The organism is Gottfriedia acidiceleris (genome assembly GCF_050457485.1).
GTDB classification, from domain to species: Bacteria; Bacillota; Bacilli; order Bacillales; family Bacillaceae_G; genus Gottfriedia; species Gottfriedia acidiceleris_D.
On the sequence record NZ_JBCMJM010000001.1, the window covers coordinates 57672 to 173014 of the forward strand.

Annotated in this window: 106 protein-coding genes, 2 pseudogenes and 2 riboswitches (1 of these 110 only partly in view); of the genes and pseudogenes, 93 read left to right on the plus strand and 15 right to left on the minus strand. The window is 32.6% G+C overall.

The window, feature by feature from the left end; translation table 11 throughout:
- The 27 genes and pseudogenes from hslU to dpaB form a co-directional block, all read left to right on the plus strand.
- Positions 1-104: the 3' end of an ATP-dependent protease ATPase subunit HslU gene (gene hslU, locus ABEY15_RS00270; RefSeq protein WP_429887688.1), read on the plus strand. It extends 1288 nt beyond the left edge of the window; 104 of the gene's 1392 nt are visible here — the last part of the coding sequence; its start codon lies beyond the left edge, outside the window; the stop codon is at positions 102-104.
- A gap of 88 nt (positions 105-192) precedes the next feature.
- Positions 193-972: a GTP-sensing pleiotropic transcriptional regulator CodY gene (gene codY / locus ABEY15_RS00275; RefSeq protein ID WP_056470865.1), complete on the plus strand. Its 780-nt coding sequence runs from the start codon at positions 193-195 to the stop codon at positions 970-972.
- A gap of 1015 nt (positions 973-1987) precedes the next feature.
- The gene (locus ABEY15_RS00280) at positions 1988-2758 is read left to right on the plus strand and encodes a FliA/WhiG family RNA polymerase sigma factor (protein ID WP_429887689.1); all 771 of its coding nucleotides are present in this window, start codon (positions 1988-1990) and stop codon (positions 2756-2758) included.
- 567 nt (positions 2759-3325) lie between these two features.
- On the plus strand, positions 3326-4024 hold the full coding sequence (gene rpsB / locus ABEY15_RS00285; protein ID WP_056470859.1) for a 30S ribosomal protein S2: 699 nt from the start codon (positions 3326-3328) through the stop codon (positions 4022-4024).
- A 128-nt stretch (positions 4025-4152) separates the two neighbouring features.
- Entirely contained in the window at positions 4153-5037 is an 885-nt protein-coding gene (gene tsf, locus ABEY15_RS00290) for a translation elongation factor Ts (RefSeq protein WP_429887690.1), read from the plus strand.
- A gap of 92 nt (positions 5038-5129) precedes the next feature.
- Positions 5130-5852 carry a UMP kinase gene (gene pyrH / locus ABEY15_RS00295; protein WP_056470854.1) on the plus strand — a complete coding sequence of 241 codons (723 nt, stop codon included), beginning with the start codon at positions 5130-5132 and terminating at the stop codon, positions 5850-5852.
- Positions 5853-5854: 2 nt separating this feature from the next.
- On the plus strand, positions 5855-6412 hold the full coding sequence (gene frr, locus ABEY15_RS00300) for a ribosome recycling factor (protein WP_429887691.1): 558 nt from the start codon (positions 5855-5857) through the stop codon (positions 6410-6412).
- A gap of 185 nt (positions 6413-6597) precedes the next feature.
- Positions 6598-7380, plus strand: coding sequence for an isoprenyl transferase (locus tag ABEY15_RS00305; protein ID WP_429887692.1), 783 nt, complete (start codon positions 6598-6600; stop codon positions 7378-7380).
- A gap of 17 nt (positions 7381-7397) precedes the next feature.
- The gene (locus ABEY15_RS00310) at positions 7398-8186 is read left to right on the plus strand and encodes a phosphatidate cytidylyltransferase (protein WP_429887694.1); all 789 of its coding nucleotides are present in this window, start codon (positions 7398-7400) and stop codon (positions 8184-8186) included.
- 33 nt (positions 8187-8219) lie between these two features.
- Entirely contained in the window at positions 8220-9371 is a 1152-nt protein-coding gene (gene dxr, locus ABEY15_RS00315; RefSeq protein WP_429887696.1) for a 1-deoxy-D-xylulose-5-phosphate reductoisomerase, read from the plus strand.
- A gap of 13 nt (positions 9372-9384) precedes the next feature.
- Positions 9385-10641, plus strand: coding sequence for an RIP metalloprotease RseP (gene rseP / locus ABEY15_RS00320; protein WP_429887697.1), 1257 nt, complete (start codon positions 9385-9387; stop codon positions 10639-10641).
- 266 nt (positions 10642-10907) lie between these two features.
- Positions 10908-12605, plus strand: coding sequence for a proline--tRNA ligase (locus ABEY15_RS00325; protein ID WP_429887699.1), 1698 nt, complete (start codon positions 10908-10910; stop codon positions 12603-12605).
- A 121-nt stretch (positions 12606-12726) separates the two neighbouring features.
- Positions 12727-17037: a PolC-type DNA polymerase III gene (locus ABEY15_RS00330; protein ID WP_429887701.1), complete on the plus strand. Its 4311-nt coding sequence runs from the start codon at positions 12727-12729 to the stop codon at positions 17035-17037.
- A 245-nt stretch (positions 17038-17282) separates the two neighbouring features.
- On the plus strand, positions 17283-17756 hold the full coding sequence (gene rimP, locus ABEY15_RS00335) for a ribosome maturation factor RimP (protein ID WP_097975469.1): 474 nt from the start codon (positions 17283-17285) through the stop codon (positions 17754-17756).
- Positions 17757-17772: 16 nt separating this feature from the next.
- Complete coding sequence (gene nusA / locus ABEY15_RS00340) at positions 17773-18897, plus strand: transcription termination factor NusA (RefSeq protein ID WP_056470828.1); 1125 nt, start codon at positions 17773-17775, stop codon at positions 18895-18897.
- Positions 18898-18905: 8 nt separating this feature from the next.
- The gene (rnpM, locus tag ABEY15_RS00345) at positions 18906-19175 is read left to right on the plus strand and encodes an RNase P modulator RnpM (protein ID WP_056470825.1); all 270 of its coding nucleotides are present in this window, start codon (positions 18906-18908) and stop codon (positions 19173-19175) included.
- A complete protein-coding gene (locus ABEY15_RS00350) occupies positions 19172-19471 on the plus strand; it encodes a YlxQ family RNA-binding protein (RefSeq protein WP_429887703.1) in 300 nt (99 codons plus the stop codon). The genes rnpM and ABEY15_RS00350 overlap by 4 nt, the downstream gene beginning before the upstream one ends.
- Before the next feature lie 23 nt (positions 19472-19494).
- Complete coding sequence (gene infB / locus ABEY15_RS00355) at positions 19495-21675, plus strand: translation initiation factor IF-2 (RefSeq protein ID WP_429887705.1); 2181 nt, start codon at positions 19495-19497, stop codon at positions 21673-21675.
- A gap of 286 nt (positions 21676-21961) precedes the next feature.
- The gene (rbfA, locus tag ABEY15_RS00360) at positions 21962-22309 is read left to right on the plus strand and encodes a 30S ribosome-binding factor RbfA (RefSeq protein WP_025568543.1); all 348 of its coding nucleotides are present in this window, start codon (positions 21962-21964) and stop codon (positions 22307-22309) included.
- 72 nt (positions 22310-22381) lie between these two features.
- Positions 22382-23293, plus strand: a complete 912-nt coding sequence (gene truB / locus ABEY15_RS00365; protein WP_429887707.1) for a tRNA pseudouridine(55) synthase TruB — start codon at positions 22382-22384, stop codon at positions 23291-23293.
- Positions 23294-23365: 72 nt separating this feature from the next.
- On the plus strand, positions 23366-24307 hold the full coding sequence (gene ribF, locus ABEY15_RS00370; protein ID WP_429887708.1) for a bifunctional riboflavin kinase/FAD synthetase: 942 nt from the start codon (positions 23366-23368) through the stop codon (positions 24305-24307).
- A 139-nt stretch (positions 24308-24446) separates the two neighbouring features.
- Complete coding sequence (gene rpsO, locus ABEY15_RS00375; protein WP_025568545.1) at positions 24447-24716, plus strand: 30S ribosomal protein S15; 270 nt, start codon at positions 24447-24449, stop codon at positions 24714-24716.
- 230 nt (positions 24717-24946) lie between these two features.
- Positions 24947-27061, plus strand: coding sequence for a polyribonucleotide nucleotidyltransferase (gene pnp, locus ABEY15_RS00380; protein ID WP_429887710.1), 2115 nt, complete (start codon positions 24947-24949; stop codon positions 27059-27061).
- Between the two features lie 319 nt (positions 27062-27380).
- On the plus strand, positions 27381-28361 hold the full coding sequence (locus ABEY15_RS00385) for a polysaccharide deacetylase family protein (protein ID WP_429887711.1): 981 nt from the start codon (positions 27381-27383) through the stop codon (positions 28359-28361).
- A 101-nt stretch (positions 28362-28462) separates the two neighbouring features.
- Positions 28463-29704 (plus strand): M16 family metallopeptidase, encoded by a 1242-nt coding sequence (locus ABEY15_RS00390; RefSeq protein ID WP_429887712.1) that lies wholly within the window; start codon positions 28463-28465, stop codon positions 29702-29704.
- Positions 29705-29938: 234 nt separating this feature from the next.
- Complete coding sequence (gene dpaA, locus ABEY15_RS00395; protein ID WP_429887714.1) at positions 29939-30841, plus strand: dipicolinic acid synthetase subunit A; 903 nt, start codon at positions 29939-29941, stop codon at positions 30839-30841.
- Positions 30838-31263 (plus strand): annotated as a pseudogene (gene dpaB, locus ABEY15_RS00400) (dipicolinate synthase subunit B); the annotation flags it as partial. The gene dpaA and the pseudogene dpaB, both read left to right, overlap by 4 nt.
- A 35-nt stretch (positions 31264-31298) precedes the next feature.
- Here dpaB and ABEY15_RS00405 read toward each other — a convergent pair.
- Positions 31299-32795, minus strand: coding sequence for a recombinase family protein (locus tag ABEY15_RS00405; protein ID WP_429887716.1), 1497 nt, complete (start codon positions 32793-32795; stop codon positions 31299-31301).
- A gap of 121 nt (positions 32796-32916) precedes the next feature.
- Here ABEY15_RS00405 and ABEY15_RS00410 point away from each other — a divergent pair, with 121 nt between their 5' ends.
- The 6 genes and pseudogenes from ABEY15_RS00410 (at position 32917) to dapA (ending at position 37654) form a co-directional block, all read left to right on the plus strand.
- Positions 32917-33093 carry a cell division protein FtsZ gene (locus ABEY15_RS00410; protein WP_429887718.1) on the plus strand — a complete coding sequence of 59 codons (177 nt, stop codon included), beginning with the start codon at positions 32917-32919 and terminating at the stop codon, positions 33091-33093.
- Positions 33094-33394: 301 nt separating this feature from the next.
- Positions 33395-33928: a hypothetical protein gene (locus ABEY15_RS00415; RefSeq protein ID WP_429887720.1), complete on the plus strand. Its 534-nt coding sequence runs from the start codon at positions 33395-33397 to the stop codon at positions 33926-33928.
- 147 nt (positions 33929-34075) lie between these two features.
- Positions 34076-34258: pseudogene (spoVFB, locus tag ABEY15_RS00420) on the plus strand (dipicolinate synthase subunit B); the annotation flags it as partial.
- Positions 34259-34441: 183 nt separating this feature from the next.
- Positions 34442-35485 carry an aspartate-semialdehyde dehydrogenase gene (gene asd, locus ABEY15_RS00425; protein WP_429887722.1) on the plus strand — a complete coding sequence of 348 codons (1044 nt, stop codon included), beginning with the start codon at positions 34442-34444 and terminating at the stop codon, positions 35483-35485.
- Between the two features lie 25 nt (positions 35486-35510).
- On the plus strand, positions 35511-36740 hold the full coding sequence (gene dapG / locus ABEY15_RS00430; protein WP_429887724.1) for an aspartate kinase: 1230 nt from the start codon (positions 35511-35513) through the stop codon (positions 36738-36740).
- A gap of 20 nt (positions 36741-36760) precedes the next feature.
- Positions 36761-37654, plus strand: coding sequence for a 4-hydroxy-tetrahydrodipicolinate synthase (gene dapA, locus ABEY15_RS00435; RefSeq protein ID WP_429887725.1), 894 nt, complete (start codon positions 36761-36763; stop codon positions 37652-37654).
- Positions 37655-37749: 95 nt separating this feature from the next.
- On the opposite strand, the gene ABEY15_RS00440 is transcribed toward dapA, so the two are convergent.
- On the minus strand, positions 37750-39282 hold the full coding sequence (locus ABEY15_RS00440; RefSeq protein WP_429888215.1) for a multicopper oxidase family protein: 1533 nt from the start codon (positions 39280-39282) through the stop codon (positions 37750-37752).
- Positions 39283-39754: 472 nt separating this feature from the next.
- On the opposite strand from ABEY15_RS00440, the gene ABEY15_RS00445 reads away from it, so the two are divergent.
- The 27 genes from ABEY15_RS00445 (at position 39755) to ABEY15_RS00575 (ending at position 71993) form a co-directional block, all read left to right on the plus strand.
- Positions 39755-41425, plus strand: a complete 1671-nt coding sequence (locus ABEY15_RS00445; RefSeq protein WP_429887727.1) for a ribonuclease J — start codon at positions 39755-39757, stop codon at positions 41423-41425.
- A gap of 168 nt (positions 41426-41593) precedes the next feature.
- Positions 41594-42277, plus strand: coding sequence for a ClpP family protease (locus ABEY15_RS00450; RefSeq protein ID WP_429888217.1), 684 nt, complete (start codon positions 41594-41596; stop codon positions 42275-42277).
- Positions 42274-42486, plus strand: a complete 213-nt coding sequence (locus tag ABEY15_RS00455) for a YlzJ-like family protein (RefSeq protein WP_429887728.1) — start codon at positions 42274-42276, stop codon at positions 42484-42486. Before ABEY15_RS00450 ends, ABEY15_RS00455 begins: the two co-directional genes overlap by 4 nt.
- Positions 42487-42609: 123 nt before the next feature.
- The gene (locus ABEY15_RS00460) at positions 42610-45000 is read left to right on the plus strand and encodes a DNA translocase FtsK (RefSeq protein ID WP_429887730.1); all 2391 of its coding nucleotides are present in this window, start codon (positions 42610-42612) and stop codon (positions 44998-45000) included.
- A gap of 60 nt (positions 45001-45060) precedes the next feature.
- Positions 45061-45162, plus strand: a riboswitch (purine riboswitch).
- Positions 45163-45406: 244 nt separating this feature from the next.
- On the plus strand, positions 45407-46132 hold the full coding sequence (locus ABEY15_RS00465) for a GntR family transcriptional regulator (RefSeq protein ID WP_387361634.1): 726 nt from the start codon (positions 45407-45409) through the stop codon (positions 46130-46132).
- A 169-nt stretch (positions 46133-46301) separates the two neighbouring features.
- Positions 46302-47399: a BMP family lipoprotein gene (locus ABEY15_RS00470; RefSeq protein ID WP_429888219.1), complete on the plus strand. Its 1098-nt coding sequence runs from the start codon at positions 46302-46304 to the stop codon at positions 47397-47399.
- Positions 47400-47662: 263 nt separating this feature from the next.
- A complete protein-coding gene (locus tag ABEY15_RS00475) occupies positions 47663-49186 on the plus strand; it encodes an ABC transporter ATP-binding protein (RefSeq protein WP_429887731.1) in 1524 nt (507 codons plus the stop codon).
- The gene (locus ABEY15_RS00480; protein ID WP_429887732.1) at positions 49183-50250 is read left to right on the plus strand and encodes an ABC transporter permease; all 1068 of its coding nucleotides are present in this window, start codon (positions 49183-49185) and stop codon (positions 50248-50250) included. Before ABEY15_RS00475 ends, ABEY15_RS00480 begins: the two co-directional genes overlap by 4 nt.
- Before the next feature lie 3 nt (positions 50251-50253).
- Positions 50254-51201: an ABC transporter permease gene (locus ABEY15_RS00485; protein WP_098234044.1), complete on the plus strand. Its 948-nt coding sequence runs from the start codon at positions 50254-50256 to the stop codon at positions 51199-51201.
- Positions 51202-51613: 412 nt separating this feature from the next.
- On the plus strand, positions 51614-52891 hold the full coding sequence (yfmF, locus tag ABEY15_RS00490) for an EF-P 5-aminopentanol modification-associated protein YfmF (RefSeq protein WP_429887733.1): 1278 nt from the start codon (positions 51614-51616) through the stop codon (positions 52889-52891).
- Positions 52891-54174 carry an EF-P 5-aminopentanol modification-associated protein YfmH gene (gene yfmH / locus ABEY15_RS00495; RefSeq protein WP_429887734.1) on the plus strand — a complete coding sequence of 428 codons (1284 nt, stop codon included), beginning with the start codon at positions 52891-52893 and terminating at the stop codon, positions 54172-54174. The genes yfmF and yfmH overlap by 1 nt, the downstream gene beginning before the upstream one ends.
- 182 nt (positions 54175-54356) lie before the next feature.
- Positions 54357-55085 (plus strand): elongation factor P 5-aminopentanone reductase, encoded by a 729-nt coding sequence (gene ymfI / locus ABEY15_RS00500; RefSeq protein WP_429887735.1) that lies wholly within the window; start codon positions 54357-54359, stop codon positions 55083-55085.
- 112 nt (positions 55086-55197) lie between these two features.
- Positions 55198-55989 carry a DUF3388 domain-containing protein gene (locus ABEY15_RS00505; RefSeq protein ID WP_097975425.1) on the plus strand — a complete coding sequence of 264 codons (792 nt, stop codon included), beginning with the start codon at positions 55198-55200 and terminating at the stop codon, positions 55987-55989.
- A gap of 20 nt (positions 55990-56009) precedes the next feature.
- Positions 56010-56903 (plus strand): helix-turn-helix domain-containing protein, encoded by an 894-nt coding sequence (locus ABEY15_RS00510; RefSeq protein WP_429887736.1) that lies wholly within the window; start codon positions 56010-56012, stop codon positions 56901-56903.
- A 71-nt stretch (positions 56904-56974) separates the two neighbouring features.
- On the plus strand, positions 56975-57553 hold the full coding sequence (pgsA, locus tag ABEY15_RS00515; protein WP_429887738.1) for a CDP-diacylglycerol--glycerol-3-phosphate 3-phosphatidyltransferase: 579 nt from the start codon (positions 56975-56977) through the stop codon (positions 57551-57553).
- 25 nt (positions 57554-57578) lie between these two features.
- Positions 57579-58838, plus strand: a complete 1260-nt coding sequence (locus tag ABEY15_RS00520) for a competence/damage-inducible protein A (protein ID WP_429887739.1) — start codon at positions 57579-57581, stop codon at positions 58836-58838.
- Positions 58839-59087: 249 nt separating this feature from the next.
- Complete coding sequence (gene recA, locus ABEY15_RS00525) at positions 59088-60131, plus strand: recombinase RecA (RefSeq protein WP_429887740.1); 1044 nt, start codon at positions 59088-59090, stop codon at positions 60129-60131.
- Positions 60132-60766: 635 nt separating this feature from the next.
- Entirely contained in the window at positions 60767-62338 is a 1572-nt protein-coding gene (gene rny, locus ABEY15_RS00530; protein ID WP_429887741.1) for a ribonuclease Y, read from the plus strand.
- A gap of 213 nt (positions 62339-62551) precedes the next feature.
- On the plus strand, positions 62552-63343 hold the full coding sequence (locus ABEY15_RS00535) for a TIGR00282 family metallophosphoesterase (RefSeq protein WP_429887742.1): 792 nt from the start codon (positions 62552-62554) through the stop codon (positions 63341-63343).
- A gap of 126 nt (positions 63344-63469) precedes the next feature.
- Complete coding sequence (gene spoVS / locus ABEY15_RS00540; protein ID WP_044893696.1) at positions 63470-63730, plus strand: stage V sporulation protein SpoVS; 261 nt, start codon at positions 63470-63472, stop codon at positions 63728-63730.
- A gap of 241 nt (positions 63731-63971) precedes the next feature.
- The gene (locus tag ABEY15_RS00545) at positions 63972-64898 is read left to right on the plus strand and encodes a dipeptidase (protein WP_429887743.1); all 927 of its coding nucleotides are present in this window, start codon (positions 63972-63974) and stop codon (positions 64896-64898) included.
- Between the two features lie 230 nt (positions 64899-65128).
- Entirely contained in the window at positions 65129-66886 is a 1758-nt protein-coding gene (locus ABEY15_RS00550; protein WP_429887744.1) for a 2-oxoacid:acceptor oxidoreductase subunit alpha, read from the plus strand.
- Complete coding sequence (locus tag ABEY15_RS00555; protein WP_098861740.1) at positions 66873-67739, plus strand: 2-oxoacid:ferredoxin oxidoreductase subunit beta; 867 nt, start codon at positions 66873-66875, stop codon at positions 67737-67739. Before ABEY15_RS00550 ends, ABEY15_RS00555 begins: the two co-directional genes overlap by 14 nt.
- A 110-nt stretch (positions 67740-67849) precedes the next feature.
- A complete protein-coding gene (locus ABEY15_RS00560; RefSeq protein WP_429887745.1) occupies positions 67850-68395 on the plus strand; it encodes a GNAT family N-acetyltransferase in 546 nt (181 codons plus the stop codon).
- 341 nt (positions 68396-68736) lie between these two features.
- A complete protein-coding gene (gene mraY / locus ABEY15_RS00565) occupies positions 68737-69687 on the plus strand; it encodes a phospho-N-acetylmuramoyl-pentapeptide-transferase (protein WP_429887747.1) in 951 nt (316 codons plus the stop codon).
- 330 nt (positions 69688-70017) lie between these two features.
- The gene (gene miaB, locus ABEY15_RS00570) at positions 70018-71547 is read left to right on the plus strand and encodes a tRNA (N6-isopentenyl adenosine(37)-C2)-methylthiotransferase MiaB (protein ID WP_429887749.1); all 1530 of its coding nucleotides are present in this window, start codon (positions 70018-70020) and stop codon (positions 71545-71547) included.
- Positions 71547-71993 (plus strand): RicAFT regulatory complex protein RicA family protein, encoded by a 447-nt coding sequence (locus ABEY15_RS00575; protein WP_429887750.1) that lies wholly within the window; start codon positions 71547-71549, stop codon positions 71991-71993. The genes miaB and ABEY15_RS00575 overlap by 1 nt, the downstream gene beginning before the upstream one ends.
- Before the next feature lie 45 nt (positions 71994-72038).
- Here ABEY15_RS00575 and ABEY15_RS00580 read toward each other — a convergent pair whose 3' ends face one another.
- The 3 genes from ABEY15_RS00580 to ABEY15_RS00590 are packed head-to-tail and all read right to left on the minus strand — an operon-like array spanning position 72039 to position 75855.
- Entirely contained in the window at positions 72039-73154 is a 1116-nt protein-coding gene (locus ABEY15_RS00580) for a GerAB/ArcD/ProY family transporter (RefSeq protein ID WP_429887751.1), read from the minus strand.
- Positions 73129-74349, minus strand: a complete 1221-nt coding sequence (locus tag ABEY15_RS00585; RefSeq protein WP_429887752.1) for a Ger(x)C family spore germination protein — start codon at positions 74347-74349, stop codon at positions 73129-73131. The genes ABEY15_RS00580 and ABEY15_RS00585 overlap by 26 nt, the downstream gene beginning before the upstream one ends.
- A 15-nt stretch (positions 74350-74364) precedes the next feature.
- Entirely contained in the window at positions 74365-75855 is a 1491-nt protein-coding gene (locus ABEY15_RS00590) for a spore germination protein (RefSeq protein WP_429887753.1), read from the minus strand.
- Between the two features lie 286 nt (positions 75856-76141).
- Between ABEY15_RS00590 and cotE the strand changes: the two genes are divergently transcribed.
- The 3 genes from cotE to mutL all read left to right on the plus strand — a co-directional run bounded on the left by cotE (position 76142) and on the right by mutL (position 81533).
- Positions 76142-76687, plus strand: coding sequence for an outer spore coat protein CotE (gene cotE / locus ABEY15_RS00595; protein WP_069034483.1), 546 nt, complete (start codon positions 76142-76144; stop codon positions 76685-76687).
- A 149-nt stretch (positions 76688-76836) separates the two neighbouring features.
- Positions 76837-79479 (plus strand): DNA mismatch repair protein MutS, encoded by a 2643-nt coding sequence (gene mutS / locus ABEY15_RS00600; RefSeq protein WP_429887755.1) that lies wholly within the window; start codon positions 76837-76839, stop codon positions 79477-79479.
- 110 nt (positions 79480-79589) lie between these two features.
- Positions 79590-81533, plus strand: a complete 1944-nt coding sequence (gene mutL / locus ABEY15_RS00605) for a DNA mismatch repair endonuclease MutL (protein ID WP_429887757.1) — start codon at positions 79590-79592, stop codon at positions 81531-81533.
- 82 nt (positions 81534-81615) lie between these two features.
- Here mutL and ABEY15_RS00610 read toward each other — a convergent pair whose 3' ends face one another.
- Positions 81616-82281, minus strand: a complete 666-nt coding sequence (locus ABEY15_RS00610) for an O-methyltransferase (RefSeq protein WP_429887759.1) — start codon at positions 82279-82281, stop codon at positions 81616-81618.
- A 183-nt stretch (positions 82282-82464) separates the two neighbouring features.
- Here ABEY15_RS00610 and ABEY15_RS00615 point away from each other — a divergent pair, with 183 nt between their 5' ends.
- Positions 82465-82842 carry a VOC family protein gene (locus tag ABEY15_RS00615; RefSeq protein WP_097975394.1) on the plus strand — a complete coding sequence of 126 codons (378 nt, stop codon included), beginning with the start codon at positions 82465-82467 and terminating at the stop codon, positions 82840-82842.
- A gap of 49 nt (positions 82843-82891) precedes the next feature.
- Here ABEY15_RS00615 and ABEY15_RS00620 read toward each other — a convergent pair whose 3' ends face one another.
- Entirely contained in the window at positions 82892-83377 is a 486-nt protein-coding gene (locus tag ABEY15_RS00620; RefSeq protein ID WP_056470694.1) for a QueT transporter family protein, read from the minus strand.
- Between the two features lie 5 nt (positions 83378-83382).
- Positions 83383-83427, minus strand: a riboswitch (PreQ1 riboswitch).
- A gap of 185 nt (positions 83428-83612) precedes the next feature.
- Between ABEY15_RS00620 and ABEY15_RS00625 the strand changes: the two genes are divergently transcribed.
- Together ABEY15_RS00625 and ABEY15_RS00630 are read left to right on the plus strand one after the other, a co-directional pair.
- Positions 83613-84566, plus strand: a complete 954-nt coding sequence (locus ABEY15_RS00625) for a carbohydrate kinase family protein (protein WP_429887760.1) — start codon at positions 83613-83615, stop codon at positions 84564-84566.
- 263 nt (positions 84567-84829) lie between these two features.
- The gene (locus tag ABEY15_RS00630) at positions 84830-85822 is read left to right on the plus strand and encodes a hypothetical protein (protein ID WP_429887761.1); all 993 of its coding nucleotides are present in this window, start codon (positions 84830-84832) and stop codon (positions 85820-85822) included.
- Positions 85823-85943: 121 nt separating this feature from the next.
- Here ABEY15_RS00630 and ABEY15_RS00635 read toward each other — a convergent pair whose 3' ends face one another.
- On the minus strand, positions 85944-87101 hold the full coding sequence (locus tag ABEY15_RS00635; protein WP_429887762.1) for an iron-containing alcohol dehydrogenase: 1158 nt from the start codon (positions 87099-87101) through the stop codon (positions 85944-85946).
- A gap of 23 nt (positions 87102-87124) precedes the next feature.
- A complete protein-coding gene (locus tag ABEY15_RS00640; protein WP_429887764.1) occupies positions 87125-87661 on the minus strand; it encodes a flavodoxin family protein in 537 nt (178 codons plus the stop codon).
- 337 nt (positions 87662-87998) lie between these two features.
- On the opposite strand from ABEY15_RS00640, the gene ABEY15_RS00645 reads away from it, so the two are divergent.
- From ABEY15_RS00645 to ABEY15_RS00680, 8 genes are all read left to right on the plus strand, one after another.
- Positions 87999-88319, plus strand: coding sequence for a winged helix-turn-helix transcriptional regulator (locus ABEY15_RS00645; protein WP_129689063.1), 321 nt, complete (start codon positions 87999-88001; stop codon positions 88317-88319).
- 333 nt (positions 88320-88652) lie between these two features.
- Complete coding sequence (gene hppD, locus ABEY15_RS00650) at positions 88653-89768, plus strand: 4-hydroxyphenylpyruvate dioxygenase (RefSeq protein ID WP_429887765.1); 1116 nt, start codon at positions 88653-88655, stop codon at positions 89766-89768.
- Positions 89769-89780: 12 nt separating this feature from the next.
- Complete coding sequence (locus ABEY15_RS00655; protein WP_429887767.1) at positions 89781-90392, plus strand: flavin reductase family protein; 612 nt, start codon at positions 89781-89783, stop codon at positions 90390-90392.
- A 4-nt stretch (positions 90393-90396) separates the two neighbouring features.
- Positions 90397-91293 (plus strand): fumarylacetoacetate hydrolase family protein, encoded by an 897-nt coding sequence (locus ABEY15_RS00660; protein ID WP_429887769.1) that lies wholly within the window; start codon positions 90397-90399, stop codon positions 91291-91293.
- Positions 91294-91303: 10 nt separating this feature from the next.
- Entirely contained in the window at positions 91304-92455 is a 1152-nt protein-coding gene (locus ABEY15_RS00665; RefSeq protein ID WP_097975378.1) for a homogentisate 1,2-dioxygenase, read from the plus strand.
- A gap of 174 nt (positions 92456-92629) precedes the next feature.
- Positions 92630-93712: a histidinol-phosphate transaminase gene (gene hisC, locus ABEY15_RS00670; RefSeq protein WP_098861707.1), complete on the plus strand. Its 1083-nt coding sequence runs from the start codon at positions 92630-92632 to the stop codon at positions 93710-93712.
- A gap of 710 nt (positions 93713-94422) precedes the next feature.
- Entirely contained in the window at positions 94423-95073 is a 651-nt protein-coding gene (locus ABEY15_RS00675; RefSeq protein ID WP_429887770.1) for a TVP38/TMEM64 family protein, read from the plus strand.
- Positions 95074-95143: 70 nt separating this feature from the next.
- Positions 95144-95506: a VTT domain-containing protein gene (locus ABEY15_RS00680; RefSeq protein WP_429887772.1), complete on the plus strand. Its 363-nt coding sequence runs from the start codon at positions 95144-95146 to the stop codon at positions 95504-95506.
- A 551-nt stretch (positions 95507-96057) separates the two neighbouring features.
- On the opposite strand, the gene ABEY15_RS00685 is transcribed toward ABEY15_RS00680, so the two are convergent.
- Complete coding sequence (locus tag ABEY15_RS00685; RefSeq protein WP_429887773.1) at positions 96058-96615, minus strand: TetR/AcrR family transcriptional regulator; 558 nt, start codon at positions 96613-96615, stop codon at positions 96058-96060.
- Between the two features lie 283 nt (positions 96616-96898).
- On the opposite strand from ABEY15_RS00685, the gene ABEY15_RS00690 reads away from it, so the two are divergent.
- The gene (locus ABEY15_RS00690) at positions 96899-97846 is read left to right on the plus strand and encodes a ketopantoate reductase family protein (RefSeq protein ID WP_429887775.1); all 948 of its coding nucleotides are present in this window, start codon (positions 96899-96901) and stop codon (positions 97844-97846) included.
- Between the two features lie 132 nt (positions 97847-97978).
- Here ABEY15_RS00690 and ABEY15_RS00695 read toward each other — a convergent pair whose 3' ends face one another.
- Positions 97979-98590, minus strand: a complete 612-nt coding sequence (locus ABEY15_RS00695; RefSeq protein ID WP_429887776.1) for a flavin reductase family protein — start codon at positions 98588-98590, stop codon at positions 97979-97981.
- 99 nt (positions 98591-98689) lie between these two features.
- Between ABEY15_RS00695 and ABEY15_RS00700 the strand changes: the two genes are divergently transcribed.
- The 16 genes from ABEY15_RS00700 (at position 98690) to ABEY15_RS00775 (ending at position 110672) form a co-directional block, all read left to right on the plus strand.
- Positions 98690-99376 (plus strand): ArsR/SmtB family transcription factor, encoded by a 687-nt coding sequence (locus tag ABEY15_RS00700; RefSeq protein WP_429887778.1) that lies wholly within the window; start codon positions 98690-98692, stop codon positions 99374-99376.
- A gap of 191 nt (positions 99377-99567) precedes the next feature.
- Positions 99568-99744, plus strand: a complete 177-nt coding sequence (locus tag ABEY15_RS00705) for a hypothetical protein (RefSeq protein WP_429887779.1) — start codon at positions 99568-99570, stop codon at positions 99742-99744.
- A 377-nt stretch (positions 99745-100121) separates the two neighbouring features.
- Complete coding sequence (locus tag ABEY15_RS00710) at positions 100122-101039, plus strand: ATP phosphoribosyltransferase regulatory subunit (RefSeq protein ID WP_429887780.1); 918 nt, start codon at positions 100122-100124, stop codon at positions 101037-101039.
- A complete protein-coding gene (gene hisG / locus ABEY15_RS00715) occupies positions 101036-101683 on the plus strand; it encodes an ATP phosphoribosyltransferase (protein ID WP_429887782.1) in 648 nt (215 codons plus the stop codon). Before ABEY15_RS00710 ends, hisG begins: the two co-directional genes overlap by 4 nt.
- Complete coding sequence (hisD, locus tag ABEY15_RS00720) at positions 101664-102950, plus strand: histidinol dehydrogenase (protein ID WP_429888221.1); 1287 nt, start codon at positions 101664-101666, stop codon at positions 102948-102950. Before hisG ends, hisD begins: the two co-directional genes overlap by 20 nt.
- A complete protein-coding gene (gene hisB / locus ABEY15_RS00725; RefSeq protein WP_429887784.1) occupies positions 102947-103525 on the plus strand; it encodes an imidazoleglycerol-phosphate dehydratase HisB in 579 nt (192 codons plus the stop codon). The genes hisD and hisB overlap by 4 nt, the downstream gene beginning before the upstream one ends.
- The gene (gene hisH / locus ABEY15_RS00730) at positions 103526-104149 is read left to right on the plus strand and encodes an imidazole glycerol phosphate synthase subunit HisH (RefSeq protein WP_429887785.1); all 624 of its coding nucleotides are present in this window, start codon (positions 103526-103528) and stop codon (positions 104147-104149) included.
- Positions 104127-104858: a 1-(5-phosphoribosyl)-5-[(5-phosphoribosylamino)methylideneamino]imidazole-4-carboxamide isomerase gene (gene hisA, locus ABEY15_RS00735; protein ID WP_429887786.1), complete on the plus strand. Its 732-nt coding sequence runs from the start codon at positions 104127-104129 to the stop codon at positions 104856-104858. The genes hisH and hisA overlap by 23 nt, the downstream gene beginning before the upstream one ends.
- The gene (gene hisF, locus ABEY15_RS00740; RefSeq protein WP_429887788.1) at positions 104828-105586 is read left to right on the plus strand and encodes an imidazole glycerol phosphate synthase subunit HisF; all 759 of its coding nucleotides are present in this window, start codon (positions 104828-104830) and stop codon (positions 105584-105586) included. Before hisA ends, hisF begins: the two co-directional genes overlap by 31 nt.
- Positions 105587-105597: 11 nt before the next feature.
- A complete protein-coding gene (gene hisIE, locus ABEY15_RS00745; RefSeq protein ID WP_429887789.1) occupies positions 105598-106245 on the plus strand; it encodes a bifunctional phosphoribosyl-AMP cyclohydrolase/phosphoribosyl-ATP diphosphatase HisIE in 648 nt (215 codons plus the stop codon).
- Positions 106242-107069 carry a histidinol-phosphatase HisJ gene (gene hisJ, locus ABEY15_RS00750; RefSeq protein ID WP_429887790.1) on the plus strand — a complete coding sequence of 276 codons (828 nt, stop codon included), beginning with the start codon at positions 106242-106244 and terminating at the stop codon, positions 107067-107069. The genes hisIE and hisJ overlap by 4 nt, the downstream gene beginning before the upstream one ends.
- Before the next feature lie 362 nt (positions 107070-107431).
- Positions 107432-107626 carry a hypothetical protein gene (locus ABEY15_RS00755; RefSeq protein WP_429887791.1) on the plus strand — a complete coding sequence of 65 codons (195 nt, stop codon included), beginning with the start codon at positions 107432-107434 and terminating at the stop codon, positions 107624-107626.
- A 718-nt stretch (positions 107627-108344) separates the two neighbouring features.
- Positions 108345-108800: a DinB family protein gene (locus ABEY15_RS00760; protein WP_429888223.1), complete on the plus strand. Its 456-nt coding sequence runs from the start codon at positions 108345-108347 to the stop codon at positions 108798-108800.
- A 333-nt stretch (positions 108801-109133) separates the two neighbouring features.
- Positions 109134-109367, plus strand: coding sequence for a DUF4288 domain-containing protein (locus ABEY15_RS00765; protein ID WP_429888225.1), 234 nt, complete (start codon positions 109134-109136; stop codon positions 109365-109367).
- A 35-nt stretch (positions 109368-109402) separates the two neighbouring features.
- Positions 109403-109954, plus strand: coding sequence for a GNAT family N-acetyltransferase (locus ABEY15_RS00770; protein ID WP_429887793.1), 552 nt, complete (start codon positions 109403-109405; stop codon positions 109952-109954).
- 145 nt (positions 109955-110099) lie between these two features.
- The gene (locus ABEY15_RS00775) at positions 110100-110672 is read left to right on the plus strand and encodes a GNAT family N-acetyltransferase (protein WP_429887794.1); all 573 of its coding nucleotides are present in this window, start codon (positions 110100-110102) and stop codon (positions 110670-110672) included.
- Positions 110673-110717: 45 nt separating this feature from the next.
- Here the strand turns inward: ABEY15_RS00775 and ABEY15_RS00780 are convergent, their stop codons facing one another.
- A complete protein-coding gene (locus tag ABEY15_RS00780; RefSeq protein ID WP_056470570.1) occupies positions 110718-110900 on the minus strand; it encodes a hypothetical protein in 183 nt (60 codons plus the stop codon).
- A gap of 89 nt (positions 110901-110989) precedes the next feature.
- Positions 110990-111124 (minus strand): hypothetical protein, encoded by a 135-nt coding sequence (locus tag ABEY15_RS00785; RefSeq protein WP_286131686.1) that lies wholly within the window; start codon positions 111122-111124, stop codon positions 110990-110992.
- Between the two features lie 102 nt (positions 111125-111226).
- On the opposite strand from ABEY15_RS00785, the gene ABEY15_RS00790 reads away from it, so the two are divergent.
- The gene (locus ABEY15_RS00790) at positions 111227-111370 is read left to right on the plus strand and encodes an imidazoleglycerol-phosphate dehydratase (protein ID WP_097978661.1); all 144 of its coding nucleotides are present in this window, start codon (positions 111227-111229) and stop codon (positions 111368-111370) included.
- A gap of 60 nt (positions 111371-111430) precedes the next feature.
- Here the strand turns inward: ABEY15_RS00790 and ABEY15_RS00795 are convergent, their stop codons facing one another.
- Entirely contained in the window at positions 111431-111895 is a 465-nt protein-coding gene (locus ABEY15_RS00795) for a hypothetical protein (RefSeq protein ID WP_429887795.1), read from the minus strand.
- A 203-nt stretch (positions 111896-112098) separates the two neighbouring features.
- Here ABEY15_RS00795 and ABEY15_RS00800 point away from each other — a divergent pair, with 203 nt between their 5' ends.
- Complete coding sequence (locus tag ABEY15_RS00800) at positions 112099-114852, plus strand: dynamin family protein (RefSeq protein WP_429887796.1); 2754 nt, start codon at positions 112099-112101, stop codon at positions 114850-114852.
- Positions 114853-114933: 81 nt separating this feature from the next.
- On the opposite strand, the gene ABEY15_RS00805 is transcribed toward ABEY15_RS00800, so the two are convergent.
- Positions 114934-115188, minus strand: coding sequence for a hypothetical protein (locus ABEY15_RS00805; RefSeq protein ID WP_429887797.1), 255 nt, complete (start codon positions 115186-115188; stop codon positions 114934-114936).
- Between the last annotated feature and the right edge of the window lie 155 nt (positions 115189-115343).

Below are 115343 nucleotides of genomic sequence, written 5' to 3' on the forward strand. Positions count from 1 at the left end.
CTTCTGAAATTCAAATGGGAACAATTATGATTACACCACAATATGTAAATGAAAAGCTCGCAAATATTGCAAAAGATAAAGATATAAGTCAATTCATTTTATGATTTAACTAAAGAACATTTTTGAATTCAGCCATGAGATTGCTAAGAAGTTCAAAGGAAACGTACAATTAAATAGGAGGCATTTAGAAAGATGCAATTATTAGAAAAAACAAGAAAGATTAATAAGTTATTACAACAATCTGCAGGGAAGCCAGTAAACTTTAAAGAAATGGCAGATACATTAGAAGAGGTTATTGAATCAAATGTATTTATTTTAAGTCGTAAAGGGAAATTATTAGGTTACGGTCTTCACCAAAAAATCGAAAATGAGCGTATGCAAAAAATGTTCAGCGATCGCCAATTCCCTGAAGAATATACACAAAACCTATTTAATATTAATGAAACATCATCTAATATAGACATCAACAGTGAGCACACTGCATTCCCAGTTGAAAATAAAGATTTATTTTCTGGCGGTTTAACAACTATTGTTCCAATTATTGGTGGTGGTGAGCGCTTAGGTACTCTTGTTCTAGCTCGAATTAATCATGATTTTGAAAATGATGATTTAATCTTAGCTGAATATGGCGCTACAGTAGTAGGTATGGAAATTCTACGTGAAAAAGCAGAAGAAATTGAAGAAGAAGCTAGAAGTAAAGCAGTTGTACAAATGGCTATTTCATCTCTTTCTTATAGCGAATTAGAAGCAATCGAACATATTTTTGAAGAATTAAATGGCTATGAAGGTTTATTAGTAGCAAGTAAAATTGCTGACCGTGTTGGAATTACAAGATCTGTTATCGTAAATGCACTACGTAAATTAGAAAGTGCTGGTGTTATCGAGTCAAGATCACTAGGAATGAAAGGTACTTATATTAAAGTACTAAATGACAAATTCTTATTAGAGTTAGAGAAATTAAAATCTAACTAATTAATAAGGTCACTTCTTAAAGAAGGCAAAAGATATTATTAAGTTTAAACCTTTTCTCAATTATTAATTGGGAAAAGGTTTTTTTGTCTATATTAAATTAAAAGTGATTAGAATTTTACAAATTTTTATATTAAAATAAAAAGATTTGTTAAATGGAGACTATTTTCCTTTTTTTGTATAAATGAAATATATAGACGAATTGGAAATTATGGTATGATTAAAAAATATTTACTTGATTATAGTGATAAAATATAAAAATTATTTTTGAGAGGGAATTAGATATTATAATTGTAATGGTGTTTTTTACTTTTATACTGTTGGCTGCTTTCAAATATATTATTGTTTTTTAGTATATGTCAGTTATTTCCACTCCAGATACATACTTTCCTAAAGACAAATAAAAAATATTGTATTCTTTAAATTTGTTCTTTATTAAGTATAACTAAAATCAGGACATCCTAAAGATTAATCTATTAGATTAAAAATAGAATTCTGGAATATAGGTACAATTATTTTAAAAAAATGAAAAAAATAATGTTTTTTATTGTACTAAAAAAATTCACATTATTTTAAAGAATAAGTGGATACATTAAAGAATTTTAATAATATAATTTTTAAAAGGATCGAAAAGTGAACAACTGAGTTTTTATCGAAACTTACTATTGTAAAAGTATTTTGAGACTTAGTAAATAAAATTATACTATACGTGGTGCTTATGTATGTGAAATGGATTGATTCGTACCGAATATTGAATAAAATTAATAGATTCATATTTATTACTATTTAGCCGTTTAATTATAGGGGAATTGAAAGGCTAAATAGTAATAAAAGAAGAATTTCGTGATGGGTAGTTCACTTGGGAACTGCATATTCAATAGCACGAATAAAATTTGAGTAAAGTTTTAATTTCTTTTATTTAAATGTGGCCTAAAAATTTAACAAAAATCACTATTAAGAAATAAATTTCAATCAAGTATTAAATATAATATGGTAATTCGCTGAGGTGAAAGACGTGTTGCAAGTTCAAAAAAATGTTTCACAAAGTTATTGGAAAATGTGGATTGAAGATCGTGATTTAGATGCCGGAGATGCGTTAATGCGGATATATATGCCACTAGTTCACTTTCAAGTAAATCGTATAGCTCAAAGATTACCTTCAAGTGTCAGCAGAGATGATTTACACAGTTTAGCGATGATGGGTTTATATGACGCACTAGAGAAATTTGAACCGAAAAGAGATTTGAAATTTGAAACATATGCTTCAATTAGAATAAGTGGTAATATATTGGATGGTCTTCGTAAAGAAGACTGGTTACCTAGATCAATTAGAGATAAAGCAAAAAAAATAGAATGTGCAATTGAAAAGTTAGAACCGGCTCTTGAACGAAAAGCTACACCTGAAGAAATAGCACTGTATACTGGTTATACTTCGATGGAAGTTGTTAATGTCATAAATGATGTGTTTTTCTCTAATATGTTGTCTGTAGATGAACAAATCAAAGATGCTGGAGATGGACAAGTTAATTTTATTCATACTATAAAGGATCATGAAACATTAACACCTGAAGAAATGCTACTGAAAGATGAACGAATAAGACTGCTTGCCAAGACGATTGTAACGGAATTAAATGAGAAAGAGCAGTTAGTAATAAGTTTGTATTATCATGAAGAATTAACATTTACTGAAATTGGAACAATTATTAATTTATCGACTTCTAGGGTTTCGCAGATCCATGCTAAATCTATTTTTAAATTAAGGGATCTTTTAAGTAAAAATAATATATAGGAGCTTTGTAAACTATACATTGAATTCATTTGGAATTTTAAATAATTAGTATAATGTTTTTTAAGATTATTTATATTTGTGTAGTGGAAATCAGCCTCATATTACTTACTTTATTGACAATTTCTTTTTTAACAATTTAAAGAAATATGAAGAAGAATACGATAAAGTTGAATAAATTAACAAAAATTCCCAATACTGATAAAGATTCAGTTGTTGGGACAGGTGAATTCTCAATTCTAAATCACTTAATTTATTGCCTTCATGTGTTGATTATTTAGTATGGAAGAATAACCCAAATTCGAATAATAGCAGTTCGATGATCTAAAAATAGTCTTACTATGGATGAAAATGGAAAAAGGATTTATATAGTGAAAAGGAAAAACAATCATTGTTGAAACTTCGACAATAATTTCTCGTTTTCTCTTGATAATTAATGATGTATATGCTATAGTAGTCCATGGTGTTAATACACACGCTTGCCGATTTTCTTATTGGTGCTACCCAGTTTGGGAGTGATAGGAGAAGAAGACGTGAGCGGAGGAAAAAGAACCATTAGGAGGAAATAAAATGTCAGTAATTTCTATGAAGCAATTATTAGAAGCTGGTGTTCACTTCGGTCACCAAACACGCCGTTGGAACCCAAAAATGAAACGTTACATCTTCACTGAGCGTAACGGTATCTACATCATCGACCTACAAAAAACAGTTAAAAAGGTTGAAGAGTGTTACAACGTAATGAAAGGTATCGCTGCTGAAGGTGGAAACATCCTTTTCGTTGGTACTAAAAAACAAGCTCAAGAAGCTATTAAAGATGAAGCAATCCGTTCTGGTATGTACTTCATTAACCAACGTTGGTTAGGTGGAACGTTAACAAACTTCCAAACAATCCAAAAACGTGTTAAACGTTTAAAAGATATCGAAAGAATGCAAGAAGATGGCACTTTTGAAGTGTTACCTAAGAAAGAAGTTATTCAACTTAAAAAAGAATTAGAACGTCTTGAAAAATTCTTAGGCGGAATCAAAGACATGAAGCAACTTCCTGATGCATTATTCGTAGTTGATCCTCGTAAAGAGCGTATCGCTGTTGCTGAAGCTCGTAAGTTAAACATTCCTATCATCGGTATTGTTGACACTAACTGTGATCCAGATGAAATCGATCACGTTATCCCAGCAAACGACGATGCTATTAGAGCTGTAAAACTTCTTACATCAAAAATGGCAGATGCGATTCTTGAAGCGAAACAAGGCGAAGAAACAACTGCTTAATGAGAAAGTGAAAGGTGATAAGAGGTTTTAGCCTTTTATCACCTTTTTTTAAGGTTAAAATAATCGAAAATTGTTTACCTTATAAAACGATTGAATAAAATAAGCTTACATATAGGAGATGAAATATTATGGCAATTACTGCACAAATGGTAAAAGAATTACGTGAAAAAACTGGCGCTGGTATGATGGATTGTAAAAAAGCATTAACTGAAACTGAAGGTAACATGGACAAAGCAATTGACTACCTTCGTGAAAAAGGGATCGCTAAAGCTGCTAAAAAAGGTGACCGTATCGCTGCTGAAGGTTTAACTTTCGTTGAAGTTTCTGGAAACGATGCAGTATTAATCGAAGTAAACTCTGAAACTGATTTCGTTGCTAAAAACGAAGGTTTCAAAGAATTAGGTGCTGTTCTTGCTAAACATATCGTTGCTAACAAACCTGCAACTGTTGAAGAAGCTTTAACACAAACAATGGAAAATGGTGAAACTGTTGAAACATACATTAACCATGCAATTGCTAAAATCGGAGAAAAAATCTCTTTACGTCGTTTTGAATTAGTTTCTAAAACTGATGCTGATGCATTTGGTGCTTACTTACACAGTGGCGGTCGTATCGGTGTTCTTTCAGTAGTAGAAGGAACAACTAAAGAAGATGTTGCTAAAGACGTATCTATGCACATCGCTGCAATCAACCCTAAATATATCTCTCGTGATGCTGTTTCTCAAGAAGAAGTTGAGCATGAGCGTGGAATTTTAACTCAACAAGCATTAAACGAAGGTAAACCTGAAAACATCGTTGCTAAAATGGTAGAAGGACGTATTGGTAAATACTTCGAAGAAATCTGCTTATTAGATCAATCTTTCGTTAAAAACCCAGACGTTAAAGTAGGTCAATTCGTAAAAGCTGCTAACGGAACTGTTAAATCTTTCGTTCGTTATGAAGTTGGAGAAGGCTTAGAAAAACGTGAAGATAACTTTGCTGAAGAAGTAATGAATCAAGTAAAAGGTAACTAATTTAGTTACTTTGAATGAAAATAGGGGACACTATGTGTTCCCTATTTTTTAAAGAAACGTAAATACATAGATGTACGTAAATGGAGGGTATTATGAGTAAAGCAAAGTATAATCGCGTAGTATTAAAACTTAGTGGTGAGGCACTAGCTGGCGGGCAAGGATTTGGAATTAATCCATCAGTTATTAAATCAATTGCTGAACAAGTTAAAGAAATTGCAGAACTAGATGTTGAAGTTGCAGTAGTAGTAGGTGCTGGTAACATTTGGCGTGGTAAGACAGGTAGCGAAATGGGTATGGACCGAGCTACAGCTGACTATATGGGCATGTTAGGTACTGTAATGAACTCATTAGCACTTCAAGATAGTCTTGAAACACTTGGTGTACAATCTCGTGTACAATCATCAATTGAAATGCGTCAAGTTGCAGAACCATATATCCGTCGTAAAGCAATTCGTCATTTGGAGAAAAAACGTGTTGTAATTTTTGCTGCTGGTACAGGAAATCCTTATTTCTCAACTGATACTACTGCTGCATTACGTGCTGCTGAAATTGAAGCAGATGTTATTTTAATGGCAAAAAATAATGTAGACGGAGTATATTCAGCTGACCCATCAATCGATAAAACTGCTGTAAAATACGAAACTCTTACATATTTAGACGTATTAAAAGAAGGTTTAGGTGTAATGGATTCAACTGCATCTTCTTTATGTATGGACAATGATATTCCATTAATTGTATTCTCAATTATGGAAGAAGGTAATATTAAACGTGCCGTACTTGGCGAAAATATTGGAACAATAGTAAGGGGGAAATAAAGATGTCTAATCAAATCATTTCTTTAGCAAAAGAAAAAATGACAAAAGCTGTTTCTGCTTTCTCTAGAGAATTAGCAACAGTACGTGCTGGTCGTGCAAACCCAGCTATTTTAGATAAAGTTTCAGTTGAATATTATGGTGCTCCAACACCAATCAACCAAATGGCAAATATTTCAGTACCAGAAGCAAGATTATTATTAATTACTCCTTACGATAAAACAGTTATTAATGATATGGATAAAGCGATTCAAAAAGCTGACTTAGGCTTAAATCCTTCAAATGATGGAACTGTAATCAGAATTAGCTTCCCACCATTAACAGAAGAACGTCGTCGCGACTTAGTAAAAGTAGTTAAAAAATCTGCTGAAGATGCTAAAGTTGCAGTACGTAACATCCGCCGTGATGCAAATGATGATCTTAAAAAAGCAGAAAAAAATGGTGAAATTACTGAAGATGAATTACGTGGTCTTGTAGAAGACATTCAAAAACAAACAGATTCACATATCGAAAAAATCGATGGAATCACAAAAGAAAAAGAAAAAGAGATAATGGAAGTTTAATACTGCATTGCAAGGTATATCTTACTAGCGCTTAGAAAAATAATGAATTTTTCACATTATGCTATTACATAATTTCATTATTGCATTATAATTAAATAAACTAAGCGCTTTGAGTAAAAAGACCCTCTGTTTAAGGGGGTTTTTTTACTCAATGCTTTAATTAGATATACTTAAACGGAGGATTAATGATGTTTAAATTAATTTCTTTTTTTAAAAGAAATAAAGAAGAGAAAAATGTACCTCCAAGTTCGCAATTAAATGGGGTCGACGGAGTAATTCCTGAGCATGTTGCAATAATAATGGATGGTAATGGTAGATGGGCACAAAAGAGGAATCTACCAAGGGTTAAGGGACACTATGAGGGAATGAAAGTAGTTCGAAAAATTGCAAGAACTGCTAGTAAATTAGGTATTAAGACTTTAACTTTATATGCTTTTTCAACTGAGAATTGGAAAAGACCTAAAACTGAAGTAGAATTCTTAATGAAGTTACCCCAAGAATTTCTAGGGACATTTTTACCTGAATTAATCGAAGAAAATGTGCAGGTAAGATTAACTGGAAATAAAGAGCAATTACCAAGCTATACTACAGAAGCAATATTAAGAGCAGTAGAGGAAACTAAAAACAATACAGGTATGGTATTAAATTTTGCCCTAAATTATGGTTCTAGAGACGAAATTATTTCTGCAGTTAAAAAGATTTCTTCAGATGTATTGGATAATAAAATAAATAAAGAAGAAATTAATGAAGAATTGTTCAATCGTTATTTAATGACTAGTGATTTTAAAGATCCAGATTTGTTAATTAGAACAAGTGGTGAATTAAGGATTAGTAATTTTATGCTTTGGCAAATTGCTTATTCTGAACTATATTTTACAGATGTATTATGGCCCGATTTTACCGAAGAATGTTTAATTGATGCGGTTAAAGAGTATCAAAATCGAGCAAGAAGATATGGTGGTATTTAAGAAAGCGGTGAACGAACTTGAAACAGCGTATTATAACAGGAGTTATAGCTGGAGCATTATTTTTAGGATTAGTAATATTTGGTAAATGGCCGTTTGGATTACTTGTATTTGCACTTGGCACAATCGGTTATTTTGAATTGATTAGAATGAAAAAGTTTAATTTATTTAGTGCACAAACTGTACTTGGATTAATCTTAACATGGTTAGCAATTACACCTAATCATTTATCAAATAAGATTTTACCCGTAGAAATCGGTAAAACAGAAATTTCAATTGTACTAATCCTACTACTTTTATCATATACGGTAATTACAAAGAATACATTTACTTTTGAAGATGCTTCTTTTGTAGTACTAAGTAGTTTATATGTAGGATTCGGATTTCATTATATGTACGAGATGAGAAATATGGGAATTTCATACTTTTTCTTCCCATTATTCGTAATTTGGGCAACTGATTCGGGTGCATATTTTATTGGGAAAGCTACAGGTAAAACTAAACTTTGGCCTGATATTAGTCCCAATAAAACGATTGAAGGTTCGATAGGTGGAATTATTTGTGCTGTAGTAGTTGCAGTAATTTTATCGATTATGTTAACTTTAAATCATTCAATACTATATTTAGTACTAGTAGCTGTACTTGTTTCGATTTTTGGTCAATTAGGTGATCTCGTACAATCTGCATATAAAAGATACTACGGTGTTAAAGACTCAGGAAATTTATTACCTGGTCATGGTGGGATTTTAGACAGATTTGATAGTATCATTTTCACATTGCCAATCGTCTATTTACTATTTACATTATAGTATTAGTTTTTGTATTTAAGGAGACATATGAAAATGAAGAAAATCAGCTTACTTGGAGCAACTGGTTCAATCGGTATACAAACACTCGATATTATTAGAAATCAATCAAATGATTTTGAATTAGTCGCGTGTTCAGCTGGGAGAAATATTGATGAATTATATAAGATCATTTTAGAATTTAAACCAAAACTAGTTTCAGTTGCAGGTAAAGAAGAGGCTGAAAAACTGACGAGCTTAGGTGTCCCTTCGAAAATCAAAGTTTTATATGGTGAAGAAGGCCTTATTGAAGTTGCCGTCCATGAAGACAGTACAATACTTGTTAACGCTGTTGTTGGTAGTGTAGGTTTAGTTCCAACTATGAAAGCAATTCAAAATGGTAAAACAATCGCACTTGCGAATAAAGAGACATTAGTAACAGCAGGTCATATTGTAATGGCTGAAGCAGAAAAATATGGTGTCTCAATTTTACCAGTAGATAGTGAGCATTCAGCAATCTATCAATGTTTAAATGGTGAAAACCCTAATGAAATACATAAATTAATCATCACGGCTTCAGGTGGTAGCTTTAGAGATAAAACAAGAGATCAATTAAAGGATGTTACGATTGAAGATGCTCTAAATCATCCAAATTGGTCAATGGGTGCAAAGATTACAATTGATTCAGCTACAATGATGAATAAAGGATTAGAAGTGATTGAAGCACATTGGCTATTTAATATGCCATATGAAAAAATTGATGTAGTACTACATAGAGAAAGCGTTATTCACTCTATGATTGAATTCGATGACGGAAGTGTAATGGCACAATTAGGAACACCTGATATGAGAGTACCAATCGCCTATGCACTAAACTATCCTTCAAGAAAACCAATTAATAATCATAAGCCATTAGATTTAATTAAATTTGGGACACTTCATTTTGAGGAGATGGATTTTAAAAGGTTTAAATGTTTGGATTATGCTTATCAAGCAGGAAAAGTTGGCGGTAGTTTACCAACTGTATTAAATGCGGCAAATGAGGAAGCGGTAGCTGCTTTTCTACAGAATAAAATATCATTCTTACAAATTGAGAATTTAATAGAAAACGCTCTTGAAAAACACAATGTAATAAGTAAACCTTCATTAGAAGAAATTCGTAACATTGATGAACAAACAAGACAATTCGTTTCATCACTAATAAAGTAAGGGTGGTAATTAGATGAATACAGTTATAGCGTTTGTTGTAATTTTTGGCGCACTTGTATTTTTTCATGAACTAGGACATCTATATTTTGCAAAACGTGCTGGTATATTATGTAGAGAATTTGCGATTGGATTTGGTCCAAAGGTTTTCTCATTTTATCGAAATGAAACTACATACACAATAAGATTATTGCCGCTTGGTGGTTATGTTCGTTACGCTGGGGAAGATCCAGAAATGGTACAAGTAAAGCCTGGATCACATATCGGTTTACAATTTAACTCAATGGGGGAAGTTACTAAAATTGTAGTTGATCAGTTTGATCGTTTCCAAGATCTTCGTTTTGTTGAAGTTGATTCAATAGATTTAGAGCATAAGTTAGAAATCATTGGTGTTGAAGAAGGAACTGAAGGTGTATCAAAATTCAATGTAAATGAAAAAGCGTTCATTTATAGTGAAGGACAAGGGCACCAAATTGCTCCGTATAACCGACAATTTAATAGTAAATCAGTAGGAAAAAGAGCGATTGCTATTTTTGCAGGCCCGATGATGAATTTTGTTCTAGCTTTAGTCATTTTTATCCTATTGGGATTACTTCAAGGAACTCCAGTAAATGATGCTAAAATTGGTGAATTACTTCCAAAAGGTCCAGCGCAAACTTCTGGTCTAAAAGAAGGCGACATTGTTTTATCAATTGATAATAAAGATGTTTCAAAATGGGCAGAAGTAGTTAAAATTGTTAGAGAAAGCCCAAGTAAAGAATTATTATTTAAAGTGAAAAGAGATAATAAAGTTATTTCGATTCCAATCACTCCAAAGTCAGAAACAATCGATCATAAAGTTAATGGATTAATTGGTGTATATGCACCTGTTGAAAAAAATGTTTTCTCTTCGGTTAAATATGGTATAACTGAAACAATTGGATGGACAAAAGAAATTGTATTAGCAGTTGGTCATTTAGTATCTGGTCAATTCTCAATAAATAATCTTTCGGGTCCAGTTGGTATTTATCAGGTAACAGATCAAGCTGCACAATCAGGCATATTCTACTTAATGAAATGGGCAGCGTTTTTAAGTATCAATCTTGGTATTATGAATTTATTACCATTACCAGCTCTTGATGGAGGAAGACTAACATTTTTTGCAATAGAAGCATTAAGAGGTCGACCAATAGATCGCCAAAAAGAAGGTGTCGTACACTTTATTGGTTTTGCGCTTTTAATGTTATTAATGATCATCGTAACTTGGAACGATATTAAAAGATTTTTCTTATAAGAAGCTCTGTTTAATTTAATCGTGTAATTTCATGAATTTTGTATAAGAATCCGCGACTTACTTGCTTATAAAACGGGCTTAGTGACATATTGTTTGTCAATTAGCCCGTTTTAAGTGAGAGCGGATTCTTATCTTAAAAAGCGCTTTGTTAAGAATTGTTGTTTGTATTGTTTACATATAGATTTTAAAACAATCACGAAATCTATTTTTAAAATAAGTTATTAAAAAGAATATAAGAATAAAAGAAAAATATGAGGTGAATCCTTTTGAAACAAAGTATCGTATATAGTCCAACTCTTCGTGAAGTACCATCAGATGCAGATATAAAAAGCCATCAATTATTATTAAGAGCAGGTTTTATTAGACAAAACGCATCTGGTATATATAGTTTCTTACCTTTAGGTAATAAAGTTCTTCAAAAAGTAGCAAATATCGTTCGAGAAGAAATGAATAATGCTGGTGCGATGGAAATGTTAATGCCATCAATGCAAGCGCAGGAATTATGGGAAGAATCAGGTCGTTGGGATAATTTTGGTCCAGAACTAATGCGTTTAAGAGATCGTCACGGTAGAGGATTTGCATTAGGAGCAACACATGAAGAAGTTGTTACTTCCATTATTCGTGATGAATTAAAATCATATAAAAAATTACCAATTACACTTTACCAAGTACAATCAAAATTCCGTGATGAAAAACGTCCTCGTTTTGGACTACTTCGCGGCCGTGAATTTTTAATGAAAGATGCATATTCATTCCATGCATCACAAGAAAGCTTGGATGAAGTATATGATCGTTTATTTACGGCTTATAGCAACGTATTTACTCGTTGTGGATTAAATTTCAGAGCGGTCGTTGCTGATTCAGGAGCGATGGGCGGAAAAGATACGCATGAATTCATGGTGTTATCTGACATTGGTGAAGATACAATCGCATTTTCAAATGAATCTAGCTATGCAGCAAATATTGAAATGGCACCAGTTGTGACGAATTATGAACCATCTGATGAGAAATTAGAAGAAGTTCAAAAAGTAGAAACGCCAAATCAAAAAACAATCGATGAAGTAATTGAATTCTTAAACTTACCAATTGAAAAAAGCATTAAATCAATTATTTTCAAAGCAGATGAAAGTTTTGTATTAGTGCTTGCTCGTGGTGACCACGAAATCAACGATATTAAATTAAAGAACTATTTAGGTGCACATTCAGTAGAGCTTGCTACTAAAGAAGAAGTAAAAGAACTAATGAACTGTGAAATAGGATCATTAGGTCCAATTGGAGTAAAATCTGATTTATTAGTATTAGCGGATAATGCAATTAAAGGTATTGTAAATGGTTGCTGTGGAGCAAATGAAGAGGGCTACCACTACATTAACGTAACGGTAAATAGAGACTATAATGTTAAAGATTTCGTAGACTTAAGATTTATCCAAGAAGGTGACTTATCTCCAGACGGTAAAGGAACTATTTCATTTGCAAAAGGGATTGAAGTAGGTCATGTATTTAAATTAGGTACAAAATATTCTGAGTCTATGAATGCAACATTCCTTGATGAAAATGGAAAATCGAATCCAATCATTATGGGATGCTATGGAATTGGTGTATCGCGTACATTAGCTGCAATTGTAGAGCAATATAATGACGAGAAAGGTATTGTTTGGCCGAAAAACCTAGCTCCTTTTGATGTACATGTCATTACTGTAAATACAAAGAATGAAGAGCAAGTAAATTTAGCAGACGATATTTATAAAACGTTAAAAGAGATTGGACAAGATGTATTATTAGATGACCGAAATGAACGCGTTGGTGTAAAATTTGCAGACGCAGATCTTTTCGGAATTCCTGTACGAGTAGTTGTTGGTAAAAAAGCTGCTGAAGGAATTGTAGAACTTAAAACAAGAGATGGACAAGTTAGTAAAGAAGTAGAAATTTCTAACCTTGTGAATGAAATAAATATGTTAAAATAAAATAAAAGTGGAAGCGACACTTACGGGAATCGCACACAAATAAAAAGTACCTCTTATTTTTGGAGGTACTTTCGATTTTTTTACACATATATTGCAATTTATAAATAAGGTTGGTGAAAAAATGGGACAAACACGTCAGGAGCGGTTTCAGCTATTATTAGATCAGCTTCAATTTCCTGAAGATATGCGAGATTTGTATTTTAAAAATGGGGAAATCGTAAACCTTGAAGTAAATAAAAGCGAAAAAAAATGGCAGTTTACTTTTAAAATAGATAATGTTTTACCTTTTGCAACATTTCAAGTATTTGTAACAAGTTTATTAAGAACTTTTAAACATATAGCAGATGTCTCAGTCGTTATTAATACAGAAAATCCAAAAATAGATGAACAAAAAGTAATTGATTATTGGTCATTTATGATTCAATCTGTTGAATCGAAATCTCCTATTTTACAACATATTGAATCTGCCTTACCTTCAGTTGAAAATAATAAAGTAATGATCGATTTAAATAGTCTAATTGAAGAGAATGCTTTTACAAATCGATACGTTCCTCAGCTGCAAGATTTATATCAAAAAGTAGGTTTTCCTAAGTTGTTTTTTGAGAATACGATAAAAGATAATGTTGAAGAAAAAACTGAGTTTCTTGAGAAAAAAGCTGAAGAAGATCGTAAGCGTGCGATGGAAGTACTTGTTGAATTAGAAAAGAAAGAGGCAGCTGAAGAAGCAGAAGGAGATGAGCCTCAAGGTCCTCTTGTTGTTGGATATTATATTAAGGAAACTGAAATTAATACAATCTCGTCAATCATTGAAGAAGAAAAACGAGTAGTTCTTCAAGGATATGTATTCGATTCTGAAATTCGTGAACTTAAGAGCGGCCGTGTCTTAATTACATTTAAAATAACTGATTACACGAGTTCAATACTAGTGAAAATGTTCTCTAGGGATAAAGAAGATATCCCGATGTTAAATAAAATTAAAAAGGGTATGTGGGTAAAAGTTAGAGGATCAGTACAAAACGATACATTTGTACGTGATCTAGTCATGATTGCTAATGATATAAATGAAATTACACCAGATGAACGCAAGGACGAAGCTCCAGAAGGAGAGCGTAGAATTGAGTTACATGCTCATACACATATGAGCCAAATGGATTCAGTCGTTTCAGCAGGTGATTTAGTTAAACAAGCAGGTAAGTTTGGTCATGAAGCAATTGCAATAACGGATCATGCAGTTGTTCAATCCTTCCCTGAAGCATTTGGAGCAGGTAAAAAACACGGTGTAAAAATACTATATGGCGTTGAAATAAATTTAGTAAATGATGGTGTACCAACAGCATATAATCCATCTCATATTTCATTAGAGGAAGCAACCTATGTTGTATTTGACGTAGAGACAACAGGTCTTTCTGCTGTTTATGATACGATCATCGAGTTAGCTGCTGTAAAGATTCATAAAGGAGAAATCATTGACCGATTTGAACGATTTGCAAATCCTCATCATCCACTATCTGCAACTACGATTGAATTGACGGGAATTACTGACGATATGGTAAGAGATGCCCCAAATGTTGATGTGGTACTTCGGGAGTTTAAAGAGTGGATGGGTGACGATATACTAGTAGCTCATAATGCTTCATTTGATATGGGCTTTATTCAAATGGGCTTTAAAAAATATGAAATTGGTATTACAAATAACGGTGTAATTGATACGCTTGAGTTAGCTAGAACTTTGTATCCGGATTTTAAAAACTTTCGATTAAATACATTATGTAAAAAATTCGATATTAACTTAACACAACATCATAGAGCGATATACGATGCTGAGGCCACTGGCTTCTTACTTCTAAAAATGCTGAAAGATGCTGCAGAGCAGGATATGTATTATCATGACGAGCTAAATAATAACATGGGGAAAGGCGATTCTTATAAACGAGCAAGACCATCACATGCAACTCTATTAGCTACGAATGAAACTGGACTAAAAAACTTGTTTAAAATTGTTTCATACTCTCATATCCATTATCATCATCGAGTTGCAAGGGTTCCTCGATCATTACTAGTGAAACATCGCGAAGGAATATTAGTTGGATCTGCATGTGATAAAGGTGAAGTTTTTGAGGCAAGTGTTCAAAAGTCTCCTGAAGAAGCAGAAAAGCTAATGGAGTTTTATGATTATATCGAAGTAATGCCACCAGAGACACTTTTACATTTAGTAGAATTAGAAATTGTTCGAAATGAACAACATTTAAGAGAAGTTATTTCAAAGCTTGTAAAAATGGCTGAAAAGGTAGAAAAAATTGTTGTTGGTACTGGTAACGTTCATCACTTACAAAAAGAAGATCAAATTTATCGAAAAATTTTAGTTGGTTCTCAAGGTGGAGCAAACCCACTAAATCGACATCGATTACCAGATGTTCATTTTAGAACAACCAATGAGATGCTATCTGCATTCGCATTTTTAGGAGAAGAAAAAGCAAAAGAAATAGTCGTAACAAATACTCAAAAAATTGCTAGTTTGATTGAAGATATAAAACCAATTAAGGATGACTTATATACTCCAAAAATTGAAGGTGCTGAAGATGAAGTTCGTGATATGAGCTATCAAATGGCAAGATCTATTTATGGAGAGCAATTACCAGAAATTGTAGAAGCACGTCTTGAAAAAGAGTTAAAAAGTATTATTGGACATGGTTTTGCTGTAATTTATTTGATTTCGCATAAACTTGTAAAAAAATCATTAGATGATGGGTATCTAGTAGGATCAAGGGGATCTGTAGGTTCATCATTAGTAGCGACTATGACAGAAATAACGGAAGTAAATCCACTTCCACCACATTACGTCTGTCCAAATTGTAAACACTCAGAGTTTTTCAATGATGGATCAGTAGGTTCTGGATTCGATTTACCGAACAAAGATTGTCCAGAATGTGGTACTGCATACAAAAAAGATGGTCATGATATTCCTTTCGAAACCTTCCTTGGATTTAAAGGAGATAAGGTCCCTGATATCGATTTGAATTTCAGCGGCGAATATCAACCAACTGCTCACAATTATACAAAAGTACTTTTTGGTGAGGACTATGTCTATCGTGCAGGTACAATCGGTACAGTAGCTGACAAGACAGCATACGGTTATGTACGAGGGTATGCAAATGATCATAATCTAAACTTACGTGGTGCTGAATATGATCGATTAGCTATGGGATGTACGGGTGTAAAAAGAACAACTGGACAACATCCAGGTGGAATTATAGTAGTTCCAGATTATATGGACATTTATGATTTTTCACCGATTCAATTCCCAGCTGATGATGTAAAGTCTGAATGGAAAACGACACATTTTGATTTCCATTCAATCCATGATAATTTATTAAAACTAGATATTCTTGGACACGATGATCCTACCGTTATCCGTATGCTTCAAGACTTAAGTGGAATCGATCCAAAAACGATTCCAACTGATGACCCTGAAGTTATGAAAATATTTGCTGGACCAGAACCTTTAGGTGTTTCAGAGGAACAAATAGGCTGTAAGACAGGTACTTATGGAATCCCTGAATTCGGAACAAAATTCGTTCGTCAAATGTTAGAAGATACGAAGCCATCTACTTTCTCAGAACTAGTTCAAATTTCTGGTTTATCACATGGTACAGATGTATGGCTAGGAAATGCATCTGAATTAATTAACAGTGGTACTTGTACACTTTCTGAAGTAATTGGTTGTCGTGACGACATCATGGTTTATTTAATATATCAAGGATTAGAACCTTCATTAGCATTTAAAATAATGGAATCTGTTCGTAAAGGTAAGGGCGTACCAGTAGAGTGGGAAGAAGAAATGAGAAATAATAAAGTACCTGCTTGGTATATTGATTCATGTAAAAAAATTAAGTATATGTTCCCGAAGGCCCACGCTGCAGCATATGTTTTAATGGCAGTACGAATTGCATATTTCAAAGTTCACCATCCAATTCTTTATTATGCTGCTTATTTTACAGTACGAGCAGAAGATTTCGATATCGAAGCAATGATTGCTGGTCCAAGTACGATTAAAGCTAAAATTGAAGAAATTGCGATAAAAGGATTAGATGCATCAGTAAAAGAGCGAAGTTTAATGACTGTACTAGAGTTAGCATTGGAAATGTGTGAAAGAGGTTATTCATTTGAAAAAATGGATTTATATCGATCTAGTGCAGATGAATTTTTAGTAAATGGTAACAAATTAATTCCACCGTTTAATTCGATTCCTGGATTAGGGACGAATGCGGCTAAAAATATTGTTACGTCTAGAGAAGACGGAGAATTCCTTTCGAAAGAAGACTTACAACAAAGAAGTAAAATTTCAAAAACAGTATTAGAGTATTTAGATAAACAAGGCTGTTTACAAAACTTACCTGATCAAAACCAATTATCACTTTTCGATGGCTTTTAACAGTTTGCAAAACTTGGGAATTATGGTATAGTAGATACAGATGTAATTTAGCACGGGATTTTTCTTGAAGAGCAGGGGCAACCTGCTCTTTCTTATTACCCTTATGACCCAATTCATCTCTTACGTAGTGTGCAACTTGAATTTTAAGTTACAATAATTGCGTAAATTGGAAATACTAAAGATAATTTCCCTGCTAAATAGCAGGGAATTTTCATCTTGTAATGTTTGGAAGGAGGATACTTCTTGTGAGTAAGAAGGTCACAGAGGTTGTATCAGAATTAGCACAACCAATAATTGAACAACTAGGATTAGAGTTAGTTGATGTAGAATACGTAAAAGAAGGAAAAGACTGGTTCCTTCGAGTATTTATAGATAGTGAGTCTGGAATTGATTTGGAGCAATGTGCTGCAGTAAGTGAAAGACTAAGTGAAGTCTTAGATGAAAAAGATCCAATTGAAAACCTATATTTTTTAGATGTTTCATCACCAGGTGCTGAGCGTCCTTTAAAGAAAGAACAAGATTTTATAAAAGCAATTGGAAAACAAGTTTTCATTAAAACTTATGAACCAATCCTTGACGAAAAGAAATTTGAAGGGAAATTAATTTCCTATACGTCAGAGGAAGTTCAGTTAGAGTTAACAATTAAAACAAGGAAAAAAATGATTACAATTCCAACACCAAAAATCGCAAGTGCAAGACTTGCTGTTACGTTTTTCTAAGTAGGGGGTACTTTTAATGAGTTCGGAGTTATTAACAGCATTAGAAATAATTGAAAGAGAAAAAGGAATTAGTAAAGATGTAGTAATTGAAGCAATTGAAGCAGCTTTAATTTCAGCATATAAACGTAATTTTAATCAAGCACAAAATGTTCGAGTTGATTTTAACCTACATAACGGTTCAATTCGTGTTTTTGCAAGAAAAGAAATAGTAAGCAATGTGTTTGATACACGTTTAGAAATTACAGTTGAAGAAGCACAACAACATAATCCAAACTTTATGGTAGGAGATATCATTGAATTAGAAGTAACACCTAAAGACTTTGGACGAGTTGCTGCAACTACTGCTAAACAAGTAGTAACACAAAGAGTCCGTGAAGCAGAACGCGGTGTAATTTATTCAGAATATATTGACCGCCAAGAAGATATGATGACAGGTACAGTTCAACGTATCGATTCACGCGCAATTTATGTTAACTTAGGTAAAATTGAAGCAGTACTTCCTGTAACAGAACAAATTCCAACTGAGAAATACAGAATCCATGATCGCATTAAAGTATTTGTTACAAAAGTTGAAAAAACATCAAAAGGTCCACAAATTTTTGTATCACGTACTCACCCTGGATTATTAAAGCGTTTATTTGAAACAGAAGTACCTGAAATTTATGATGGTGTTGTAGAAATTCGTTCAGTAGCGCGTGAAGCAGGTGACCGTTCTAAGATTTCAGTTTATACAAGCAACCCTGATTTAGATCCAGTAGGTGCTTGTGTAGGTCAAAAAGGTCAACGTGTACAATCAATTGTTAATGAATTAAAAGGTGAAAAAATTGATATTGTACGTTGGTCTTCAGATCCAGTTGAATTTGTTGCAAATGCATTAAGTCCATCTCAAGTTATTAGAGTTTTAGTAAATGAAGAAGAAAAAGCAACTACAGTAGTAGTACCAGATCACCAATTATCTCTTGCAATTGGAAAAAGAGGTCAAAATGCTAGATTAGCTGCGCGTTTAACTGGTTGGAAAATTGATATTAAATCACAGTCTGATGCAGATAAAATTGGTATTGACTATACATCACCAGCGCAAGAAGTAACAGTATCTAATGATGATTTCGATGCTTACGCTGACGACTTTAATGAGGAGTGAGTAAACTCATGAATCGAAAAATTCCTTTACGTAAGTGTGTTGTAACACAAGAAATGAAACCAAAAAAAGAATTAATTAGAATTGTTCGTTCTAAAGAAGGAGAAGTATCCATTGATCCAAGTGGAAAAAAATCAGGTCGTGGAGCTTACTTAACAAAATCTGTTGAAGTTGTAAAACAAGCGCAGCAAAAAAATACTTTAGAACAGCAATTAAATGCTAAAATTGATGCTAGTTTATATGAAGAACTTTTAGCGTATATTGAAAAGGAAAAAGCATGACAAACAAAGGATTGTCTTTATTAGGACTTGCAGCTAGAGCTCGTAAAGTGGTTTCAGGCGAAGAGTTAGTTGTAAAAGAAGTCCAACAAAAAAGAGCAAAACTAGTTATTTTGTCAAAGGATGCTTCCGATTTAACCGCGAAGAAAATAAAAGACAAGACAACTTTTTACAATACTCCACTTTGTTATGTTGAAAATCGCTTTGAATTAGGGCACGCTATTGGGAAAGACGCTCGAGTGGTCGTTGCAATTACTGATCCAGGATTTGCAACAAAACTTCAGACATTATTAAATTAATGGACTAATCTGGGGGTGAACGTATGACGAAAATTAGAATTTATGAGTATGCTAAAAAGCAAAATGTTTCAAGTAAGGAAATTATTGAAAGACTCAAGGATTTAAAAATCGAAGTAAAGAATCATATGGCCACAATTGCAGAAGATATTGTTGAAAAATTAAATAAGAGTTTTCAACCAAAGTCTGTAGAGATAAAACAACCCCAAAAAGCTGTGTCCAAATCTTCTTTTAAGGTAATTCCTGCATTTAATGTAGAAGCTAGTGATGAACTTGATTACGAAGTAGACTACCAATTAGAAGATACGAAAGAGAAATCCAAAAAGAACAGTAATAAAAAGAAAAAGACTGATAGCCAAAAGCAAAGCAGTCAAATTGAAGATCGACAAACGACAGGGATAAAGAAAGGCAATCAAAATATGAATCATAAAAATAACTCAACCGAGAACACCTCAAATAAAATTATCTTCTCAGGTTCATTAAAAGTATCTGAGCTTGCAAAAAAATTAGGTAAAGAACCATCAGAATTAATTAAAAAATTATTTATGTTAGGCATTATGGCGACAATTAACCAAGACCTTGATAAAGACACAATTGAATTATTAGCAAGTGACTACGGAGTTGAAGTTGAAGAGGAAGTTATTGTCGATGAAAATGACTTCGAAAGCTTTATTGATGAAGCTGATGATGAAGCTAATCTACAAGAACGTCCACCAGTTGTAACGATTATGGGTCACGTTGACCACGGTAAAACAACTTTACTTGACTATATTCGTAAATCAAAAGTAACTGCTGGAGAAGCAGGTGGAATTACACAACATATCGGTGCTTACCAAGTAGAAATCGAAGGAAAGAAAATTACGTTCTTGGATACGCCTGGTCATGCCGCATTTACTACAATGCGTGCACGTGGAGCACAAGTTACTGATATTACAATTATCGTTGTAGCAGCAGATGACGGTGTTATGCCTCAAACAGTAGAAGCAATCAATCACGCAAAAGCAGCAGAAGTACCTATTATTATAGCTGTGAATAAAATGGATAAAGAATCTGCAAACCCAGATCGTGTAATGCAGGAATTAACTGAACACGGTATTGTATCAGAAGCATGGGGTGGAGACACAATCTTTGTTCCTATTTCAGCATTAAACGGTAATGGTGTTGATCAGTTACTTGAAATGATTCTTTTAGTTAGTGAAGTAGAAGAATATAAAGCTAACCCTACACGTAAAGCACTAGGTACTGTAATTGAAGCTGAATTAGATAAAGGTAAAGGTGCAGTTGCAACTTTATTAGTTCAAAACGGTACATTAAAAGTTGGAGATCCAATCGTAGTTGGTACTTCATTTGGTCGTGTACGTGCAATGGTAAATGACTTAGGTCGTCGAATTAAAGAGGTTGGCCCATCTACTCCAGTTGAAATTACTGGTTTAAATGAAGTGCCTCAAGCTGGTGACCGCTTCATGGTATTTGCTGATGAGAAACGCGCACGTCAAGTTGGTGAAGCACGTGCTTCAAAAGCAGTTCTTCAACAACGTAACGAAAGCTCAAAATTATCTCTTGAAGATTTATTTGCTCAAATTCAAGAAGGTAATGTAAAAGAAATTAATCTAATTGTAAAAGCAGACGTTCAAGGTTCTGTTGAAGCGATGGCTGCTTCATTACAAAAAATTGAAGTAGAAGGCGTAAAAGTTAAAATCATCCACACAGGCGCTGGTGCAATTACTGAGTCTGACGTAATTTTAGCTTCTGCATCTAATGCGATTATTATTGGTTTCAACGTACGTCCTGATGTAAATGCAAAACGTACTGCAGATTTAGAAAATGTAGATATTCGATTACACCGTATTATTTACAAAGCAATTGAAGAAATTGAATCTGCGATGAAAGGTATGTTAGACCCTGAATTTGAAGAAAAAGTAATCGGTCAAGCAGAAGTTCGTCAAGTATTCAAAGTATCAAAAGTTGGTACAATTGCTGGATGTTATGTAACTGATGGAAAAATCACTCGTGACAGCGGTGTTCGTTTAATTCGTGACGGTATTGTTGTATTCGAAGGTCAATTAGACACATTAAAACGTTTCAAAGATGACGTTAAAGAAGTAGCAACAAACTACGAATGTGGTATTACGATCGAGAAATACAATGATATTAAAGAAGGCGACGTAATCGAAGCTTACGTAATGGAAGAAATTAAACGTAAATAATAACGAAAAGTGGAAGGCGTTTGTTCAGCCCCGACAAGCATAAGAACAAGAACAGTAAAGGTTAAAAACCAACCTTTATTGGTCATTGGTCTGTGACCTCGAGGGGCGACTCGCTGGAACTAGACATCATATTTCCTTCTTTTATAAGATGATTTAAAAACTGGAAATAAATAATGGACTTATCACAAATGAATAAGTTTAGCATAATAAATAATTATTTATACAATTAGTTAAACTAATTGTATGAAGCACGGATTGTTTTGCTTTGTAAGATTGAGGTGAAAGTATGAAAGTAAGAGCACATCGTGTTGGGGAACAAATGAAGAAAGAACTTGGTGAGATTATTGGTAGAAAAATTAAAGATCCAAGAATCGGCTTTGTAACAGTTACTGATGTTCAAGTAACTGGTGACCTTCAACAAGCTAAAGTCTATATTTCAGTATTAGGTGACGATGAACAACGTCAAAATACATTAATTGGATTAGCGAAAGCAAAAGGATTTATTCGTTCTGAAATTGGTCAACGTATTCGTTTACGTAAGACACCAGAATTAATTTTTGAATTTGATGAATCAGTCGATTATGGTAATCGAATTGAGACATTGCTAACTCAAATTAATAAAGAGAATAACTGATAATGAATGGATAGGCGAGAGATTCGTCTATCCATTTTTCATCATGCTAAAAAATAAACGATAGGTGATAAGATGAATGGTGTAATTGCACTAAATAAACCAGCGGGTCTTACCTCTCATGACTGCGTCTTTAAAATAAGAAAGATTTTAAAGACAAAAAAAGTCGGTCATACAGGAACCCTTGATCCAGAAGTAACGGGCGTCTTGCCGATATGTGTAGGTGAAGCTACAAAGCTAATACCATATTTAACCGATGATCGGAAAAAATATATTGGAGAAATTACTTTAGGATTTTCTACAACTACTGAGGATGCTCATGGTGAAATGATTGAGCAAAAGAAGGTTGATCGAGTTATTACTCGTGAAGAGATTTTAAATGTACTAAATCAATTAACAGGAGATATTAGTCAAACTCCACCTATGTACTCTGCTGTTAAAGTAAATGGCAAAAAACTATATGAATACGCGAGGGCTGGAATCGAAGTAGAACGTCCAACTAGAACGGTTACAATATTTGAAATCATTTTACTTGATGATCGAGAAGTATTCGAAGGGGATACAATTTCTTTTAAATTTGAAGTTTTTTGTAGTAAAGGTACATATATTAGAACTTTAGCTGTTCAAATTGGTGAACTTTTAGGGTTCCCGGCTCATATGTCTTATTTAACTAGAACAAAAGCTGGCGCATTTACGATTGATGATTGTGTTACATTTGCTGAATTAGAAGAAAATGCTAATGATTTTACTTTAGATCGTGTAATGTTATCGATGGAGCAAGCTCTTAATGAGTACCCTCGACTAAATGTGAATGAAAAAGAAGAGGTTAGAGTATTTAATGGTGGATTTTTTCCTAATACGATGAATTGTAAAGAAGGAGAATATATTGCAGTCTACAACGAAAATAACAGAATTATTGCAATGTACACCCCAAATCCTAAAGATAATAAAGTAATTAAACCGACAAGAGTATTTCATAACCAATAGAAAAAACTATATAAATTTTATTCATTGTTCTATAATGGGAAAAGAGACTTGATTATAGAAAAGGTGATAAATATGACAAAAATAATAAAAATCACCCATCCTCATTCAATAAAAAAAGAAGATTGTAAAGAAACGGTCTTAGCACTTGGCTTTTTTGATGGAGTACATAAAGGTCATCAACAAGTCATAAAAGCTGCCAAAGAAATTGCGGATGAAAAAGGATTATTATTATCAGTGATGACATTCGATCCACATCCATCTGCAATTCTCGGAAATCGCGATGATGCGATTTCTTATTTGACACCTTTGGAGCTAAAAGTGAAGTGGATGGAGAAACTTTGTGTAGACCAATTATTTGTCGTTGAATTTTCAGAGGAATTTGCGGCACTACTACCACAAGAATTTGTCGATCAATACATTATTGCTTTAAATGCAAAACATGTTGTTGCTGGATTTGATTTTTCATTTGGAAAATATGGTAAAGGGAATATGGAATCTTTACCATTTCATTCTAGAGGTGAATTTACTCAATCAACAGTTTCAAAATTCGTTTTAGACGATGAGAAAGTAAGTTCAACACGAATTAGAGAAGCGATAAAAGCTGGTGAAATGGAAGAAGCTACCCACTTACTTGGCAGACAGTATCAAATTAAAGGGATCGTTGTAGATGGTGACAAACGTGGCCGAACAATTGGATTTCCAACAGCTAATATTTCTGTTTCCATTCCGTATGCATTACCATCAGTAGGTGTTTATGCTGTAAAATGTATTGTTAACGGTGAAATATATGAAGGTATGTGTAATATTGGATACAAACCAACTTTCTATCATGAGTTCCAAAAACAAACAATTGAAGTAAATATTTTTGAGTTTAATGAAGATATATACGGAAAAGAAGTTGAAATTTTTTGGTATGCTAGAATACGTGATGAAAAGAAGTTTAATGGTATAAATGAATTAATTGATCAATTACAAAAAGATCGTGAAACAGTAAAAAGTTATTTTCGAGAATAACTAATTTAGAATACTTGCTTTTATAATTAAAACAATGTAATATTATTAAAGTACTTGAAAAACCGTTGCTTGGCAAATCGATTCACCGACGACTGCTAGGTGATAGGTGTTCAACAATATTATTATGAGGTGAAAAAACATGGCATTAACTCAAGAACGCAAAAACGAAATTATCAGCACTTACAAAACTCATGCGAACGATACTGGTTCTCCAGAAGTTCAAATTGCAGTTTTAACTGAAAACATTAACTCTTTAAATGGGCACTTACGTACTCACAAAAAAGATCACCACTCTCGTCGTGGTTTATTAAAAATGGTTGGTAAGCGTCGTAACTTACTTAACTACTTACGTAACAAAGACATTACTCGTTACCGTGAATTAATTAACAAATTAGGTTTACGTCGTTAATTCGAGTATTAATTTGATACTTTAAGAAAAAGCGGGATTCTTCCCGCTTTTTCTTATACATATCGATTTGAAATTACTGATCAATTGAATTTTAAATTTATAAATATTTATTCTCTTTTTCTCGTTAGTTGATTTCTTTACTAAACATAGGAGATAATAGAGAATATACGATTTTTTTACATAATAGTTTAGACTTTGAATTGTAAATTAGAGAGGGGTATTTATACCATATGGAACAACAAAAGCACGTTTTTTCCACGGAACTTGCTGGTAAAACTCTTACTGTTGAAGTAGGACAATTAGCAAAGCAAGCAAATGGAGCAGTTTTAGTAAGATACGAAGATACTGTCGTATTAGCAACAGCAACTGCATCAAAAGAACCTAAAAAAGTTAGCTTTTTCCCATTAACAGTAAACTACGAAGAGCGTTTATATGCAGTAGGTAAAATTCCTGGTGGATTTATTAAACGTGAAGGTAGACCAAGTGAAAAAGCAATATTAGCGAGTCGACTAATTGACCGCCCAATTCGACCATTATTTGCAGATGGATTCCGTAATGAAGTACAAGTAATCAGCATGGTAATGAGTGTTGATCAAGATTGTTCATCAGAAATGGCTGCTATGTTTGGTAGTTCATTAGCACTATGCGTATCTGACATTCCTTTTAACGGACCTATTGCTGGGGTTGTAGTTGGTCGTATAAACGGCGAATTTATTATTAATCCAACAGTTGAGCAAGCTGAAAACAGTGACATTCATTTAACAGTTGCTGGTACGAAAGATGCAATTAACATGGTTGAAGCTGGAGCTAATGAAGTGCCAGAAGAAGTAATGCTTGAAGCAATTATGTTTGGTCATGAAGAAATTAAAAAATTAATTGCATTCCAAGAAGAAATTGTAGCTCAAATTGGAAAAGAAAAAATAGAAATTCAGCTTCATGAACTTGATGCTGAATTAGAAAAACAAATTCGTGAAATTTGTGAAACAGAATTAAATGCAGCAATTCAAGTTCATGAAAAACATGCTCGTGAAGCTGCAATCAATGAAGTAAAAGAACGTGTTGTTCTTCACTTTGAAGAAAATGAAGCAGACGAAGAGATCATTGGACAAGTTAAAGAAATTCTTTCAATGCTAGTGAAAGAAGAAGTGCGTCGTTTAATTACGGTTGAAAAAGTTCGTCCTGATGGAAGAAAATTAGATGAAATCCGTCCATTATCATCACAAGTTGGTTTACTACCTCGTACACATGGTTCTGGCTTGTTCACTCGTGGACAAACTCAAGCGTTAAGCATTTGTACACTAGGGGCTCTAGGTGATGTGCAAATTCTTGATGGATTAGGCATAGAAGAATCAAAACGTTTTATGCATCATTATAATTTCCCACAATTTAGTGTTGGTGAAACAGGACCAATTCGTGGACCAGGTCGCCGTGAAATTGGACATGGAGCATTAGGTGAAAGAGCACTTGAGCCAAGTATTCCAGATCAAAAGGATTTCCCATACACAATCCGACTTGTATCAGAAGTACTTGAATCAAATGGTTCAACTTCACAAGCAAGTATTTGCGCAAGTACTCTTGCAATGATGGATGCTGGTGTACCAATTAAAGCACCAGTTGCTGGTATTGCAATGGGATTAATTAAATCTGGTGAACATTATTCAGTTCTTACTGATATTCAAGGTATGGAAGATCATTTAGGAGATATGGACTTTAAAGTAGCAGGAACAGCTAAAGGTGTAACTGCACTTCAAATGGACATTAAAATTGAAGGTTTATCAGAACAAATCTTAAAAGAAGCATTAGAGCAAGCAAAAATTGGTCGTATGCAAATTCTTGATTCGATGCTTGCTACAATAAGCGAACCAAGAACAGCATTATCTGAGTTTGCTCCAAAAATCTTAATGATGACAATTAACCCAGATAAAATTAAAGATGTTATTGGACCAGGTGGAAAACAAATCAATAAAATTATTGAAGAAACTGGCGTAAAAATTGACATCGAACAAGATGGAACAGTATTTATTTCATCTGTAGACCAACCTATGAATGAACGTGCTAAACAAATTATTGAAGACCTTGTTCGTGAAGTAGAAGTAGGTCAATTATACATGGGTAAAGTAAAACGAATTGAAAAATTCGGCGCATTCGTTGAAATCTTTGCAGGTAAAGATGGATTAGTCCATATTTCTGAACTTGCAGAAGAACGCATTGCAAAAGTTGAAGACGTAGTTTCACTTGGGGACGAAATCCTAGTAAAAGTAACTGAAATCGACAAACAAGGACGAGTAAACTTATCTCGCAAAGCTGTATTAAAAGAACAAAAAGAAAAAGCTGAGCAAAACTAGAAAAGCGGAAGGCGTTCGCTAAACGCCTGGAGCTAGACATCACGAAAATCGGAAGGCGTAGCTCTTCCTTAACCAAATAAAAACAACAGGCACATCAAAATGAGCCTGTTGTTTTTTTTTTTTTACTTTCACTCCTCTTCTTTTAATTTTCCAGAATTTCATGTGTGCCTAAAATTTTTTTGGTTACAATAAGAAAAGTAGAACTAGAAATTACCAGATAAATTAGTTATTGCTAATTTAGTCTTACATAAGTTGTAGAAAGCTTGTTCTATTTTATTAAAAAATATCATATTCCTTCTAGTAGGAGGGCGTTTAGGAAATGAGTAGAAGTCGGTTAAAAGTCTTAGCATTCGTTATGTCATTATTTCTAGCAATTTTAGTAGTTAGAAATCAATATACTAATCAATACGTGAGGAACTTAACTTCAAAATCGTCATTTGTAACAGCAAAAACAAATGGGTTATTTGATGAAATCAAATCAAAAGCGCCAACTTTCGAGATACCTCCAAAAGATGCCTATGTGGACTCGGTTTGGAAAGCAATACCCGGCTATAACGGTTTAACAGTCGATGTTAATGCGTCATATAAGAAAATGAAGGCAAAAGGTAAGTTTGATGAGAATAAACTAGTATTTAAAGAAGTTTCTCCAAAAGTTCATTTAAAGGATTTACCACCATCACCAGTGTATAAAGGGAATCCTGAAAAACCAATGGTAGCATTTACAATCAATGTTGCATGGGGAAATGAATATATTCCGAAAATGTTAGAAGTATTAAAGAAGCACAATGCAAACGCAACTTTCTTTCTTGAGGGTAGATGGGTAAAAAATAATCCAACTGTCGCTCAACTAATCACTGCTGCAGGTCAAGAAGTTGGGAACCATTCTTATACACATCCCGATATGGCAAGATTAGGTAGTCAACAAATAAGAAATGAAATAACCCAAACAAATTCAGTCATACTAGCTACAACTGATCAAAAAGTTGTATGGTTTGCCCCTCCAAGCGGTAGTTATCGTGATGAGGTAGTTAAAATCGCTTCAAGTTTAGGCTTAAAAACAATTATGTGGACAGCAGATACGATTGATTGGCAAAAACCGCCAAGAGAAGTCATTATTAATCGTGTTATGAAAAAAGTAGACAATGGTACAATCGTTCTTATGCATCCAACGAAACCGACAGCTGAGGCACTTGATGAACTAATTACAAAAATAGAGGCATCAGGTCGAAAAGTTGTAAATATTTCAACTTTATTAGATGAAAAACGGTACGATACAATTAAAAAAGTTGAAAACAAATGACAATTACTTTCAGCTTTGTTAAGATGATTGTAAAATATAGTTAAATTTTTCAATCTTATTACAAAAGTGTAAATAGATGGTGTATACATAGGAGGCATTACATGATTGTACGACATAAATGCAAAAATGGAGTTAGAGTAGTAATTGAAAATATTTCAACTGTTCGTTCAGTTGCACTTGGAGTCTGGATTAAAACAGGATCAAACAATGAAACGTCAGAACTAAATGGTGTTTCACATTTTCTTGAGCATATGTTCTTTAAAGGTACAAAAACACGAAATGCGAAAGAAATTGCTGAAAGTTTCGATTCAATAGGTGGACAAGTAAATGCATTTACTTCAAAAGAATATACTTGTTATTACGCTAAAGTGTTAGATACTCATGCGGATTACGCGTTAGAAGTGTTAGGAGATATGTTTTTTAATTCAACTTTTGATGAAGGTGAATTAGAAAAAGAAAAAAATGTAGTTCTTGAAGAAATCAAAATGTATGATGATACACCAGATGATTTAGTTCATGATTTATTAAGTAAAGTTATGTATGAAACTCATCCATTAGGTTATCCAATTTTAGGTACAGAAGAAACTTTAAAATCTTTTAACGGCGATACTTTACGTCAGTACATGAAGGATTTTTACACTCCGGATCAAGTAGTTATTTCAATTGCGGGTAATATTGATGAATCCTTTATTAAACGTGTTGAAGATTTATTTGGAAATTATGAGGGGAAAAAGAAAGATATTAACTTTGGGATCCCTACAATACATTATGGACAAATTGCTCGTAAAAAAGAAACAGAGCAAGCACATCTTTGTGTTGGCTATAGAGGCCTTGAACTTGGACATAGTGATTTATATCCATTAATTGCCTTAAATAATATACTTGGTGGCAGTATGAGTAGTCGTTTATTCCAAGATGTTCGTGAGCAAAAAGGACTTGCATATTCAGTTTTCTCATATCACTCTGCATACCAAGATAGCGGTACAGTTGCAATTTATGCAGGTACTGGAAAAAGCCAACTAAATCAATTATTTGAAACAATCCAAGAAACTTTAAGAGTATTAAATGCAGATGGAATAACAGAAAAAGAATTAAATAATTGTAAAGAGCAATTAAAAGGTAATTTGATGTTAGGATTAGAAAGTACAAATAGCAGAATGAGCCGAAATGGTAAAAATGAATTAATGCTAGGCAATCACCGTACCTTAGATGAAGTAATTCAACTAATAGATGCTGTAACAATTGATAAGGTAAATGATATTGCGAAGTTTGTTTTTACTGACGACTATGCAGTTTCATTAGTAAGTCCTGATGGAGTAATTCCAACAAATATTAAACAATAAGTTGATCAATTAGAGGTCCCTTATAGGGTCCTCTTTTTTATTTTTCAAAATAACCAAGAATAGAAATCCTCAGATTTAAACAGTTTTTCATTACTGCTCCTTAATTTTAGAAAGAATCTTCACCAATACAATGGAATGTTCATAAGATATTTAGGAGAAAGATGTTAGGCGGTAGTCCTGCTTACAGAGATTAATTTCCATTTACCATAGTGAAGTAAAGAAGGTGAATGCTGCATGTTAACTGGCTTGCATATTGCTGTTATTGGTGGGGACGCCAGACAGCTGGAAGTTATTCGGAAGTTAACTGAGTTAGACGCAAAGGTAACTTTAATAGGCTTTGAGCAATTAGATAGTGGATTTACCAGTGCATCAAAAGAATTAATGGCAGATGCAAATTTTGAAGATCTAGATGCAATCCTTCTACCTGTACCAGGTACGAATATTGAAGGAGTTGTCGATACAATTTTTTCAAATGAGAAAGTCGTGCTGACAAAAGAAATTTTGGATAGTACTCCTTCACATTGTACGATTTACTCTGGAATAAGTAACTCTTACTTAGATAGTATAGTTACAGCTTCAAATCGAAAGTTAGTAAAATTATTTGAACGAGACGATGTAGCTATTTATAATAGTATTCCAACTGTTGAAGGTACGATCATGATGGTTATTCAACATACGGAATATACAATTCATAACTCGAAAGTAGCCGTATTAGGTTTAGGTCGTACAGGAATGAGTGTCGCGAGGACTTTTCATAATTTGGGTGCAAAAGTAAAAGTAGGGGCTCGTAAATCAGAACATATTGCTAGAATTGTTGAAATGGGCTTAGAAGCTTTTGAATTTAAGAATATTGAAGAGGCCTTAAAGGATGTAGATGTTGTAATTAATACAGTTCCAGTTCAAATCGTGACAGCAAGTGTCATTTCAAAATTACAATCTCATTCATTAATCATTGATTTAGCTTCTAAACCTGGAGGAACAGATTTTCGTTATGCTGAAAAAAGAGGCATTAAGGCATTACTAGCACCAGGTTTACCAGGAATCGTTGCTCCTAAAACAGCAGGTCAAATAATTGGAAACGTACTAACACAGCTATTAAAGGAAGATTTAGATAAAAGAAAGGAGCAACAAAAATGACGCTGAAAGGTAAGAAAATTGGATTTGGTATTACAGGATCACATTGTACTTATGAAGAGGTAGTACCACAAATTCAAAAGTTAGTAGATGATGGAGCTGACGTATACCCTGTTGTTACATTTACTGTAAAAAGCACAACAACCAGGTTTGGAGTAGGAGAAGACTGGATCGAAAAAATAGAAGAAATTACAGGGCGTAAAACAGTTGATTCAATTGTTGGAGCAGAACCATTTGGTCCAAAAGTACAATTAGATTGTATGGTAATTGCACCGTTAACAGGAAATTCAATGAGTAAGTTTGCTAATGCTCAAACTGATAGCCCTGTATTAATGGCAGCTAAGGCTACATTAAGAAATGGAAAACCTGTTGTTTTAGGTATTTCTACAAACGATGCTTTAGGTTTAAATGGAACTAATTTAATGTGACTTAGATGGTAATACCAAATCAGTTAACAAGATCACCTGGGGAGCTTTGGGTAAAGTATAAGTGTAAAATCATCAAGTTTTTGATGTGGCTCTTTTTGATACTCCACTTTAAATAAAACAGATTTAAGGAGACGATTTTTAAGTTCTATATCAGTTGTTTTGTAATATAAATCTAACACTTTTTCAAAAGTTGGAATAAATTTTTCGTTTAGCAAATCTCTATTGTGATATTTAGCTAGTTCATCCAAAATTAACGTCTTACTATTTGAAAGTTCTTTTAGTCGATTAGTGAGGATTTCAGAACGTTCATTGTAAATCGATTCATCATAAACACCGCGTTCTAGTAAATTAAATAAATTATTTTTTTGTTTTACTACTTCATTTAAATCATTTTCGATTTGTTTAAGTGCCTGTTTTTTTAAATTAATTACTTCAAAATCTTCCTCGTCGGGTTGATTCGTAAAACTTATTTTGTATTCTTTTAACCAAATTTCTAAACCTTGTAAGAGTTTCTCTTCAATTAAATGAGTATAGGAAGAGCGAGTGTTACAACGGTTATTTGTACACACAATTTGTCTAGGCTTGCCTTTTGGATAACGCTGCTGTAATTTTGATCCACATTTACTGCAAAACATTATTCCAGCTAGCTGATTACTTAATTTACTATTATAAGGGGCATGGTATCGACTATTTAAAATATCTTGTGCTGAGTTGTATATAGCAAGATCAATGATTGCTTCATGCTTTCCATCAACAATTAACCAGTCAGATTTTGGTTTTCTTTTACCTTTACTTGATTTTTTATTCCAAGTTACCTTACCGATATAAATAGGATTTTTTATCATTTCCAAAATGGAATGGTAACTCCACTTTTTCCCAGTATAGGAAGGGATATTCATTTGATTTAAACGGTTAGCAATTTCATTTGCACCAATCAAATCCTTTGTATACCATTCAAAGATACTTTTTACTACCTTTGCCTGATTGCTATTAATACGTAAAGAGCGGAATTCCCTCGTTTCATAAATCTCATATCCATAAGGTGCAAAGGTTCCTAAATAATTACCTCTTTGGACTGATAAAACTCGACCTCGTTGAAGCCTTCGAGTAATTATTTTTAATTCTTTTCGCGCCATAAATGCCTCAAACTCACTATATTCCTCATCAAACTCATCATGAAGGTCATAGGTCTTCCTTGGTGTTATAATTTTTGTTCTAGACGATTTAAACGTTTCTAAAATAATGCCCTGCTCCTTCATATTACCGCGTCCCAGACGGTCCATATCCATTACTAACACGCCATCATATTTAAATTCTTCAACTTCTTGTAAAAGCTTTAACATTTCTGTCCGGTAAACAAGCGATTCACCAGATGCAATTTCCTGTCGGATACAAATTATATTTAAATTATGTTCCTTAGCGAATTTTAAAAGCTGCTCCTTGTGCTTTGATAAGGTCTCACCTTCACCTCTAGCCTCTGCATCTAAATCTGCACGACTTTTACGCAAGTACAATGCAACTCGTTCCATTTAATCACCTCATAGACTATATATATGTCTAATTAAGGAATTAATTAATTTTTGAATCAATCGGCAACAAAAGGTTGGTTAGTCCGTCAGAAAACTAAACATACAATGAATTATGGGGGTGGTGATACTGAGTAAACAAACAGAATTTACTGCTACCTATCAATTTGGAAAAACAAAAGTAAATATAATTGCGCCAAATGATGTTTCAGAAGAAAATAGAAAGAAAATTATTGAAGAAATTCATACGATTGGCTGGAAGATTGTTAAAGAAGAATTGTATAAGAAAGATGATCAGTAAGATGAATTTAGTAAGCACCTAAAAAGGGGTGCTTTTTTATTTGTTATCTTGATCAATGAAGAATTAGCTAATATTCCAAGTGTCTAAATTGCTTAGGGTAACAATTTTTTGTACTTTTACAACGGTAAAAAATTGAATATGCAATCAATTTATCTGCAGATATAATAATGACCATGATCAAGATGATTCATGTATTCCAGAAAAATTCTGAGACAGATTACTCAAAAATCTGTCATTTTTTTTACATAACGATCGTAATTATAGTGATAGTGATTCTAAATATTCATCATAGAGAGGAATGTTGGTTATTATCGAATATCATTTAAAAAAACAATTTATTTCAAAAGAAAAATTGATTGAACGTAAACTTGCTGATCATTTAATTTTAAATGTAAGAATAAAAGATGTCTTAGAACTAGCTTATAATAACTGGGCTTTAGATTATGCTAAAGGTGTAGTTGCTTTTAATCTTACAAATGGTGAATTAATAGGTTATTCACTAAAGGGTGCAAATAATAGACCTAGAAACGACTATGAGATTATTATTTTTGAACTAGATGCAAATGTTGACGTGGAAGATGTTACTGTTTTAATGGGGAATATTGGTGTTCGAGCTGTACGGACATTTTTTGAAATCGACGATGAAACTTTTTCAAACAATATGGTATTTTGGACTGAAACCTATTTACGGTTTCATAATTTGACGATTAAATCAATTAGAGATCGGTTTTTAAAGGTTCTATATTCGGATTATAAACAAACCTTTTATAATACTTGCATTAAAAAACAACTTGATTATGTTTACGCTAAATATATCGTTCATTACAATCATTAGGGTGAAATCATAAAAAATTATTTTACTAAGTTTAATTTTTTGTTTCAATCCCCTTTTAAATCCTTTAATCAGCTCCTTTTAAAGTCAATTTTTTACTGTCCCAAACCAATGATATTCCGTTTAGATCGGTATTATCCTCTAAGTCATAATTTAATGCGTTTAATGAGTACAAAAAATATCTATTTTATTCCCTTTGGTCAAGATGATCCAGTAAAAAAACCGAATTCATTAGTGGCAAGAATGGATTCATTGCTTGATACAGTGAAATCTTCTATTGAAGGAAAACAACTTCAACCTGTTTTAGTTGAAAAATATCGCGATCTCCAATAAATATTTTAGAAAAAATAGGACTGAATTATTTTTTCTATGTTAGAATGAAGAAAATTGAGTATGTGTCATTAGGATACATACTCGTTACTATGAAATCAATTATTCAAGCGAAAACCTTTGAATATAAACTTCATTTGACGTAAACTATTTAATAAAAGTGAAAACAGGGATGGTGCAAAAAAAGTGGGGAATAAACAAAGTTATGTAGTAGCTGTAGTAGGTGCAACTGGAGCAGTTGGACAACAAATGATTGCAACATTGGAGAAAAGAAATTTTCCTGTAAAAGAAATTAAATATTTATCTTCAAAACGTTCTGCAGGAACAAAATTAACTTATAAAGGTGAAGAAGTAATCGTACAAGAAGCTACTCCTGAAGCTTTTGAAGGTGTTGATATTGCTTTATTTAGTGCTGGTGGCTCAGTATCAAAAGATCTAGCTCCTGAAGCAGTTAAAAGAGGGGCAGTAGTAGTAGATAACACTAGTGCATTTAGAATGGCTGAAGATGTACCTTTAGTTGTACCTGAAGTAAATGACAAAGATTTATTTAATCATAAAGGTATTATTGCAAATCCTAACTGTTCAACAATCCAAATGGTTGTTGCTCTAGAACCAATTCGTCAATCAATTGGTTTAAATAAAGTAGTAGTTTCAACTTACCAAGCCGTTTCTGGTGCTGGAGTTACAGCAATTGAAGCATTAAAGGAACAAGCGCAAGCATTCTTAGATGGTGAAGTAGCAACTCCATCAGTATTACCGGTAAAAAGTGGTGAGAAACATTATCAAATTGCTTTTAACGCAATTCCACAAATCGATGTATTTACTGAGAATGGATATACTTATGAAGAAATGAAAATGATTAATGAAACGAAAAAAATCATGCATTTACCTGAATTACAAATTAGCGCAACATGTGTAAGACTTCCTGTAATTTCTGGACACTCAGAGTCAGTTTACATTGAAGTTGATAAGGAAGTATCGGTAGCTGAACTTAAATCACTTTTAAGTGATGCACCTGGAATCGTTTTACAAGATGATCCAGAACAACAACTATATCCAATGCCATTTTACAGTATTGGAAGTAATGAAGTATTTGTAGGACGTATCCGTAAAGACCTAGATAATCCATTTGGATTCCATTTATGGATCGTTTCAGATAATCTATTAAAAGGTGCTGCTTGGAATTCAGTGCAAATTGCTGAAAGATTAATTGAGTTGAGCATCATTTAGTGAAAACTGCTAGAGAGGTGCAAGAATGAAAATATTAGTCCAAAAATTTGGAGGGACTTCAGTACGTGACGAAAATGGAAGAAAGCACGCACTTAAGCATATAAAAGAAGCATTAGAAAAAGGATATAAATTAGTAGTAGTTGTTTCTGCTATGGGACGAAAAGGTGAACCATATGCAACAGATACACTATTAAATTTAGTTGGCGCAAAAAAAAGTAAGGTTACACAAAGAGAACTTGATTTATTAATGTCATGTGGTGAAACAATTTCATCAATTGTTTTTTCAAATTTATTGAATGAAAACGGTATTCATGCTATGGCAATGACAGGTGCATCTGCAGGTTTCCGAACAAATGATGAGTTTGGAAATGCAAAAATTCTTGATATGAAATGTGGCCGCCTAATTAAAGAGCTAGAAAACTTTGATGTTGTAGTAGTCGCAGGATTCCAAGGATCAACATCTAATGGTGATATCACGACATTAGGAAGAGGTGGAAGTGATACTTCTGCTTCTGCACTTGGGGTTGCTGTTGGGGCAGAAACAATCGAAATTTTCACTGACGTTGAAGGCGTAATGACAGCAGATCCAAGGATTGTAAAAGAAGCAAGACCTTTATCAGTTGTTACTTATGCAGAAATTTGTAATATGGCATATCAAGGAGCTAAAGTAATTCATCCTAGGGCTGTTGAAATCGCGATGCAAGGGAAGGTACCTATTCGAATTCGTTCAACATATTCAAATAGTTTAGGTACACTAGTAACATCGAATCCTACACAACGAATTATTGGTGAAAATATTCATGATCGTTTAATTACAGGAATCGCACATGTACCGAATGTAACGCAAATTAGAGTAACTTCAAAGGAACATACTTTTGATTTACATTCTCAAGTATTTAAAGCAATGGCAAATAAAGGTATAAGTGTAGACTTTATTAATATCTCACCTAATGGTGTAGTATACACTGTAAGTGATGAAGTTGCTTCAAAAGCGATTGATGTATTAAAAGGAATTGGATATGAGCCTTCATACACTACAGGATGTGCAAAAGTATCAATAGTTGGAGCGGCAATTGCAGGAGTACCTGGCGTAACATCAAAAATTGTAACTGCATTAGCTGAGAAAGGGATTCAAATTTTACAATCAGCTGACAGTCATACAACTATTTGGGTGCTTGTCAAAAATGAAGATATGGTCGAAGCAGTTACTGCACTTCATGATGCATTTGAACTTAGTTCAGTTAAAATGGATTAATATTTGATCGGAGTGGAACAATGAGTAGATTTGGTAAAATTTCAACAGCGATGGTAACACCTTTTGATTCAAAAGGAAATATTGATTTCGCAAAAACAACAAAACTTGTGAACTACTTAATTGAGAATGGTACGGATTCAATCGTAGTTTGTGGAACAACTGGAGAATCTCCAACGTTAACATCTGAAGAAAAGTTAGCATTAATTAGCCATGTTGTTTCAACTGCAGCTGGAAGAGTACCTGTAATCGCGGGTACAGGAAGTAATAATACTCGTGAAACAGTTGAATTAACGAAAAAGGTTTCTGCTTTAGGTGTAGATGCAATAATGGTAGTTGTACCTTATTATAATAAACCAAACCAAGAAGGACTATATCAACACTTTAAAGCGGCAGCTGAAAGTACTGAACTGCCTGTAATGTTATATAATGTACCAGGTAGAACAGTTGCTAGCCTTTCTGTAGATACAGTTGTAAGATTAGCAGAAATTCCGAATGTAGTTGCAATTAAAGATGCGACTGGTAACTTAAGCATAATGACAGAAATTATTGACCGTACTCCTGAAGATTTTGAATTATACTGTGGTGACGATGGCTTAACACTTCCTGCATTTGCAATTGGTTCAAAGGGAACGGTTTCAGTTGCTTCACACGTATTAGGAAATGAAATGCAGCAATTAGCTGAAAGCTTCTTCACAGGAGATATGGCTAAAGCACAATTCTTACACCGTAAACTATTACCATTATTTGAAGGATTCTTCATGGCTCCAAGTCCAGGTCCAATCAAAACAGCTTTACAAATGAAAGGGTTAGATGTTGGTGGAGTTCGTTTACCGCTTGTACCACTTTCAGAAGCTGAACGTACAACGATCGGTATATTAATAAATAAATTAGACGAAGCATTACAAAGTAATTAATAACATAACAAAACCACTTACAAATAATCCGATTAATTTGGATGGTGTAAGTGGTTTTTATTATTGTATGGACTAATCCACAAATCAGAATTCTCCTATTGAATCACTATAAATGGTCTCATCATTTCATAGTCCTCGTGTTCCAACATATGACAGTGCCAAACATATAAGCCTGTGAATGGCCCAAACCTCATGATTAGTCTAGTTACTTGATTTGGATTAGCTTGAACAGTATCCTTCCATCCACATTCTTGTGGCTTAGGCGGAGTCGGAGGATCTGTGTAATAAATGATCCTTTCCTTTTTATACTTTTCTACATCAAAGTTTCTACGATCTAAGATTTGGAAATCAATTAAGTGAAGATGTATAGGATGAGCATCTGGCGTTAAGTTAATTAAATACCATATTTCGGTCGTTCCCAATTTCGGATTTTCTGTAATGGGGGCATCCCAATGTTTATTATCCAATAACATAATTTCTCGTCCATACTGATCCATCTTGTGATCTAATGTTAAGTATCGCTTCATTGAAGCAGACTGTTCATTTATTTTTGGAATAGTCACCATATTAGCTGGTATCATACTCGTATCCACGTTTGACAGTGGCAATGTAACTAGAAATTGCATCACAGTTCCCGTATTTTCATCAACAGGTCTTCCAGATGGAAATGGAGTAGGAGCATCATTCTGCATAATAATCTTCTTACCTTCAAGATTTGTAAAATCGATGATTACCTCTGCCCGTTCTGCTGGAGATAACATGAGCTCATTTATTCCAATCGGATGCTGCATGAATCCACCCTCAGTTGCGATTTGATACATAAGTTGACCAGTATCAAGCTTAAATCGAAAAAAGCGTGAGTTAGAACCGTTTAATAACCTAAATCGATATTTTCTTGGTTCAACTTTTAAAAAAGGATGAACTTTACCATTCACGATTACTGTATCACCAATAAATTCAGGGATAATTGACGTTTGTAGTTCTTTGATTGGTTGATCTGGTTGTTCTGGATAATAAAGTGAACCATCGTGATTAAAACTTTTATCTTGTATCAATAGCGGGACATCATATTTCCCATTCGGTAAATTTAATGAACATTCGTTCTGATCACTAATTAGATAGAATCCTGCTAAACCAGCATAAATATTAAGCCTTGTAATACCAAGTGCATGATCATGGTACCAAAGCGTAGATGCACAATCACAATTATCATATCGATATACTTGCTTTCTAAAATAACGACCAACTTGTTTATAATCTTTTGTAAACCAAGCTTCAGGATAGCCATCGCTTTCAGGTTCGACACATGCACCATGTACATGTACAACTGTCCTTACATCAGGGACATCTTTATGAGCACCATGAACAGTATAATCTATTGGAAACAGGTGTTTGTCTGGGAGATCATTGATCCATTTAATAAACACGATTTCACCTTGCTCTACTTTAATTGTAGGTCCAGGATAGCTTCCTTCATACCCCCAAACAGTTGAGTCATTTAATTCACTATGGAGCGATTGCTTAAACTCCGTCATCGTTACTTCAAAATAAGTATAAAAATGGTCTTTCCAGCGAGGTTTTAAAATTGGTGGAATAGGTAGTTCATCTACGAATTTAGAAAGATTCATTTTTGGGGGCTCTCTGTCATTAAAATTCATATCGATCCTCCTTTACTAAATATTCATATTCCAGCAATAAGTAATAATTGACCATTCAATTACTACAATATAAAGAAATTCAATATAGACACTTTTAGAACAGCACCCCTAGAGATGACTTTGTCATTTGCTCATCATAAAAAGATTTATTAATTGGTTTATTAAGAAGACTAAGGTAACCCATATTTTTACCTCTTAATTCAAGTAATCTTAACTCCTATCGTTAAGAAGGAAAGATGAAGTGGAAACATCAATTTTTCTTTTTATGTTAGCTATAACAACCTGAGCCTTAAAAAATGATTAAAAATACATACCCAAAGTAATCCGATTTTCCTATTTAAGGAAGAATGTATCTTGTTTTACCTGTTCGGACTAGGATATAATGTTTGTAAGATTTTGAACGGTCTGTAAATTTAAAGAACTAACTAGGAGGAAACAGGTTGTGGTGAAGGAAATGAAAGAACAAGTAAAAGTTTTTGCCCTTGGTGGGGTAGGAGAAATCGGAAAAAACATGTATATAGTCGAAGTTGGTGATTTGATTTACGTGTTAGATGCAGGTTTGAAATTTCCTGACCAAGAAATGTACGGAATAGATCATGTCATACCAGATGTAAGTTATTTAGAGAAAAACGCACATAAAGTAGTAGGTGTTTTTATAACACATGGACATGAAGATCATATTGGTGCGATTCCATATATTATGAATAAACTTCCACAAGTAAAGTTTTATACGAATAAATTAGCTTATTTATATATAAGAGAAAAATTAAGTGAAAAGGGTATTAAAAACCTTGAGCAATTTGAACTATATGACGAAACTACTTTATTAACATTTGAAAATAGTTCAATTAGTTTTTTTAGGACTACTCACAGTATTCCAGATTCATTTGGATTTTGTGTAAATACACCACAAGGTGCTGTCGTTTTTACTGGAGACTTCAAATTTGATCAATCGAAAAGTCCTTATCCAGGTGCTGATTTAGGTAAACTAGCATTAATAGGAGATAAAGGTGTGTTATGTTTGCTATCTGATAGCACAAACGCAGAAAGACAAGGATTTTCGGGTTCTGAGAAGAAAGTATCGGAAGAAATTAAAAAAGAAATAATGAATGCAAAAGGAAGAGTTTTAGTAGCTTGCTTTTCTTCAAATATATATCGGATCCAACAGGTTATTGATGCAAGTGTAGCTTCTGGTAGAAAACTAGCAGTAGTCGGAAGTAGTATGATGAAATCGATTGAAATAGCGAAGGAATTAGCTTATTTATCGATTCCTGATGATTTAATGATTTCAGTTGTGGATACAGATAATTATAAAGAAATAGATATTGTCATCCTTACAACAGGTACTCAAGGAGAACCGATGGCAGCCCTTTCAAAAATTGCTAAAGGTACGCATAAACAAGTTTCAATCCGAAAAGGTGATACTGTACTTATGGCGTCAACACCTATTCCAGGAAATGAAATGTTAGTTTCTTCTTCTGTTAATCTATTATTTAGAGCTGGCGCAAATGTTATTTATGGTTATAAGAAGGTACACGTATCTGGGCATGGCTATGAAGAAGAATTAAAATTAATGCTTGAATTAATGAAGCCAAAATATTTCATACCAGTTCATGGTGAATATCGAATGCAAAAAGCACATTCACATATTGCAGAAGAAGTAGGTATGGCAAAAGAAGATATTTTTATTATTGAAAAAGGGGACATCGTTTCGTTTAAAAATGGTCAAGCTTCTCGTACTGAAAAAATCGAAGTTGGCAATGTTTTAATTGACGGAATTGGCGTCGGTGATGTTGGAAATATTGTATTACGTGATCGTAAGCTACTTTCTCAAGATGGAATACTAATCGTTGTGGTAACGTTTAACAAGCAAAAGAAAGCAATCATATCTGGTCCAGAAATTATAACTCGTGGCTTTGTATATGTTCGTGAGTCCGAGAAATTAATAACTAGATCAACTGAAATTGTAAAAGACATTACAGAAAAAATGTTACAGAACGATCAAATTGAATGGACATTATTAAAAAATTCAATAAGAGATGGATTAAGCGCTTACTTATATGAAGAAACAAAAAGAAGACCAATGATTCTTCCAATATTAATGGAAGTATAATTTTAAATAGCGAGGTACTTCTTTATTCAAGATGGGTATGATTTCCTTATTATTTTCACATACTAACTTGTATGAAAAATGATAGGGGGAACCGTTTTGACAAATTCAAATAATGAAACACCTATTCCAAACGAAGATGCACCTCCAAAGCCAAATGATCAAAAGGATATGAGCATTGTTGAAAAAATTCAGCAATTAGGACAAACAAATGTTCCAGCAAGCAATGATTCAAAAATCCATTGTCTAACGATCATTGGACAAATTGAAGGGCATGTGGCATTACCACCTCAAAATAAGACAACTAAATATGAACATTTAATTCCGCAATTAGTTGCAATTGAACAAAATCCTAAGATTGAAGGATTATTAATTGTTCTAAATACTGTTGGTGGAGATGTGGAAGCTGGCCTTGCGATATCAGAAATGATTGCTACATTAACGAAACCTACTGTATCAATCGTTTTAGGCGGAGGACATAGTATCGGAGTACCGATTGCAGTAAGTACTGACTTTTCATTTATTGCTGAAACGGCAACAATGACGATCCATCCAATTCGACTAACTGGTTTAGTGATTGGTGTACCTGCAACGTTTGAATATCTTGATAAAATGCAAGAAAGGGTAACTCGTTTTGTTACGAAGCATTCAAATATTACGGAAGAACGTTTCAAGGAATTAATGTTTACAAAAGGTAATTTAACAAGAGATATCGGCTCAAATGTAGTCGGTGGAGATGCAGTAAAATATGGACTAATTGATGATGTAGGTGGGATTGGGCAAGCACTAAGTAAATTGCAGGAATTGATTGACGAACGAAAAGAAAAGTCTAATAAAGAGGAGAATGAATTTTGATTCTTTATACAATTATGCCAATTGAATCGATTTTTCCTGTTGATCAACAAGAATACACATCGCAGCAGTTTTTGGAATACAATGGTATTCCAATGTTGGTTGACAGTGTTGGGGGTACAGCTTTTGAAATTAAAAGAATTGTTAGTACCGATCCGCAGCATTATATGCAATATACACCTGGTCAAAGAATTTTAGTTCTTCCAACTTGAGGTAATTATTAACAATACATGGTAAACATATGTTCTGATATGTTATAATAAATTCAATTTAAGAAAGCAGCCAAAAGGCTGCTTTCTTTGGCGAATCTGCAAATTTTGATGGGGGTGAATTACATGGCAAAGCAGAAGCAGCAAAAGTCAAAAGCTCGAAAATCAGTAAGTGGCAATGGTTCAATATGGTATGAAATTAGTGGATTAATATTTTTAGCACTATCAATCGTAACAATTTTAAAACTTGGTATTGTAGGTAAAGCCTTTGTATTATTCTTGAGATTCTTCTTTGGGGAATGGTACATGCTTAGCTTTCTTTTTATAATCGGTTTATCTGCATATAGCATAATTTATCGAAAAAGACCTCCATTTGTTTCGAGTATTACGATTGGTGGATTGTTAATCTTCTTTAGTATATTGATGTTTAGTCATGTTACTCTATTTGATTTATTAGCAAAAAATAATCAATTTCATGATCAATCTGTCATAAAAAGTACGCTAGATTTATTTTTAATTGAAGCCAAAGGAAAAATTAGTACGGTGGATCTTGGTGGAGGTATGATTGGAGCGATACTTTTTGCAGTTTTATATTTCTTATTTGATCGAACCGGTGCGATTCTATTCGGGATCATTGCAATTGTTGCAGGAGTTTTATTTATTACTGGTAAGCCACTTGGTGGATATATATATCAATATATAATGCCAAAAGTAAGAAATTTAATTTCAGATAGCTGGAAGGATTTTACTAATTTCTGGAAACGTGGTCGTGAACAAAAAACTACTAGTAGAAGAGCTGAGGCTAAGCAAAAGAGAAAAGCAAGGAAAGATTCATATGAAGACAATGATAATGAAGAAGAAGTGTCTATTGGTAAAAGTTTAAATTACCAAGTTAAAAATTCATATGAAGATGAAATCATCGAGCCGAAAAAAGAAATTCAAATCGAATATTCTCCTACATATCAGCCACCTAAGGAACCAGAATTGATCATCGCAAATAATTCAAACCAAATCCAGGCTCATTTTGCAGAGGAAGACGATCAGTCAATCGAATTGCCAGTTGCAGAAGTAGGAATGGATGATAAAGTAGATTATGTATTGCCATCAATGGATTTATTGGCCTATCCAAAGGGTGCTAAAAAACGTGAAAATGAATCCAAACTAAAGGAAAATGCGGACAAGCTTGAAAGAACATTTCAAAGTTTTGGTGTAAAGGCTACAGTAACAAAAGTGCATCATGGACCAGCGGTAACAAAATATGAAGTATACCCAGAAGCAGGGGTAAAAGTTAGTCGTATTGTAAATCTTAGTGATGATTTAGCACTTGCACTTGCAGCCAAAGACATTCGAATTGAAGCTCCGATTCCGGGTAAATCTGCTGTAGGAATTGAAGTGCCTAATACGAATATAACGACTGTATTACTTAGAGAAGTACTCGAAGCAAAAAATCCGAAATTACAAAATCCATTAGCTGTATCATTAGGAAAAGATATTGCTGGTGATGCTGTATTTGCTGAGCTTAATAAAATGCCGCATTTACTAGTAGCTGGGGCGACAGGTAGTGGAAAAAGTGTATGTATAAATGGAATCATTGTTAGTATCCTAATGAATGCAAAACCATCTGAAGTAAAGCTAATGCTAATCGATCCGAAGATGGTTGAATTGAATGTTTATAATGGTATTCCTCATTTGCTAACTCCAGTTGTAACAAACCCTAAAAAGGCTTCACAAGCGTTACGAAAAGTTGTTAGTGAAATGGAAAGAAGATATGAGCTTTTTTCTCATTCAGGTACTAGAAATATCGAAGGTTATAACGAATTAACTAAACAAAATAATACGATGACTGATTCGAAACAACCTTTATTACCATTTATCGTCGTGATTGTTGATGAGTTAGCTGACTTAATGATGGTAGCTTCGAGTGATGTGGAAGATTCAATTACTAGATTAGCTCAAATGGCTCGTGCAGCGGGTATTCACCTAATTATTGCTACACAACGACCGTCCGTTGATGTTATCACGGGTGTCATTAAAGCAAATATACCTTCTCGAATTGCTTTTAGTGTATCTTCTCAAACAGATTCTCGTACAATTCTTGATACTGGTGGAGCAGAAAAACTATTAGGAAGAGGAGATATGTTATATCAACCAATCGGTGCATCCAAACCAATCCGAGTACAAGGAGCATTTTTATCTGATGACGAAGTTGAAAGAGTAGTCGAGTTTTCAATCTCTCAACAAAAGGCTCAATACCAAGAAGAAATGATGGTAAAAGAGGAAAAAGATGGAAAATCCGAAGTGAACGATGACCTTTATAATGAAGCTGTTGAGTTAGTAACAAATATGCAATCAGCCTCGGTATCTCTACTACAAAGAAGATTTAGAATTGGTTATACAAGAGCTGCCAGATTAATTGACGCGATGGAAGATAATGGTATAGTTGGTCCGTATGAAGGTAGTAAACCTAGGGAAGTATTAATTAGTAAACCAGTAGAAGATGAGCAAGCCTTGTCTTAACAAAAAGAAAAAATTGTCGAAACATTATTGACATTTTTAGACATAGAATGATATTATTTCTTCAGATAAATTGATAGTCCTCATATAATATCGACATAATGGGTCGGAAGTTTCTACATTGCAACCAATATTTGCAATACTATGGGGAAAAAGCATTATTATGGAGAAATGATTTATATTTACAAAATCAAAAACTCTTATAATCTAGCTTTTTCACTAAGTGGAACAGTAGATTATAAGAGTTTTTTTATGTTAAATATGATCAAATGATTCATTAACGTAATAAAAAATAAAGCGTTTACAAAAAAGTGTTGAAATGAGTAAAAAATAACAGTATAGTAAAGAAGGATTATACGACAGATGTCTAACAACTGATGTCTGAAATCCGAAGTTTGGGGGATGGGAAATGAAGATTAAAACAGACACCAGATTACTTTATCTCCAAGTGATGGATCGAATAAAACAAGATATTGAGAATGGTATTTACTTGCCACATCATAAGTTACCATCAGAGTATGAGTTATCTAAAATATTTGGAGTATCAAGAGCAACATTAAGAGAAGCATTAAGAGTTTTAGAAGAAGAAAATATCTTAGTAAGAAGACACGGTGTCGGGACATTTGTGAAACCGAAACCAATTTTTAGGACAGGCATCGAACAATTAAGTAGTGTCTCAGAAATGATTATTGATGCAGGTAAAGAGCCTGGTACAATCTTTCTATCTTCTAAACTATTAGTTCCTACGAAAGAAGATTTAAAAAGCTTCACAATCACAGAAGATGATCGTATGCACGTAGTAGAAAGAATTCGAACAGCAAATGGTGAACCTGTAGTTTATTGCATTGATAAATTACCTACTAATTATTTTAAACAGGTTCCGTCATATGAAGATCATTCGTTCTTTTCATTCATCAAAAAAGAAACTGGTCGAAATATCGAATATTCAAGTGCAAGAATAGAACCAATCGGTTATCACGATAAAGTTTCTCCTTTATTACAGTGTGAACCAGATGTTTCATTATTATTAATCGAACAGTTACATTTTGACGATTTAAACCGTGCAGTTTTACATTCTTATAATTACTTCAGAGCGGATCAGTTCAGCTTTAATGTTTTAAGAAAAAGAAATTAAATTGTATAGCCAAATTAATATTTACGAAAAATAAGTTTTGGCTGGTTTTCAACTATTGTTTACTGAAATTTCATTAAATTATTAGGGAGGTGGATCGTTAAGATAACGATTATAAACCAAGCTAGTACAAATGTAAATAAAAATTTAAGGGGGCAAAATTTTTATGAAGATGAAAAAAGCTGGTCTTGTTCTTTCAATGGCCTTAGCAGCAGGTACAATTTTAGGTGCTTGTGGTAAAGGTGGAGATACAAAAGACGCAAAAGGCGCATTTAAAGTAGGGATGGTAACGGACTCTGGAACTATTGATGATAAGTCATTTAACCAAGGTACTTGGGAAGGGATCCAAGCTGGAGCTAAAGATTTAGGTTTCAATCTTAAGCAAGATACAAAATACTTAAAACCTGCAGGTGAAACTGAAGCAGATTACTTAAAAGAAATCGGTAACTTAAATGATGCAGGGTTTCAATTTATCATAACTCCTGGTTATAAATTTGAAACAGCAATTAATAAAGCGCAAGATAAATATAAAGATGACAAATTTGTAATTATCGATGGTACTCCACACACAGCTAAAGATTTTACTCCAAATGTAAAAGATAACACAGTTTCAATTTTCTTCGCAGAACATGAAGCTGGCTACCTAGCTGGTATTGCAACAGCAGTTCAATTAAAAACTGGTGATGTTGGATTTATCGGTGGTATGGAAATTCCAGCAGTTCAAAAGTATAACTGGGGATTCCAACAAGGTATTAAATATGCAAACGAAAAACTTGGAACAAGCATTAATTTAAAAGCTAATAACGTAGTTTATTCTGGAAGCTTTACAGACAAAGCAGCAGGTCAACAAATTGCAGCTCAAATGTATGACCGCGGCGTTAAAGCGATCTTCACTGCAGCAGGTGGAGTAGGACAAGGTGCTATTACTGAAGCTAAAAACAGAGTAGCTAGTGGTAAAGAAGTTTGGGTTGTTGGTGTTGACGTAGATCAGTACGCTGATGGTGTTTATAAAGATAACAAATCAGTAATCTTAACTTCAGCTATGAAAGGTGTTGCAAAAGCAGCTTCTGATATGGTTAAAGCTGAAAAAGATAAAAAATTCCCTGGTGGACAAACTTTAACTTACGATGCAAAAAATGATGGAATTGGTTTACCAAAAGAAAATCCAAACTTAAGTTCTGATACTTTAACAAAAGTTAATGATGTATTTAACAAAATTAAGTCTGGTGAAATTGTAGTAGCAAGTGAAAGAGGAAATTTAATTAAGTAATTATATTTCTAATTAATAAATGATAGAAGAAGCATAGGAAAGGAGACCCTTTTATATGCTTCTTCTACCCTAAAAATGATTTTGGCTTTTCATGCTTTAATCAATTGCAAGCACTTATATTGGTAAAGCTTCCAATTGATTAGGGCATGACGATCGGGAGAGAGAGTTAAGCCCTCCTTAAATAAAAAATATAGAAAAATATTTCGAAATCAAGTAAAACTTTAAAAATAAAAAATGACTTCGTAATATCAAGGAGGAAAATTATGGAATATGTAGTGGAGATGCTAAATATAACAAAAGAGTTTCCTGGCATTATAGCGAATGATAATATTACACTACGATTAAGAAAAGGGGAAGTTCATGCTTTATTAGGTGAAAACGGAGCAGGGAAATCAACTTTAATGTCCGTCCTTTTTGGAATGTACACTCCCGAAAAAGGGATTATAAAAATAAAAGGTAAAGAAGTTAAAATTTCAAATCCAAATGTTGCAAATGAACTAGGAATCGGAATGGTTCACCAACATTTTAAATTAGTTTCAAATTTTACAGTAACAGAAAATATTATTCTTGGTCTTGAACCTAAAAAGGGGCTAGTAGTAGATATCAAGACTGCAGCAAAACGTATTGAAGAACTTTCTAAAACTTACGGCTTAAATGTAGATCCATATGCAAAGATTGAAGATATTACAGTAGGGATGCAACAAAGAGTCGAAATTTTAAAAACTTTATACCGTAATGCTGAAGTATTAATCCTAGATGAGCCAACAGCAGTACTTACTCCACAAGAGATACAAGATTTAATGAAGATTATTAAAAACTTGATTAATGAAGGCAAGTCAATCATTATCATTACACATAAATTAAAAGAAATTAAAGCTGTTGCAGATCAATGTACAGTTATTCGTCACGGAAAATACATTGGTACAGTTGATGTAAAACAAACATCTGAATCTGAAATGGCATCTATGATGGTCGGACGTCAGGTGTCTTTCAAGGTAGATAAAGTAGAATCAAAACCTGGTGAAGTAGTACTAGATGTAAATAATTTAAGTGTCAAAAATAATAAAAAAGTTTTAGGTTTAAAAAATGCTACGCTTCAAGTTCGAGCAGGTGAAATCGTTGGGATTGCCGGAGTTGAAGGAAATGGACAATCTGAACTAGTTGAAGCAATTACAGGGTTAAGACCGATTGAAGAGGGTTCTATTTTATTAAAAAATCAAGATATTACAAAACACAGTATACGTGAGCGAATTAGAAGCGGGATTGCACATATTCCAGAGGATCGTCAAAAAAGAGGGCTTGTTCTTGAATATACAATTGAAGAAAACGTTGTTCTAGAGATTTATAATCAAGAACCATTCTCTAAATATGGAGTTTTAGATAAAGCTGCGATTGCTAAACATGCAAAGAAAATCATTGAAGAATTCGATGTACGCTCTGGTGAAGGTGCTAAAACAGTCGTTGAATCAATGTCTGGAGGAAACCAACAAAAAGCAATCATTGGTCGTGAAATCGAACTTAAGCCTGAGTTATTAATTGCATGTCAGCCAACGCGTGGATTAGACGTTGGGTCGATTGAGTATATTCATAAGAGATTAATAGAGCAAAGAGATAGTGGAAAAGCTGTACTACTGATCTCGTTAGAGCTAGATGAAGTTCTTAATTTATCTGACCGCATTGCGATCGTAAATGCTGGTGAAATCGTTGATATCGTTAATGCCAAAGACACAAATGAAGATGAATTAGGATTAATGATGGCTGGTATAAGGAGAGGTGAAGGGGCATGAAAAAGGGAGGAATCATTTCTTTAATTGCCGTAGTTTTAGGTTTACTAGCTGGAGCATTATTAATTTTAGTAACAGGTAATGATCCAGTAGAAGGTTTTACTTATTTATTCCAAGGTGGATTAAAAGATCCGGAGCGTATTGGTAATACATTAGCTACTGCTACTCCGTTAATTTTAACAGGACTTTCTGTTGCATTTGCATTCAGAACAGGTTTATTTAACATTGGTGCAGCTGGCCAAATGCTTTTCGCAGGATTTTGTGCTTCAGCAATTGGTTTAACTGTCGATTTACCTACTCTTATCTTAGTTCCGATTATGGTAATTGTAGCTTTTATTGCAGGTGCAGCTTGGGCATTTATTCCAGGACTACTAAAAGCTAAGTTTAATGTTCACGAAGTAGTTTCTACGATTATGATGAACTGGATTGCATACTGGACTGTTTATTATTTAGTACCACAATATTTTAAAGGTAGTACGGAAACAGAGTCAAAAATGCTTGCAGATGCTGCAACATTAAAAATGCCATTTTTATCAAATTTATTTGGTGGATCATATATTAACTTCGGTTTATTTATCGCCGTTATTATGGTAATCGTTGTTTCATTTATTATAAATCGTACAGTATTAGGGTATGAATTAAAAGCTGTAGGATACAACCGTAGTGCTGCTGAATACGCTGGTATTTCAGTAAATAGAAATGTTATTTTATCAATGATGATTTCAGGTGGACTTGCAGGGTTAGCAGGTGTTGTTCAATTCGCTGGTAATGCATCACTAATTCAAATAGGTGTTTTACCTACCGAAGGATTCGACGGAATTGCCGTGGCACTTTTAGGAATGAATACACCAGTTGGCGTATTTTTCTCAGCTATTTTCTTTGGACTATTATATTCTGGTAAAGGTTTTATGAGTGCAATGACTTCAATTCCACCAGATATTGCTGATGTTATCATTGCAATCATTATTTATTTCTCTGCAACTAGTATTTTAATTAAGAAAGTTATAGATCGAGTATCCAAATCACGTAAGTACAAAAACAGCAATGTAGGAGAGAAGGTGAAATAAGGCATGGATTTAATTATACAAATTTTCCCATATGCAATTGCCTATACGATTCCATTATTAATCGTAGCATTAGGTGGTTTATTTTCTGAGCGAAGCGGTGTCGTAAATATTGGTTTAGAAGGTCTAATGGTTGTTGGTGGTTTCGCTAGTGCCTTAACAATTTCAAAACTTCAAGAAACTCATCAAGGTGAAGTTTGGGTAATCTGGGTAGGAATTCTTGTTGCAGTTCTTACAGGTGCTTTATTTTCTTTACTACATGCGTTTGCAAGTATAAATTTACACGCAGATCAAGTAATTAGTGGTATCGCGATTAATATGATTGCAGGTGCTTTAACAATCTTCTTAGCAAGAAATATTACTGGATCAGGGAACATCAGTATTAACGGTATTACACGTACTGATATCCCAGTCTTAAAAGACATTCCAATTCTCGGAGATTTATTCTTTAAAAACACTTATTCTACAACATGGTTAGTAATCGGTATTCTAATCATTAGTACATTTATACTTTATAAAACTCGTTTAGGCTTACGTCTACGTGCATGTGGTGAATACCCTCAAGCAGCTGATGCAGCAGGTATTAACGTATACCGTATCCGTTACCTTGGCGTTATTATTTCTGGTGCATTTTCTGGATTAGGTGGAGCAATTATTTTAGTAACATACTCTGGCGAATTTACAGGTAGTGTTGCAGGTCTTGGTTTCTTAGCAATTGCTGCATTAATTTTTGGACAATGGAAACCACTTGGAATTTTAGCAGCGACATTATTCTTTGGTGTAGCTACAACAATTGCCAATGTATCGCAAGTTATTCCAAGTTTAGCTCATATCCCACCATTAGCACTAAAGTTATTCCCATACGTAGTAACTTTAATCGCATTAGTAATTTTCTCAAAATCATCTCAAGCACCAAAATCAGTTGGTGTTGCATATGAAAAAGGTAAACGATAAATAAAAGTTTTGAAGCTTCCTATTTAATTAGGAAGCTTTTTTTATTCTGTTTAAAGGATGTTGTCAATTAATTAGGAAATATATCGTTGTTATGAAAGTTTGCTGTGGTTGATCATCCATCAACGTTTACATGGAAGTTAAATTATAACTCGTGTTTTTCAAAATTGATTACTTGAGCTATTCTTCAATCAGTTATTTGAGGAAAAAAGTTATCAAGAGATGGAGACTTAATCGTTTTATTGAAAAAAAGAAAATGTTTATAAATTATTGGTTTTAAGATTTTACATTTATATTTGAATTAATTATTTTGGGTAAACTAAGCAGTAGGTTTTATTTTTGGTAAAATTAGAGATACAATGAAGATAATGGAAATAAATATGAGTAAATAGTATTTGACTAAGGAGGGTTCAATTTGAATTTGTTACAGTACAAAAATAGTGATATTAACGGTATTAAACTACATGTGGTAACAACTGAAAAATTTAAAACAAACTCGATTACATTAAAAGTACGTGGAAAACTTGAAGAAGATACAGTATCATATCGCGGAATTTTACCGTATGTATTGCAAAGTGGAACAAAAGATCTTCCTACTAATGGTGAAATTCGAAGAAAATTAGAAGAATTATATGGGGCGACCTTCTTTGTAGACGTATCAAAAAAAGGTGATTATCATGTTATGTCATTTACAATTGACATTGCAAATGAAAAATACCTTTCAAATCAAGGTTCATTATTAAATGAAGCACTCTTACTTATTGCTTCTATTTGGCAAAATCCATTTTTAGAAAATGGGGTATTTTCAGCAAAGCATGTTGAAACTCAAAAACGAACACAAGTACAACGAATTCAGTCTATTAATGATGATAAATTGAAATATGCAAATCAACGACTAGTGGAAGAAATGTTTAAGGATGAACCTTATTCGTTACTTGCAAATGGAAAAACAGAAGATGTCAATTCAATAACAGCTGAGTCACTATATAAGTACTATGAAAAAGCTTTGCAACAAGATTTAATTGATCTTTATATAGTTGGTGATGTTGCATTTGATCAATGTAAACAATTAGTGGAAGAGAATTTTAGAAACACCACTAGTAGAAAATTAACAGTTGATACAACAAAAGCAACGCCAGTCGATTCTCCTAATGAAGTAATTGAAGAGCAAAAACTAAATCAGGCAAAACTACACATCGGTTATACTACTGGGGTCTCGATTAAAGATCCAGATTACTTTGCACTTCAAGTATTTAATGGACTTTTTGGTGGATTCTCTCATTCAAAATTATTTATTAATGTTCGAGAAAAAAATAGCTTAGCATACTATGCTGCTTCTCGTTTTGAAAGTCATAAATCAATTTTAATGGTCATGTCTGGTATAGCAAGTGAAAATTTTGAAAAAGCAACAACAATTATCGCTGAACAACTTGAAGAGATGAAAAAGGGAAATTTCACTGAAGAAGAAATTGATCAAACAAAATTAGTGATTAAAAACAGTCTATTAGAAAGTATGGACACTGCTTATGGAATCATTGAAACATTATTCAATGACCAAGCTGCAGGAAATGAACGTCCGATCGAGGACTGGTTCCCTGAAATCGAAAAAGTTACTAAAGATGAAATTATAGCTGTAGCTAATAAAATTAAACTTCACACAACTTATTTCTTAAAAGGTCAGGAGGGAGCATAATGGAAAAAAAGTATTTTGAACAATTGAATGAAACGCTTTATTTCGAGGAGCTTGAAGACGGATTAAAAGTATATATTCTTCCTAAACAAGGCTATAACAAAACATATGCGACCTTTACAACTAAATACGGTTCGATTGATTCTGAATTTATTCCTTTAGGAAAAGATGAAAAATTAGTTGTACCAGATGGGATTGCTCATTTTTTAGAGCACAAATTGTTTGAAAAGAAAGATGGGGATGTATTCCAGGTTTTTAGTAAACAAGGAGCCTCTTCTAATGCGTTTACAAGTTTTACAAGAACTGCTTATTTATTTTCAGCAACGAATAATGTAGAACAAAATTTAATGACTCTAATTGATTTTGTTCAAGATCCGTATTTTTCCGATCAAAGTGTTGAAAAGGAAAAAGGGATCATTGGTCAAGAAATTAAAATGTACGAAGATAATCCTGATTGGAGACAATATTTTGGGATGATTGCAAATTTATATGGTAAACATCCTGTTAGAACAGATATTGCTGGTACGGTTGAATCAATTTCAAAAATTACAAAAGAATTACTTTATACTTGTTACGAAACTTTTTATCACCCAAGTAATATGTTGTTTTTTGTTGTAGGTCCAGTAGACCCTGATAAAACAATGAATTTAATTAGAGAAAACCAAAGCAAAAAAACTTTCAAAGATGCAAATGAAATCAAAAGATTTTTCCCTGAAGAAACTCCTGAATCTGCAGAAAAGAAAAAAGTGTTACATATGAATGTCCAATCATCGAAAGTACTCGTAGGCGTGAAAGACTTTTCTGCACCTAAAGGTGGAAGCGAATTATTAAAGCATGAATTATCAATTTCAATATTACTTGATTATTTATTTGGTAAAGGTTCAAATACGTATCAACAAATGTATGAAGATGGCTTAATCGATGATACGTTTTCATATGATTACTCTGCAGAAAATGGTTTTGCTTTTGCGATTATAGGGGGAGATTCTACTTCACCTGAAAAGCTTTCTAAAAAAATAAAAGAAGTATTATTAGACTCAAAAAATCATCAATGGGAAAAAGAAATTGTCGATCGCGTTGTTAAAAAGAAAATTGGCGGATTCTTACGCTCATTAAATTCTCCAGAATATATTGCTAACCAATTTACACGATATGCGTTCTTAGATATGCATTTATTTGACATTGTATCTGTGTTACAATCTATTTCTGTAGAGGATCTAAAAGAAAGTGCTAGTCATCTAATAAATGAAGACTTTATGAGTGAATTTTTTGTTCTTCCTCATTAAATGAATTAAAAGCATCCTTTTTGGGATGCTTTTTGAAATTTTAAAAATTTAAGGGTTTATAAAGAATCTAAGTGTACTATTTATTAATAAAAATTTTTAAGAGAGCTTCCTCGCTTCCTTTTATATTTCTTAATACTCTTTAACCCTGCATTAAAACCTCGAATAAATGGAGATTATAATAAATGAGAAAAAGAATTCTAGTAATTGGAGCTAGTGGTGACATCGGCTTAGCAATATCGAAAAAATTAATCAATGAAAAATATGATTTAGTTGTCCATTATAATAGTAAGAAAGAGCCACTTAATGAGCTGATCGAATTGGCTAATGAGATTGAAGTAAGTTGCCAATTCGTTCAAGCGGACTTATCAGTTGAAAATGGAGTTAAAATTTTAACATCACAAATAAATGATAAAATTGATTCAATTGTGTATGCATCTGGTTTTTCAATCCTTGGTTTGATTAACGATGTAAGTGATGAAGAAATCGATCGAATGACTCAATTACATATTAAAAGTTTGATTAAGGTAGTCAATCATTTTCTTCCTAATATGGTGGCTAAAAAATCTGGCAGTATCGTTGTTATTTCGTCTATATGGGGACAAATTGGTGCTTCATGTGAAGTATTATATTCAACTACAAAAGGTGCTCAAAACGCCTATGTAATGGCATTAGCTAAGGAATTAGGGCCAAGTGGAATAAAAGTAAATGCTGTTGCTCCAGGTGCCGTAAAAACGAATATGTTAAATACCTTTAGTGAAGATGAATTAAAAGAAATTGCAAATGAAATTCCAATGAATCGTTTAGCTCTTCCAAGTGAAATTGCGAATACTGTAAATTACCTAATTTCCGAACAATCTTCTTATATAACTGGCCAAATTCTAGGAGTAAACGGCGGTTGGCATACTTCATAGCAAAATTTCCGGTCGAAAGTTATTTATTTCACATATTTTACCTTTTATATTATGGCGAAATCGTTTATTATTAAATGGAGAGTTAAGTAGTTAACAAATAGGGGGTATAGGTATGGAGTTAATCGAATGGTATTTTGAGTATGAAATACATAAGAATCGCCCTGGACTACTTGGAGATATTGCATCGCTAATCGGTATGCTAGGGATTAATATTTTAACAATCAATGGTGTCGACACAATGAAACGCGGCATGTTACTTGGTTGCGATAACGATGATCAAATTACTAGATTTGAATCAATTTTAAATACTATGGACAATATAACAATAATTAAACTTAGAAAGCCGACTCTAAGAGATCGTTTAGCTGTAAGACATGGTACTTATATTCAACGAGACGTAGATGATAAAAAGACTTTTCGTTTTGTCCGTGATGATTTAGGTATGCTTGTTGATTTTATGGCAGAGTTATTTAAAATGCCAGGTCATAAGCTAATCGGAATTAGAGGGATGCCTCGTGTTGGTAAAACTGAATCAGTTGTAGCAGCAAGTGTATGTGCAAATAAACGCTGGTTATTTGTTTCATCAACATTAATTAAACAAACATTAAGAAGTCAATTAATAGAAGACGAATATAATTCAGATAATGTATTTATTATTGATGGCATTCTTTCTCATAGGAGAGCAAATGAGCAACATTGGCAATTGGTTCGCGAAATTATGGCAATGTCTTCTGTGAAAGTAGTAGAGCATCCTGATGTATTTGTACAGCAAACTGAATACTCTTTAGAAGATTTTGATTACATAATTGAATTAAGAAATGATGAAAATGAAGAAATTAAATATGAACTTGTAGACCAAATGGATAAAAATGGACACAACTCGTTCTCGATGTTTGATTTTTAAAGTTAGTTGGGGTGTAACTTGTGACAGAATTAGGAAAATATTTACGAGAAGCAAGAGAAGCGAAAGGTTTATCAATTGACGATGTACAAGAGTTAACGAAGATTCAGAAACGTTATCTTGAAGCAATCGAAGAAGGTAATTATGAAATATTGCCAGGGCAATTTTATGTTCGTGCATTTATTAGACAATATGCAGAAACAATTGGTGTTGACGTTTCTGGATTTCTAACTGAAAAGCCAGTGGTAGAGGAATCAACTGTGGCAAATACAGTAGAAGAAGTAAAGCATGAAGAAATCCCTAGTAGATCATCTAAGCTTAAAGAACCATTAAGCAATGTTAAGTCATCACGAATAATGGATTATTTACCAAGGATACTAGTAGCGATTCTTATCATTGGAATCTGCATCGCTATTTATATGATGTTCCCATCAAAAAATGATGAAAAATCTGCAGATACGAATCAATCTCAATCTAACTCTAATTCTGAAATTGAAAAACCAAAAAATAATGCGCTAGATCAGGCTAAAGCTAATAATACGAAAAAAACAGAGAAACCGAAAAATGATGTGACTGAGCAAACGCCAGCACAAAAAATTACTGTTGACTCTGCAGCGGGTAAACGAACTACAATTTCTTTATCTGGTACGGATGTATTTAAATTAGAAGTAGTTGCAAATGGTGAAAGTTATGTAGATTTAAAAAATACTGATGGAAAAATGTTCTATTCCGGAATTTTAAAACGAGGACAAACTCAAAACTACGACTTAACAGATGAAAATGAAGTAACTGTAAATATTGGTGCTTCTAATAATGTTGAGCTACGAATTAACGATGAGGTATTTAAATATCCAGTTAGTCCAACAAATGCTGTTCACCAAAAGATTACGATTAAAAATTTAAAAATGAATCAATAGTCATCTTTAAGATGGCTTTTATTCATTTATTATAAATGCTTCATTTTTAGAAAGTTTTGGAGGGTTTTACCATGAATTTACCAAATAAGATCACAGTGTCAAGGGTTTGTCTAATTCCATTATTTATGATTGCCGTTTTAATCGATTTTGGATGGGGAAAAGTTACATTAATGGGTGATTCTATACCAATTAATCATTTAGTAGGAGCTGCAATTTTTATTATTGCCTCAGTTACTGATTTTATAGATGGTTATTACGCAAGAAAATATAATCTAGTTACTAATTTTGGTAAGTTTTTAGATCCACTTGCTGATAAATTACTTGTTTCTTCAGCATTAATTATCTTAACTGATTTTCATTATGTTCCTGCGTGGATTACGATTGTCATAATAAGTAGAGAGTTTGCTGTAACCGGTTTGCGAATGATTTTAGCTGGCTCTGGAGAAGTTCATGCTGCTGCAATGCTAGGTAAAATTAAGACTTGGGCTCAAATAGTTGCAATTTCTGCTTATTTCTTACATGACTTCCCATTGAATTTCTTACCATTTTCGATTGCGGATGTATCACTTTGGGTCGCATTATTCTTTACAGTATATTCTGGTTGGGATTATTTTTATAAAAATAGAGATGTTCTTCTTAAATCAATGTAATTAATAACATAGGGGGAAATGTGATATGAAACGTGCTGAAATCATCGCAGTAGGTACTGAGCTACTTTTAGGCCAAATTGCAAATACAAATGCTCAATTTTTAGCTAAACATTTATCTGCATTAGGATATCACCATCATTTCCAAACAGTTGTAGGAGACAATTCCGAACGACTTAAAAGTGCATTAGAAATTGCTTCATCAAGAAGTGATTTAATCATCTTAACAGGTGGACTTGGACCAACAAAGGATGATTTAACGAAAGAAGTTGTCGCAGAATTTGTTCTAGAGTCACTTGTTTACCATGATCAATCACTAGAGTATATTGAACAATATTTTATTAAAGTAAACCGACCAATGACTGAAAATAATAAAAAACAAGCATTAGTCATTAATAACGCACATGTTTTATTGAATAAAAACGGTATGGCACCTGGAATGGTTTATGAAGCGAAAAATAAACAATTTGTATTATTACCAGGACCACCTAAAGAAATGATTCCGATGGTGGAGAAAGAACTAATTCCTTATTTTTTAAAAGGTAAGGAAGCAAGTACGATTATTTCAAAAGAGCTTAAGTTTTTTGGTATCGGGGAATCGATTTTAGAAACTGAAATTCTTGATTTACTTGAAAATCAATCAAATCCAACAATTGCTCCTTTAGCGAGTGAGGGAGAAGTAATGCTTCGAGTTACTGCAAGTGCTAGTAATGAACAAGAGGCAGAAAAACTAATAGGACAAGCTGAAGAAAAAATACGCGAGCGTGTTGGGCAGTTTATATATGGTACAAATAATGAAAACTTGTTTACAGTTTTATCAAGAAAGTTAAAAGATTTTAAACTGACTATTTCTGCTGCTGAAAGTTTAACTGGAGGTCTATTCAGTAAAAGAGTGACAGATATTCCTGGGAACTCGTCCATTTTTAAAGGTAGTATTGTTTGTTATTCTAATGAAATGAAACAAAACCTTTTAAATGTACCATCAGACATTCTTAATAAAAATGGAGCAGTAAGTGCAGAGTGTGCAAAATCACTAGTTGAAAATATTCAAAGATTAACAGGAAGTAATATTTCAATTAGCTTTACTGGTGAAGCAGGACCATCTACATTAGAAGATGTACCAGTAGGAAAAGTATTTATCGCTATTAAAATTGGTGATTCTGATTCAATTGTAAAAGAGTTTCAATTCAGTGGCACTAGAGAACAAATAAGATTATCAAGTGTCAAAAATGGTGCGAACTTGTTGATTAAATTAATTAATTCTAGTTTTGAAAGTCAAGACTTATAAAATGAAATAGAATATTTTATAATAAAAAAGCTCGGTTAATTTAGCCGAGTTTTTTAATTTTATAGTTTCGATATTAATAAAAATCTAGTTTTATAGACCGAAAAATACGAAACAAGCGTTTCTATTCTTTAAAAAACAAGTTTAAATACGAAAAATATCGAATAAACGTTCTATTTTTTTGTTGGCAAACGAACAAAAAACAGTTATTATATAGTTAAGAGATAAATGAATCCTGAAGGAGGAATCTAAATGAGTGATCGTCAAGCTGCATTAGATATGGCTTTAAAACAAATCGAAAAACAATTCGGTAAAGGTTCAATTATGAAACTTGGAGAACAAACTGAACGCCAAATTTCAACTATTTCTAGTGGATCGTTAGCACTAGATGTTGCATTAGGTGTAGGTGGATATCCAAGAGGACGAATTATCGAAGTATATGGTCCTGAGAGTTCAGGTAAAACAACTGTAGCATTACATGCAATCGCTGAAGTTCAAGCAAATGGAGGACAAGCGGCGTTTATAGATGCTGAGCATGCATTAGATCCGGTTTATGCTCAAAAATTAGGTGTAAACATTGATGAGTTATTATTATCTCAACCAGATACAGGTGAGCAAGCACTTGAAATCGCTGAAGCATTAGTACGTAGTGGTGCAATTGATATTATCGTAATTGACTCAGTAGCTGCATTAGTTCCAAAAGCTGAAATTGAAGGTGAGATGGGTGATGCTCACGTAGGTCTACAAGCACGATTAATGTCGCAAGCATTACGTAAACTTTCAGGTGCAATTAACAAGTCAAAAACGATCGCATTCTTCATTAACCAAATTCGTGAAAAAGTTGGAGTTATGTTTGGTAATCCTGAGACGACTCCAGGTGGACGTGCGTTAAAATTCTATTCTACAATTCGTTTAGAAGTACGTCGTGCTGAACAATTAAAACAAGGTAATGATATTGTGGGTAACAAAACAAAGATTAAAGTAGTTAAAAATAAAGTAGCACCACCATTTAGACAAGCAGAAGTAGACATTATGTATGGAGAAGGTATTTCTAAAGAAGGAGAAATTCTTGATATTGGAGCTGATTTAGATATCGTTCTTAAGAGTGGAGCATGGTATTCTTACAATGAAGAGCGTCTTGGACAAGGCCGTGAGAATGCTAAGCAATTCTTAAAAGAAAATAAAGAAATACGTGATACGATTAAACAATCGATCCGTATTCACCATGGTTTAGATAACCCTGTTACTGTAACAGAAACAGACGACGAAGAACAATTCTCTTTATTAAATGAGTAATCAAAAGTTAGTTTAAAACGACAGAAAAAATGCGGGCGCTTATTAAAAGTGTCTGCATTTTTTTATATTTATAATTTCATATTTCTTTGATTTTTATGAAATACAGAAAATAATTTTATGAATATGAAAAAGTTGATTCAAAAAAAAGGATTCACCGCCCCTATAGGAAATGCGAAGTGAGAGCTTATTTGAATGACCATGAAGAGGCAAATCAAGTCAATCATGGTAAGTAGGTGTCCTACATTAGAATAAAGCATACTTTTATGATTAGGGCTTATCAAAAAAACAGACAATATCTATTTTCTTTTATATTTATAAGTAGTAATTTATAAATGAAAAATTCGATCAATTAACTTATTAATCTGATCTTAAAAAAAAATTAATGAATAAAATTTAGATTCTCATGTATGAAATCTAGTAAAAATGTAATAAATATTGATAAATCAAGTAAGTAAGCGATTTACAAGGCTTGACATCATTTGGTAAGAGATTTAATATTTAAGTGTATATTCTAAAAAAATATTACTATTCTGTGAAAAATTGAATTGAAGTGTGCTGTATGTTGATGCAATTATTTATACAATATAACAGCCGACAAAAATGAAACTAACTAAATAGCAAGAGGAGGTGAAATCATGGGTGCAAATACTATAATTTTGATCATCTTCGCATTGCTTGCCACATTCGGAGTCGGTTATGCTGTCGGATTTTTTGTCCGTAAGTCCATTGCAGAAGCTAAAATAAATGGCGCAACTAATCATGCAAATCAAATTATTGAAGATGCAAAACGTGATTCAGAAACAATTAAAAAAGAAGCTTTATTGGAAGCAAAGGACGAAATTTTCAATATTCGTACAGATGCAGAGAACGAAATTCGAGACCGTCGTAGTGAACTACAAAAGTCAGAAAATCGTTTAATGCAAAAAGAAGAGAACTTAGATCGTAAAGATGAAGGACTTTCAAAACGTGAGTCTGTTCTTGAAAGAAAAGAGGAATCTCTTGTTTTAAAACAACAGCAGATAGAAGAAATGGAAAGCAAGATAGAAGCGTTAATTGCTGCTCAACAAGAAGAGTTAGAGAGAATATCTAGCTTAAATCGTGAAGAAGCAAGACAATTAATACTTACTAAAGTCGAAAATGAATTATCCCATGAAACAGCAATACTAGTAAAAGAAACAGAAGCTCGAGCAAAAGAAGAAGCAGATAAGAAAGCAAAAGATATTTTATCATTAGCAATCCAGCGATGTGCTGCAGATCATGTTGCTGAAACAACTGTTTCAGTTGTAAATCTTCCAAATGATGAAATGAAAGGTCGTATTATTGGCCGTGAAGGACGAAATATACGTACTTTAGAAACGTTAACTGGTATAGATTTAATTATTGATGATACGCCTGAAGCTGTAATATTATCAGGTTTTGATCCAATTCGTCGTGAAACTGCACGAATTGCACTAGATAAATTAGTACAAGATGGTCGAATCCATCCTGCACGAATTGAAGAAATGGTTGAAAAATCAAGACGAGAAGTAGATGAGTACATACGTGAAGTCGGTGAACAAACTACTTTTGAAGTTGGTGTTCATGGAATTCACCCTGACTTAATTAAAATATTAGGTCGTCTGAAATTTAGAACTAGTTATGGTCAAAATGTGTTAAAGCATTCGATGGAAGTAGCGAACCTAGCTGGACTTATGGCTGCTGAACTTGGTGAAGATACAAAACTTGCAAAACGTGCAGGTTTACTTCACGATATTGGTAAAGCAATTGACCATGAGGTAGAAGGAAGTCACGTTGAAATCGGTGTCGAATTAGCAACGAAATATAAAGAACATCCAGTAGTTATCAATAGTATTGCATCTCATCATGGGGATGCTGCGCCAACTTCAATTATTGCGGTTCTTGTAGCTGCTGCAGATGCACTATCTGCTGCTAGACCAGGAGCACGTAGCGAAACATTAGAAAACTATATCCGTCGTTTAGAAAAGCTTGAAGAGATTTCTGAATCATACGAAGGAGTAGAAAAATCATTCGCTATTCAAGCAGGTCGTGAAGTACGCATTATGGTAAAACCTGATACAATTGATGATTTACAAGCTCATAGATTAGCGAGAGATATTAGAAAACGTATTGAAGATGAACTGGATTATCCAGGTCATATAAAAGTTACGGTTATTCGTGAAACTCGAGCTGTCGAGTATGCAAAATAAAGTGGTATATGCCACTTTATTTTCTTTTTTGTAACAAAATAAAGTATTTTTAAAAATAGCTCCAACTAATACATATCTGAAATGAATCTTAGTTGAATGGCATAGATGAAGATTCAGATTGTGCTAGTAAAGGGGCTTTTCGTATTTTTGGGTAATCTAAAAGGAAAATCAGTGCTGTGAATTAACAGTGGCAAGTTGGAAGGATGTAACGAAATGAGAATAATGTTTATAGGCGATGTAGTTGGTTCAAATGGTAGGGCAATGGTAAAGGCTAATATTCAAGCTTTAAAAAGGAAATATAATCCTTCAGTAACGATTATAAATGGTGAAAATCCAGCACATGGTAAAGGAATAACGGAAAAAATTTACCGCGAATTTTTAGAATTAGGTGCTCAAGCAGTAACACTTGGTAACCATGCATGGGATAAAAAGGATATTTTTGAATTTATTGATCAAGCAAAATACTTAGTTAGACCAGCTAATTTCCCTGAAGGTACACCTGGAAATGGATTAGTATTTTTAAATTTTAATGATGTTGAAATAGCCGTTATAAATCTACAAGGTAGAACATTTTTACCGCCACTTGATTGTCCTTTTAAAAAAGCTGATGAGCTAATAAAAATTGCTAAAAAACGAACAAACATCATTTTTGTTGATTTTCATGCAGAAGCAACAAGTGAAAAAATAGCTATGGGCTGGTATTTGGACGGAAGAGTAACAGCGGTTGTTGGTACACATACTCATGTTCAAACGGCTGATGAGCGAGTTTTACCTGCGGGTACAGCGTTTATTACGGATGTTGGAATGACGGGTCCATATGATGGCATTCTAGGCGTTACGAAAGAAGCTGTTATTAAAAAATTCTTAACGAACTTACCAGTAAGATTCGAGGTAGATGAAGGTAGAGGTCAATTAAGTGGTGTAATCATCGAATTAGACAAACAAACTGGACTAGCAAAATCAATAAAAAGAATACAAATAAATGATGATCATCAAGAGCTATAAGAACAATTAAAAGAATTGTGAAAATTTTTAAAAAACTTTTAAATATTTGCAGGAATAACTTCTTGTTATCGAGAATAGTTTTTATTGTACACAATAATAGCTTTGTAAGTACAAGGAGGATCAGGAATGGAAATATTAAAAGTTTCAGCAAAGTCAAACCCTAATTCTGTAGCAGGAGCACTTGCAGGTGTATTGAGAGAGCGTGGTTCAGCAGAAATTCAAGCAATTGGTGCTGGCGCGTTAAACCAAGCTGTAAAAGCAGTTGCAATTGCAAGAGGATTCGTTGCACCAAGTGGTGTAGACCTTATTTGTATCCCTGCATTTACAGATATTCAAATCGATGGGGAAGAGCGTACAGCGATAAAATTAATCGTAGAGCCTCGTTAATAATAACAACCTGTTAGCCTAAAGCGACAGGTTGTTTTATTTTTAATTCAAGTAAGAGTAAGAGGTAGCGAGTCAGATTAGGCAAATTTGTAATGAAAAAAGTGGAGCTAAGACTTTAGCTCCGACTTGAAGCTCGTTTAGTCGACGAGTTTTTTTTGCGTATAATTATTACTTTAATTATTGGATTTATTAATATGTTACACTAGTTTCAATAGTCAAAAAAATGAGAGGGTGTTAATTTATGAAAATTTTTGATGCTCATTGTGATGTATTGATGAAATTACTAGAAAAACCTTCGATCAATTTTGAAAATGATGATTCACTACAAGTTTCAGTTAATCGATTAAAACAAGGGAATAGTAAAATACAATGTTATGCGATTTATATTCCCGAAAATGTACATAAACTAATCAAATTTGATGCAGCTCTTCAATGTGTCACACTTTTTTATGAAAAAGTAGCAACAGAAAATAATAATATAAAAGTTATTCGAACAAAAGAAGATGAAGTTGGATTAAAAAGTTACGAAATGGGTGCTATTTTGACGCTAGAGGGCTGTGATGCACTTTTAGGTGATATTAATCGCTTAAAGATATTACATCGTCTAGGCGTACGTAGTGTCGGTCTAGTGTGGAATTATGCAAATGAAGCTGCAGATGGAATTCTTGAAGAAAGGAATGGGGGGTTAACTAATTTTGGAAGAAGTGTAGTTCATTACTTAAATGAGCATAATATGTGGTGTGATCTTTCTCATTGTACTGAAGCCGCGTTTTGGGATGCATTTGAACAAGCAAAATATCCAACTGCGACTCACTCAAATGCTAAAGCGATTTGTAAACATCCAAGAAATTTAAATGATGAACAGCTAAAGGCTATGTTTAATAGAGAAGCAATAGTAGGGATTAATTTCTATCCTACTTTCTTAGTCGATGAAGGTGTCGCAAATATTTCAGATATTCTTAAACATATCGATTATATGTGCTCTCTAGGTGGAGAAAAATTTATCGCGATGGGATCAGATTTTGATGGAATCGATACGCATCCAACAAATTTACATCACGTAGGACTTTATCAAAATTTAACAAATGAATTGCTTAAACACTATACAGAACAGCAGGTTAAAGGCTTTATGTATGAGAATTATTCATCATATATCCATTACAAATAACACGTTACTTGTTCAGAATAATAAAAATATAAAAATTAAAGGAATAATTTCTTTCAAAATCATTGATTTTTTTGGTTAATAGGTCTATAGTTGAAAGCGAATTAACTCATATCAAAAGATATGTTTTAAATCGCTTTCATTCTTTTATAATAAAATGAATGATATGCAAAAAAATTATCCATTTATAATTTAATTTATTACGAATGAGGGCATTCAAAGGGGTGTAGGAAATGATTGAACAACTTTCGTGGAAAGTTGGAGGACAACAGGGTGAAGGTATCGAAAGTACAGGTGAGATTTTTGCAATTGCGTTAAACCGTTTAGGTTACTACTTATACGGATATCGTCATTTCTCTTCTCGTATTAAAGGTGGTCACACTAATAACAAAATTCGTGTAAGTACAACTGAAGTTCGTGCAATTTCAGATGACTTAGATATTTTAGTAGCATTTGACCAAGAAACAATCGATGTAAACTTTTATGAATTACGCAAAGGCGGTATTGTAATCGCTGATGCTAAATTTAATCCGACAATTCCAGATTCAACTGACGTAACACTTTATTCAATTCCATTTACAGAATTAGCTACTGAACTAGGTACTTCATTAATGAAAAACATGGTTGCAGTTGGAGCTTCAAGTGCAATTTTAGGTCTATCAATTGAAGTTTTCAGAGAAGTTGTAGATGAAATTTTTGGTAAAAAAGGTCAACAAATTGTTGAGAAAAACATAGAAGCAATCGCACGTGGAGCAGAAGAAATGAGAGAAATGCTTGGCGTGAATGTAAATAAAATGCAATTATCAGAAGCTGATGGTAAAAAACGTATGTTCTTAATCGGTAACGATGCAATCGCAATGGGTGCATTAGCTGGTGGTTCTCGTTTTATGGCAGCGTATCCAATTACGCCAGCATCTGAAATTATGGAATACTTAATTAAAAAATTACCTCAGTATGGTGGAGCAGTTATTCAAACTGAAGACGAAATTGCTGCATGTACAATGGCAATCGGTGCTAACTATGCTGGTGTTCGTACATTAACATCATCTGCAGGTCCTGGTCTTTCATTAATGATGGAAGCAATCGGTCTTTCTGGTATGACTGAAGTTCCTTTAGTAATCGTTGATACTCAACGTGGTGGTCCAAGTACTGGTCTTCCAACTAAACAAGAGCAATCAGACTTAATGGCTATGATCTACGGAACACACGGTGAAATTCCGAAAGTAGTAATCGCTCCAAGTACAGTAGAAGAAGGATTCTACGATATGGTGGAAGCGTTTAACGTAGCTGAAGAGTTCCAAGTACCTGTTATCGTAATTACTGACTTACAACTTTCTTTAGGTAAACAAACTGTTGAGCCACTTCAATTTGATAAAGTACAAATTCGCCGTGGTAAGTTTGATTACAAACAAGAATTACCTGTATCAGAAAACAAAGAGTACTTCAAACGTTATGAAGTGACTGAAGATGGCGTTTCTCCTCGTGTAGTACCAGGTATGAAAGGTGGAATTCACCACGTAACTGGTGTTGAGCATGATGAAATGGGTAAACCATCTGAATCACCAATTAACCGTAATCAACAAATGGATAAACGTATGCGCAAGTTAAATAACCTAAAATTCCCTAACCCAGTGTTAGTGAACTCTAAACACGACGATGGTGATGTATTACTAGTTGGTTTCAACTCAACTCGTGGTGCAATTGAAGAAGCAATGGTTCGTTTAGAGCAAGATGGTATCAAAGTTAACCATGCTCATATCCGTCTAATCCACCCATTCCCAACAAACGAATTAATGCCTGAGCTTAAAAAAGCTAAACGTGTAATCGTTGTTGAAAATAATGCTACTGGTCAATTAGCAAGCATTATCAAAATGAATTGTGGTCATGCAGAAAAGATTTCAAGCTTACTAAAATATGATGGAAATCCTTTCTTACCAAAAGAAATTTACAATACTTGCAAGGAAGGAGTTGTTCTAAATGGCAACATTTAAAGAATTTCGTAATAATATTAAACCAAACTGGTGCCCAGGATGTGGAGACTTCTCTGTACAAGCATCTATCCAACGTGCAGCAGCAAATGTTGGTTTAGAACCTGATAACCTTGCAGTAATTTCTGGTATTGGATGTTCTGGTCGTATTTCTGGATATATTAACTCTTACGGTTTACATGGTATCCATGGTCGTTCACTTCCAATTGCACAAGGTGTAAAAATGGCTAACCGTGATCTAACTGTTATCGCTTCTGGTGGTGACGGTGATGGATTCGCTATCGGTTTAGGCCATACAATCCATGCAATTCGTCGTAACATCGACATTACGTATATCGTAATGGATAACCAAATCTATGGTCTTACAAAAGGTCAAACATCACCACGTAGTGATGTAGGATTCAAAACTAAGAGTACGCCACAAGGTTCTGTTGAATCGGCACTTTCAGTAATGGAAATGGCTTTAACAGCTGGTGGAACATTCGTAGCTCAAAGTTTCTCAAGTGATTTAAAAGAATTAACTTCATTAATTGAGCAAGGTATTAACCACAAAGGTTTCTCTTTAATTAACGTATTCAGCCCATGTGTAACTTACAATAAAGTAAACACATATGACTGGTTTAAAGAAAATCTTGTTAAGCTTTCTGATATTGAAGGATATGATCCATCAAACAAAGAAATGGCTATGCAAACATTAATGCAAAATAAAGGTTTAGTAACTGGTCTTATCTACCAAAACAAAGAGCAAAAATCATACCAACAATTAATTTCTGGATACAGTGAAGAACCATTAGTTGAATCAGAACTTCAATTAGAAAAAGCACAATTCGAAAAATTAGTTGCTGAATTCATGTAATAAAAAGAAAAACTCCTCATTTTTGAGGAGTTTTTTTATTTTGCATGACAATGTATTATGAAGGATACTACTATTTAATGTTGAAGTAGTTTGTAGTTAGGAGTGTTTTGATGATGAATATTAAAATAAGAAGGCCAAGAATAGAAGACATGAAAGAGTTAAATCAATTTTTTAAAATAGTGATTACAGACACTTTTACAAAAGAAGGTATTAGCAATCAGGTGGAAAGTATGAATGAAGAAATCGAAACAAAAGGAATTTATTTAGATAATGATTTTAAAAGTAATGGTGAAGATCGATTTTTTTTGATTGCCCTAGAAAACGAAAAAATTATTGGGTCGATTGAATATGGTCCAACTAGTGATCTTATTTTAAATTGTACAAACCATGCATTAAAAGGCCTACCTGAGGTCGGTACTGTATTTGTACATCCAGACTATCAAAAAAATGGAATAGGAAATTTATTATTAAATAAGATGTACGTTACTCTACAGAATAAAGGGATAGAAGAATTTTGTTTAGATAGTGGCTATTGTAATGCTCAAAAAATCTGGAAAAAGAAATTTGGGGAACCTAATTATTTATTAAAGGACTTTTGGGAAAAGGGATATGATCATATGATTTGGAAAATTAAAGTCAGCGATATATTAATATAGCAATTTTTCAGGTTTTATTTGCAAACCACTGTTTAATTGCCATTTTCATCATTTGTTTTTACAGAAGAATCCTTTATTTGCGATTCCGAAACTCTTTTTTGCATTCTAGACATTGTTATTACTTCTCTTTATAAATCAACAGTTTTACTAACATTTAAAGATTCTCAAAGAATATATCCCAAAATAAAAAATGGAGCGTTCCAATTTTGGACAGACACCCTTCATTTTTTAATTACAAAGTAACACTTAAATAAATTCTTAAATTAAAAAATAGGCAAATAAAGGAAATCGCTTGATATTATCGAATTTCTTAATTAAAAATAATTGAAAGGAGAATAGTTTTGTTATCCTCACTCGTACCTGCTTTAATTACTTTTATTTTGGTAAGTATTCTTTCACCTTTTTTAATTGCGACGTTAAGAAGATTGAAGTTGACTCAACCTATAAGAGCGGAATTACCAGCTGAACACCATAATAAAAAGGGTACTCCTTTAATGCTGGGAAGTATATTTTTGATTGGTATTTTAGTAGCTTTCCTTAATTATTCCAGTCCACTTATGCTTTTTTTAGTTGGAACTTTTATTTTATTCAGTGTTGTTGGTTTTCTTGATGACTTTTGGAAAGCATCAAAACAGGATCCAGGAGGAATATCAGCTAAAACAAAACTAGTTTTTCAATTTTCTTTTACTATTTTTTTACTTATTGTATTAATTAATTTTTTTGAAGTAGACACAACCTTTCGGATTACGGATTCTATAAGTATCTTTTTACCATTATGGGTTTATTTGGCCCTAATCACTTTATTTATTGTAGGATCAGCTAATGCTATTAATTTTACAGACGGGATGGATGGACTGCTTGGTATGGTATCAATCCCTACCTTCTTTTTCTTTTTTCTAATTTCAGATCATATTGAAGTGAAAATTTTTAGTCTCATAATGATCGCTAGTTTAGCTGGTTTTTTAATTTATAACTTATATCCAGCTAAGGCTTTTATGGGCGACACAGGTTCAATGGCGATTGGTGGTTCTTTATCATTTTTAGCGATTATCGAAAAAGTAGAAATCTTGATTCCAATGCTGTTTTTTATTTATTTAGCTGAACAGTTTTCCGTTATTTTTCAAGTTTTCTACTATAAAAGAACAAGAAAAAGATTATTTCTTATGGCTCCTATACATTTTCACTATGGAATTAAATATGGTTGGTCAGAAAATGTCATTGTCATGAACTTTACGATTGTTTCTTGGACAGGTTGTTTATTGAGCTACTTATATTTTTATTTTTTTATGTAACTTATGAACCTACAGTTATCAAACTGAGAATTATTAATTTAAGAGGATCCTTTGATGGATTCTCTTTTTATATTTAAGTGCCTTTAAGACTTCGAGGGGGATCGGGTCACGTTTCCAAGAGTGAGGATGAATATTTGAAATCAAAATTCTTCTATATAATAATTAAAGCGCTTTATTATTTAAAGAATTGTTTTTATAATAATGAATAAAATTATTCAAATATACTACTATTATCAGCTTTCTTTTTTGCGTAACGCACATTGTATATTGTAGAATAACGTTATATACTTAAGTAATGTGTGGACGCTCGAGAAGAAAGGAGATTGTTTCATGAATGAACAACAACGCCTTCAAGGCACTAATATAAATAATTCAAAAGATAAAAACGATAAAGATTATAGTAAATATTTTGAAAAAGTTTACCAAGCTCCATCTTTAGCTGATGCAAAGCGTCGTGGTAAAGAAGAAGTTACGTATGATCGTGGTTTCGAGATTCCTGAAGAAATGAGAAATTCAGGTGTAGGTAAGAAATTCTTAATCCGTACTTATGGTTGCCAAATGAATGAACATGACACAGAAGTTATGGCAGGTATTTTAACGACGATGGGCTATGAAGTAGCTACATCAGTTGAAGATGCTGATATTATTCTATTAAACACATGTGCAATTCGAGAAAATGCTGAAAATAAAGTGTTTGGTGAAATTGGTCACTTAAAACCGTTAAAACTTCAAAGACCAGATCTATTAATTGGTATTTGTGGTTGTATGTCTCAAGAAGAAGCAGTTGTTAATCGAATCTTACAAAAACATTCATTTATAGATATGGTATTTGGTACACATAATATTCATAGATTACCATTTATTATTCAAGAAGCGATGTTTAGTAAAGAAATGGTTATTGAAGTATGGTCAAAAGAAGGGGATGTAATCGAGAACCTTCCAAAAGTACGTCGTGGAGAAATAAAAGCTTGGGTTAATATTATGTATGGCTGTGATAAATTCTGTACATACTGTATTGTTCCTTACACACGTGGTAAAGAACGTAGTCGTCAACCAGAGGATATCATCAATGAAGTACGTGAATTAGCTAGACTGGGCTATAAAGAAGTTACTTTATTAGGACAAAATGTTAATGCTTATGGTAAAGACTTAGATGATGGTAAATATGGATTAGGTCATTTAATGGATGAAATCCGTAAAATTGGTATCCCACGTGTTCGTTTTACAACAAGTCATCCACGTGATTTTGATGATCATTTAATAGAAGTATTAGCAAAAGGTGGCAACTTAATGCCACATATTCATTTACCAGTTCAATCTGGTAGCTCTGAAGTTCTAAAATTAATGTCACGTAAATATGATCGTGAACAATATCTAGAACTTGTAAGAAAATTAAAAACAGCAATGCCACAAATTTCATTTACAACAGATATCATTGTTGGATTCCCGAATGAAACAGATGAGCAATTCGAAGAAACGATGACATTATATGAAGAAGTTGGTTTTGATTTAGCATTTACATTCATTTATTCACCACGTGAAGGTACACCAGCTGCAAAAATGGTAGATAATGTACCAGAGAGTGTGAAAAAGGAAAGATTACAACGACTTAACAATCTTGTAAATGAAAAATCTGCTGAATTTAATAAACGTTTTGAAGGTCAAATACTTGATGTATTAGTAGAAGGAGAAAGCAAGAAAAACCCTGATGTACTTGCTGGGTATACTCCTTATAATAAACTTGTAAACTTTAGAGGTCCTAAAGCAATCGTTGGTCAAATTGTTAAAGTAAAAGTTACAAAAGCTAAAACATGGTCATTAGATGGAGAATTAGTAGAAGAAACAGTAGAGGTGCTATAATGGGAAAATATACAAAAACTGATATCGTTGAACGTGCAAAAGAATTAGCAGTAATGATTTCTGAAACAGAAGAAGTGGACTTTTTTAAACGTGCTGAAGCGCAAATTAACGAGAGTGAAACTGTAAGAGCTTATATTGAAGAAATTAAGTCATTACAAAAACAAGCAGTTAATTTAGAGCACTGGGGCAAGAAAGAAGCACTTAAAAAAGTTGAACAAGAGCTTGATGAATTAAACGAAAAACTAGAAACAATTCCAGTTGTACAAGAATTTCAATCTTCTCAAGTAGAAGTTAATGACTTACTTCAATTAATCGCTCACACGATCTCAAATGGTGTGACAGACGAAATCATTAAGACAACAGGCGGTAACTTATTAAGTGGTGAGACAGGTTCAAAAGTAGCACATGGACCGGATGCTTGCAAAACAGATAGCTGCGGCCATTAATAAAAAAGACACAATATGCAATTAAGTTTGCTGTTGTGTCTTTTTTTAAGATTGAGGACTACTCGGATTGAAAAATTTCTTTTTAAAAAAAATGATTAATGCGATTAGTAAAGGGATTATGATTTGGAACGGAATATGAAGAAAAATAGGTACTTTTACTAATCCTATATATAGAAATTTTGAGAATTCTTTACTCAAATTAATTGAAATACATAAAACAATGACGCCAAAGGTAATAATAATAGGTACTTTTTTTATTTTAGGATGTAGATCTGTGAATATAATAAATGCAGCAAGAAAATAAACAGTTGCTTTTATAAAGCCACCAATCATAAAAATTACTACACCGATTAAATCAAATCTTTGAATAATATTGAAGATATAAATCTTTTTTAATGCTTCTAAAAATGGATAAACTGAGTCTTGGAAAAGCTCCGGACCTAGCATACCCATCGTAATCAATGCACCGATTGAGAGTATACAGCCTAATAATAAGATACTTATTACACCTTTAAAAGGAAAATGATCATTCCTTTTTACATAAGTAAATAGCGTTGTACAAGCAATCATTTCCCCTATTGGAAAGGTGATTGTTGTTGGAAACAAACTTTGGAAAACATGACTCCAACCATTTCCTAAGATTGGCTGAATGTTATTAAACACAAATTGACCGTTAATTAAAGCTAACATTATTGACAAAATAAAAAATGTAAAGGTAATAAAAAAGAGTATTTCACCTGTACGTGCAAATGCTTCAATTCCAAAATAACAAGCAAACATTAACGTGATGATAAAGATTAGTGAAAGAATCCAGAGGCTTTTATTCGTCAATAATGTTGACTGAGTAAGATATGCAAAATCAGTTACTAATCTTGCTGTGATATAGATAAAATAAGCTATATATGCATATGAAAAAAGCATACCCAAATATTTTCCTAATGCAAATAAAATGACTTGGACAAATGAAACTGAATCGGCCCAATAAAATAATTTACAGTAAAAAAGAAATAGAAAAATACCATATAAATAAGCTAATAGAACTGCAATCCAAGAATCGTTTCCAGATTCTTTAACAAAACCGATTACAATCGAACTCCCAATTAAAAAATTTATTAAAATTGCATTTAATTGAAAACTACTGATTCGTATTGTTTGCTTCATTATCAACTCTTCCCCTACTAGGAAATTTATCATTAAAGTTTATAGTTCCAATTTGTCTAATATTTATCGAAACTTTCGTGTTAACATCTACATTCTTTAAAAAATCACTTTGAACTTTTTCCCATTTTTGCGGATGTTTTATGTAGTAAATATTCCCAAATCCAAACAAATCACTATTATATTCCTTAGTTTTTCGAATTAAATTATTTAAACTATTTGTTAGTTCCGTTTTATATTTATTTTCTAATTCCTTTTCAGTTTTTGTAAAGTTTGAACGCGTAATATAGTTACAATTATTTTCGACTAGTGTTCCATCAATCGTTAAAGAAAGTTTGATGGATGGATTTTTATTACCTATCAGTTCTTTTTTAGCCCTAATTGAGTTGATTTTTAGAACAGCTTTTTTATGATCCGAACATATTGTTTCTAATACAGCATTTTTTACTTTACCTTGAGTAATGAAGTAAAGAAAAGTTTCTCTGATCGAAATTGAACCTGCATATTCTGAATCATGAAATAAAGAAAATCCACTTAATTTGATGGTAGTTTTAGGATCTAATGATTGAGTATTTTCGATTGTTCCCCCCGCTTTAATATCACCATTTACTTCTAAATCTGGTAAAAACAAGTCACTACCTTCTTTATATAAATCAATTAAAACATTAATTGGTGAAGTGAATACAGATTGTGCAGATTGTTCACTTATATTTAAAATCATGTTTCTGATATCCATTGCTGGAAAATCTTGAATAGGTGTAAAGATTTTTAACATTTCTTCAGGTTTATTTTCTTTAACAACAGCTATAGGATAATGGTTTGATGTTTTTTTAGCTCGAATTAAAAAATCAATAACCGGTCCAAGACCTTCTTTTTTTAGTAAATCTTCACTAATAAGTACTAACTGCAAATGAGACAAATCGATGTTCTTAGGCATTTGGTCGGATATTGTATAGAGTGCCGATGTAAGTGTTTTACCATCACCATCGAATGTCGTAATAGGAGACAACATTGATTTTGAATTTGCATTTTTTGCACCAGCATTTGCTAATTGAACGGTGAGGTGATAAAGATCATTTTCTTTAGCAATACCTAAGCTAATAACAGAACCGATTTCGTTTATTTCAGTTCGATCTTTATTATTAAATAGAATACTTAATGTTAATAGAAGAGGTATAAAAAGCCAAAATCCTTTCATTTTAGTCCCTTCCGTCTAATTATTTTTTTTGTTTTTGTCTTCGTCTTTTAAAAATTCCTCATGTCTTATTTTATGAGTGCTATTTGTAACTTTATTTATATCGCCACGAACAATTGTATCTTTCTGCTCTTTTAAATTGAAAGGAGCTATTGGTGATAAATAGGGAATACCAAATGAGCGTAAGGAAGATAAATGTAAGAGTGTGATAAATGAAAGCATAATAATGCCATAAAAACCAAGTAAGTTTCCAATAAGTAAAAAAGTAAATCTAAGTAATCTAACAGACGCAAATAAGTCTTGAGCTTTAGGTAATATAAAGCCTGAAATAAATGTTATTGAAATTGCGATAATTGATGCAGGTCTGATTAGACCCGCATTTACAGCTACATCGCCAATCATAAAAGTTCCTAAAATAGAGATAACAAGTATTAAATCACGATTCATTCTAAATATGGCATCCATTATGACTTGTAGAATAATACATAAAAACCATACTTCAATTACTAATGGAAATGGAACGCCCTCACTTTGACTCATTAAAGAAAAATAGGTTGAAGATGGTAGCATTTCTTCGTGAAAACAAACAAGACTTATATATATTCCAGGCGTATAAGTCGTAATAAATAAGCATATAAATCTAAATATTCTATTGATCCCTAACTCCCAACGGAAAAAATAATCATCGGATGCTTGTAATAACATAGGAAGTGTAACTGGCAAAATAATAACATCCGGTGTTCCCTCAATTATGATGAGTATTCGTCCTTGTAAAATAGCTGAACAGGCAGTATCAGGTCGTTCAGTTGTCATTAGTAAAGGAACTGGTGATATTTTCTTTTCATGTAAATTTTCCACTAAGTAATTTGTATCAAAAACAAAATCTAATTTAATTTTTTTCAACTTCTTATGTAACTCATTGAGTACAACACGATCAACCAATTCATCAGAATAAATGATCGAGTAATTTGTTTTTGTCTTTTCTCCTACAGTGTTTGTTTCGATTTGTAAATTATTATTTTTGACTATTTTACGGACTATATTAAGATTCATTTGTAGATCTTCAGTAAACGCAATTTGTCCACCCCTACCTCTATCTGTTGTAGGAGTAGTTATTGCACGTTTTTGCCAATCAGGTGTATCAGCAATAAATATAGAAACGACATTTTCTACTAAAATTAATGTATTCCCTAAAAGAAGAGCATCAATAAGTTTTTGAGATTCAATCTCTTTTTTTAAATTTGTAATTTGTACGGTATTAAAAATAAAGTTTTCAATAGATGTTAGTTCATGATCCATATTCGTTTCTAAAAGAGGACGTAAAATAAATTCCTGCACTTCACTTGTCTTAACAATATTATTTATGTAAACAAGTGCTACTTGTGAGTTAAGTTTATTTTTTAATGTAAGAGGTCGGATGATCAACTCTTGTGAGTTTAAAAAAGAATTCTCGAAAAAATTTATTCTTTCACCTAATGTAAGTGAAATAAGTTCGTTTGTAATTGTCATTATTCCACTACCAATCATCAATTTATAAGTTCTGTATTAGTATGAAAAATAAACCAATTTATATACAATTTTTCCAGATTGAAAGCTAATTTGGAGTGATTAGATAAAATTTTATATGTTTATTTTTTAAATTCTTTAATTTGCAGTCAACTTTATTAGGCTGTCGTCATACAATTTATCATCACATGTTTTTTTAACTTGTATAAAAGAATTTTCATGTCATTAACACATTCCGCATATGTCACGCATAGAATGAAATGAAAATGGAACGAGGAGGGTCACACCTATGTCTGAACGCGAACATAGAGAGATTATAACGAAGGCAGTCGTAGGAAGAGGCAAGAAATATAACAAAGTCACACATACAATCACACCAAATCATACTCCATCAAGTATTTTAGGCTGCTGGGTTATAAACCATGTATATGATGCAAAAAAATGTAAGGATGGAGTAGAAGTATCTGGTAAATATGATATTAATATTTGGTACTCCTATGGTGACAATACGAAAACAGAAGTAGTTCCTGAGTCTGTTAAGTATACTGAAGTAGTAAAGTTAAGACACAGAGATGAAAACTTTACTGGCGAAGATTGTGAAGTGATTGCTAGATCATTAAAACATCCAAATTGTTTAGATGCAATTATTTCTCCAAATGGAAATCGATTTATTGTAACTGTAGAGAAAGAAGTATTAGTTGAAGTTGTAGGTGAAACGAAAATTGTCGTACTTGTTGCACCACATGGTGTACACGACGATGACGAGTTCTTTGATGTAGATGATGAGTTTGAAGACTTAGATCCAGATTTTGTTTTAGAGGGCGAAGAAGAGTAAGCTAGGCTAGGAAGGTGATACTTCCTAGCTTTTTTATTTTGCATTTCCAATCAATCGAAAGTTTCTTTTTCTTAACTTTCGAACTTTCTAAGCCTTTTCGCAAAATATGATATAATATGCGAAGAATGTTTTTTGATGGAGAGGATAAAATGGCAACTTATACGCCAATGATTGTGCAATATTTAAATATAAAGAAAAATTACCAAGATGCATTTTTGTTTTTTAGACTTGGTGATTTTTATGAAATGTTTTTTGAGGATGCAATTAAAGCATCTCAAGTTTTAGAAATTACTTTAACCGGCCGTGCAGGAGGAACTGATGAACGAATTCCAATGTGTGGAGTACCATTCCATTCTGCTGCTGGATATATAGAACAATTAGTTGAAAAAGGATATAAAGTAGCTATTTGTGAACAAGTCGAAGATCCAACGGTCGCAAAAGGAGTAGTTCGAAGAGAGGTTGTTCAGTTGATTACTCCAGGGACGCAAATGGAGGGTAGATCGATTGATGAAAAGCAAAATCATTATATCTCAACATTATCAGAAGTAACACCAAGTTCATACGCTTTAGCTTGGATTGATTTGACGACTGGTGAGGGCAATGCTTTATTACTAACTGGTTCACTTGAAGAAGCAGTTTTAAAAATTGCAGCAACTGGTACAAAGGAAGTTGTTGTAAATGAAGATTTTTCATCTAAAGCGATTCAAACACTAGAAAAAAGCTTTTCAATTACCGTTTCATTTGAGGAGAATGATCGTTTATCAGATGAGTTTACAAATGTTGTAAAATCAATTGATCAAACTAGTTTAAAAACTACTGCCGCAAGATTATTAAATTATTTATCGAGAACACAAAAACGAACACTTTCTCATCTTCAAGAAATAGTCGTTATTCATCAGCATGATTTTTTAAATATGGATATGTATTCGATGAGAAATCTTGAATTAGTTGAAACACAACGTTCCAAAAACAAACAAGGTTCTTTAAATTGGTTATTAGATGAAACGAAAACAGCGATGGGTGGACGATTACTAAAAAAATGGATTCAACGTCCACTAGTAAGTACGAAACAAATCGAGCATCGTTTGACGATTGTGGAATTGCTAATGGAAAACTATTTTATACGTGAAGATCTGAAGGAATTACTAAAAGATGTATATGATTTAGAGCGTTTAGCTGGTAAAGTCTCATTTGGTAATGTAAATGCAAGAGATTTATTACAATTAAAACGTTCACTTCAAACAGTACCTTCAATTATTCATGCTTTAAAATCAATTAATCATGAAACGATTGATGAACTAATTAATCAAATCGATCCATGTGAAGAGCTTCAAATGCTTTTAGAGAATGCAATTATAGAAGATGCGCCTTTATCTATTAAAGAAGGAAACATTATTAAAGATGGCTATCATAAAACATTAGATGAATATCGTTTCGTAAGTAAGAACGGTAAAAATTGGCTAATGGAATTAGAGCAAAGAGAAAGAGAAATTACGGGGATTAAGAACTTAAAAATTGGATATAATCGAATCTTCGGCTACTTTATCGAAGTGACTAGATCAAATATTAGTCAAGTACCAGAAGGGCGTTACGAACGTAAACAAACGTTAGCGAATGCAGAACGCTTTATTACTGAAGAGCTAAAAGAAAAAGAAACAATGATTCTTGAAGCTGAAGAAAAAATGATTGGCTTGGAATATGAGTTATTTATTTCAATTCGAGAACAAGTAAAACAATATTTATCTAGACTTCAAACATTAGGACAAGTAATTAGTCAAATTGACGTTTTACAAAGTTTTTCTGTAGTAAGTGAAAAAAATGGATATGTTAGACCTGCATTCACCGAGGAAAGAGAATATATCGTGAAGAATGGAAGACATCCAGTAGTTGAAAAGGTACTACTAGGTTCAGAATATATTCCGAATGATACTAATTTTGATGTTGAAACTCATCAATTTTTAATTACAGGACCTAACATGGCTGGTAAAAGTACGTATATGAAACAAGTTGCGCTAATAAGTATATTGGCTCAAATTGGATGCTATGTACCTGCTGAATATGCGAAACTACCTATTTTTGATCAAATATTTACGAGAATTGGTGCTGCAGATGATTTAATTTCTGGGCAGAGTACATTTATGGTCGAAATGTTAGAAGCAAATTATGCAATCACGAATGCAACAGAAAAAAGTTTAATCTTATTTGATGAAATTGGTAGAGGAACATCAACATATGATGGAATGGCTTTAGCACAAGCGATGATCGAATATATACATGATCATATCGGAGCAAAAACGCTTTTTTCTACTCATTATCATGAATTGACGGTATTGGCTAATCAACTTACGTTTTTGAAAAATATTCACGTAGCAGCAAAAGAGCAAGATGGAAAAGTATTATTCCTTCATAAAATCTTTGAAGGTGCAGCGGATCAAAGCTACGGTATCCACGTTGCTGAATTAGCAAATCTTCCAAAAGATGTAATCATTCGGGCAAAAGAACTATTAAATGATTTAGAATCAAATAATCATTCGTTTGTTAAAGAAGAAATTGAAAATACAGAAAAAGAGATTGTAAATATTCAAGTACCGAAAAATGAAATTGTTCAAACAACTGACAAAGAGGATGCTGAATCTCAGTTAAGCTTATTTGACGATCATCAACCAGTGGTTAAAGAAGTTGTTAAAAACCATCCTGTCATTGATCAATTAAAAGGTATAAATATACTAGAATTAAATCCTATGGAAGCATTTAATTTATTATATGAACTTCAAAAGCAAGTTAAAAAATAAAAGAAGGCCAATTGGCCTTTCTTTTTATTAATAGTTAAAATATGATATTAGCTTAATGTACTATACCTTTTTTATTGTTTAGTGCATTTATTTAGAGAGGAGCTTCACTAATGTCAAAAATACAGAAGTTAGATGAGATTTTAGCCAATCAAATAGCGGCAGGTGAAGTTGTAGAACGTCCTGCATCAGTTGTTAAGGAACTACTTGAGAATGCAATTGATGCGATTAGTACACGTATTACAGTCGAAATTAACGACGGTGGACTCTCACGAATTTTTGTAAGTGATAATGGCGAAGGGATGACAAAGGAAGATAGTATCCTTGCATTTGAGCGCCATGCAACTAGTAAAATAAAAGATGAAAATGACTTATTTCGAATACGTACATTAGGCTTCCGAGGTGAAGCATTACCGAGTATTGCATCTGTTAGTTATGTTACAGTAAAAACATCAACCGAAGACGGACCTGGTATTGAAACAATTTTAAAAGGCGGCGTATTGCAATCCCAAAAAGAAATTGCTAAATCAAAAGGGACAAGTATTGAAGTTTCAAATTTATTTTTTAATACACCAGCTAGATTAAAATATATGAGAACGGTTCAAACAGAATTAAGTAATGTGACAGATGTTGTCTATCGATTAGCATTAGCAAATCCACAAATCGCTTTTGATTTGAAACATAATGATAAATTAATGTTCCGTAGTAATGGAAATGGCGACGCAAGACAAATTCTTGCTTCATTATACGGTCTACAAATTGCAAAAAACATGGTTCATTTTAAAGGCGAGTCATTAGACTTTCAAATTGAAGGCTATTTATCCATGCCTGAATATACACGAGCAACTAGAAACTATATTTCACTATATGTAAATGGAAGATATGTAAAACACTATGGTGTAAACAAATCAATTAGCGAAGGCTATCATACTTTGCTACCAATTGGCCGTTTTCCAATCGTTTCGTTATTTATTAAAATGGACCCTCAATTAGTCGATGTAAATGTACATCCAACAAAACAAGAAGTTCGTTTTAGTAAAGAGGATCAATTATTTACATTAATTACTGAAAGTATAAAAAAAGTTTTTAGAGGTCGTTCCCTTATTCCAGAAATAAAGTCAACAGTTCCAAAGGAAAAAATTTTTAGTGAACAATCTACATTTTCGTTTGAACATTCTTCTATAAAAGAAGATGTAGAAAAGAAATTACCATTCTCGCTTCAAGATCGTTTTACTACTAATTCGAATTATTCCAATGAAACTAATGAAACAATAAAGGAAGAAAATTCAACTGAATTCGATTCAATTACTCAAATTGATTCATCAACCCCAACCGATTATGAAAGTCTTTATTTTGAAAAACATGAATCGAATAAAGATGTAGGTTATTCAAATTTTGTAAATGAAGACGACAAATCAAATATAGAAGAAACAGTCATTGTGAATGAAGAAGTATATGATGAGCAAAATATAGACCAACTACCTCCTTTATATCCAATCGGCCAAATGCACGGAACGTATATTATTGCTCAAAATGAAAAAGGATTATATTTAATTGATCAACATGCCGCACAGGAACGTGTTTACTATGAATATTTTAAGGAAAAAATAGGGGAAGTTGCATCAGAACTACAAACTTTATTAATTCCAATCACATTTGATGTTTCACCAGAGCAAGCTATTTTATTAGACCAATACCAAGATGAACTCCAAGAAGTTGGGCTATTTATCGAGAAGTTCGGATCGAATAGTTATGTCATTCGTGAACATCCAAATTGGTTTCCAGAAGGGCAAGAGGATACATTAATTGATGAAATGATTCAAGAACTATTAAAACGCGGAACAATTAATATAAAGAAACTACGCGAAGAAAAAGCCATTATGATGAGCTGTAAAGCGTCAATAAAAGCAAATCAATATATAACAAACGATGAAATTTTTAATCTATTAGAATCGTTGAGAAAATCAAGCAATCCATTTACATGTCCACATGGGCGTCCAATCGTTATCCATTTTAGTTCGTATGAGCTTGAGAAAATGTTTAAGCGAGTTATGTAATAAAATAAGTTAGAATTTATAAGGGGGAGTCTCATAATTCAGGTTCACTGAATTATGGGCGCCCCTTTTTAAAATTAAAAAATTACTTAACAACACCAATCACAAAACCATCATATCCTTTTAATCCGACAGTCTGAATAGCGGTAGTGTCAATTCGAGAGTCTGTAGTGATTAGATCCATAAGCTGACGGACACCTTTGACATTTTCATCTTGACTCGTTTCATAAATCACTTCACCGTTTCTAACAACATTATCTACAATTATTAATGCCCCAGGAGTTGCTAATTTTAATGCCCAGTTTAAATAGTGAGGATTATTAGGTTTATCGGCATCGATAAATATGAAATCAAATAAAGGTTTAGATTCTTTTAGAGTTGGTAAAGTTTCTAACGCTTTTCCTATAATAATTTCGACTTTATTTTGCAATTTTGCTTCTTTGATATTTTGTTTGGCAACTTTTGCATGCTCATGGCTAATTTCTAAGGTTATTAATTTCCCATCTTCAGGAAGTGCACGAGCTAACCAAATACTACTATATCCTCCTAAAGTACCGATTTCTAAAATGTTTTTAGCGCCTTTAATTTTTGCTAATAGATAAAGTAATTTACCTTGAGTAGGAGACACATCTATACTAGGTAGACCGGCTTGATAATTTGTAAGTAATACATTTTCTAAGATAGGATCATTCGGAATTAGTTTTTCGATAAAATATTCATCAACATCGTTCCAAATTACGTTATTAGGCAAGATTACTTCCTCCTTACTTTGTACTGTTCCAAAAAAGTATATGGTATTGTTTTATAAAAATGCTTCTACAGGAAAAAAGTCTTACACATGGAGTGAAAATTCATACTTAATCGGTTTGTTTTGCAGAATTGTGTTTGCTAAAATAGATTGGTAGTAAAATTAACCAGTAGAGGAGATTTTTAAATGATTAATAAAATCGGTAAAGTTACTGTTTATGTAGAAGATCAAGAGCAAGCAAAAGACTTTTGGATTAATAAAATGGGGTTTGTTCTAAAAATAGAAATGCCAATGGGACCAGATGCTAAATGGATTGAAGTAGGTCCAAGTGAAAGTGAATTTACTACTTTAGTTCTTTACTCTAAACCTTCGATGGAACAATTTAAACCAGAAAAAATAGCTCATCCATCTGTACTTTTTAGTACAACGGATATCGAAGCTGCTTATGAAAAAATGAAACAAAATGGCGTAAAAGTTGATGATCTGATGAAAATGCCATACGGTTCAATGTTTAATTTTTACGATCAAGATGGTAATGATTATTTATTAAGAGAAGACAAATAATACATAATAAAAAGAGTTGTTTCCATTTAGAGAAACAACTCTTTTTTACTTAAATAAGATGTTCGAATTTTACTCGTTTATTTAAATAGTACATAATCGGTATACCAACAACCATCACTACAAATTCACCAATGGCTGTAGTTAAATAAGTCATTGGGAAAGGTAAATGAAACGCTAGTTTTAATTCGATTGCGATTAAGAACATAGTAATCGTAAAGACAACCGTGTTAACAATCATCCTCGGTATAATACCTTTTATAAATTTTGACGTTGCAATTGTAATTAATAACGAAATAATCGATTGGCCAACACCAAAGACTAAATCATATGCCATTATTGGAGAAAAGAAAAAATTAGCTAATATAACGCCTAAAACTACTCCATATATGTACTTTTTATTAAATACGACTAAGTGGTTAAATATTTCGGATACACGAAACTGTACATTCGTAAACCCGAACGGTTGAATAAAGTACGTAACTGCAATATAAAGTGCAGCAAATACTCCATTAACAGTAATTGTCTTTAACTTCATTTTGTTTCTCCTTAGTTTTTTTTCGTGGGAGGTTTTCGAACCACGTAAAAAATATATTTTTTAAACGTAAGAATAAATATTATACTTAAAAATAATTTTAGTCAATAATAAAAAAGAAATTAATTATGAAAATAAGTTTAAAAAAATACTTTATAAAAAATATATTATACTGGTATAATTAGTGAATCAAAACAATTTATTTTTCTTTCAGTTTAAAAGTGAAAGGACTGACAAAATGACAATTCCTTCTAATCCATATATATTAGTATTTGGTGTTTCGATATGTGATATTATCGGATTTACGAAAAAAAATTATCGTCCATATGATTCAAATCCAGGCAGTGTAAAAGTATCGTTTGGTGGTGTTTGCCGTAATATTGCAGAAAATATGGCAAAGATCAACTTAAATACAAAGTTTATTTCAGTCATTGGTGATGATATCAATGGAATCAATATGTTAAATCACGCAAAAAATATGAACATAGATATGGAAGACACGTTAATTATTAAAGGTGAATCTACTCCAACATATTTAGCGATTTTAAATGAAAGCGGAGAAATGGTCTCTGCAGTAGTAGATTTAGATATCACAAACAATTTTACAAAGGAGTTTATAGACTCCAAGGCAGAAGTTATTCGAAATGCTGAATATATGGTGGTTGACGCGGATAATCCAAGTATTTTAGCTTATTTATTAACAAATTTCCATAAAGAAACTAAATTTATTTTAGATCCAGTTTCTGCTTCAAAAGCTTCAAAAATAAAAGATTATATTCAATATTTTCATACGATTAAACCAAATCGACATGAAGCTGAAGTTTTATGTGGTTTTGAAATTACTTCTGTTGAAGATGTACGAAAAGCCGGCAGATATTTTAGAGAGTTAGGGGTATCAAAAGTTTTTATTAGTTTAGATGCAGAAGGAATTTATTATAATGATGGAATAGAAGAAGGTATTATCCAAGCAGATGGCGTTTCAGTCGTGAATGTAACAGGAGCGGGAGATGCTTTAGTTGCTGGAATCGGATATGGCTATATGAATAATATGAGCATTGTTGATACGGTTAAATATTCGGTTTCAATGTCTTCTATAACAATTTCACATGTCGATACGATTAACCCGAATATGTGTTGTAACGTTGTAGATCACCATATTAATGAACTTAATTGGGTAGAAATGCAATTTTAGTTGAGAACCTTTTATTGGGTTCTTTTTTTTGTTTGAACTGGAATGTGGAGATATCAATAAAGTTGGTGGGTAGGTAATGTAATTGAAGTAAGTACAAATATGGTATGGGGAGTTGGGAATAAAATTTTGAGTGTAAATAAGTTCTGTGAATCAGAGAATAAATTTGATTATAAATTAGGCGAATTTTTTAATATCTTTTATAAAAGGATTTTAGGAATTTATGTTAACATATACATTATGGAAGATTAGAAGAGGTGATTTTGTTGGTTTTTTCTACCAAATTATGTGAAGCCTGTAAATTAAATTTAATTAGTGTTGAAGAAAATTCTGAGGACCCAAATCAACCTTATAAGCTTTGCGATAATTGTCATGAAAGATTATTAAAACGTTCCTTGAAACCTATTGAATGGTACAATTTAGCAGTTGTCCATTCACCCAAGAAGTATTTCTTACATGATGATTTTTACGAAGATGATGGTGAAGCTAGTCAACCGGAAGAAGACGTAATTGTAACAAAAAAAGATAAAGCACCAACTTTGAAAAATGTCCGAAAAGAGTTAGAGGCATTGATAGATTTCTCTATAACTAGATGGTTTCTAGAGGATGAAGTAATTAGTGCTCTTAAAGTACATAATGATTTATCAATTTTAAAATCTGTTAAATCCAGGTTTTATGCAACTGGAAATTATGAAATAAAATCGCGAATGTTGGAAATAGTGGCTGATGTCTTGGGTAGCTCTGCTTCAGAGTGGATTAGAGAACTTTGGAATAATTATGATGAAGAGTTACTTTTTGAACTATCGTTAGCGACATCGAGCAGTTTACCAATTGAAGAAGGTTTAAATAATGTGTTAAATAAATTGACATTAGTTAATAAAAAAGAGTTGCCGATACAAGCATTTAGTTGCTTATATCGTTTCCGTTCAACTAATGTACTAGATTGGATAGAATTGAATTGCATTGAATTTAATGATAATTGGGGAAGACTCGCAGTAGTATGCTTTCCAACTTGGGAGAGAATGAAATCGTGGTTAAATAAAGGAAGGCCTCTCAGCTTAATCGCTCTTGATTCAATGGCAAATTGTGTAGTTAAAGGTGGGGACCCTTATGTAGAACAATTCAATCCTAAGATACTAGGAACAAACAAAAGTGAAATTGAAAATGTTCTTGGTGTATATTATCAAAAAGATGGCGTTCCTCGTGTTAAAAATAGAAGGGAATATATTTTATATAACAAAAAAGTTATATTCGCTTAGTTACAAAAAAGGATAACTTATATTAATAATTAAAAACGCTTGGATATTATTTCCAAGCGTTTTTATGTGCAAAATATACTTATATTTGAATTGTAAATTATATATTTATTTTGGTAAATCATTAAAGAGAACGAACTAAAATATCTCTCGCACTTTCCTTATCTAAAATTTTGTAACCACCAACTACGGGTTTTACGAAGGATTTTTCTACTAATTCGTCTAAACGTGAGTCGTCAATTTGATAGTCTGCTAAACGGTTTGGTGCACCGATTGAGTTCCAAAAGCTTCTTAGTGCTTGGATTCCTTCTTCTGCAACTTGCTTTGTTGTTTTTCCTTCTTCAGAAATTCCAAAAACATTTGTTGCTAGCATTTTAATTCTGCTTGGATCATAGTCTAAACAGTGACTTAACCAGTTAGGGAATATGATTGCTAATCCACCGCCGTGTGGAATATCGTAAATAGCAGATACTGCATGTTCAATTTGATGTGATGCCCAATCGCCGCCATCTGTACCATTTAATAACGTATCATTAAAGGCTGTCGTTCCTGCGTACATAATTGTTTCACGTAAATCATAGTTTTCTAAATCCTTAACAAGCTTACCACCAGCTTCGATTACAGTAATTAATAAACTCTCGATAAAGCGATCAATCATAGGTGTATTGCTTACACGGTGGAAATATTGCTCTAACGCATGTGACATAATGTCGACAATACCATAGATTGTTTGATCGATTGGTACTGAGAATGTATATGAAGGGTCTAAAATTGAAAATTTAGGAAAAACGAATGGGTTACTCCATCCTCTTTTTTCATTTACTTCCATATTAGATATAACTGATGTGCAGTTCATTTCAGATCCGGTTGCAGCTAAAGTTAAAACTGTACCAAATGGAGTTGCACTAGTTGGTTGGGATTTTCTTGTAATAAGATCCCACACATCTCCTTCGAATGGAATGCCAATTGCGATCGCTTTAACACAATCGATTACACTGCCGCCGCCTACTGCTAAAATAAAATCAATTTTGTTATCTCTACAGATTTGAATTCCTTTTTGCACCGTTGTTAGTCTCGGGTTTGGTTCAACGCCAGAAAGCTCAAAAATCGTTTTACCACTTAGTTGGTTCATTACGTCATCATATACGCCATTTTTTTTAATACTACCGCCACCATAAACGACAAGTATACGATGATATTCTTGTACTTCATTTGCTAATTGTTCAATTTGATTTTTCCCAAACCATAATTTAGTTGGGTTATGTTGTAAAAATGGAATCAAGGTCTTGCTCCTTCTAGTTGTACTTACTTATTTTTTAATGTTGTGTTTAGCAATTCGGCTTGTTGAATGGCTAACTGATCTTCCAATATTGCTCCAGGTGAATTTCCGGTTCCAATAATATATCCTTCAAGTGTTGCTCCAACAAATTCGAAAATATGTTTAAATTGTAAAATTAATGGTAATGCTTTAATTTTTGGCTGATCGCCACCAACAATTACGACATACATTTTTTTGTTTTTCATTTTTTCAGCGAATTGTAGATCTTTATTTCGAAGACTTTGAGACCAACGATCAATAAAGTTTTTCATGTATCCACTCATACCATACCAATATAAAGGTGTTGAAAAAATAATCGTATCATGCTCGAGCATTTCTTTAACAATTTCTTCGTAATCATCATCAATTGGTTGGAAGCCATTTGGCTCGTGTCTTTGGTCGTTAATTGCCTTTATCTGTTTATGACGTAATTGCACTTCTGTTTTGGCAACTTCTTTTGTAATGAGATTGGTTAGCTGTTCTGTATTTCCGTTTTCCCTAGAACTACCATGAATGATAAACATATTGTTTCCACTCCTTTTTGAATAAATTATGATTGTAATTATGAATGATAACGATCTTAAAATAAAGTACGTACTAAAAAGTGCCTATAAAACTTTTTGGGTAATCTAAGTCTATAGAACTATGTTTGGGTTTTTTATAACTGATAAATATTTGAACTATAAATTATTTGTATGCTATATTTTATGAACCTTTACTATTGACTGCAAAATCATTGATAGGACAATAGTTATAATATCCACAATATATAGTGATTTTGAAGTTTTCATTTGTACTAAAAAAGTTGAGTAAAATAACTTTATTTTTAATTAAATAGTAATTAGCAATGATGGAGGATTTATGAAAGAATATAATATGCCGATTGAAGCTGCGATTGAGGTAATAGGTGGCAAGTGGAAATGTATCATACTTTGTCATTTAGAAACTGGTAAAAAAAGAACGAATGAGCTTAGAAAGCTAATGCCTAAAATAACTCAAAAAATGTTGACACAGCAATTAAGAGAGTTAGAAGCGGATGGTCTAATTAATCGTATTGCTTATGATCAAATTCCACCTAAAGTGGAATACGAATTAAATGAATACGGTAAATCAATGAAACCAATTTTGGATCTCTTATGTACATGGGGCGGAAATCATATAAAGAAAAGCAAAACGAATTAATACTATCGTTATAAAATTAAGAAACGACAAAAAATTTATTTAATTGAAAATTTTTTGAAGGAATTTAAAAAGAAGTGTAGAAATATTTATTTAGAGACTACTATATAAATGTAAAATCGATTCATAAAACGATGATTACATTAATATAGTAGTAAAGGTTGTGTGTTCGTTAGGGAATTTCCCATATATTTCTAAATGGTATTCTTGGCGAATTGTCATCCTTGTTAAGAATTTTTTTTATGCGGTTTATTTGTTTTGTAAGCGTTTACTTAGCGCTCTTACATAGTTTTTTCTTTTCTTTACAAAAATCGTAATTTATAGGGGGAAATTAAAATGAAACAAGATGAATTAAAACAAACAAATACTAGCTATGATGTTTTTCCAGTACAAGAGGTTCATCATTTAGAATTATATGTAGGGAACGCGAAACAAACAGCTTATTTCTTCGCAAACACTTTTGGATTTACACCAGTAGCATACTCTGGGTTAGAAACAAAAGTACGTGATAAAGTTTCTTACGTATTAAAAAATGGTACAATTCGTCTAGTTATTACTGGCACTTTAAAAGAAGATTCTAAAATTGCTGATTTTATTAAAAAACATGGCGATGGCGTTAAAGATATTGCTTTATTAGTTGATGATATTGAAACAGCTTATCAAGGTGCAGTAAGTCGTGGAGCGATTAAAATTTTACCACCAACTGAGGTTAGCGATGAATATGGTACAGTTAAAAAAGCTGTAATCGGAACTTATGGTGATACAATTCACACATTAATCGAAAAAGGCGATTACAATGGACCTTTCTTACCAGGATATAAAGATCGTGCTTTCACAATTCCTGTAAATGAAACAGGATTAATCGCATTAGACCATGTAGTTGGTAACGTTGAAAGAATGGAAGAATGGGTTTCTTATTATGAAAATGTAATGGGATTCCAATCAATGATCCATTTTGATGATGACGATATTAGTACTGAATACTCTGCATTAATGTCAAAAGTTATGACAAATGGAAGCAGAATTAAATTCCCGATTAATGAACCAGCTGAAGGTAAAAAGAAATCACAAATTCAAGAGTACTTAGACTATAACAATGGACCAGGCGTACAACATATTGCTTTATTAACTGAAGATATTGTTGATACAGTTACTAAACTTAGAGCTCTAGGTGTGGAATTCTTAAAAACACCAGATACGTATTATGATATGTTAACAGAGCGCGTTGGAAAAATTGATGAAGATATTGAAAAATTAAGAGAATTAAAGATTTTAGTTGACCGTGATGATGAAGGGTATTTATTACAAATCTTCACTCGTCCAATCGTTGACCGTCCAACTTTATTTATTGAAATTATTCAACGTAAAGGTGCTAGAGGATTCGGTGATGGTAACTTTAAAGCATTATTCGAATCAATCGAGCGTGAGCAAGAACTTCGAGGAAATCTATAAGGAGTTGTAACAATGGAAATTAGACCGGATACTTTACCATGGCAAGATGCTTATAAGCTGTTAATTGGTTCAGTGTTGCCTCGTCCGATTGCATTTGTTTCAACTGTAAACTCAGAAGGTGTAGCGAATGTTGCACCTTTTAGTTTCTTTACTGCGATTTGTGCTGACCCGATGTTAGTGTGCTTTGCACCAATGATTAGAGGTACAGACGGCGAGAAAAAAGACACATTAAAAAATATTGAACAGACGAAACGATTTATTATTAATATTGTAAGTGAAGAAATTTGCGAACAAGTTAATAATTCTGCTGCGGATTTTCCGTATGGAGTAGATGAATTTGAACAAGTTGGTCTTACAAAAGTGGATGGGACAACTGTACAAGTTCCTCGAGTAAAAGAAAGTTTAGTAGGACTAGAATGTGAGCTTCATGAGCTACTACATTTTGGTGAGAACAAAGGTGCAGGTAGTTTAGTAATTGGTAAAGTCGTTAATGTTCATATAAATGATGAATTATATGCAGATGGCAAAATCAATACTGAAAAGCTAAATCCAGTTGGTCGCCTTGCTGGCCATTCTTACACTCGTGCTATTTCTGATACTTTTGCAATTGAAAGAAAAAGGTGAAGGTATGAAATTTATAACTTTTCAATATGATGGTAATGAGCGTGCGGGATTATTAGTTGAAGATCAAGTAATCGATCTTAATAAAGCTAGTAATGGTCGAATTCCAGCGGATTTACTAACAATTATAGAAAACTATCATTTATATAAAAATGAAATAACAGAAATAACAGGAGAAGGTATTCCACTTTCTTCCGTTCAATTGCGAGCACCATTACCAAAACCACAAAGTATTCGTGACTTTTATGCCTTTGAGGAGCATGTGAAAACTGCTCGCGGCAGAAGAGGATTAGAGATGATACCTGAGTGGTATGACGTACCAGTTTTCTATTTTACGAATCATCGAGCGGTTATTGGACCTGAAGATCATGTCAGTATTCCAACTAATTGCAAAAAGATGGATTTTGAATTAGAAATCGCTTGTATTATCGGTAAAGAAGGTAAAGATATTCCAGTTGAAGAAGCCGATGAGTATATTCTTGGCTATACAATTTTGAATGACTGGAGTGCTAGAGATATTCAAGCACATGAAGTAAAGGTTGGCTTAGGTCCATCAAAAGGTAAGGACTTTGCTACTTCTTTAGGACCTTGCATAGTAACAAAAGATGAAATTGAGAAATTTAGATCAGGTAAAAGCTATGATTTGGAGATGACAGCTGCAGTTAATGGAAAAGTCATTTCTAGTGGCAACTTTTCTTCAATTTATTATTCCGTTCCAGAATTAATTTCTCATGCTTCAAAAAATGTAACGTTATATCCAGGTGATGTGATTGGATCTGGAACTGTTGGAACAGGTTGTATTTTAGAACTTGGTGAAGAAAAACATCGCTGGTTAGAAGATGGAGACGTCGTTGAGTTAAGCATTACAGGTTTAGGTACATTACGAAATACTGTAAGAAAGTGAGGGGAAGCGTGTGTATTATCGTAGTCTAGGTAAGATTCCAAAGAAAAGACATATTCAATTTCGTAAAGAAGATGGATCATTATACAGAGAGCAGGTAATGGGTACAAAAGGATTTTCAGGGACTCAATCTATTTTATATCATAACCATATGCCTACTTCAGTTAGTGAAACATCATTTTATAAATCACTTCAAATCGAATTTGAAGAACAGACATCCCTGCAACACCGCCATATTCGCACAAATAATTTAGAGCGTACAGGTGATGCTTTAGAAGGAAGAGTATACGTTTTAGGTAACTCTGATCTGTTAATAGCAGTTGCAAACGTAACGGAAGAAAGTAAGCATTTTTATCGAAATGGAGAAGGAGATGAAATGTTCTTCGTCCATTACGGTTCAGGTGAAATCCAAACAATGTTTGGAACAATTACTTACCGTAAAGGGGATTATATCATGATCCCTATTGGAACAATTTACAAAGTAGTTCCAAATGATGATACGAAGTTTTTAATTGTTGAGTCAAATAGCCAATTAACAACGCCAAGACGTTATCGCAATGAATATGGCCAAATGCTTGAGCATAGCCCATTTTGCGAACGTGATTTTAGAGGACCAGAAACGTTAGAGACATATGATGAAAAAGGTGAATTTACTGTTTTAACTAGAGCAAGAGGAAACCTTTATAAACATGTCTTAACACATCATCCATTTGATGTAGTAGGATGGGATGGGTATTTATATCCATGGGCATTTAATATTGAAGATTTCGAACCGATTACAGGAAGGATTCATCAGCCACCACCAGTACATCAAACATTCGAAGGACATAATTTTGTAGTGTGCTCATTTGTACCAAGGATGTATGATTACCATCCTGAAGCAATTCCGGCACCTTATGTACACAGTAATGTAAACAGTGATGAAGTTCTTTACTATGTAGAAGGAAACTTTATGAGTAGAAAAGGTATCGAACAAGAGTCTATTACATTACATCCATCAGGTATTCCACATGGACCACATCCAGGTAAAACTGAGGGAAGTATTGGGAAAAAAGAAACATTAGAACTAGCAGTTATGATTGATACATTTAGACCACTATACGTAGTAAAAGAAGCACATCAATATGAAGATCCGGCTTATATGGGTAGTTGGATTGAAAAGTAGAGTCTTATGATTCTACTTTTTATTTGAATTTGAAACAAGCTATGTTCAAGATAACGAAGGTATTATAGAACTAGATAATTTGAAATATTCTTGAAAATAGTACTAGATTAACAGCTTAATAATATGATAAACTGACAACATTATACAAAACTTTGAATAAAAGGAGAAATAAGCATGTACGTGAAACCACAAATTTTGACGCTTCAAGCATACACACCAGGAAAACCAAGTGAAGTAGTCATGCGTGAATATGGTCTAGACAAAGTAGTAAAACTTGCATCAAATGAAAATCCATTCGGATGTTCTCCTAAAGTTTTTGAAGAACTACGTAATGTAGTAAGTAAGTTTGCGATTTATCCAGATGGAGCGACAGAAGAAATTAGTAAGAAACTAGCAAATTTCCTAAATATACAGCCAGATCAATTAATATTCGGAAGTGGTGCTGACGAAGTTATTCAAATGATTAGTCGAGCGTTGCTAACAAAAGAACATAATATTGTACAAGCATCACAAACTTTTTCACAATATGCTCATCACGCAGTTATTGAAGGTGCTGAAGTTAGACCTGTTCCTTTAGTTAAAGGTGTGCACGATTTAGATTCTATGCTTGCACAAGTAGATGCGAATACTAAAATTGTTTGGATTTGTAATCCAAATAACCCAACAGGTACATATATTGGAAGCCGCAAATTAGTCGAGTTTTTAGAAAAAGTACCAAGCACTACTTTTGTAGTTGTTGACGAAGCTTACGTTGAATATGTATCAGCATCAGATTTCCCTGATACAATCTCATTATTAAATAAATTTGAAAATCTAATCGTATTAAGAACTTTTTCAAAAGCATACGGCCTAGCGTCATTCCGAATTGGTTATGGTATCGCAAATAGCAAATTAATCCAAGAATTAAATATTGCTAGACTACCATTCAACACTTCAATGCTATCTCAAGTAGCAGCAATAGCAGCACTAGAAGACCAAGTCTTTATTAAAAATTGTGTTGAACAAAATAAAAAAGGCATGGAACAATATGAAGAGTTATTCAACAGCTATGGAATCGAATACTACCCATCTCAAGCAAACTTTATATTTGTTCCACTTGAAAACAGCCAAGAAATCTTTAAAGATCTAGAATCAAAAGGATACATTATCCGTGCATTCCCTAATGGAATTCGAATTACAATCGGAACTGCTGCTGAAAATGAAGGACTAATCTTACATTTAAAGCCAGCATTAACGAAAAATACTTCTACAATTTAATTAATTAGAAAATCATCATTTTACAAGATGGGGCTCTAAACCCTCTACGATATAGCTAAACAAAAAATCCGCTACAATAAATTGAGCGGATTTTTCTATTTTATCTAATAGGTGATTTCACATTAATAAATGATGGAATTGTCTTTGTATTGTAAATAAATTCTTCCTCTACTATCGTCCGCATTTTCTGCAATTGAGTTAATGGTAATCCTGTCAAAATCATTCATTGCCATTATACTTATTAATGCATCTTCATTAGATATTTTAGAATTTCTAATTTTCATATCCAGAAAATACTCCCTCAAATACCGTTATATGTAAAAAATTACAAGAAGGTAAGTAAAAGTGTTTACACTTAAAAATTGTTTAGAAAATTATTAACAATGTTCTTTATATAAAATCTTTCCGTCAGCTTTCAAATGATTTAACCAATTTTGACTTTATGCGACATATATGTAAAAGTCTGTTTCATAAACAACATATCTACCAAATTTGATTATTGTTCATAAAAGGATTCTATTATAAAATTTGAATTGTAATAAATACAGGTAGCTACCAAGTAACACACAATAAGTAAATAATAACAGGTTTTGTTCTTTTTTTTTGCAAAAATCAATATGGAAAAATTTGCTTAAAAATAAGTTGTTTTTCCTCTCTCATGTTATCGTATGGAATTTTTTTACTATTTTTTGACCATTAGGAGTAATTCAATGAAAAAATTCATTTATCCAATATTTTTTTTATCATGGATAGTTATCGTTCTTTATATGAAACATTTCGGATTTCTAACTAATGATATGAATCAGATTAAAGATGTCGTTTACGGTTTTTCTGGAGGGGCTCAATGGATCTTCCTTTTAATTTTTTCTTTAAGGTTATGTTTGTTACTTCCAAGTTCAATTTTTGTCATTGTAGGGGGAATTATGTTTCCGTTATGGCAGAATATTTTGATAAGTATTGTAAGTATGATTATCTCACAAAGCGGGATTTACCTAATAGGTCGTTATTTTTCTAATACCGAAATGCTTAATGGAATTCGTAAGAAATATCCTAAATTATATAAATCCATTGAATCAAACTCTGGTAGATTTTTATTTTTAATAAGTTGTAGTCCAGCAACACCAATTGATCTAGCTTGCTTCCTAACTGCAGCAATGAAAATGAGCTACAAGAGATTTCTTAGCTTAATGATTTCAGGATTTATTCCACTTATTATTTTTTATTCATTGTTCGGGAGAACGATTTTGAACTCACCTTGGTTATCAGTTCTTATAACAATCTGCTTGTTTCTATTATATTTGATATACAACAAAGTTTCCGAGAAGAGCATTAAAGAAAATGGAAAACATCCTTATCTCTAATTTCATAGATTGGATGACTAATTACATTAATTATTATGAATTCACCAATATATGTGAAAGGAGAACCTAAATGAAATTGTATATTCTCGAGGGGGTCTCATTTCATCAATTACAACATTTCGTAAGTAATCATCAAAACCTAGGTGTTCTAATAGCATTTCTTATTCCATTTGCAGATGCATTTTTGGGTATTATTCCACTTGGGGTAATTTGCGCTACAAACGTCAATGTTTTCGGATTTTGGCCAGGATTTTTAGCAAATTTTGTTGGAAGTGTTTTAGGAACCACAAGAATGTATTTCTTGTTAAAAATGACTGGTGCAAAGTGGTTGGACAGATTTATTCAAAAAAGAAAGAAAAAGAAATCTAGTATGGGATGGTTGGATAATAGTGGATTTGGTCCAGTTCCCGTTTTGTCCTTCATTTCTAACTAATATTTTTGCATAGATGTCTAAAATCAAGCCCAAAATATATATTATTGGCTTTACTATGGGTAAACTTGTTGCATTATTGCTCATTAGTTTCGTTGGCCAGGATTTAGATGATTTCATAAATGAACCACTAGAAAGTATTCTAGTTTTGATTGCGATTTTAATTCTTTGGTATGTTGGTAAAAGGGTTGAAAAGAGCTTTATGATACGGCGCGCTAAATAATTAGTAAAAGTTGATAAAAACAAACATTAGTTAAAAAGACAAAATGGGAAAGGAGTAAAATCTCCTTTCCCATTTTATTGTGGAGACGAAAACCCTAGGCTAGGCCTAGGGTTCTAAAAAGCTTTCAGCGTGTAAGGATTACATTCATATATAGGTTAGCATCCCGCTAAAGATCAGTGTGTGAGCATTTGTAGGATATTTAAAGGGTCCATCTTTATAAATCCCATTAATATCCGTTTTTTGGATTTTGTTTTTGTTAAAAAAAGAATTTAGATTTTTCGAAGATAGAACAAATATAAGCAATTTAAATGCTTTAGTATGGAGTTTAGTATTATTTAATATTTGGTAAAATTTGATTCCGTTCTAGTAAAATCCATAATTGTTCTGTGATTTCTTCTGCGGTAATTGGCATTGATTGAGTGATCCACCATTCTATTACACCAATTGTTGCAGAAGACCAAAACTGAATAAGGAACTCTTTGTTCATATTGTGATTTAATTCATTTAAATTTAATTGTTCTCTCATTCCATCTTTCATTACACTTAATAATTGATTTCTAAATGTGGGTACACCTGTATTCGTTAACAATGTATGGTAAAAGAAAGAGTTTTTTTCTAAATATTCAAATGTCCTAAGTAAAGCTGCTTTAGATGGAAAACTTCCTGAGCCTTCAGGTAAGCAAGAGATTAATAATTCTTTTATCTCTCTTTCAATACATTGTTCTAATAAATCGAATTTGTCTTTGTAATGCAAATAAATTGTCCCTCTATTGACGTCTGCTTTTTCTGCAATTGAGTTAATGGTAATACTTTCAAAATCATTCTCCGCCATTAAACTAATTAGTGCATCCTCAATCGCTTTTTTAGATTTTCTAATTCTCTTATCCATAAAATACTCCCTCAAATATCATTTCATTTAAGAATTGGTTTAGTAGATTTATTATAATGAACAACTGTCTAAAAAGAAACAAATGTATTTTATTAGACTTTTGTTAAACAAATTTATTTAACTTGTTCATTATTAAACAAAATCAGGTTAATTAACCATTGATACAAAAATAGTCTATTGCTAAACTTCTAAATAATAGACGTTTGTTGAATAAAGAACAAATGTCTATTATTAATTAAGCAAATCTTTTGCAATTAAGATTCAATAGAATAGGAGTATTATAATGAAAGTGTTAATTTTTGGTGCTGGCGTTTTAGGAAGTTATCTTGCTCACTCATTAGTAAGAGGAGGGAATGAAGTTACTGTTTTAGCTAGAGGTAAAAGGTATGAACAATTGAAAAAAGATGGAATTGTTATTCGTCATTATTTCCAACGAAAAAATACCGTTGATTCAGTTAACATTATTGATAAGCTTGTACCACATGACTACTATGATCTTATATTTGTTGTAATGAAATACAATCAATTCAGTTCGGTCCTACCTGTAATAGCTCAAAATGTGAGCAAAAATATCGTACTTGTTGGCAATAACGCTGATTCGGCAAGTATGGAAAGATTTCTAAATGAAAACAGCAACGTAAAAAAAAATATTGCTTTTGGTTTCCAACTTAGTGGAGGGAAACGAGAAGAAAGTGGACGCATCATTTCGATTCACGGTGGAGGGCAAATGGTAATCGGAAGTTTAGAAGGTGATATAACATTTAAGGCAACATTAGTGAAGGCTTTTAAAGAAGCAAAATATAAATTAATTTATAATGACCATATTGATGGTTGGCTTAAAAGTCATATCATACCAATTGTTGCCATGAACTCAATCCACTATCTATACAACTTTGACTTTAAAAAAATAGCAAATGATAAGAATGCATTACTACAGATGATTTCTGTAATGGATGAGGGCTTCATGGTTTTAGAAAAATTGGGATATAAAATAGACCCTGCTTTTCAAGGGAAATTAGTGCGTAAATATCGATATATTGCATACCATGGATTGAAAATATTTCATAAACTTCCGATAAATAATTTTATTGAGGGTACCTTTAGTGAGATTGAAGCCATTTATAGAACATTTGATGAGTTACAAAATGAAGCCAATATTTCAACGCCAATTTGGAATGAACTTAAAAAGCGATCGCTTGATAAGTATAGAGATGAAGTTTTTAACAAGTAAATCCCAAAGAATTTTTAAACGATGAGAGAAGAGAGATTAGTAGCTATTTAGTTTTAATTTCCCTTTTAAAATATTAATAATGAAGTCAGATTCCTTACAAGTTGGAAGCTGACTTTTAAATTTAATTTTTTACTATATTTCCGAACGAAAAGTTTTACCTAACTTATTTCCAAGACCGAAATAATGACGGAAATTGTATATTAGTGGACTCCATTTATTTGGATCAATATGATTTTCTTCAATGATGATTTCATTATGAGCATGTACATGTAAAACATGTGCCTCAACAATTGCAAAATCAGGTGAATATTCAGGGATACGAATGTTTTTTACGATTGCCTCGATTTGAATTGGGCATTCAGTTATTCGTGTAGGTCTTACGGTTTGTGATTCTGTAGCAGTTAATTTACTGATATTGTATTTTTCTTTTTCATATGTAAATCCTATATTTTTCTTAGAATCAGGAACGGGATTTTTTCCCGTATAAGGGGCTAGAGATTCAACATTTTCCCATAATAAAGGGCTAGGTATATTGATTACACATTCAGGATGTCGCTGTAAATTTTCAAGAGCTTTCCCGCCAAGTCCAATTCCTAATATTATGCAATCTCCTAAAGCCCATGAGGAAGACATAGGGCTAATATTGACTGTCTCATCCTCATTCAATGTATTTAGTAAAATCACAGGTGTTCCATAGTATAGAATTTTAGGTTTAATCAACTTTGTATTTGTAAAATGTGTCATTTTTTCCTCCTAATAATTATGTACTTCAAAATTTATTGTAGAATATAAATAGTTCAATTATCATCGAAATATGGATTACATAATAGGAGGAGATTTAAAATGAATGCAAATCCTAATGTGGCAGTAGTTGCTACGCTTGTAAGTGAAACTTCACGTGCTGCAATATTAACAGTTCTTTTAGATGGTAGATTTCATCCTGCTAGCGAACTGGCATATATGGCTGGAATAAAACCACAAACGGCTAGTTTCCATTTAGCAAAGTTGGTCGATGCGAAATTAGTTAGCGTAGAGAAACAAGGAAGACATCGATACTACAGTATTCGAAATCAGGAAGTTGCTCAAATAATGGAGACATTATTATCAATAGCCCCTCCAATTGAAATTAGGTCTTTAAAACAAGCTTCAGAAAATACAGCAATACGTTTTGCAAGAACGTGTTACGATCATCCTGCTGGAAAGTTTGGGGTACTATTAACTGATTCTTTAATTAGTTTGGGAGTTATAAACGAAGAAAAACAAGGATTTATTGTTACAGAAAAAGGTGAGAGATTCTTTACTGATTTTCAAATTGATCTTGAAAAAATTAAGAAGAAGCGTCGATCATTTTCACATAAATGTTTAGATTGGAGTGAAAGACGTTACCATCTTGGTGGAGCTTTGGGAAATGCTCTTCTAGAAAGATTTTTAGAATTAAATTGGATTCAACGGATGCCAAAAACAAGAGCAATAAAAATAACTTTTGAAGGAAAAAAAGGATTTAAAGAAACATTTTCTTTTGATATCTAAACTAATTACGAAGATTAACAAGAAATAGCTGGAAACCCTGATAATACAAACGGATGTATAAGCAGTACTACAACCGCAGTTTAGTTGAATTGCAATTACAGATTATTAATACTAGAAGAGAATAAACTTTTCACTGAAGAATAAATATTAACAAATGAAAATATTGATTCAGTGGAAATGGGGTTTGAGGTATGAAAGTAAGGTCAGAAAAAAGACATAATGTTCCAGTTGGTTCAAAAAGTGTTTTTACTTTCGGTTCTGCTTTAGCCATTACAATATCTTGGAGTATTCATAAATCAGTTCTTTGGGCAATTATTCACGGGTTTTTTAGTTGGTTTTACGTTATATATTATGTCTATACTAGGTAAGATTTTAGTTCAATATTTTACTATAACATTAGTAGAATAAAAAACTCATTTTAGTTAAATAGATTCAAAAAATTAAAAAATTTTAATGTAAACCCTTTCAAAATTTTTATTTTTCAAAAGGGATTGACAACTTATATTAAATTCATTAAGATGAATAAAAATAAAACGAAAAAGGAGACATGAACATGTTTTTCGCACGCACGAATAATGGGCTACAACATCATCATCCACCCAGGGTTTGAATCTATGGACAAAAATTGACCGTAGATGCAAGCCCTCTTCGTGTTACGAAAAAGGTGCTTGTGTCGTGCCAGAAGGCCATACAGGCATATAACCTGTATGGCCTTTTTGTTTTTTCTAAAAGGGGGAATGTTCAATTGGATGGGAAATTAAAGCAGTCATTAGTCAATTATCGATATAAAAGAAAAATGGAAGATTATGCACTAGAGCGAGGATATATCCCGTTTCATCCTCAGCTATTTGAAGAGTATGATTCATTTTCGAATCGAAACCCAAGATTAGCTAGAGAAGACTTAGTTGTTGTTTTAACACGTTTACAGCAAATTTTATTGTTAAGACCTGATTTAACAAGTGCATTGATGAAAGAAATTTATCCGATCGCATTGAAGGAAGAGAAATGTAAAGTATTTTATCAATCAACAATCTATCGAAATAATGGGGTAGAGCTTGAAGAAATTAATCAATTTGGTATCGAAAATTTAGGGCAAATTTCTGAGGCATCTGAGATAGAAGTAGTTATTATGGCAATTGATTTATTAAGCAATGTTCCTTTTATTTTAGAAATCGGGCATACAGGATTTATCGAAGGATTATTCAAAGAATGTAATTTAACCGAGAAGCAAAAAAACAAATTGAAAAAGCTAATTTATTTAAAAAACATAGATGAATTAGAACGATTTATTCAGTCAATTAACTTACCGTTTCAAGCCAGGAATGTTTTTGAACAGTTATTTAGTTTACAAGGTAAAGGAGAAAAACTTCATTCATTACTTAGAAGTTTAGTATTAAATAATGAAATGGAAAATGCAGTTGAAAAGGTAATCAAATTTCAAGAAATTAGTCCAAATATTCTTCTTGATTTATCAATCGTAAATGAATTTGATTATTATGACGGAATCGTTTTTAAAGGGTATTATGATCAGTTAAATAAAGAGGTTTTAAGTGGAGGACGCTATCTTCTAGTGTCTGAAGATTCGGAAAATAGCATTGGTGCAATCGGATTTTCAATTGATACAAATGCTTGGATAACATGTCAAATGAGGGATGTAAAGTGAGTTGGCTAACAGTCGCAGTTGCAAAAGGAAGACTTGAAGATGAGGTTATTAAAATATTATGTCAGTCTGGTTACCGAAAAGTAATTGATTCTAAAACTAGAAAACTAATTTTTGAAGATGAATTATATAAAATTAAATATTTAGTAGTGAAACCTGTGGATGTCGCTACATATGTTGAGCGAGGAGTTTGCGATCTTGGTTTTGTAGGAAAAGACATTCTGCTAGAACAAGAGAAAGATGTATATGAGTTGATGGATTTAGAACTTGGAAAATGCATTTTTGCTGCAGCTGGTTTTCCAGGAACGTTAATTGATCGAGGTGATGAAACACTAAGAGTTGCGACAAAATACCCAAACATTACTTCAAAGTATTTTCAGTTTAGGCAAAATATTGAACTTATTTATTTAAACGGTTCTGTTGAATTAGCACCAATTGTAGGAATGTCAGATATTATTGTTGATTTAGTAGAAACAGGAAGTACTTTAAAGGCAAATGGATTAGTCATCTTAGAAGAAATGATTCCGGTCAGTGCTAGAGTGATTTCAAATCGTGTAAGTTATCGATTTAACTATTTCCGTATAATTGAATTTATAGAAAAAATTAAGAAGGGTAGGAACATATATGCTGGAAATTTTATTGATTAATCATAAAAGCGAAAAACTTGAAAGTATTATAAACCGAACGAATTTACCTACTGTAGAGATCACAAAAAGCGTAGAAAAGATTTTATTAAATGTGAAAGAAAATGGTGATGAAGCTGTACGTCAGTATTCTTTAATTTATGATGAGGTGAAACTAAAAAGCTTTGAAGTAAGTGAAGATGAGTTTAATGAAGCCCTAGAACAAACGGATGAAAATTTAATAAATGCATTGATTGAAGCTAAGAAAAATATAGAGACATATCATGAAAAGCAATTGCAAGATGGTTATAAAATAAATGAAAAAAATTCATATGTTCAACAATTAATTAATCCGATTGAAAGAGTTGGTGTGTATATTCCAGGTGGAAAAGCGGCATACCCATCAACAGTTTTAATGAATGTGATTCCAGCGAAAATAGCAGGAGTGAATGAAATTGTCATTGTAACGCCACCAAATAAAGAAGGAAAAATTAAGCCTTCCATTCTAGTAGCTGCGAAATTAGCTGGTGTTACAAAAGTGTTAAAAATTGGTGGAGCGCAAGCAATTGGGGCACTGGCGTACGGAACTGAAACAATTGAAAAAGTAGATAAAATAGTTGGTCCTGGCAATATTTATGTTGCGCTCGCTAAGAAAAGTGTTTCAGGCATAGTAGGAATTGATATGGTTGCAGGTCCAACTGAGGTTGTCATATTAGCAGATGAAACAGCCAATCCGAGATTTATTGCTGCTGACTTAATGGCACAGGCGGAGCATGATGAAATGGCATCTAGTATTGTTATTACGAATTCAGAAGAGTTTGCACAAAAAATACAGCAAGAAATACCAAACTTATTAGAAGAACAACCAAGAAAAGAAATTATTAAAAGCTCATTCGAAAATTATGGAGCTATTATAGTCGTTAAAACAATCGAGGAAGGAATTGAGCTTGTTAATAAGTTAGCGCCTGAACATCTTGAACTAATGATAAAAAATCCAGAGTCGATCGTTCATAAAGTGAAAAATGCTGGTGCTATTTTTTTAGGAGACTATACTCCAGAGCCTGTTGGCGATTACTTTGCGGGAACGAATCATACATTACCGACTAGCGGAACTGCAAGATTTACCTCGCCATTAAATGTAAATGACTTTCAAAAGAAAACATCCGTTGTTTATTACAATAAGGTTGCCTTAAGCGAAGCAAGAAAACATATTGAATTGATCGCAGAGGAAGAAGGACTATTTGGTCACGGTAAAGCAATTAGTATTCGATTTGAGGAGGATTCAAAGTGAGAACTGCAATGATAACAAGACAAACAAATGAAACAAATATTCGTTTGAAATTAAATTTAGATGGTGATGGAGAAAGTACTATTCAAACTGGAATTGGTTTTTTAGACCATATGTTAACGTTATTTTCATTCCATAGCGGAATAGACTTAGAAGTATTTTGTGAGGGTGATCTTGAAGTAGATGATCATCACACAACAGAAGATGTTGGTATCGCATTAGGTAAAGCTTTATTAATTGCGTTAGACGAAAAAATTGGGATAAATCGTTACGGTTCTTGCTACATTCCAATGGATGAAACGTTAGCAAGAGTTGTCGTCGATTTTAGTGGAAGACCGTATCTTGTTTATAATGATCGAACAGTAAGAGAACGAATAGGAATGATTGATACACAGAATTTTAAAGAATTTTTTAAATCATTAAGCTCTGAAGCTAGAATGAATTGTCATATGGAAGTTATATATGGAGAAAATGATCACCACAAAATTGAAGCTTTATTTAAAGCATTTGGAAGAGCGGTTAAACAAGCAGTTGAAGTAACTTCAACTAAATTACCTTCCACGAAAGGAATGTTATAAGTGAATATTATTATTGATTATGGTGTAGGTAATTTAGATTCATTAAAAAGAGCATGTGAAGAAATTGATTTTCCAGTAGTCATTACGAATGAAATTGAAATGATTGATCAAGCTTCTTCTATTATTCTACCAGGTGTTGGGGCATATGAAGCAGCGATGAACGAATTAAATCGGCTTGGTTTAGTAAACTGTATAAAATCAAAGGCAAAAAGCGGTACTCCAATTTTAGGAATATGTCTAGGAATGCAATTACTATATGAATTTAGTGAAGAAAATTTCGGGGCAAGTGGGCTTGGCTTAATTAAAGGTCAAGTAAAACGTATACCCGACATTGTAAAAGTTCCGCATATGGGGTGGAACAAGTTAAATTTTACTAAACAGGAATCATTATTAAAATATGTAAATGAAGGCGATTATGTCTATTTTGTACACTCATTTTATATAAGTTCACCAAATGATGAGCTTTTAGCTTATTCCGATTACGGCGTAAAGATTCCAGCGATTATTAAATCCAATAATATTTACGGAATGCAATTTCATCCTGAAAAAAGTGCAGAAACAGGTCTGAATTTATTAAAAGCATTTAAGGAGATGTGTTTATATGATTCTATATCCAGCAATTGATCTAAAGGACGGTAATTGCGTTCGCCTTGAGCAAGGAGATTTTAATAAGAAAGTAATTTATAAGAATTCACCACTTGAAGTTGCGTTAGATTTTGAAAAAGCAGGTGCAAAAGTATTACATATTGTTGATTTAGACGGAGCAAGAACTGGTGAAAGGAAAAATGCTTCAATTATAAAAGAGATTGTTCAGAATACAAATCTAAACATTCAGTTAGGTGGAGGAATAAGATCACTTGATTCGATTTCGTTCTGGTTAGAATTAGGTGTAGAAAAAGTAATTTTAGGTACAGCTGCAATTAATAATAGACAACTTTTAGAACAAGCAGTTTTAAAATATGGTGATCGAATCATTGTAGGAGTAGATGCAAAAAACAGTTTTGTAGCCATAAATGGATGGGAAGAGTCGACAAATCAAAATAGCTATGAATTTTGTAAACAGTTAGAGCTACTCGGTGTGAAAACAGTCGTATACACTGATATATCAAAGGACGGCATGTTAAGTGGACCTAATTTAGAAGCATATAAAAGATTAGCTGAAGAAACAAATTTAAATATTATCGCTTCAGGTGGAGTGAGCTCAATCAATGATCTAAAGTCACTTCGCAGATTAAAAATTTATGGTGCGATTTCTGGTAAAGCATTATATGAAGGAAAATTTACAGTTGAGGAGGCACTTAAATGCTTGCAAGAAGAATTATACCGTGCTTAGACGTTCGTAATGGACGAGTCGTGAAAGGAAAACAGTTTTCTAGTATTCAAGATGTTGACTCACCTACGAAACTTGGAAAATATTATAGTGATAATGGTGCTGACGAGTTAGTATTTTATGATATTACGGCCTCAAATGAAGAAAGAGATATATCCTTGAAATTTGTTTCAGAAGTAGCGAAGGAATTGCGTATTCCTTTCAGTGTTGGAGGTGGAGTACGTTCGATTGATGATTTTACAAAACTATTAAGAAATGGAGCAGATAAAGTATCAATTAATTCTGCCGCAATTTTAAACCCAAATTTAATTAAGGAAGCATCTGATCGATTTGGATCGCAATGTGTTGTGCTTTCAATTGATGCAAAGTTAAATAAAGATGGCAATTATAAAGTTTTTATAAATGGTGGTCGGAAAGAGACTGAATGGGATGCGATTGATTGGGCTAAGAAAGGTGTGGAGTTTGGAGCGGGTGAAATTGTCTTAAATAGTATTGATGAAGATGGTATGAAAAGAGGTTTTGATATCCGATTGCTGCAAAAAATTACAAATGCTGTTAATGTTCCGGTTATTGCATCTGGCGGCGCTGGCAAAGTAGAACACTTTTATGATGCGATTGAATATGCAAATGTCGATGGAGTTTTAGCAGCTTCAGTATTTCATTTTGGAGAAATCAAAATTAGTGAATTAAAAGACTATTTAAATGAAAAAAATATTCCAGTTCGACTATAGGAGGAGAAAACATGTTTTTTGATATCGAAAAAATTCGCTTTAATGAACAAGGGTTAGTACCAGCAATTGTGCAAGATATTAATACGAAAGAAGTATTAATGTTGGCATATATGAATAATGAATCAATTAAACTCACAATCGATACTGGATTTGCAACATTTTATAGTAGAAGTCGTCAATCAATTTGGAAAAAAGGGGAAACATCAGGGAATCTTCAATATGTCAAATCGATTTCTTATGATTGTGACCAAGACTCAATTTTACTACAGGTTGAACAAGTAGGAGTAGCTTGCCACACAGGAAGGTACAGTTGTTTTTCCGAAAAATTAACTTTAATGCAAGAAAAAAATATTGTTCAAAATGAATCATTAAGTTATTTGCCTAATCTCTATGAAACGATACGAGATCGAAAAGAAAATCCAATTGAAGGATCTTATACTACCTATTTATTTAATCAGGGCATTGATAAGATTTTGAAAAAAGTAGGCGAAGAGACGAGCGAAGTAATTATTGGAGCTAAAAATGAAGGAACTGGAGAATTAATTTATGAAATTAGTGATCTAGTCTATCACACAATTGTCTTAATGGTGGAAAAAGGAATAAAACTTGAAGAGATAAACAATTGCTTAATAAATAGGAAGGAGAAAGTAAAATCTTGAAAATTGATGGCCACACACATACACAATATTGTCCGCACGGAAGTGGTGATGACGTACAATTAATGATCGAAAAAGCAATTGAACTTGGGTTTGATGAATACCACATCACTGAGCATACACCCGTACCATTATCATTTCAAAACTGCTTAAAGCCAAATGACGCAGTTGCCTCACTTGCGATGTCTGAAAATGAAGTAGACGAATATATTAACGAAATGTATAAAGTAAGAGATAAGTATAAGGGTCGAATTCGTATAAAAATTGGATTTGAATACGATTATTTACCGAGTGAATCAGTATGGTTTAAAGATTTTTTAAAAGAATACGGCAAATATTGTGACACAGGACTTTTGTCAGTTCATTACCTGGAAGGAAAAAATGGATGGCATTGTATAGATTATAAAGCTGAAGATACTCTTTCTGGTTTAGTTAATTACTATGGCAGTGCAGAAGCGTTTCAACTTGCATATTACGATTTAGTAAAACAGTCTATCATTGATGATTTAGGTCCGTTTAAACCTAAAAGAATCGGACATATGACTTTATGCAATAAATTTAAACAATTTTTGAAATGTGAAGATACGGAAAAGATCCTAAATAAACAAGTTGAACTATTAAAGCTAGTTAAAGAAAAAAATTATATTTTAGACTATAATACTGCAGGATTATTTAAAGAGTATTGTGGTGAAACATATCCATCAAAACATGTCATTGAAATTGCGAATTCCTTAAACATAGAGTTAATGTATGGTTCTGATTCTCATAATGTAAAAGATGTTGGAAGAGGATATGAGGTTTATTTTTCAAATAGAAAAAAATCTTGATAACGATTGAGATTAAAAAAGGGAAATTGAACTGTTAGGCCATTTATGAGTAAGTAATTTTCATCAACTTGCTAATAACTCAAGAATCCATTATGAGTAAGGAGAGTTGTTCTGATCATACTAATGATACCCCATTGAATATGATCATTTCATTTCTCCAGTATTTTACTAACCCATGAACTTTTTATGATGATATTTTATTTCAACAAGCAGACGATAAATTGATAATTTATCGTTTTTTTTTGTGATTATTTTCTTAAATTGCTGAAATTCCCCCAAATTACAACTATTAAACGTTAATGTATAATTAAGAAAAATTAGAAATTTTTTACTGAATATTGATTACATAAGGGAGAATTTTAATGTCAAGTATTTTTTGGGGCGTATTAGGGGCTTTATTAATGAGTACGATTGATTATTTGATGTTTTATTTTGGACTTCTTAATTCCGAGAATCAAAGATGGAACTGGTTTGAAAAACGTACAAAGTTTCAAAAAATTAGTGTACTTTCTAGTGTGTTTTTAGTTTTATTTGTACTTCACTTTGTAACTTCATAGTTAATGCTACAAAAAGAGTCATGGTTATGACTTTTTTTGTCAGAGTGTTGAAATATGAAATGGTCAAAAGGGAAAACGGACATTAAATGAACATTTATTTAATGATGAATTTATTATTTTTCGGATTCTTTAATAATGGAATGTGTTAATATGTTTTATCATTTTCATGATTCCAATAACACTAGTAATGATTTTTTCAGAAGTTAAATTATAAGCTAATTTTTAGAAAAACAATTTAAATTAATCAGTTTAATTAATGTTCGGCATTAATTGACCTACAAGCATTTTAATATACAACAGTAAGGTTACTCTAAGTAAAGGCTATTTGATTATGATTTATTGCAGACTTTTTTTTATTGAATAAGTTGATTGGAACNNTTACGAAAATTTGGTAATTTAATTAACAATCTTGTTTTTCAACAGCGTGAAAAGAGTCATGGTTATGACTCTTTTTGTTTTTAAAAAAGTATTTTCGGCTAATTTCTAGAAGGTTGATCCAAATGTTATAAGAAAGTTAAAAAATAAAAGGTAAAAATAGCCATTTGTTGAATAAATAAACAGTGGTGACCTCAAGTACGAATCAATCGTTATCATTTAGTTCAAATTTAGTCCTACTTTTTTTAATGACAGTTTAATAGTTGTGAGGAAACTTTACAGAAGTAATTTCTAAAATTATTAGAGTTTAAAAAAGGAGGAAATTTTTTTGAATCGAAAAGAAATGTTTTTAAACGTATTAGACAAAACATATGATAAGGAAAGTTGGTTTGCTCCACTAAAAGATTCAATTGAAGGAATTACAGCTGAACAAGCTGGTTGGAGACCAACAGGGGAAGCGACTAAATCAATTTGGGAAAACGTTAATCATCTTCTTTATTACAAAGAGAGGATTGTAGCAAATCTAGAAGGTAGAGAGTGGACACAAAATCTAGACGGTGACCAAACTTTTTTTCTTACTGAACAATCAAATGAAGATAACGAATGGAAGAAAGTAGTTGAACGTTTGGAAAATACTAGTTTTAGTTTAAGACAGCTATTGAGTAATATGACAGATGAGGAACTAATGAATAATTCTTTTGAAGTAAAACTAATGGATCTATTACTACATGATGCTTACCATACCGGACAAATTATTCAAATAAGAAAAATGCAAGGATCGTGGCCATCACATCGTTGACATAATCGATTAAGGCAGCTTAAAGCTGTCTTTTTTGTTTAAAACAATCAGGGGTTAAAATACGTAGAATTAGAAATTGGATATTCCTGGTATAATTAATCGAGTATATTATTTTTTCAATCGTAATATTGGAGGGGAAAAATGAGAAAAAGATTACGAAAAAAAAGATCAAATGAATGGGAATGATTTTCAGTAAAAGTGTTTTATGAATGTAAAATATCAGGAAATCCTTCACTAGACAAAATTGATCAAGATTACGGTAGTGACGATCTTAAGACATTTGAGGAAAGCATCTTACTTATAAAAGCACATTCAGAGTAAGAAGCTTATTTAATTGGTGAAAAAGAAGCAATAAAAAATGAAGTAGAATACTTAAATCAATATGATCAAACAGTAGAATGGAATTTCATAAGAGTAATCGATTGCTTTAATTTATCTGATAAAAAACTTCAAACAGGTACTGAACTATATTCTCGCTTTATAAGCGTTCCTCATGATTTGCTGACAGAAAAGGTTAATTCATATAATGACCAAGATTTCATTTATGATAAAGAAGTCGACAATTAGGTTGAAAAAAACCAAGTTTGGAAGGAGAAATGATTATGTTTAGTTATAAAATTGAAGAAAACCTGCAATTAAAGTTATTGACTCTACAAGATGCAGATGAATTATACAAATTAACTATCAATTCAATGGAACATTTAAAAGAATGGTTACCATTAATTGCATATAATCAAAAACCTGAGGATACGGAGAATTTTATAAAAACAACTATGAAACAATTTGCTGAAAATAATGGATTTCAAGCTGGTATTTGGTCGAATTCAAAACTTGTTGGGGTTATCGGGTTCCATAAAATTGATTGGTCAAATAAGTCGACAAGTATCGGATATTGGCTAGGAAAGGGGTTTGAAGGTACAGGCATAATGACAAAAGCTTGTCATGCATTTGTTAATTATGCATTAATGGATCTATTGCTAAATCGGGTCGAGATTCGTGCTGCGGTTGAAAATACAAAAAGTCGTGCTATTCCTGAGAGGCTAGGATTCTTTCAAGAAGGTCGGATCAGGAAAGCCGAATGGTTGTATGATCACTATGTAGATCACATCGTGTATGGTATGTTAGCTAAAGATTGGGTTTCATTAAGGAAATAATTTAATTTCATATCAATGAACTTTTTTTCTTGTATGAAAAGTATTAATACTTCAAATACTTCATTTGAAAGGACTTACTAATTATTTTTGTATAGATATTTACTAATCAGTTAAATGAAGAGAAAGTAAGAAAAGGAGAATATCAATGCATTGGTATGAAAAACTAAATCAGTATTTTCCAGTTGAAGAAATGAAATCAAGGGAACATATGGAAACTTTATTGAAAGAGCGGTCAGATATTTACCATAAAGATGAAGGTCCACATCATGTTTTAATGTATGCCGAACTTGATGATTTTGTATTTATTGATTACTTGTTCGTTTCGAAAGATGCGCGTGGGCAGGGGCTTGGGTATAAATTGCTTGAAAAGCTAAAGAAGAAGGGCAAACCGATTATTTTAGAGGTTGAACCAGTTAATTATGAAGATACAGATACAGAAAAAAGGCTTCGCTTTTATAAAAGAGAAGGTTTTGAGCATGCTCAGTCGATTGGATATAACAGACGCTCACTAGCTACTCAAGAAATAAACCCTATGGAGATTTTGTACTGGTCTCCAAATAATGAGGGTGAAGAAATGATTTTTAAAGCGATGAAAAAAACATATAATATGATTCATACATATAGGGATACACATTTTTACGGTGAATCTTATCAGCCAGTAGAGGAAGTTTTAACTTTTGGTGAAAATAGCAATCAAAATCTTTTAGAAGACATATAAAAATGCGAAATCAAAAACGACTGATTACCTCAGTCGTTTTTTTAATTACACACCCATACGTTTACGTTGATTGTTTGGCTTTTTAGAAATTTGATTCTTTTTCGTCATATCTTTAACAGCATTTACTCCATTATTTTGATTAGAATTTTGCTGCTTTTTGCTAGCCAACTTTTGTTTCATTAATTCCTGAAGACTAACTTTTTTTGGTTCATTGTTATTTTCGCTCATAAATTTAGTTTCCTCCAATTTAATCATACTTTTATAATGACTTGTTGAAGGAAAATTAGCAAGTACATTTAAAAGAATTAAAAAATCTCTTAGCTGTCTTTTTCTGTATTTTTCTTATGAAACTCTTCCATTTTTTTACTCTTCGAATAAGCAGATTCCTCTGAATGTCCAAATTGATCGACAGAACTTTTCTGTGGACCTTTGTTTGTATGTCCTTTTGCCATGTTTAACCCTCCTTTTTTATTATTATGTGCTTAAATTCCTTGAATAATCTTTAATTTAAAATGGGAATCTATTTATGATAATTAGTATTAGGAGGAAGCAAAATGACAAGTAAAAATGGCAGCAAAGGAAGTAAAAATCAAAACGCACCTGAACTTCATGGACAAGCACCTACTAGTGGTGACAACACAAAAGGAAATGTCTATCGCTCTAAAAAAGGTAGTAAATCTCAAACTGAATTACACTAAAATAACCAATTAAAAAAGAGCTTGGATTTCCCCAAGCTCTAAATTTTTTTCTAACTATATTCAGTCTTGAACATTAAATCCTTCTTCATCTAAATATTCACAAGCTTCACCGTAGCTATTAAATGTACCATCAAGATTTTCTCCTGCGTAAACATTCCACATGTCCATTTCTGAAACAAGTTTAAGGATTTGTCCGTTCGCATTAACCCAGATTTCTTCTACTTCTTCATCTTCTTCAAAAATTGGCTCGAATGATAGGCTTTCAATTGATTTAGTAAGTATTGTACGAAGTTCCTCTTCAGTAAATTCTCTTATATTTACCATACCTTTTTCGTTTGTTTTGTACCCTTTAATACCTTCAGCATATACAAAGCCGTTTCCATTTGGATGTAAATGATATACAACATTCTTTTTTTCTTTTAAACTTTGTTCATATTGAAAATTTGTACGTCCAAGTGAAACGGGCTTTTTAGTTAATTCTGGAAATGATTCAATGATTGTAAGTTTTTTTTCGTAAGTTAGCATAATGCCTCCAAATAAATATTCTTTTACCTATGTTTTGTATGTAACGTAACAAATATAACAAAAATCTTTAGAAAATGACATAGAATTGTCACAATTTCAGCTACTCTAATTTGGTAGAATAATAATGCTGTATAAATTTAACATGTTCCTTTTGGCATATTTTTGGACTTAATTTGATTTTATTATACATAGTAGGTGATAACATGACAGTGGAAGTTAAAGTGAAAGTGAAAGAACAATTTATTAAAAAACAATTTTATAAATCGTATTTAAATGAAAATGAAAACAATAACCATCCAATTGCAGTTTTAGCTGACCTTTACAATGAACAAAATGATGATATTGATCTATCATCTATTCGATTTGCACAAGGTGAAGTTTATTTTGAAAATAGAGATTTTGAATCTGCAGTTTTCAAATGGGAAAAAGTCGGAAATCAATTAAGCGATTGGGCAAAGAAAAATATTGCTGATTCTTATTATGAAATTGGTGCATATGAAACAGCAGAAAAGCTATATAAAGAAGTTAAAACAGATAGTAGTACTTTGACCTCTGAAATTTTCTTAAATTTATTCTCACTTTATATCGATGTTTCGAAATACGAGGAAGCAGATCGTATTATTAAAGAAGCAGTAAAATATAATCCTGATTATCCAAACGTAACGAGAATTGCTCGTAATTTTTATGAAAAACATCACGATTGGAATAGTGCTGTAGCGCTAGCTTCAGATGAATCAATTCGTACAGAAGATTTAAAATGGTTTATTGTATTAAGAGAATACATTATAAATGGTGTAACAAAAGAAATGGCACCAAATTACTTTGTGCAACCGTTACTATCATTGGCCAAAGTCGATCTTGAGCACTTTGAATTAATGGTAGAAGCACTTTGGAATAGTTACAGAGAACAATCAGTTTATGTAAATTGGCTACAAACATTTAATGATATGTTATTCCAAATCAACGTAGAGACAGGTGTGAAGTGGAATCGTTTGCCATCAATCTATTCAATGACATACGAAGAATTAGTTGAAGGTGATTATTTTGTAGCTCAGCTTGAGGAAATGATGCCAAGTTTCTTAACAAATTGGTTGCGTATTACCGATATAAAAGGTGCGGTTTTAGCATCGACTGCAACACTTGCATGGGATCGATTATTCCCAGGCCGTATTGATTATCAAATTGTTGCTGACGCAGAAATGGCATTTGAACAGTTATTAAAAACGCCTGATTGCTTTGAAATTGGAAAAGAATTATTTGAAAACATCCTACAATGGTCTGCTTTAAATGAAATTGAAGTTGGAGACCGTTTTGAGTGGTGGACAAGTAAATTAACTCAATTTGAAAATACAACTATGCTTGTTGCAGGTACATCAGGTAACGGTAAATCTTCATTTGTTAATTCACTTTTAGGTGAGAAAATGATGGGTTCTTCTACGACAATGCCTGTATTATTTGAACAAGATATTAATTCAAATATTATCGTATTTTCGAAGGAAGGAAATACACAGCTTGCTGAATTTGCAGATTTTTACGATTTAACAACAGTTGAAAATAATCTGTTAAAAGGTGATGAATTAGTATACTATAAATTACCAAATTCATTTTTAGAAAAGCACCGCTTATCAATCATTGACACTCCTGGAATTGATGGAAACCAGGTTAATACAAAAGCATTATTACAATCTGTAAAACTTGCAGATCGTCTTGTTTATGTTTTAAATGCTACGGCACCTTATACAGAAAACGAACGATCTTTACTAGTTAAAATTCATAAAGAATTACCAACTCTACCGATTCACTTTATTTTAAATAAGATGGATTCTATTTATAGTAAAGAAGAAATTGATCGAGTTCGCGCTGAAATCCAAGCGAAAGTTAGACAAGATTTCCCTAGCGCTAATGTATTACCTTATTCTTCAATTTATAGTAATCAAGATCAATTTAAAGATTTAGAATTATTTATAGAGAATAACGTTCTATCAACTGAAGCAAATTCTAAACAAACAGAGAAATTATTATTAGCTATTCGAAAATTAATTAATTTCTTATTAGAAAAACGAGTTGAGAAAGAAGATGAACTACGTGCTAATGTTGATTGGAATGAAGTTCTTGATGATAAATTAAATGGTCTATTACATTCTTTAAAAGATAAAGAAATGGAACATTTAAATACAATTAAAAGCTCATATCGTGAATTAAAAGACGAATTAAAATATGACCTGAAGCTAAGTATTCCTGGTCTTCTAAAAGAATGTAAAGAATTAATCAAAGAAGATAGTGATTTCGGTACAATTCTTGAAACGCTAAACGAAGAGATGAATCTTCGAATTGGTGAGTATGTAAGAGAGAATACTTTACCAAAACTAAATGAAGCTCTTCAAAACTGGATTAAAGAATCAGGTGTTTTATTAGAAGGTACTCAAGGTTACTTAACTGAAATGAGTGATTCGTTAAATGAATACATTGGAAATGAATATTTAAATCTTGAGTGTGATTTCAAAGTATTAGATGACTGGCGCCGTGATGCTGATCGAATGACTAGTATGACTCAGCTAGATGATATGAATATTTTATTAAATTCATCACCATCTCAATTTATCTTAAAGAGCTCAGGAATCTTACTAGGTTTACTGCCTCAAAATAAATCAAAGCTTGTTGCTCAATATCAAAAGTATGTTGATAATGTAAACTATGATGATGTAACATCAGAATTATCAATGAAGTTTTTCCTACAATTTGAAATGTTTGAAAAAACTTTACCAAGAGATTTATCAATGTTCCTACATGCTCCATTTGAGCAAATCCATGAACTAGTTGATGAAACAAGAGTTGCAATTTCTAACTATATTCAAACTTTAGAAGATATGAAATCTAATCCAAGTATTTATTTCGATCCGATTACATTCTTCACAGTAAGATTAAGACAATTAGAGTTTTTAACATTACGTAAATAATAAGGAAAGAGTGTGCTAAATGGCACACTCTTTTTTCTTATTGAACTATGCAGTTATTTATAAAGCCAGTATTACATTTAACTATTCCTCTATATCTTCTTCAAACGGAATATGTACAACGATTGTTTGGTAACCCTCTTTAATTTTTACATAACCACCCCAAGGTATTTGTAGTATTAAAAAGGCTCCTTTAGTATCAATTGAAAAATGTGCAATTTTTTCATGTTCTTCATCTAGTAAAAGCACTTCCCGCTCATTCCCAACTGCTCTAATACCAGGATGGCAATGAATTTGTATTTTCCAGTTGCCGAGTCTACTTAATAAGAAATGACTCATAAAATAGATCACCTTCTATTATTTAGTTTCTTCATAACGAACTAATGAAACTTATTGGGAAAACAGTTAGCTAAAATAACACGAAAAATTAGGTGAGGACATCTTTAAATTAATTCTATTCTAGAGAATGGTAACTTAAAACTATTTAGGAATAT

Coding starts and splice junctions, on each gene's coding strand:
- ABEY15_RS00350 (WP_429887703.1), top strand. CDS start 19,172: ATGACAAACAAAGGATTGTCTTTATTAGGACTTGCAGCTAGAGCTCGT.
- ABEY15_RS00405 (WP_429887716.1), bottom strand. CDS start 32,795: ATGGAACGAGTTGCATTGTACTTGCGTAAAAGTCGTGCAGATTTAGAT.
- ABEY15_RS00550 (WP_429887744.1), top strand. CDS start 65,129: ATGATTGAACAACTTTCGTGGAAAGTTGGAGGACAACAGGGTGAAGGT.
- ABEY15_RS00620 (WP_056470694.1), bottom strand. CDS start 83,377: ATGAAGTTAAAGACAATTACTGTTAATGGAGTATTTGCTGCACTTTAT.
- ABEY15_RS00805 (WP_429887797.1), bottom strand. CDS start 115,188: ATGAGTCATTTCTTATTAAGTAGACTCGGCAACTGGAAAATACAAATT.
- cotE (WP_069034483.1), top strand. CDS start 76,142: ATGTCTGAACGCGAACATAGAGAGATTATAACGAAGGCAGTCGTAGGA.
- codY (WP_056470865.1), top strand. CDS start 193: ATGCAATTATTAGAAAAAACAAGAAAGATTAATAAGTTATTACAACAA.
- ABEY15_RS00575 (WP_429887750.1), top strand. CDS start 71,547: ATGGGAAAATATACAAAAACTGATATCGTTGAACGTGCAAAAGAATTA.
- rnpM (WP_056470825.1), top strand. CDS start 18,906: ATGAATCGAAAAATTCCTTTACGTAAGTGTGTTGTAACACAAGAAATG.
- ABEY15_RS00590 (WP_429887753.1), bottom strand. CDS start 75,855: ATGACAATTACAAACGAACTTATTTCACTTACATTAGGTGAAAGAATA.
- ABEY15_RS00580 (WP_429887751.1), bottom strand. CDS start 73,154: ATGAAGCAAACAATACGAATCAGTAGTTTTCAATTAAATGCAATTTTA.
- ymfI (WP_429887735.1), top strand. CDS start 54,357: ATGAGAAAAAGAATTCTAGTAATTGGAGCTAGTGGTGACATCGGCTTA.
- rseP (WP_429887697.1), top strand. CDS start 9,385: ATGAATACAGTTATAGCGTTTGTTGTAATTTTTGGCGCACTTGTATTT.
- ABEY15_RS00385 (WP_429887711.1), top strand. CDS start 27,381: ATGAGTAGAAGTCGGTTAAAAGTCTTAGCATTCGTTATGTCATTATTT.
- ABEY15_RS00470 (WP_429888219.1), top strand. CDS start 46,302: ATGAAAAAAGCTGGTCTTGTTCTTTCAATGGCCTTAGCAGCAGGTACA.
- ABEY15_RS00480 (WP_429887732.1), top strand. CDS start 49,183: ATGAAAAAGGGAGGAATCATTTCTTTAATTGCCGTAGTTTTAGGTTTA.
- rbfA (WP_025568543.1), top strand. CDS start 21,962: ATGAAAGTAAGAGCACATCGTGTTGGGGAACAAATGAAGAAAGAACTT.
- ABEY15_RS00760 (WP_429888223.1), top strand. CDS start 108,345: ATGTTTTTAAACGTATTAGACAAAACATATGATAAGGAAAGTTGGTTT.
- ABEY15_RS00655 (WP_429887767.1), top strand. CDS start 89,781: ATGGAAATTAGACCGGATACTTTACCATGGCAAGATGCTTATAAGCTG.
- pyrH (WP_056470854.1), top strand. CDS start 5,130: ATGAGTAAAGCAAAGTATAATCGCGTAGTATTAAAACTTAGTGGTGAG.
- rpsB (WP_056470859.1), top strand. CDS start 3,326: ATGTCAGTAATTTCTATGAAGCAATTATTAGAAGCTGGTGTTCACTTC.
- ABEY15_RS00520 (WP_429887739.1), top strand. CDS start 57,579: ATGAAACGTGCTGAAATCATCGCAGTAGGTACTGAGCTACTTTTAGGC.
- miaB (WP_429887749.1), top strand. CDS start 70,018: ATGAATGAACAACAACGCCTTCAAGGCACTAATATAAATAATTCAAAA.
- rny (WP_429887741.1), top strand. CDS start 60,767: ATGGGTGCAAATACTATAATTTTGATCATCTTCGCATTGCTTGCCACA.
- ABEY15_RS00790 (WP_097978661.1), top strand. CDS start 111,227: ATGACAAGTAAAAATGGCAGCAAAGGAAGTAAAAATCAAAACGCACCT.
- ABEY15_RS00700 (WP_429887778.1), top strand. CDS start 98,690: ATGAATGCAAATCCTAATGTGGCAGTAGTTGCTACGCTTGTAAGTGAA.
- ABEY15_RS00555 (WP_098861740.1), top strand. CDS start 66,873: ATGGCAACATTTAAAGAATTTCGTAATAATATTAAACCAAACTGGTGC.
- ABEY15_RS00705 (WP_429887779.1), top strand. CDS start 99,568: ATGAAAGTAAGGTCAGAAAAAAGACATAATGTTCCAGTTGGTTCAAAA.
- dapA (WP_429887725.1), top strand. CDS start 36,761: ATGAGTAGATTTGGTAAAATTTCAACAGCGATGGTAACACCTTTTGAT.
- ABEY15_RS00505 (WP_097975425.1), top strand. CDS start 55,198: ATGGAGTTAATCGAATGGTATTTTGAGTATGAAATACATAAGAATCGC.
- infB (WP_429887705.1), top strand. CDS start 19,495: ATGACGAAAATTAGAATTTATGAGTATGCTAAAAAGCAAAATGTTTCA.
- rpsO (WP_025568545.1), top strand. CDS start 24,447: ATGGCATTAACTCAAGAACGCAAAAACGAAATTATCAGCACTTACAAA.
- pnp (WP_429887710.1), top strand. CDS start 24,947: ATGGAACAACAAAAGCACGTTTTTTCCACGGAACTTGCTGGTAAAACT.
- mutL (WP_429887757.1), top strand. CDS start 79,590: ATGTCAAAAATACAGAAGTTAGATGAGATTTTAGCCAATCAAATAGCG.
- ABEY15_RS00780 (WP_056470570.1), bottom strand. CDS start 110,900: ATGAGCGAAAATAACAATGAACCAAAAAAAGTTAGTCTTCAGGAATTA.
- tsf (WP_429887690.1), top strand. CDS start 4,153: ATGGCAATTACTGCACAAATGGTAAAAGAATTACGTGAAAAAACTGGC.
- hisC (WP_098861707.1), top strand. CDS start 92,630: ATGTACGTGAAACCACAAATTTTGACGCTTCAAGCATACACACCAGGA.
- ABEY15_RS00560 (WP_429887745.1), top strand. CDS start 67,850: ATGATGAATATTAAAATAAGAAGGCCAAGAATAGAAGACATGAAAGAG.
- ABEY15_RS00645 (WP_129689063.1), top strand. CDS start 87,999: ATGAAAGAATATAATATGCCGATTGAAGCTGCGATTGAGGTAATAGGT.
- ABEY15_RS00680 (WP_429887772.1), top strand. CDS start 95,144: ATGAAATTGTATATTCTCGAGGGGGTCTCATTTCATCAATTACAACAT.
- mutS (WP_429887755.1), top strand. CDS start 76,837: ATGGCAACTTATACGCCAATGATTGTGCAATATTTAAATATAAAGAAA.
- ABEY15_RS00675 (WP_429887770.1), top strand. CDS start 94,423: ATGAAAAAATTCATTTATCCAATATTTTTTTTATCATGGATAGTTATC.
- ABEY15_RS00535 (WP_429887742.1), top strand. CDS start 62,552: ATGAGAATAATGTTTATAGGCGATGTAGTTGGTTCAAATGGTAGGGCA.
- ABEY15_RS00390 (WP_429887712.1), top strand. CDS start 28,463: ATGATTGTACGACATAAATGCAAAAATGGAGTTAGAGTAGTAATTGAA.
- dpaA (WP_429887714.1), top strand. CDS start 29,939: ATGTTAACTGGCTTGCATATTGCTGTTATTGGTGGGGACGCCAGACAG.
- hppD (WP_429887765.1), top strand. CDS start 88,653: ATGAAACAAGATGAATTAAAACAAACAAATACTAGCTATGATGTTTTT.
- ABEY15_RS00770 (WP_429887793.1), top strand. CDS start 109,403: ATGTTTAGTTATAAAATTGAAGAAAACCTGCAATTAAAGTTATTGACT.
- ABEY15_RS00660 (WP_429887769.1), top strand. CDS start 90,397: ATGAAATTTATAACTTTTCAATATGATGGTAATGAGCGTGCGGGATTA.
- ABEY15_RS00690 (WP_429887775.1), top strand. CDS start 96,899: ATGAAAGTGTTAATTTTTGGTGCTGGCGTTTTAGGAAGTTATCTTGCT.
- dapG (WP_429887724.1), top strand. CDS start 35,511: ATGAAAATATTAGTCCAAAAATTTGGAGGGACTTCAGTACGTGACGAA.
- recA (WP_429887740.1), top strand. CDS start 59,088: ATGAGTGATCGTCAAGCTGCATTAGATATGGCTTTAAAACAAATCGAA.
- ABEY15_RS00305 (WP_429887692.1), top strand. CDS start 6,598: ATGATGTTTAAATTAATTTCTTTTTTTAAAAGAAATAAAGAAGAGAAA.
- ABEY15_RS00440 (WP_429888215.1), bottom strand. CDS start 39,282: ATGAATCTTTCTAAATTCGTAGATGAACTACCTATTCCACCAATTTTA.
- ABEY15_RS00640 (WP_429887764.1), bottom strand. CDS start 87,661: ATGTTTATCATTCATGGTAGTTCTAGGGAAAACGGAAATACAGAACAG.
- ABEY15_RS00585 (WP_429887752.1), bottom strand. CDS start 74,349: ATGAAAGGATTTTGGCTTTTTATACCTCTTCTATTAACATTAAGTATT.
- pgsA (WP_429887738.1), top strand. CDS start 56,975: ATGAATTTACCAAATAAGATCACAGTGTCAAGGGTTTGTCTAATTCCA.
- ABEY15_RS00800 (WP_429887796.1), top strand. CDS start 112,099: ATGACAGTGGAAGTTAAAGTGAAAGTGAAAGAACAATTTATTAAAAAA.
- hisIE (WP_429887789.1), top strand. CDS start 105,598: ATGTTTTTTGATATCGAAAAAATTCGCTTTAATGAACAAGGGTTAGTA.
- nusA (WP_056470828.1), top strand. CDS start 17,773: ATGAGTTCGGAGTTATTAACAGCATTAGAAATAATTGAAAGAGAAAAA.
- frr (WP_429887691.1), top strand. CDS start 5,855: ATGTCTAATCAAATCATTTCTTTAGCAAAAGAAAAAATGACAAAAGCT.
- ABEY15_RS00775 (WP_429887794.1), top strand. CDS start 110,100: ATGCATTGGTATGAAAAACTAAATCAGTATTTTCCAGTTGAAGAAATG.
- ABEY15_RS00475 (WP_429887731.1), top strand. CDS start 47,663: ATGGAATATGTAGTGGAGATGCTAAATATAACAAAAGAGTTTCCTGGC.
- ABEY15_RS00785 (WP_286131686.1), bottom strand. CDS start 111,124: ATGGCAAAAGGACATACAAACAAAGGTCCACAGAAAAGTTCTGTCGAT.
- ABEY15_RS00755 (WP_429887791.1), top strand. CDS start 107,432: ATGTCAAGTATTTTTTGGGGCGTATTAGGGGCTTTATTAATGAGTACG.
- truB (WP_429887707.1), top strand. CDS start 22,382: ATGAATGGTGTAATTGCACTAAATAAACCAGCGGGTCTTACCTCTCAT.
- hisF (WP_429887788.1), top strand. CDS start 104,828: ATGCTTGCAAGAAGAATTATACCGTGCTTAGACGTTCGTAATGGACGA.
- ribF (WP_429887708.1), top strand. CDS start 23,366: ATGACAAAAATAATAAAAATCACCCATCCTCATTCAATAAAAAAAGAA.
- ABEY15_RS00485 (WP_098234044.1), top strand. CDS start 50,254: ATGGATTTAATTATACAAATTTTCCCATATGCAATTGCCTATACGATT.
- ABEY15_RS00450 (WP_429888217.1), top strand. CDS start 41,594: ATGAGCATTGTTGAAAAAATTCAGCAATTAGGACAAACAAATGTTCCA.
- spoVS (WP_044893696.1), top strand. CDS start 63,470: ATGGAAATATTAAAAGTTTCAGCAAAGTCAAACCCTAATTCTGTAGCA.
- ABEY15_RS00615 (WP_097975394.1), top strand. CDS start 82,465: ATGATTAATAAAATCGGTAAAGTTACTGTTTATGTAGAAGATCAAGAG.
- dxr (WP_429887696.1), top strand. CDS start 8,220: ATGAAGAAAATCAGCTTACTTGGAGCAACTGGTTCAATCGGTATACAA.
- yfmH (WP_429887734.1), top strand. CDS start 52,891: ATGGAAAAAAAGTATTTTGAACAATTGAATGAAACGCTTTATTTCGAG.
- ABEY15_RS00795 (WP_429887795.1), bottom strand. CDS start 111,895: ATGCTAACTTACGAAAAAAAACTTACAATCATTGAATCATTTCCAGAA.
- hisA (WP_429887786.1), top strand. CDS start 104,127: ATGATTCTATATCCAGCAATTGATCTAAAGGACGGTAATTGCGTTCGC.
- ABEY15_RS00330 (WP_429887701.1), top strand. CDS start 12,727: ATGGGACAAACACGTCAGGAGCGGTTTCAGCTATTATTAGATCAGCTT.
- ABEY15_RS00465 (WP_387361634.1), top strand. CDS start 45,407: ATGAAGATTAAAACAGACACCAGATTACTTTATCTCCAAGTGATGGAT.
- ABEY15_RS00545 (WP_429887743.1), top strand. CDS start 63,972: ATGAAAATTTTTGATGCTCATTGTGATGTATTGATGAAATTACTAGAA.
- ABEY15_RS00460 (WP_429887730.1), top strand. CDS start 42,610: ATGGCAAAGCAGAAGCAGCAAAAGTCAAAAGCTCGAAAATCAGTAAGT.
- ABEY15_RS00695 (WP_429887776.1), bottom strand. CDS start 98,590: ATGACACATTTTACAAATACAAAGTTGATTAAACCTAAAATTCTATAC.
- ABEY15_RS00685 (WP_429887773.1), bottom strand. CDS start 96,615: ATGGATAAGAGAATTAGAAAATCTAAAAAAGCGATTGAGGATGCACTA.
- ABEY15_RS00625 (WP_429887760.1), top strand. CDS start 83,613: ATGACAATTCCTTCTAATCCATATATATTAGTATTTGGTGTTTCGATA.